This window comes from Paenarthrobacter sp. AMU7 (genome assembly GCF_041200195.1).
Classification (GTDB): domain Bacteria; phylum Actinomycetota; class Actinomycetes; order Actinomycetales; family Micrococcaceae; genus Arthrobacter.
In genome coordinates this window covers 3,323,205-3,436,901 of sequence record NZ_CP165735.1, presented here as the reverse complement: position 1 = coordinate 3,436,901, position 113,697 = coordinate 3,323,205, and the positions used below count along the sequence as shown (strand labels likewise).

General features: G+C 63.5%; 104 protein-coding genes and 3 tRNA genes (1 of these 107 cut by a window edge). 60 read left to right on the top strand and 47 right to left on the bottom strand.

Annotated elements, in window-relative coordinates:
* The 6 genes from ABQM86_RS15840 to ABQM86_RS15815 form a co-directional block, all read left to right on the top strand.
* Positions 1-58, top strand: the 3' end of a protein-coding gene (locus ABQM86_RS15840) for a helix-turn-helix domain-containing protein (RefSeq protein WP_280623322.1). The gene continues 1,559 nt to the left of window position 1, outside the view; only the last 58 of its 1,617 coding nucleotides appear in the window; the start codon falls outside the window, past its left edge; its stop codon occupies positions 56-58.
* Between the two features lie 5 nt (positions 59-63).
* Positions 64-975, top strand: a complete 912-nt coding sequence (locus ABQM86_RS15835) for a glutaminase (RefSeq protein ID WP_207594336.1) — start codon at positions 64-66, stop codon at positions 973-975.
* A gap of 15 nt (positions 976-990) precedes the next feature.
* Entirely contained in the window at positions 991-1,770 is a 780-nt protein-coding gene (locus ABQM86_RS15830) for a DNA alkylation repair protein (RefSeq protein ID WP_207594335.1), read from the top strand.
* Between the two features lie 90 nt (positions 1,771-1,860).
* On the top strand, positions 1,861-3,138 hold the full coding sequence (gene cobA, locus ABQM86_RS15825) for a uroporphyrinogen-III C-methyltransferase (protein WP_207594334.1): 1,278 nt from the start codon (positions 1,861-1,863) through the stop codon (positions 3,136-3,138).
* Between the two features lie 20 nt (positions 3,139-3,158).
* Positions 3,159-4,625: an FAD-dependent oxidoreductase gene (locus tag ABQM86_RS15820; protein ID WP_369744879.1), complete on the top strand. Its 1,467-nt coding sequence runs from the start codon at positions 3,159-3,161 to the stop codon at positions 4,623-4,625.
* 90 nt (positions 4,626-4,715) lie between these two features.
* On the top strand, positions 4,716-6,095 hold the full coding sequence (locus ABQM86_RS15815) for a rhodanese-like domain-containing protein (RefSeq protein ID WP_207594332.1): 1,380 nt from the start codon (positions 4,716-4,718) through the stop codon (positions 6,093-6,095).
* Between the two features lie 13 nt (positions 6,096-6,108).
* On the opposite strand, the gene ABQM86_RS15810 is transcribed toward ABQM86_RS15815, so the two are convergent.
* From ABQM86_RS15810 to ABQM86_RS15800, 3 genes are all read right to left on the bottom strand, one after another.
* Positions 6,109-6,789: a FadR/GntR family transcriptional regulator gene (locus ABQM86_RS15810; protein ID WP_207594331.1), complete on the bottom strand. Its 681-nt coding sequence runs from the start codon at positions 6,787-6,789 to the stop codon at positions 6,109-6,111.
* Positions 6,786-8,072, bottom strand: coding sequence for an MFS transporter (locus tag ABQM86_RS15805; protein WP_337339299.1), 1,287 nt, complete (start codon positions 8,070-8,072; stop codon positions 6,786-6,788). The genes ABQM86_RS15810 and ABQM86_RS15805 overlap by 4 nt, the downstream gene beginning before the upstream one ends.
* Positions 8,073-8,150: 78 nt before the next feature.
* Positions 8,151-9,593 (bottom strand): PucR family transcriptional regulator, encoded by a 1,443-nt coding sequence (locus ABQM86_RS15800; RefSeq protein ID WP_207594329.1) that lies wholly within the window; start codon positions 9,591-9,593, stop codon positions 8,151-8,153.
* Positions 9,594-9,737: 144 nt separating this feature from the next.
* Between ABQM86_RS15800 and ABQM86_RS15795 the strand changes: the two genes are divergently transcribed.
* Both ABQM86_RS15795 and gabT read left to right on the top strand, forming a co-directional pair.
* Entirely contained in the window at positions 9,738-11,168 is a 1,431-nt protein-coding gene (locus ABQM86_RS15795; RefSeq protein ID WP_207594328.1) for an aminobutyraldehyde dehydrogenase, read from the top strand.
* Between the two features lie 46 nt (positions 11,169-11,214).
* Entirely contained in the window at positions 11,215-12,570 is a 1,356-nt protein-coding gene (gene gabT, locus ABQM86_RS15790) for a 4-aminobutyrate--2-oxoglutarate transaminase (RefSeq protein ID WP_369744878.1), read from the top strand.
* Positions 12,571-12,739: 169 nt separating this feature from the next.
* Here the strand turns inward: gabT and ABQM86_RS15785 are convergent, their stop codons facing one another.
* Both ABQM86_RS15785 and rarD read right to left on the bottom strand, forming a co-directional pair.
* On the bottom strand, positions 12,740-15,268 hold the full coding sequence (locus tag ABQM86_RS15785; protein WP_369744877.1) for a polysaccharide lyase 8 family protein: 2,529 nt from the start codon (positions 15,266-15,268) through the stop codon (positions 12,740-12,742).
* 225 nt (positions 15,269-15,493) lie between these two features.
* Entirely contained in the window at positions 15,494-16,582 is a 1,089-nt protein-coding gene (gene rarD, locus ABQM86_RS15780) for an EamA family transporter RarD (protein WP_207594326.1), read from the bottom strand.
* 117 nt (positions 16,583-16,699) lie between these two features.
* Here rarD and ABQM86_RS15775 point away from each other — a divergent pair, with 117 nt between their 5' ends.
* From ABQM86_RS15775 to ABQM86_RS15750, 6 genes are all read left to right on the top strand, one after another.
* A complete protein-coding gene (locus ABQM86_RS15775) occupies positions 16,700-18,148 on the top strand; it encodes an FAD-dependent oxidoreductase (RefSeq protein ID WP_369744876.1) in 1,449 nt (482 codons plus the stop codon).
* An 89-nt stretch (positions 18,149-18,237) separates the two neighbouring features.
* On the top strand, positions 18,238-19,590 hold the full coding sequence (locus ABQM86_RS15770; protein WP_369744875.1) for a GAF domain-containing protein: 1,353 nt from the start codon (positions 18,238-18,240) through the stop codon (positions 19,588-19,590).
* Positions 19,591-19,686: 96 nt separating this feature from the next.
* Positions 19,687-21,210, top strand: coding sequence for an aldehyde dehydrogenase family protein (locus ABQM86_RS15765; protein ID WP_369744874.1), 1,524 nt, complete (start codon positions 19,687-19,689; stop codon positions 21,208-21,210).
* A gap of 42 nt (positions 21,211-21,252) precedes the next feature.
* Complete coding sequence (gene adhP / locus ABQM86_RS15760; RefSeq protein ID WP_207597620.1) at positions 21,253-22,263, top strand: alcohol dehydrogenase AdhP; 1,011 nt, start codon at positions 21,253-21,255, stop codon at positions 22,261-22,263.
* Entirely contained in the window at positions 22,263-22,679 is a 417-nt protein-coding gene (locus ABQM86_RS15755) for a DUF779 domain-containing protein (RefSeq protein WP_207594322.1), read from the top strand. The genes adhP and ABQM86_RS15755 overlap by 1 nt, the downstream gene beginning before the upstream one ends.
* Before the next feature lie 166 nt (positions 22,680-22,845).
* Positions 22,846-24,399: an amino acid permease gene (locus ABQM86_RS15750; protein ID WP_369744873.1), complete on the top strand. Its 1,554-nt coding sequence runs from the start codon at positions 22,846-22,848 to the stop codon at positions 24,397-24,399.
* Between the two features lie 119 nt (positions 24,400-24,518).
* Here ABQM86_RS15750 and ABQM86_RS15745 read toward each other — a convergent pair whose 3' ends face one another.
* The 4 genes from ABQM86_RS15745 to ABQM86_RS15730 all read right to left on the bottom strand — a co-directional run bounded on the left by ABQM86_RS15745 (position 24,519) and on the right by ABQM86_RS15730 (position 28,067).
* On the bottom strand, positions 24,519-25,154 hold the full coding sequence (locus ABQM86_RS15745; RefSeq protein WP_280623314.1) for a DUF2461 domain-containing protein: 636 nt from the start codon (positions 25,152-25,154) through the stop codon (positions 24,519-24,521).
* A 133-nt stretch (positions 25,155-25,287) separates the two neighbouring features.
* Positions 25,288-26,769 (bottom strand): catalase, encoded by a 1,482-nt coding sequence (locus tag ABQM86_RS15740; protein WP_207594319.1) that lies wholly within the window; start codon positions 26,767-26,769, stop codon positions 25,288-25,290.
* A 14-nt stretch (positions 26,770-26,783) separates the two neighbouring features.
* Positions 26,784-27,260: a Fur family transcriptional regulator gene (locus ABQM86_RS15735; protein ID WP_017199873.1), complete on the bottom strand. Its 477-nt coding sequence runs from the start codon at positions 27,258-27,260 to the stop codon at positions 26,784-26,786.
* A gap of 30 nt (positions 27,261-27,290) precedes the next feature.
* On the bottom strand, positions 27,291-28,067 hold the full coding sequence (locus ABQM86_RS15730; protein ID WP_369744872.1) for a hypothetical protein: 777 nt from the start codon (positions 28,065-28,067) through the stop codon (positions 27,291-27,293).
* A 91-nt stretch (positions 28,068-28,158) separates the two neighbouring features.
* On the opposite strand from ABQM86_RS15730, the gene ABQM86_RS15725 reads away from it, so the two are divergent.
* The gene (locus ABQM86_RS15725) at positions 28,159-29,430 is read left to right on the top strand and encodes an MFS transporter (RefSeq protein WP_280623312.1); all 1,272 of its coding nucleotides are present in this window, start codon (positions 28,159-28,161) and stop codon (positions 29,428-29,430) included.
* A 110-nt stretch (positions 29,431-29,540) separates the two neighbouring features.
* Positions 29,541-30,410 (top strand): zinc metalloprotease HtpX, encoded by an 870-nt coding sequence (gene htpX / locus ABQM86_RS15720; RefSeq protein ID WP_280623311.1) that lies wholly within the window; start codon positions 29,541-29,543, stop codon positions 30,408-30,410.
* Between the two features lie 191 nt (positions 30,411-30,601).
* Here htpX and ABQM86_RS15715 read toward each other — a convergent pair whose 3' ends face one another.
* A complete protein-coding gene (locus tag ABQM86_RS15715) occupies positions 30,602-31,093 on the bottom strand; it encodes a YajQ family cyclic di-GMP-binding protein (protein WP_017200185.1) in 492 nt (163 codons plus the stop codon).
* A 181-nt stretch (positions 31,094-31,274) separates the two neighbouring features.
* Here ABQM86_RS15715 and ABQM86_RS15710 point away from each other — a divergent pair, with 181 nt between their 5' ends.
* Both ABQM86_RS15710 and ABQM86_RS15705 read left to right on the top strand, forming a co-directional pair.
* The gene (locus tag ABQM86_RS15710; protein WP_337339308.1) at positions 31,275-31,541 is read left to right on the top strand and encodes a hypothetical protein; all 267 of its coding nucleotides are present in this window, start codon (positions 31,275-31,277) and stop codon (positions 31,539-31,541) included.
* A 128-nt stretch (positions 31,542-31,669) separates the two neighbouring features.
* Positions 31,670-31,754 (top strand) — tRNA-Tyr (locus ABQM86_RS15705).
* A 266-nt stretch (positions 31,755-32,020) separates the two neighbouring features.
* On the opposite strand, the gene ABQM86_RS15700 is transcribed toward ABQM86_RS15705, so the two are convergent.
* Both ABQM86_RS15700 and ABQM86_RS15695 read right to left on the bottom strand, forming a co-directional pair.
* Positions 32,021-32,812, bottom strand: coding sequence for a potassium channel family protein (locus ABQM86_RS15700; RefSeq protein ID WP_280623309.1), 792 nt, complete (start codon positions 32,810-32,812; stop codon positions 32,021-32,023).
* A gap of 84 nt (positions 32,813-32,896) precedes the next feature.
* Positions 32,897-33,118 (bottom strand): hypothetical protein, encoded by a 222-nt coding sequence (locus ABQM86_RS15695; RefSeq protein WP_089595880.1) that lies wholly within the window; start codon positions 33,116-33,118, stop codon positions 32,897-32,899.
* Between the two features lie 178 nt (positions 33,119-33,296).
* On the opposite strand from ABQM86_RS15695, the gene ABQM86_RS15690 reads away from it, so the two are divergent.
* On the top strand, positions 33,297-33,842 hold the full coding sequence (locus tag ABQM86_RS15690; protein WP_280623308.1) for an acyl-CoA thioesterase: 546 nt from the start codon (positions 33,297-33,299) through the stop codon (positions 33,840-33,842).
* On the opposite strand, the gene ABQM86_RS15685 is transcribed toward ABQM86_RS15690, so the two are convergent.
* The 3 genes from ABQM86_RS15685 to ABQM86_RS15675 are packed head-to-tail and all read right to left on the bottom strand — an operon-like array spanning position 33,839 to position 36,313.
* The gene (locus ABQM86_RS15685) at positions 33,839-34,639 is read right to left on the bottom strand and encodes an ABC transporter permease subunit (RefSeq protein ID WP_280623307.1); all 801 of its coding nucleotides are present in this window, start codon (positions 34,637-34,639) and stop codon (positions 33,839-33,841) included. The two genes, ABQM86_RS15690 and ABQM86_RS15685, sit on opposite strands and share 4 nt — an antisense overlap.
* Positions 34,632-35,639: an ABC transporter ATP-binding protein gene (locus ABQM86_RS15680; RefSeq protein ID WP_369744870.1), complete on the bottom strand. Its 1,008-nt coding sequence runs from the start codon at positions 35,637-35,639 to the stop codon at positions 34,632-34,634. The genes ABQM86_RS15685 and ABQM86_RS15680 overlap by 8 nt, the downstream gene beginning before the upstream one ends.
* 14 nt (positions 35,640-35,653) lie before the next feature.
* Positions 35,654-36,313, bottom strand: a complete 660-nt coding sequence (locus tag ABQM86_RS15675; protein ID WP_369744869.1) for a TetR family transcriptional regulator — start codon at positions 36,311-36,313, stop codon at positions 35,654-35,656.
* A gap of 124 nt (positions 36,314-36,437) precedes the next feature.
* Here ABQM86_RS15675 and ABQM86_RS15670 point away from each other — a divergent pair, with 124 nt between their 5' ends.
* Positions 36,438-38,348, top strand: a complete 1,911-nt coding sequence (locus ABQM86_RS15670) for a GDSL-type esterase/lipase family protein (protein WP_369744867.1) — start codon at positions 36,438-36,440, stop codon at positions 38,346-38,348.
* 90 nt (positions 38,349-38,438) lie between these two features.
* Entirely contained in the window at positions 38,439-38,816 is a 378-nt protein-coding gene (locus tag ABQM86_RS15665) for a co-chaperone YbbN (protein ID WP_089595875.1), read from the top strand.
* Positions 38,817-38,922: 106 nt separating this feature from the next.
* Here ABQM86_RS15665 and ABQM86_RS15660 read toward each other — a convergent pair whose 3' ends face one another.
* Positions 38,923-39,201: a putative quinol monooxygenase gene (locus ABQM86_RS15660; RefSeq protein ID WP_062073318.1), complete on the bottom strand. Its 279-nt coding sequence runs from the start codon at positions 39,199-39,201 to the stop codon at positions 38,923-38,925.
* A gap of 83 nt (positions 39,202-39,284) precedes the next feature.
* Here ABQM86_RS15660 and ABQM86_RS15655 point away from each other — a divergent pair, with 83 nt between their 5' ends.
* Positions 39,285-40,961: an AMP-binding protein gene (locus ABQM86_RS15655; RefSeq protein WP_369744866.1), complete on the top strand. Its 1,677-nt coding sequence runs from the start codon at positions 39,285-39,287 to the stop codon at positions 40,959-40,961.
* Between the two features lie 37 nt (positions 40,962-40,998).
* Here the strand turns inward: ABQM86_RS15655 and ABQM86_RS15650 are convergent, their stop codons facing one another.
* The 3 genes from ABQM86_RS15650 to ABQM86_RS15640 form a co-directional block, all read right to left on the bottom strand.
* A complete protein-coding gene (locus tag ABQM86_RS15650; RefSeq protein WP_369744865.1) occupies positions 40,999-41,811 on the bottom strand; it encodes an ABC transporter permease in 813 nt (270 codons plus the stop codon).
* Positions 41,811-42,779: an ATP-binding cassette domain-containing protein gene (locus ABQM86_RS15645; RefSeq protein WP_089595872.1), complete on the bottom strand. Its 969-nt coding sequence runs from the start codon at positions 42,777-42,779 to the stop codon at positions 41,811-41,813. The genes ABQM86_RS15650 and ABQM86_RS15645 overlap by 1 nt, the downstream gene beginning before the upstream one ends.
* Before the next feature lie 103 nt (positions 42,780-42,882).
* Positions 42,883-43,854 (bottom strand): DNA-3-methyladenine glycosylase, encoded by a 972-nt coding sequence (locus tag ABQM86_RS15640; protein WP_207594305.1) that lies wholly within the window; start codon positions 43,852-43,854, stop codon positions 42,883-42,885.
* A gap of 130 nt (positions 43,855-43,984) precedes the next feature.
* Between ABQM86_RS15640 and ABQM86_RS15635 the strand changes: the two genes are divergently transcribed.
* From ABQM86_RS15635 to ABQM86_RS15620, 4 genes are all read left to right on the top strand, one after another.
* Positions 43,985-44,377, top strand: coding sequence for a VOC family protein (locus ABQM86_RS15635; RefSeq protein ID WP_207594304.1), 393 nt, complete (start codon positions 43,985-43,987; stop codon positions 44,375-44,377).
* A gap of 50 nt (positions 44,378-44,427) precedes the next feature.
* Entirely contained in the window at positions 44,428-45,813 is a 1,386-nt protein-coding gene (locus tag ABQM86_RS15630; RefSeq protein WP_207594303.1) for a cystathionine beta-synthase, read from the top strand.
* A gap of 62 nt (positions 45,814-45,875) precedes the next feature.
* Positions 45,876-47,045 (top strand): cystathionine gamma-synthase, encoded by a 1,170-nt coding sequence (locus ABQM86_RS15625; protein ID WP_089595868.1) that lies wholly within the window; start codon positions 45,876-45,878, stop codon positions 47,043-47,045.
* A gap of 4 nt (positions 47,046-47,049) precedes the next feature.
* A complete protein-coding gene (locus ABQM86_RS15620) occupies positions 47,050-48,360 on the top strand; it encodes a glycosyltransferase 87 family protein (RefSeq protein WP_369744862.1) in 1,311 nt (436 codons plus the stop codon).
* Positions 48,361-48,391: 31 nt separating this feature from the next.
* Here ABQM86_RS15620 and ABQM86_RS15615 read toward each other — a convergent pair whose 3' ends face one another.
* Entirely contained in the window at positions 48,392-50,530 is a 2,139-nt protein-coding gene (locus ABQM86_RS15615; protein WP_369744861.1) for a phosphocholine-specific phospholipase C, read from the bottom strand.
* Positions 50,531-50,652: 122 nt separating this feature from the next.
* Positions 50,653-51,441 (bottom strand): peptidoglycan-binding protein, encoded by a 789-nt coding sequence (locus tag ABQM86_RS15610; protein WP_369744860.1) that lies wholly within the window; start codon positions 51,439-51,441, stop codon positions 50,653-50,655.
* Positions 51,442-51,641: 200 nt separating this feature from the next.
* Here ABQM86_RS15610 and ABQM86_RS15605 point away from each other — a divergent pair, with 200 nt between their 5' ends.
* Positions 51,642-52,172: a helix-turn-helix domain-containing protein gene (locus ABQM86_RS15605; RefSeq protein WP_207594299.1), complete on the top strand. Its 531-nt coding sequence runs from the start codon at positions 51,642-51,644 to the stop codon at positions 52,170-52,172.
* Complete coding sequence (locus tag ABQM86_RS15600; protein WP_207594298.1) at positions 52,169-53,542, top strand: MFS transporter; 1,374 nt, start codon at positions 52,169-52,171, stop codon at positions 53,540-53,542. The genes ABQM86_RS15605 and ABQM86_RS15600 overlap by 4 nt, the downstream gene beginning before the upstream one ends.
* Positions 53,543-53,626: 84 nt before the next feature.
* On the opposite strand, the gene ABQM86_RS15595 is transcribed toward ABQM86_RS15600, so the two are convergent.
* The 4 genes from ABQM86_RS15595 to ABQM86_RS15580 are packed head-to-tail and all read right to left on the bottom strand — an operon-like array spanning position 53,627 to position 59,929.
* Positions 53,627-56,728: a glycoside hydrolase family 2 TIM barrel-domain containing protein gene (locus ABQM86_RS15595; RefSeq protein WP_369744859.1), complete on the bottom strand. Its 3,102-nt coding sequence runs from the start codon at positions 56,726-56,728 to the stop codon at positions 53,627-53,629.
* Positions 56,728-57,642: a carbohydrate ABC transporter permease gene (locus ABQM86_RS15590; RefSeq protein ID WP_369744857.1), complete on the bottom strand. Its 915-nt coding sequence runs from the start codon at positions 57,640-57,642 to the stop codon at positions 56,728-56,730. Before ABQM86_RS15590 ends, ABQM86_RS15595 begins: the two co-directional genes overlap by 1 nt.
* Positions 57,639-58,598 (bottom strand): carbohydrate ABC transporter permease, encoded by a 960-nt coding sequence (locus ABQM86_RS15585; protein WP_207594295.1) that lies wholly within the window; start codon positions 58,596-58,598, stop codon positions 57,639-57,641. The genes ABQM86_RS15590 and ABQM86_RS15585 overlap by 4 nt, the downstream gene beginning before the upstream one ends.
* Complete coding sequence (locus ABQM86_RS15580; RefSeq protein WP_369744855.1) at positions 58,595-59,929, bottom strand: ABC transporter substrate-binding protein; 1,335 nt, start codon at positions 59,927-59,929, stop codon at positions 58,595-58,597. Before ABQM86_RS15580 ends, ABQM86_RS15585 begins: the two co-directional genes overlap by 4 nt.
* A 149-nt stretch (positions 59,930-60,078) precedes the next feature.
* Between ABQM86_RS15580 and ABQM86_RS15575 the strand changes: the two genes are divergently transcribed.
* Positions 60,079-60,690 carry a TetR/AcrR family transcriptional regulator gene (locus ABQM86_RS15575; RefSeq protein ID WP_369744854.1) on the top strand — a complete coding sequence of 204 codons (612 nt, stop codon included), beginning with the start codon at positions 60,079-60,081 and terminating at the stop codon, positions 60,688-60,690.
* Between the two features lie 25 nt (positions 60,691-60,715).
* Here the strand turns inward: ABQM86_RS15575 and ABQM86_RS15570 are convergent, their stop codons facing one another.
* On the bottom strand, positions 60,716-61,891 hold the full coding sequence (locus ABQM86_RS15570; protein WP_369744853.1) for an acyl-CoA dehydrogenase family protein: 1,176 nt from the start codon (positions 61,889-61,891) through the stop codon (positions 60,716-60,718).
* Between the two features lie 131 nt (positions 61,892-62,022).
* On the opposite strand from ABQM86_RS15570, the gene ABQM86_RS15565 reads away from it, so the two are divergent.
* Complete coding sequence (locus tag ABQM86_RS15565) at positions 62,023-62,655, top strand: glycosyltransferase family 87 protein (protein WP_369744852.1); 633 nt, start codon at positions 62,023-62,025, stop codon at positions 62,653-62,655.
* Positions 62,628-63,377 carry a glycosyltransferase 87 family protein gene (locus tag ABQM86_RS15560; protein WP_369744850.1) on the top strand — a complete coding sequence of 250 codons (750 nt, stop codon included), beginning with the start codon at positions 62,628-62,630 and terminating at the stop codon, positions 63,375-63,377. Before ABQM86_RS15565 ends, ABQM86_RS15560 begins: the two co-directional genes overlap by 28 nt.
* A gap of 45 nt (positions 63,378-63,422) precedes the next feature.
* Here the strand turns inward: ABQM86_RS15560 and ABQM86_RS15555 are convergent, their stop codons facing one another.
* The 3 genes from ABQM86_RS15555 to ABQM86_RS15545 are packed head-to-tail and all read right to left on the bottom strand — an operon-like array spanning position 63,423 to position 66,855.
* The gene (locus ABQM86_RS15555; protein ID WP_280623290.1) at positions 63,423-64,949 is read right to left on the bottom strand and encodes an APC family permease; all 1,527 of its coding nucleotides are present in this window, start codon (positions 64,947-64,949) and stop codon (positions 63,423-63,425) included.
* The gene (locus tag ABQM86_RS15550) at positions 64,946-66,151 is read right to left on the bottom strand and encodes a glutathionylspermidine synthase family protein (RefSeq protein WP_207594290.1); all 1,206 of its coding nucleotides are present in this window, start codon (positions 66,149-66,151) and stop codon (positions 64,946-64,948) included. The genes ABQM86_RS15555 and ABQM86_RS15550 overlap by 4 nt, the downstream gene beginning before the upstream one ends.
* 2 nt (positions 66,152-66,153) lie before the next feature.
* Entirely contained in the window at positions 66,154-66,855 is a 702-nt protein-coding gene (locus ABQM86_RS15545) for a Tat pathway signal protein (protein WP_369744848.1), read from the bottom strand.
* Between the two features lie 152 nt (positions 66,856-67,007).
* Here ABQM86_RS15545 and ABQM86_RS15540 point away from each other — a divergent pair, with 152 nt between their 5' ends.
* The 9 genes from ABQM86_RS15540 (at position 67,008) to ABQM86_RS15500 (ending at position 76,014) form a co-directional block, all read left to right on the top strand.
* Positions 67,008-68,522: an ATP-binding protein gene (locus ABQM86_RS15540; RefSeq protein WP_207594288.1), complete on the top strand. Its 1,515-nt coding sequence runs from the start codon at positions 67,008-67,010 to the stop codon at positions 68,520-68,522.
* Positions 68,519-69,193, top strand: coding sequence for a response regulator (locus ABQM86_RS15535; RefSeq protein ID WP_207594287.1), 675 nt, complete (start codon positions 68,519-68,521; stop codon positions 69,191-69,193). Before ABQM86_RS15540 ends, ABQM86_RS15535 begins: the two co-directional genes overlap by 4 nt.
* 31 nt (positions 69,194-69,224) lie before the next feature.
* Positions 69,225-69,881: an MOSC domain-containing protein gene (locus ABQM86_RS15530; RefSeq protein WP_207594286.1), complete on the top strand. Its 657-nt coding sequence runs from the start codon at positions 69,225-69,227 to the stop codon at positions 69,879-69,881.
* 389 nt (positions 69,882-70,270) lie between these two features.
* On the top strand, positions 70,271-72,475 hold the full coding sequence (locus ABQM86_RS15525; protein ID WP_207594285.1) for a DEAD/DEAH box helicase: 2,205 nt from the start codon (positions 70,271-70,273) through the stop codon (positions 72,473-72,475).
* A 240-nt stretch (positions 72,476-72,715) separates the two neighbouring features.
* Positions 72,716-73,261 (top strand): LysM domain-containing protein, encoded by a 546-nt coding sequence (locus ABQM86_RS15520; RefSeq protein WP_207594284.1) that lies wholly within the window; start codon positions 72,716-72,718, stop codon positions 73,259-73,261.
* A 130-nt stretch (positions 73,262-73,391) separates the two neighbouring features.
* A tRNA-Thr gene (locus tag ABQM86_RS15515) sits at positions 73,392-73,463 on the top strand.
* Positions 73,464-73,524: 61 nt separating this feature from the next.
* Positions 73,525-73,598, top strand: a tRNA-Met gene (locus tag ABQM86_RS15510).
* Positions 73,599-73,663: 65 nt separating this feature from the next.
* The gene (locus tag ABQM86_RS15505) at positions 73,664-74,320 is read left to right on the top strand and encodes an NAD(P)-binding oxidoreductase (RefSeq protein ID WP_369744846.1); all 657 of its coding nucleotides are present in this window, start codon (positions 73,664-73,666) and stop codon (positions 74,318-74,320) included.
* A gap of 122 nt (positions 74,321-74,442) precedes the next feature.
* A complete protein-coding gene (locus ABQM86_RS15500) occupies positions 74,443-76,014 on the top strand; it encodes a Na+/H+ antiporter (protein WP_337339327.1) in 1,572 nt (523 codons plus the stop codon).
* A gap of 46 nt (positions 76,015-76,060) precedes the next feature.
* Here ABQM86_RS15500 and ABQM86_RS15495 read toward each other — a convergent pair whose 3' ends face one another.
* Positions 76,061-77,284, bottom strand: a complete 1,224-nt coding sequence (locus tag ABQM86_RS15495; protein ID WP_280623286.1) for an ROK family protein — start codon at positions 77,282-77,284, stop codon at positions 76,061-76,063.
* 268 nt (positions 77,285-77,552) lie between these two features.
* On the opposite strand from ABQM86_RS15495, the gene ABQM86_RS15490 reads away from it, so the two are divergent.
* The 5 genes from ABQM86_RS15490 (at position 77,553) to ABQM86_RS15470 (ending at position 83,469) form a co-directional block, all read left to right on the top strand.
* Positions 77,553-78,785, top strand: coding sequence for an ABC transporter substrate-binding protein (locus ABQM86_RS15490; RefSeq protein WP_369746681.1), 1,233 nt, complete (start codon positions 77,553-77,555; stop codon positions 78,783-78,785).
* 23 nt (positions 78,786-78,808) lie between these two features.
* A complete protein-coding gene (locus ABQM86_RS15485; protein ID WP_207594280.1) occupies positions 78,809-79,753 on the top strand; it encodes a carbohydrate ABC transporter permease in 945 nt (314 codons plus the stop codon).
* The gene (locus ABQM86_RS15480; RefSeq protein WP_369744844.1) at positions 79,753-80,655 is read left to right on the top strand and encodes a carbohydrate ABC transporter permease; all 903 of its coding nucleotides are present in this window, start codon (positions 79,753-79,755) and stop codon (positions 80,653-80,655) included. The genes ABQM86_RS15485 and ABQM86_RS15480 overlap by 1 nt, the downstream gene beginning before the upstream one ends.
* Before the next feature lie 76 nt (positions 80,656-80,731).
* Entirely contained in the window at positions 80,732-82,486 is a 1,755-nt protein-coding gene (locus ABQM86_RS15475) for a glycoside hydrolase family 13 protein (protein WP_369744843.1), read from the top strand.
* Positions 82,487-82,509: 23 nt separating this feature from the next.
* A complete protein-coding gene (locus ABQM86_RS15470) occupies positions 82,510-83,469 on the top strand; it encodes an aldo/keto reductase family oxidoreductase (RefSeq protein WP_369744842.1) in 960 nt (319 codons plus the stop codon).
* Between the two features lie 103 nt (positions 83,470-83,572).
* Here ABQM86_RS15470 and ABQM86_RS15465 read toward each other — a convergent pair whose 3' ends face one another.
* The 4 genes from ABQM86_RS15465 to ABQM86_RS15450 form a co-directional block, all read right to left on the bottom strand.
* The gene (locus ABQM86_RS15465) at positions 83,573-84,505 is read right to left on the bottom strand and encodes a TauD/TfdA family dioxygenase (protein ID WP_207594277.1); all 933 of its coding nucleotides are present in this window, start codon (positions 84,503-84,505) and stop codon (positions 83,573-83,575) included.
* A gap of 68 nt (positions 84,506-84,573) precedes the next feature.
* On the bottom strand, positions 84,574-85,488 hold the full coding sequence (locus ABQM86_RS15460; RefSeq protein ID WP_280623283.1) for an ABC transporter permease: 915 nt from the start codon (positions 85,486-85,488) through the stop codon (positions 84,574-84,576).
* On the bottom strand, positions 85,488-86,378 hold the full coding sequence (locus tag ABQM86_RS15455; RefSeq protein WP_369744840.1) for an ABC transporter ATP-binding protein: 891 nt from the start codon (positions 86,376-86,378) through the stop codon (positions 85,488-85,490). Before ABQM86_RS15455 ends, ABQM86_RS15460 begins: the two co-directional genes overlap by 1 nt.
* 2 nt (positions 86,379-86,380) lie before the next feature.
* Complete coding sequence (locus ABQM86_RS15450) at positions 86,381-87,406, bottom strand: ABC transporter substrate-binding protein (protein ID WP_207594274.1); 1,026 nt, start codon at positions 87,404-87,406, stop codon at positions 86,381-86,383.
* A 377-nt stretch (positions 87,407-87,783) separates the two neighbouring features.
* Here ABQM86_RS15450 and ABQM86_RS15445 point away from each other — a divergent pair, with 377 nt between their 5' ends.
* The 7 genes from ABQM86_RS15445 to ABQM86_RS15415 are packed head-to-tail and all read left to right on the top strand — an operon-like array spanning position 87,784 to position 93,163.
* On the top strand, positions 87,784-88,647 hold the full coding sequence (locus ABQM86_RS15445; RefSeq protein ID WP_207594273.1) for a CoA ester lyase: 864 nt from the start codon (positions 87,784-87,786) through the stop codon (positions 88,645-88,647).
* 2 nt (positions 88,648-88,649) lie between these two features.
* Positions 88,650-89,567: a DUF2797 domain-containing protein gene (locus ABQM86_RS15440; RefSeq protein ID WP_369744839.1), complete on the top strand. Its 918-nt coding sequence runs from the start codon at positions 88,650-88,652 to the stop codon at positions 89,565-89,567.
* Between the two features lie 29 nt (positions 89,568-89,596).
* Entirely contained in the window at positions 89,597-89,821 is a 225-nt protein-coding gene (locus ABQM86_RS15435; RefSeq protein WP_369744837.1) for a DUF3188 domain-containing protein, read from the top strand.
* A 41-nt stretch (positions 89,822-89,862) separates the two neighbouring features.
* Positions 89,863-90,312 carry a MaoC family dehydratase N-terminal domain-containing protein gene (locus tag ABQM86_RS15430; protein WP_089595838.1) on the top strand — a complete coding sequence of 150 codons (450 nt, stop codon included), beginning with the start codon at positions 89,863-89,865 and terminating at the stop codon, positions 90,310-90,312.
* Between the two features lie 2 nt (positions 90,313-90,314).
* Positions 90,315-90,752 (top strand): MaoC family dehydratase, encoded by a 438-nt coding sequence (locus tag ABQM86_RS15425; RefSeq protein WP_369744835.1) that lies wholly within the window; start codon positions 90,315-90,317, stop codon positions 90,750-90,752.
* A gap of 41 nt (positions 90,753-90,793) precedes the next feature.
* Positions 90,794-92,086 (top strand): sugar MFS transporter, encoded by a 1,293-nt coding sequence (locus ABQM86_RS15420; protein ID WP_369746680.1) that lies wholly within the window; start codon positions 90,794-90,796, stop codon positions 92,084-92,086.
* A 9-nt stretch (positions 92,087-92,095) separates the two neighbouring features.
* On the top strand, positions 92,096-93,163 hold the full coding sequence (locus ABQM86_RS15415) for a UDP-N-acetylmuramate dehydrogenase (protein ID WP_369744834.1): 1,068 nt from the start codon (positions 92,096-92,098) through the stop codon (positions 93,161-93,163).
* Positions 93,164-93,239: 76 nt separating this feature from the next.
* On the opposite strand, the gene ABQM86_RS15410 is transcribed toward ABQM86_RS15415, so the two are convergent.
* Positions 93,240-93,719 (bottom strand): hypothetical protein, encoded by a 480-nt coding sequence (locus ABQM86_RS15410; RefSeq protein ID WP_207594267.1) that lies wholly within the window; start codon positions 93,717-93,719, stop codon positions 93,240-93,242.
* A gap of 85 nt (positions 93,720-93,804) precedes the next feature.
* Here ABQM86_RS15410 and ABQM86_RS15405 point away from each other — a divergent pair, with 85 nt between their 5' ends.
* Positions 93,805-94,938, top strand: coding sequence for a winged helix DNA-binding domain-containing protein (locus tag ABQM86_RS15405; protein ID WP_369744833.1), 1,134 nt, complete (start codon positions 93,805-93,807; stop codon positions 94,936-94,938).
* Positions 94,939-95,050: 112 nt separating this feature from the next.
* Here the strand turns inward: ABQM86_RS15405 and asd are convergent, their stop codons facing one another.
* The 10 genes from asd to ABQM86_RS15355 form a co-directional block, all read right to left on the bottom strand.
* Positions 95,051-96,193, bottom strand: coding sequence for an aspartate-semialdehyde dehydrogenase (gene asd, locus ABQM86_RS15400; RefSeq protein ID WP_207594265.1), 1,143 nt, complete (start codon positions 96,191-96,193; stop codon positions 95,051-95,053).
* Between the two features lie 106 nt (positions 96,194-96,299).
* On the bottom strand, positions 96,300-96,521 hold the full coding sequence (locus ABQM86_RS15395) for an NF038396 family protein (protein WP_369746679.1): 222 nt from the start codon (positions 96,519-96,521) through the stop codon (positions 96,300-96,302).
* A gap of 20 nt (positions 96,522-96,541) precedes the next feature.
* A complete protein-coding gene (locus tag ABQM86_RS15390; RefSeq protein WP_207594264.1) occupies positions 96,542-97,141 on the bottom strand; it encodes a dihydrofolate reductase in 600 nt (199 codons plus the stop codon).
* Positions 97,138-97,941: a thymidylate synthase gene (locus ABQM86_RS15385; RefSeq protein ID WP_369744832.1), complete on the bottom strand. Its 804-nt coding sequence runs from the start codon at positions 97,939-97,941 to the stop codon at positions 97,138-97,140. Before ABQM86_RS15385 ends, ABQM86_RS15390 begins: the two co-directional genes overlap by 4 nt.
* Entirely contained in the window at positions 97,938-98,330 is a 393-nt protein-coding gene (locus ABQM86_RS15380) for a GntR family transcriptional regulator (protein WP_207594262.1), read from the bottom strand. Before ABQM86_RS15380 ends, ABQM86_RS15385 begins: the two co-directional genes overlap by 4 nt.
* A complete protein-coding gene (locus ABQM86_RS15375; protein ID WP_369744831.1) occupies positions 98,327-100,003 on the bottom strand; it encodes a hypothetical protein in 1,677 nt (558 codons plus the stop codon). Before ABQM86_RS15375 ends, ABQM86_RS15380 begins: the two co-directional genes overlap by 4 nt.
* A 69-nt stretch (positions 100,004-100,072) precedes the next feature.
* Positions 100,073-101,041, bottom strand: coding sequence for an NUDIX hydrolase (locus ABQM86_RS15370; RefSeq protein WP_280623274.1), 969 nt, complete (start codon positions 101,039-101,041; stop codon positions 100,073-100,075).
* 9 nt (positions 101,042-101,050) lie between these two features.
* Positions 101,051-103,300: an RNA degradosome polyphosphate kinase gene (locus ABQM86_RS15365; RefSeq protein ID WP_207594260.1), complete on the bottom strand. Its 2,250-nt coding sequence runs from the start codon at positions 103,298-103,300 to the stop codon at positions 101,051-101,053.
* A gap of 103 nt (positions 103,301-103,403) precedes the next feature.
* Positions 103,404-104,375: a mycothiol synthase gene (gene mshD, locus ABQM86_RS15360; protein WP_369744829.1), complete on the bottom strand. Its 972-nt coding sequence runs from the start codon at positions 104,373-104,375 to the stop codon at positions 103,404-103,406.
* A 256-nt stretch (positions 104,376-104,631) separates the two neighbouring features.
* Complete coding sequence (locus ABQM86_RS15355) at positions 104,632-105,330, bottom strand: response regulator transcription factor (protein WP_018776718.1); 699 nt, start codon at positions 105,328-105,330, stop codon at positions 104,632-104,634.
* 260 nt (positions 105,331-105,590) lie between these two features.
* Between ABQM86_RS15355 and ABQM86_RS15350 the strand changes: the two genes are divergently transcribed.
* From ABQM86_RS15350 to ABQM86_RS15320, 7 genes are all read left to right on the top strand, one after another.
* Positions 105,591-106,325, top strand: a complete 735-nt coding sequence (locus tag ABQM86_RS15350) for a permease (protein WP_207594259.1) — start codon at positions 105,591-105,593, stop codon at positions 106,323-106,325.
* Between the two features lie 166 nt (positions 106,326-106,491).
* Positions 106,492-107,091, top strand: a complete 600-nt coding sequence (locus ABQM86_RS15345; RefSeq protein ID WP_207594258.1) for an FABP family protein — start codon at positions 106,492-106,494, stop codon at positions 107,089-107,091.
* A 51-nt stretch (positions 107,092-107,142) separates the two neighbouring features.
* Positions 107,143-107,865 (top strand): flavodoxin family protein, encoded by a 723-nt coding sequence (locus tag ABQM86_RS15340; protein ID WP_280623272.1) that lies wholly within the window; start codon positions 107,143-107,145, stop codon positions 107,863-107,865.
* A gap of 55 nt (positions 107,866-107,920) precedes the next feature.
* Positions 107,921-109,006 (top strand): folate-binding protein YgfZ, encoded by a 1,086-nt coding sequence (locus tag ABQM86_RS15335; RefSeq protein WP_369744827.1) that lies wholly within the window; start codon positions 107,921-107,923, stop codon positions 109,004-109,006.
* Positions 109,003-109,416, top strand: a complete 414-nt coding sequence (locus ABQM86_RS15330) for an ankyrin repeat domain-containing protein (protein ID WP_207594255.1) — start codon at positions 109,003-109,005, stop codon at positions 109,414-109,416. The genes ABQM86_RS15335 and ABQM86_RS15330 overlap by 4 nt, the downstream gene beginning before the upstream one ends.
* A gap of 109 nt (positions 109,417-109,525) precedes the next feature.
* Positions 109,526-110,155: a PadR family transcriptional regulator gene (locus ABQM86_RS15325; protein ID WP_337339338.1), complete on the top strand. Its 630-nt coding sequence runs from the start codon at positions 109,526-109,528 to the stop codon at positions 110,153-110,155.
* On the top strand, positions 110,139-111,659 hold the full coding sequence (locus tag ABQM86_RS15320; protein ID WP_369744826.1) for a DHA2 family efflux MFS transporter permease subunit: 1,521 nt from the start codon (positions 110,139-110,141) through the stop codon (positions 111,657-111,659). Before ABQM86_RS15325 ends, ABQM86_RS15320 begins: the two co-directional genes overlap by 17 nt.
* A gap of 66 nt (positions 111,660-111,725) precedes the next feature.
* Here the strand turns inward: ABQM86_RS15320 and ABQM86_RS15315 are convergent, their stop codons facing one another.
* On the bottom strand, positions 111,726-112,475 hold the full coding sequence (locus ABQM86_RS15315) for a GNAT family N-acetyltransferase (protein WP_280623268.1): 750 nt from the start codon (positions 112,473-112,475) through the stop codon (positions 111,726-111,728).
* Positions 112,476-112,492: 17 nt separating this feature from the next.
* Positions 112,493-113,518: an ATP-dependent 6-phosphofructokinase gene (locus tag ABQM86_RS15310; RefSeq protein ID WP_159706941.1), complete on the bottom strand. Its 1,026-nt coding sequence runs from the start codon at positions 113,516-113,518 to the stop codon at positions 112,493-112,495.
* Positions 113,519-113,697 lie beyond the last annotated feature (179 nt).

Genomic DNA, 113,697 nt, shown 5'->3' with positions numbered 1-113,697 from the left:
ACGCCTGCTGGCACACCTCCAGATCAGGCTCTGGACCTACGCAGGGACCAAGGTCTAGAAACCATGGATATCCAGAATCTCCTCGACGACATCGTCGGGGCCGTGCAGCCGCATGTCGGCCAGGGAAACGTGGCTGACTACATCCCCCAGCTTGGGGCCGTGGATGCCCAACAATTCGGCATTTCGGTGGCCACCCGTGACGGCGAAGTGTATTCAGCCGGAGACGCCCACGTGGAGTTTTCCATCCAAAGCATCTCCAAGGTCTTTGCGCTCGCCTTGGTGCTGGCCTTCGACGGGGACAGCATTTGGAAACGGGTGTTCCGGGAGCCGTCGGGCAACCCCTTCAATTCATTGGTCCAGTTGGAAAGCGAAGACGGCATTCCCCGAAATCCGTTCATCAACGCCGGTGCAATAGTTGTGACGGACCGGCTCCTGAGCCTGACAGGAAACGCCGCCCACGCCGTGCGGGATTTGATGCGCCAGGAGACCAGCAAGGACAGCATCGATACCGATCACCACGTGGCTGGCTCGGAACTGGCCAACAGCCACCGCAATGCTTCCTTGGCCCACTTCCTGGCAAGCTGCGGCAACCTGGAGAACCCTGTGGAGGATGTCCTGGACTCTTATGCGAAGCAATGCGCAGTGGCCATGACGTGCGAAGACCTTGCGCTCGCAACCCGGTTCCTCGCCTCCAACGGCCTGGGCGCAGACGGGACACTGCTGTTGTCACCGGCGCAGACCAAGAGGATCAACGCCGTCATGCTCACGTGTGGAACGTACGACGCCGCGGGCGAATTCGCGTACCGCGTGGGCCTTCCGGGCAAGAGCGGCGTGGGCGGCGGCATCGTGGCCGTGGTTCCGAACAAGTGCTCCATCAGCGTGTGGAGCCCCGGTCTGGGAAGGTCCGGGAATTCGGTGGCTGGTGTCGCAGCGCTGGACGAATTCACCACACGTACTGGCTGGTCGGTGTTTTAGGCGCATGATGGAGGGATGACCCCCAAGGCAGGGAAGGCACCCAAAGCGGCGTTGGCGCCGGGAACCGAGCCCACCGCCGTCGAGTTCCTCGCGCGGCTCCAAGCCCGGCAGTCCGACGTCGAGCAGGCCAAATACCAGCGCTATTTCAAGACCGGCAAGGGTAACTATGCCGAGGGCGACTTCTTCCTGGGCGTCCGCATGGGCGAGGTTTTCACACTGGCCAAGGAATTTGCAGCCATGCCACCGGAGGAGATCGAGAAGCTCCTGGAGCAGGACATCCACGAGGCCAGGGCTGGAGCCGTGAAGATCATGGCACTCCAAACGCAGAAAAAGAAGACCACGGAACAGCGGCGCCGCAACCTCTACGAGATGTACTTGCGCCGCCACGATCGCATCAACAATTGGGACCTCGTGGACCTGGGCGCGGGAAACGTGGTGGGTGGCTGGCTCATGGATAAGCCACGGGATCCGTTGTATGAACTGGCGCGCTCGGAGGATATGTGGGAGCGCCGGACGTCCATCGTCGCGACGTCGGCATTCATTCGTGAAGGCCAACTGGACGACACCTTCGCCATCGCAGAGATCCTGCTGCATGACAAAGAAGACCTCATCCACAAAGCAGTAGGCGGCTGGGTCCGCGACGCAGGGCGCAGCAGCCGCGAACGCCTGCTGGCGTTCCTGGACGAGCACGCCGCCACCATGCCTCGGACGGCGTTACGTTACGCGATCGAGCATCTGGGCAAGGAGCAGCGGGCCCACTACCTGACGCTTAAAGACAGGGTTTCCCCGAACTAGGCCGGGAATTATGTGACGTTGGATTACCCAGCGTTACCGGGTGTTTCCGAGCCTTTGAAGCATGTTACGGGGCCGCCCTACAGTTTTTTCATGGCAATACAGGACATTTACCCCACCGCGCTGCGGCTGCTTGGCCGCCCGGTGCTGGTGGTGGGCGGCGGCCCCGTCGCGGAGCGTCGCGCCAAAGGGCTGCTCGACGCCGGTGCGAAAGTTACCGTCGTCGCGCCCGTTGCCACCGAAAACCTCCACGGACTCGCCGCTTCCGGGCTGCTCAACCTGGAACAGCGCGAGTACCGCACGTCAGACCTCGACGGCGTCTGGTTCGTCCAGACAGCCACTGGCACCGCCGCTGTGGACACCCAGGTATCGGCCGACGCCGAGGCGCAGCGCCTCTGGTGCGTCAATGCCTCGGACCACGAAGCGTCAGCCGCATGGACACCCGCCGTCGCCGTGGTGGACGACGTCAAGATCGCCATCAACGCCGGGGGAGACCCACGCCGTGCCATGGCTCTCCGCAATGCTGTTGCCACTGCCCTGGAAACAGGTGACCTGCCGCTGCGACGCCACCGTAAGCCGGACGCCGCTGGCAAGACGCCCGCCGGATCCGTCGCTTTGGTAGGTGGCGGTCCGGGCGACTCGGGACTCATCACCGTCCGCGGTCGGCGCCTGCTTGGCCAGGCCGACGTCGTGGTTGCAGACCGACTTGGCCCGCGGGAGCTGCTGAAAGAACTTGCCCCGGACGTCCGCGTCATCGAGGTAGGCAAGACGCCCGGCCACCACCCGGTTCCGCAACTGGAGATCAACCGGATCCTTGTGGACGAAGCCCTCCAGGGTAACCGCGTGGTCCGCCTCAAAGGCGGCGACCCCTATGTCTTGGGGCGTGGTGGCGAGGAAGCAGAATTCTGCCGGCAGAACGGCGTCGAGGTTGAAGTGGTGTCCGGCGTGACGTCGGCAATCTCGGTTCCGGCCGCTGCGGGTATTCCCGTGACGCACCGCGGCTTGGCCAAGGGCTTTAGCGTGGTGACCGGCCATGAAGAGCTGTCCGAAGTCCCCGCACGCCCCGATCACACTGTGGTGTTGCTCATGGGAGTAGCGCAATTGCGTGATTCCGCGGCTGCGCTGGCAGGCTCGGGTCTGCCTTTGGACACACCAGTAGGTATCGTAGAGAACGGGTATTTGCCGGAACAGCGCGTCACCATTGGCACCTTGGGGACCATCGCGGACCAGGCAGAAGCCGTGGGCGTGGCCAATCCAGCGGTCATCGTGATCGGCGATGTTGTCCGTGTCAGCCCCTTTGCACCGCAGCACTTCAAGACCGCTGACTACAGCACTATTACTCCCAACCGTCCCCGCGTCCGCAGTAACTGAGAAGAAGAAGGAACACAGCCGTGTCAATTAGCACCCCCGTAGGTTCTGCGGACCGTCCGCTTCGCGTCGCCGTCATCGGCTCCGGCCCGGCCGGCGTGTACGCAGCTGACATCCTGACCAAAAGCGAAGCCGTCAAGAGCGGCGAACTCACCGTCAGCATCGACCTCTTCGACCGCTACCCGGCACCGTACGGCCTGATCCGCTACGGCGTTGCCCCGGACCACCCCCGCATCAAGGGCATTGTCAACGCCCTGCACAAGGTCCTGGACCGCGGCGACATCCGCTTCTTCGGCAACGTCGACTACGGCACGGACATCTCCATCGAGGACCTTCGTAAGCACTACGACGCCATCATCTTCGCCACTGGCGCCATCAAGGACGCGGACCTGAACATCCCGGGCATCGAACTCGAGGGCTCCTTCGGCGGCGCCGACTTCGTCTCCTGGTTCGATGGACACCCGGACGTTCCCCGTGAATGGCCGCTCGAGGCCAAGGAAATCGCCGTTCTGGGCAACGGCAACGTGGCCCTGGACGTGGCCCGCGTCCTGTCCAAGCACGCCGATGACCTGCTGGTCACGGAAATCCCGGACAACGTTTACGCCGGCCTGAAGAGCTCGCCCGTCACGGACGTGCACGTCTTCGGCCGCCGCGGTCCCGCCCAGGTGAAGTTCACCCCGCTGGAACTGCGCGAACTCTCGCACTCCAAGGACGTGGACATCATCCTCTACGCCGAGGACTTCGAATTCGACGAAGAGTCCGACCGCCAGGTCCAGACGAACAACCAGATCAAGACCATGGTTGGCACGCTGACCAACTGGATCGCCGAGCAGCCCGAGGACCTCTCCGAGCTCAAGGCTTCCCGTCGCCTGCACCTGCACTTCCTGCACAACCCGGTGGAGATCGTGGACTCCGCCGAAACCCCGGGCAAGGTTGCGGGAATCAAGTTCGAACGCACTGAACTGGATGGCACGGGCAACGCCCGCGGCACCGGCGAGTTCATCGACTACCCGGTCCAGGCCGTGTACCGGGCCATCGGCTACTTCGGTTCGGCCCTGCCGGACGTCGAATTCGACCACAAGAAGGGTGTTGTCACCAACGACGGCGGTCGCGTCCTGGACGCCGACGGCCAGCACGTTCCGGGCCTCTACGCGACGGGCTGGATCAAGCGCGGGCCGGTCGGCCTCATCGGCCACACCAAGGGCGATGCCCTCGAAACCGTCACCTACCTCCTGGAAGACCGCGAGAACCTGCCGGTTGCCGAGGTCCCCGCCGCTGACGCAGTGGTGGAACTCCTTGACTCCCGCGGCGTGAAGTTCACCAGCTGGGAAGGCTGGCTGGCTCTGGACGCCCACGAGCTCGCGCTCGGTGCAGCAGCAACCGAGGCTGGCACCTCCCACGGTGTGGAGGTCAAGCGTGAGCGCATCAAGGTTGTGCCGCGTGAGGACATGGTCAACATCTCCCGTGATGGCGTAGCCGCACAGGTCTAGCTTCTGTAATGGCAGGCGGGGTCACGCACTTCACGTGTGTGGCCCCGCCGCTGCTTTTAAAGGGGTCAACCTTCAGCGGTACCCTGAACCATGGACGTCGTCGTCATCGAAACTCCCCAACTGGGGGACCGCAGCTACCTCGTGCATGACGGCACTGTGGCGTTGGTCATTGACCCTCAACGGGACATTGACCGGGTTGAAGCCGCAGCCTTGGCGGCCGGCGTCCGGATCACGCACGTAGCGGAAACCCACCTCCACAACGACTACGTCACAGGCGGCCTGGTTCTTGCCGGGAAGCACAGCGCTGACTATCTGGTGAACGCTGCCGATGAGGTTTCATTCGCCCGTGTCCCCGTTACCGACGGCCAGGTTCTCCATGTTGGCCGGCTCTCGGTAACAGTGGTGGCCACGCCGGGTCACACCCACACGCACCTCTCGTACGTGGTCCGGGATGACACGCACGACGCCGGCCGGGAGGCCGTGTTTTCCGGCGGCAGCTTGCTCTACGGTTCGGTGGGGCGGACGGACCTGGTCTCGCGGGACGACACCGCGAAGCTGGCCCACGACCAGTACTCGTCGGTCCGCCGATTGGTGGACTCTGCGGATCCTGATGCGGCGCTCTACCCGACCCACGGCTTCGGATCGTTCTGTTCCATCGGCCCCGCGAGCCACCAGGAATCATCAACGATCGGCGAGCAGGCCAAGTCCAACCACGCCTTGACGGATCCCAATGAAGACCATTTCGTCTCGGAATTGTTGGAGAACATCACGGCCTACCCTGCGTACTACGCCCACATGAGCCCGCTCAATGCCGCCGGTGTTGGCCCGGCAACCCTTGACGTTCCGGACTCAGTTGATCCTGAGGAACTGAGCCGTCGCTTGCGGGCAGGGGAGTGGGTGGTGGATCTGCGTCATCGCGTGGCCTTCGCGGACAGTCATCTTCACGGCAGCGTGAGCTTCGAGTATGGGACGGGCGACAACTTCACCAGCTACCTTGGCTGGGTGATCCCGTGGAACCAGCCGCTCACGTTGCTGGGCCCGGTGGAAGAGGTTGAAAAGGCGATCCGGGACCTGGCGAGGATCGGCATCGACAGTCCGGATGCCGCCGTCGGGCTTCACGCCAAGCCCTTGGATCTGGGTGCGTTGGCGCCCGGGTCTCCACAGGTGGGCTACCCGCACGGGGACTGGACTGCGTTGCTGAAAAGCCGGGAGCCGGAAGACATGGTTTTGGACGTCCGCCGGCCGGAAGAATTCAAGGTCTCGCATGTCAGGGGAGCGCGCAATATTCCTGTCTACGATCTGCTCGGCAGGATCACGGAGTTACCGGATGCCCGGATCTGGGTACACTGCGCCACGGGTTACAGGGCGAGTGTTGCCGCCAGCCTGCTGGACCGGGCCGGTCGGAAGGTGGTGCTGATCAACGCCAGGTTCAAGGACGCCGCAGGGGCAGGGGTCGAAACGACTCCGTAAAACCGTTGCTGAGCTAACGCGGCGCCTGATCCGAGCAGTAGTCCAGGTTTCGGTACACGCTCTGCACGGCGGCATCGGGATCGTGGGCTTCCAAGGCGTCTACCAGCTCGTCATGGCCTTCGCGGGGGATGCCGTTGAAACCGCCTTTGCGCTGCTGCCGGAGGAGGTCATTGTGGAACACCCCGCCAAACGAAACATACAGCTGGTGCAGCAAAGGATTACCTGATGCCAAGGCAACCCGTTCGTGGAATTCCCAGTCGGCGCTGGCCCACGTGGGGTAGTCCTCGGCCTGCCAGGCGTCATGGCGGAGCGCGAGGAGTCGGCGCATTTCGGCCAAATCCTCTGCGGTGGCGTGCTTGGTGGCCAGGCGTGCTGCCTGCGTATCCAGGCCGAGCCGGACTTCCACTATGTGTTCCTGTGTGTGCTCCAGGTACATGCGCTGGGCTGCGCCTGACATCTCGCTGTTCGCCCGGACGTAGGTGCCGTCCCCGCGACGAACCTCCAGCATGCCCGAGTGGGCCAGTGCCTTGATGGCTTCGCGCAGGGTTCCCCGCGAAACACCCAAGGTGGACATCAGCTCAGGCTCAGCAGGGATGCGCTCCTGAAGTGGCCATTCACCGGACTTGATCATGTCCCGCAGCTTGGCGGTGATCTCCTCGGCCAGGGCCGGGCGATGCGAAGGGGTCAGGGTCATGCAGTCCTCGGTCCGGTCTTGGTGGCAGTGCGCTTGCTGGTGAGCATGTGGCAGGTAACCATGAGCGCCACGGCCACGATGGACAGCAGGCCCAGGGGCAGCACCCAGCCGCCGGTGGCGCTGTGGAGCAGGCCCATGCCAAACGGGCCGATTGCCGCAATCAAGTATCCCAGCGATTGGGCGATGGTGGACAGTGCGGTGGTTTCCGCAGTCGACCGTCCGCTGCGGCTGATGATGACCAGGACCAGCGGGAAGATGCCCAAACCAAAACCGAACAGCACCGCCGGAACAACCGCCAGTGACGTCGGCAGCCAAATCATGGCGGCAATCGCCAGCAAAGTGGAGCTGCTGGCCAGGTAGAGGGCGGGGCGGAGCATGCCGGGCCGGGAGCCGAAGGCGAGCAGGATCATGCCGGCGGCCACGGAGACCAACTGCATCACGCCGAACTGCAGGCCGCTCTCAGAGGCGCTGAGGCCTTGGGAGGTCAGGATGTAGGCGAACCAGCTCATCACTGCGTATGCCAGGAAAGCCTGGAAGGTGAAGATCGCGGTAATCAGGATGCCCAGCCGGGTGCGGAGCAGCGGCCACATGGAGACCCGCGGCCGATCAGTCTTGGTGGTGTTCCGGTGGGTGTGCAGGACTATCGGCAGGAAGCCGAGGAGGGCTGCGACACCCAGCAGGCCCCAGGCAGCCAGACCCATGGAGGGTGACCCGAGTTCCTGCGCCAAGGGAACGCTGACGACTGCGGCGAAGGTGGCGCCACCGGACATGGTGAAGGTATAAAGGCCGGTCATCATGGAGGTGCGCTCGGAGTAGTGCTCGCGGATGAATGACGGCATGGCCACGTTGCATACTGCCAGTCCGGACATGGCCAGGACGGTGCCACCGAGGAGGGCGCCCGTCACCGGAACGCCACGCACCAGCAATCCGCCGGCCAGCAGCGCTAAAGCAATGGCGATGGCTTTCTCGACGCCGACCCGCCGAGTCAGCCAGGACGTTCCCATGCCCGCGACGGCGAAGCACAAAAGCGGAATGGAAGGCAGGATGGAAGCCACCAAGGCCCCATACCCCAGGACCTGCTGCAGTTCGTGGAACAGGGCTGCGGCGCTGGTGATGCCGGCCCGCAGGTTCAGGCCGATGAGCACCACGGCAATAATGCCGACGACGGCGACGACGCGCGTCTTGGGGACTGCCGGGCTTGCCGAAAGCCCGGGCGTCACCTGGGCAGGGCTAACAGTAGGGATGTTTCCAGTGCTGGGGGTAAGAGGAGTCGTCGCGGCCATACCTAAAGGTTAGACGTTTGACGTCTAATGTCTAGAGTTATGTGGCGAAGCTCTCCGCATATGGTCGCGGGAGGCGTTTCAGCGCGGGTTGCGCGAGCCCAAACGCTGCACCGCCAAGGCCAGCCACAGCTGCACACGGTCCGGCGTTTGGGAGGGGTCGTAGCCCGTCAATTCGGTGATCTGTGCAAGGCGGTACCGCACTGTATTCCGGTGCAACGTCAGGGCTTCCGCCACTGCAGCCACTGACCCGTTGTGGTTCAGATAGCTTTCCAGTGTGGCCACCAGTTCGGCCCCGTGGGCGGCGTCGAACTTCCGCAGTGGTGTGAGGGACTCGCTGGCCATGTCCGCGAGAGGAACGTCCTCGCTGGCCAGCAACAGGGATGTCAGGCTGAGGCGTTCCGGCTCGTTGACCGGCAAGCCGTGCGCCACGGCGTCGCGCGCCTCAAAGTAGCTCCAGCGCAAACCGTTCGGCTTGGTGTAGGCGCCGCCGATGCCGATCACGGCATGGATTCCGGCCTCCTGAAGATGATCGCTGAGGCTCTTGGCCAAAGCCGTGGCGGAACTGCCGTCATCGCTGACCACCGTGACCAGGTCCTTGCCGACGACGGCGCTGACGCCCGCTTCAAGCGCTTGGGGCAGCGAAATGCTGACCAGTTGCTTGTGGTGTGCGGTGGATTCGGCAACAAGGACGACGTTCTTCCTGGTGCTGTTGATGCCAACGCCGGCCAAGCGGCGGGCGGCCTCGATGGTTTCCAGGGTGCCGTGGATAACATCGTCCAGAACCTGCCCGGCCATGGCCCGTTGGGACTGGCGCTGCTTGACCATGTTATTGAGCTCAACGCTGATGAGGTTCTGCGCGTAGCTGACGATTCCGGAGTCCACAAAGGGCTGCCTGAGCCAAAGTGTGCAGGCGTCCCTGCGGCCGGTGGGAATCGGATACGACGCCCAGCCATCCGCCGTCGGGGCCGGCTTCCCGGCCACGCTGTTGTAGAGCTGCGCGCTGAACTGGGTGAGCACAACCTCAGTGCGGAGCATACTTCCCAGCTGTTTGAGGAGTTCGTTCAGGCCGCCGCCGGTGAGGAGCGAGCGGGCCAGGATCTGGTGTCCGGCCAGGAGTCGTTCCAAATTGGAATAGTGGTCCGCCGAGTGCGACTCCGCTACGAGCTTTCCGATGGCGATGAAGGGGATTTCGTAGGGCACCTGCACGAGCGGGAGGCCCCAGCGGTTGGCTTCGGCAATGAGGGCTTCCGGAACGGCCTCGTGCGTGAGGCCGATGCCGAAACCGATGCCCACGGCGCCTGCGCGCTGGACCTGACGGACAAAGCGCCGCTGGTCGGCAGCGCTCTTGAGGCGCAACCCCGTGGTGAGGACCAGTTCCCCGCCGCTGAGGAAGCGCTGTGGGTCCTCCAATTCCGTCACGGCAACCCAGCTGATGTCCTGGTTCCACGTTGTCTCGGCGAGGCCGGCTTGGCGGAGTTTCAGGGAGGGGACAGCGACGAGGGAAGCGAGGGACATTGCCATGCTTAAAAGCGTAACCCGGGGCTGGTCAAGCGCACTAAGCCGGGGGTTGTTGTGTGTGCAGCTGACTATTCCTTGCACCCCCTCCCTGGCATAGGCTCTGATCAGCTAAAACCCATGCCCAGACACCGAAAGAGGTTGCACACCGTGGTTCAAACCTTGCAGAACTTCATCAACGGCGAATTCGTTACGCCGGCAGGTACGGGTCTTCTGGACATCGTGAACCCCACCAATGGGGAAATCGTTGCCAAGTCGCCGATTTCGGTGCAGGCCGACGTCGATGCCGCCATGACCGCAGCGGCCGACGCGTTCAAGACCTGGAAGCACGTTACCCCCGGCCAGCGCCAGCTTATGCTGCTCAAGCTTGCCGACGCCGTGGAGGCCAACAGCGACGAACTCGTTGAGGCCCAGCACCGCAACACCGGACAGGTGCGTTCCTTGATCGCCTCCGAAGAGGTCGCCGCAGGTGCAGACCAGCTCCGCTTCTTCGCTGGCGCTGCACGCATCATGGAAGGCAAGTCGGCAGGCGAGTACTTCGAGGGCCACACCTCCTACGTACGCCGCGAACCGATCGGCGTCGTAGCCCAGGTTGCTCCGTGGAACTACCCGTTCCTCATGGCCATCTGGAAGATCGGCCCCGCCCTGGCTGCCGGCAACACCGTTGTCCTCAAGCCCTCCGACACCACTCCGGAATCCACCCTGGTACTGGCACGCCTCGCCGGTGAGATCTTCCCGGCCGGCGTCCTCAACGTCGTCCTCGGCACCGGTGAAACCGGCGCCATGATGGTGGACCACAAGGTCCCCGGCCTGGTCTCCATCACCGGTTCCGTCCGTGCAGGCATCGCCGTGGCAAGCGGCGCAGCCAAGGGCCTCAAGCGGGCACACCTGGAACTTGGCGGCAAGGCTCCGGCCATCGTCTTCAAGGACGCCGACATCAAGAAGAGCGCCGCGGCCATTGCCGAGTTCGCGTTCTTCAACGCCGGCCAGGATTGCACCGCCATCACCCGCGTGCTGGTGGAGGACTCCGTTCACGACGACGTCGTGGCAGCCATGGTGGAACACACCAAGACGCTGCACACCGGTTCGCAGAACGACGAGGACAACTACTTCGGCCCGCTCAACAATGTGAACCACTTCAACGCCGTCACCTCCGTAGTGGAGCACCTCCCGGCCAACTGCAAGATCGAAACCGGTGGCCACCGGGCAGGCGAGAAGGGCTTCTTCTTCGAGCCCACCATCATCTCCGGGGCCAAGCAGACCGACGACATCGTGCAGAAGGAAACCTTCGGTCCGGTCATCACCGTGCAGAAGTTCAGCACTGAAGCCGAAGCACTCGAGCTGGCCAACGACGTCGAATACGCCCTGGCGTCCAGCGTCTGGACCACCGACCACGGTACGGCCATGCGCATGAGCCGCGACCTGGACTTCGGTGCGGTCTGGATCAACACCCACATCCTCCTGACGGCAGAGATGCCGCACGGTGGCTTCAAGCAGTCCGGCTACGGCAAGGACCTCTCCATGTACGGCGTTGAGGACTACACGCGCATCAAGCACGTGATGAGTGCACTCGACGCGTAGCGCGTTCGCCCCACCCGTACGAATTTCCCAGAAAGGCAACCACCACATGACCACCACCGCGAACGAACTCTCGTACCGCATCGAACAGAAGCGCAACATCAACGGCGCCTTCCCCGGCCCCAAGTCGCAGGCACTGGCAGAGCGTCGCTCCGCCGTCGTAGCTGCCGGCGTCGCCTCGGGCGTCCCCGTCTACGTTGAAGACGCCGACGGCGGCATCATCCGCGACGTCGACGGCAACTCCTTCATCGACCTCGGCTCCGGCATCGCCGTGACCAGCGTCGGCGCGTCCGACCCCGCCGTCGTTGCCGCTGTCCAGGAAGCTGCCGCGCACTTCACGCACACCTGCTTCATGGTGACCCCGTACGAGGGCTACGTTGCAGTTGCCGAGCAGCTCAACCGCCTCACCCCGGGCGACCACGCCAAGCGCACCGTGCTGTTCAACTCCGGCGCTGAAGCCGTGGAGAACGCCGTCAAGGTTGCACGCCTGGCCACCGGCCGCGACGCCGTCGTAGCTTTCGACCACGCGTACCACGGCCGCACCAACCTGACCATGGCACTCACCGCCAAGGCCATGCCGTACAAGACCAACTTCGGCCCGTTCGCGCCCGAGGTCTACCGCATGCCCATGAGCTACCCCTTCCGTGAAGAGAACCCGGAGATCACGGGTGCTGAGGCCGCCAAGCGCGCCATCACCATGATCGAGAAGCAGATCGGTGGCGACCAGGTTGCCGCGATCATCATCGAACCCATTCAGGGCGAGGGCGGCTTCATCGTTCCGGCCGAAGGCTTCCTGCCGGCACTGTCTGCATGGGCCAAGGAAAAGGGCATCGTCTTCATCGCCGACGAGGTTCAGTCCGGCTTCTGCCGCACGGGCGAATGGTTCGCCGTTGACCACGAAGGTGTTGTCCCGGACATCATCACCATGGCCAAGGGCATCGCCGGCGGCCTCCCGCTGTCCGCGATCACCGGCCGCGCCGACCTGCTCGACGCCGTCCACCCGGGCGGCCTCGGCGGCACCTACGGCGGCAACCCGGTTGCTTGCGCAGCAGCACTGGCAGCCATCGACACCATGGAACAGCACGACCTCAACGGCCGCGCCCGCCACATCGAAGAGCTCGCCCTGGGCAAGCTCCGCGAGCTGGCGGAAGAAGTTTCCGTGGTGGGCGACATCCGTGGCCGTGGCGCCATGCTGGCCATCGAGCTCGTTCAGCCCGGCTCCAAGGAACCGAACGCTGAGCTCACCAAGGCCGTTGCTGCCGCTTGCCTCAAGGAAGGTGTCATCATCCTGACCTGTGGTACCTACGGCAACGTGATCCGTCTGCTCCCGCCGCTGGTCATCAGCGACGAGCTGCTCATCGACGGCCTCGAGGTCCTCGCCGCAGCCATCAAGGCACACGCTTAAGTCTTCACACTGTAGACAGGAGGAGGGCCGGGATTTCCCGGCCCTCCTTTTGTGTCTCTGCGCCGAGATCGCGGGAGCGCGTCGTGTTCGCCGGAGCTTCCCGGGGGTTCTCGCACCGTTCCCGCGATCTCGGCGCTGGGAACACTGAACGCTCGACGGCGGATCGCGCCTACCTGCCCAGCGTCAGGTTTTTCTGGTGGCCGTGTCCGTCGAGTTGGACCTCGATGACCAGCGGATTGGCGCTCACCAGGGACACCCCGGCATCGGCATCCACCAGCGTGGACCTCGCCGAGTCATCGAGAGTGATCCGTACTGAAGATTGCGTCCGGGACGGGTCTGCCACGGACAAAGTGAGCTTGTCCCCGGACTGCATCGCGGCCACCGTGCACGGCCCGGAGGCTGTGTATCCGCCGGCGGAACCTGCGGCGAAGAAGTTGGCCATGACCAGCTTGTCCTTGGCCACTTCCACCATCTGGACCCCGGCAGAGTTGGCCAGGACCTTCACGTCGGGGCTTGCGGACTGGGAGAACGTGGTGGAGTGGCCTGCTGCCGGCAGGACCATATACGCGTAGCCGGACGCCACCGGGTCTTTGCCATGGCGGTGAGTGATGGTCACATAATCCCGGGAGACGGGATCGGTGGTGCCGCCGGTGTCTGCCCCTGAATTGACATCGAACCAGCTTCCCGTCCGGCTGACGACGGCAACCTCGGGTGTTCCCGAAACGCCGGGTGCGTCGAGGAACACGTAACCTCCGTGTCCTTCGAGGTGCACGGAACGCTCCACGACAACGGGTGTATCACCGGCGCCCATCCGACGATTTCGGGAATCGGTCCTCACAGCCGGCACTGAACCTGCGGGGAAGGACCTGTTCTCCACAGTGGTCATGACTGCCGTACCTCCCGTGCCGGTGATGCCCGCGCCGAGGCAGACCACCGCGTCATCCAGGAAGAACCACGACTTCCGGCCGGAAAGCGTCTTGTTGTGGTTGAGGTGGTCCATGCCGATCACACCCCAACGGCCCTCTACTGTGAGGCCGCCGGCGAAGGCTTGGAAGGCGCGGGGGATCCCGGTCCCTGCTCCCCCTGCACCGCTCGCCCGGACCTGGTCATTGACGGTGGTCCCGGGCAGGGCATAGGGGTCCACGGTGGGCCAGAAGTCAGCGCTGAACTGGGACGGATCGGTTCGCGTGTACAGGAAGGTCATGCCATCACCCTGGTACCAGCCGAGGTTGTTCTCGCTGTTGCCCCATTCGTAGCGGCCGATCCTCTTGGAAGAGAGGTTCACCGTGCAGCCCCACTGGGGGCGGTGATGGACCAGTCGGTCCTGGTCGGCGAACATGCGGCTGTAGACGGGCGCCGGGACAGCGACTACGGCGGAATCGGAGAGGACGCCCAGGGACAGCAAGGACTTTGCCAGGCTCTGCGTCGGATGCCCCACGAGTTTCTGGTCCGCGCAGCGTTCCAACCAGCCCTTGGCCAGAGCCAGGAATCGTGAACGGTAGGGCTCGTCGCAACCCGGTGCCAGCAACAGGACCGCAGAGATGAGTCCGAACCCGCTGACGTAGTCGGGTTCGCGCTGACGGGAGACCGCACGCCCCCGGATGGTGTCCATGATGCGGCCGTCCCACACGAACGGGGCGTAGGTGTCCTCCACGGCGTCCAAGAGTACGGAACGTTTGGGGTCGTTGATTGCCCAGGTGCTGCCTCCCAACATTGCGATGATCTCGGCGATCCCTGCCAAGGCCACCACTCCGTATGTTCCTGCGTAGGGGAGGTAGGAGTGCTGAACGTAGGAACCATCAGCGTAGAAGCCGTCACCACTGGTCACGTAGGTAAAGACGCTGTTGGTCCCGCCGCGCACGGTATCGCTCAGGGCGTCCCGGCCCAGCGTGATCTCGTCCGCCCTGTTGTCCAGTATGCCCCGCATGGAGCAGGCCAGTGACTTGTCCACCCGGTTGGCGCCGGTTTCTGCCAGGGATGTAGCACGGCCGCGCCAGTTGGGGTTGGGGGCGAACCAGCGGACGGCTGCCAGCAGGGATGTCCGCAAGGCTTCCGGGACTTCCGCATGAAGCAGCGTCAGGATGTCCACGGTCTTGCGGGGGACGCCAATCTCCCAGAACCACCAGTTCCCTGCTGCTTTGATGGACGGCTTGTACGCAGTGCTGCTGAGAAGTTGAAGCCCGGCAACAATGTCTGCGGCCAGCTCAGGGTTCCCTGCGTAGGGGTTGCCCTGGACCGCGTATCCAAGTGCCATGTCGTAGAGCCGGTTGAAGTGCAGGCCCATGTTGCCGGTAGCTGCGGCGGACTGTCCGATCCCGGTCAAAGGGATGTCGCTCCACAGCGACGTTCGTGCAGCGGTCTTGTCCATGGACGTCCACCACTTTTCGGCGGTCTTGCCCATTCCTTCAAGCTGGGCAGCGAGTTCGGGGATGTCTGCTGCGTTTCGGCCACCTGTCAGCACCAGGCGCCTGCGGTTGATGAGCTCCTGCAACCCTGGATCGGAGGCCGCAAAAGACGGTCCGGCGTGGGAAAGAAGTGCACCCGCGAGGGCGGCTGCCCCTGCGGTTTGGAAAAGGGTCCGGCGGCTCATAGTGGGTCCGTTGAAGTTCAAAACTGCTCCGTTCAAGGCTGCGGCCCGGAACGCCACCCCACCCAACAGATATGCGACGGCGGTCTCCCCAGCGATGGGAAGGGCCACGACAAGCAGCTAAGAGGGCGACCAGGCGTTGAAGGCGAGAGGTGGACGTGGTGGGGAAAGTTTCCGCAACCTTATGTCCGAGTCCCGGCTCTCTCAACAGAAATGAACAGAACTGCACAGCCCGTGATGTGGCCAAAAAGCGAGTTCGCGGGAACCGTGCCAGTTCGCCGGGAAACTTCCGGCGAGTTGGCAGGATTCCCGCGATTTGGCGGACTGTCCTCGCGCTTACGCGGCAGCCAGTCGGGCCTTTTTCTTCAGCACCGAGTTCTTTCGGGTGGTGCGGAGCATGTCGATGGTGAGCAGGATCAGGGCCAGCCACACCACACAGAAGCCGATCCAGCGGGCCGTGGTCATGGTTTCGTTGAACACCGTCAGGGCCACGACGAACTGGAGGACCGGGGCAAAGTATTGCAGCAGGCCGATGGTGGTCATGGGCAAACGGCGGGCTGAAGCACCGAAGAAGAGCAGCGGCACGGCCGTGATCACACCGGAAGCCACCAGCAACCAGAAGTGGCCGGCGCCCATGGTGGTGAGTGTTTCAGCGCCTGTCACACCCAGGACCACCATGGTGATGGCCGCGAATGGAGCCAGGACGACTGTCTCAACGCTCAGGCTGGTGAGGGCGTCCACCTTAGGTCCCACACGCTTTTTGACGAAACCGTACAGGCCGAAGCTGAAGGCCAGGATCAGGGCGATCCACGGGAGTTGGCCGTAGGAAAAGGTCAGGACTCCCACTGCAACGAAGCCGATACCCACCGCTGCCCACTGCAGGGGACGCAGCTTTTCCTTGAGAACAAAGACACCCAGGAGGACTGAGACCAAGGGATTGATGAAATAGCCCAGTGACGTCTCAACGGCGTGGCCGGTGGTGACCCCGAAAGTGTAGGTGAGCCAGTTGATGGCGATCAGGCCCGCTGCAAGGGCCAAGGGGCCGAACACGCTACGGTCCTTCACCGCGGCACCGAAAACCCGCCATGCCCGCGTGATGGTGATGAGCAGTGCACAGAAGAGCAGGGACCAGACGATCCGGTTGGCCACGATCTCGATGGCGCTGGCCGGCATCAGGACGAAGAAGTACAGAGGAAGAAGGCCCCACAGGCCGTAGGCGCCTATACCGAAGAGGATGCCCGCCGTCGACTCGCTGCGTACTGGCTTGCCGGAACCCTTGCCAAGTTTGCCGACGCCGCCGGTACTTTGCCCGCCGCCCCCGGCTGTCGTCGTCGTGGGCTGACTTGTAGTGGGAGAGCTGGCAGCTATCTGATCCGGAGTCGACACATTGTCGGCAACACCACCTAGGCACGCAATATTCCGCAATCTTGGTGAATTTCCGTGACTCCTGCCATATAAGCGGCCGGGCGTGGGGTGGACATCTAGAATTGGAATCTGCGCGCCCCAACAACGGCGTGGCTCACTGCTTCGGAAGGGCTAACGGTGTCCAACTCAGCCGCAACCACCCCCCAACGTCCACTTCGCGTTGCCATTGTCGGCGCAGGTCCCGCAGGTGTTTATGCCGCGGACATCCTGACCAAATCCAACGAGGTCAAGGACGGCGATGTGGAGGTCAGCATTGACCTTTTCGAGGCGTACCCGGCGCCCTACGGGCTGATCCGCTACGGCGTGGCTCCCGATCATCCGCGCATCAAGGGCATCGTGAACGCGTTGCACAAGGTCCTGGACCGCGGTGATATCCGGTTCCTGGGAAACGTGACCTACGGCAGGGACCTGACGCTCCACGATTTCCGGGCTTTCTACGATGCCGTGATTTTCTCCACGGGCGCCATCAAGGATGCGGACCTGAACATCCCGGGGGTCGAGCTGGAGGGCTCCTTCGGCGGCGCGGACTTCGTTTCCTGGTACGACGGACACCCGGACGTTCCCCGGGACTGGCCCCTTGACGCCAAAGAGATCGCGGTTATCGGCAACGGCAACGTCGCTTTGGACGTGGCCCGGATGCTGGTCAAGCACCCGGAGGAATTGCTGGTCACGGAGATCCCGGACAACGTCTTCGCCGGGCTGAAGAAGTCTCCGGTCACCGATGTCCACGTCTTCGGCCGACGTGGCCCTGCACAGGTGAAATTCACCCCTTTGGAACTGCGCGAACTGTCCCACTGCAAGGACGTGGACATTGTCCTGTACCCGGAGGACTTCGAGTTTGACGCGGCCTCGGATGAAGCCATCAAGTCCAACAACCAGATCAAGACCATGGTCAACACCATGACCAATTGGCTGGTGGAAGAGCACACCGAATCCGAGCAGCCCTCCTCCCGACGCCTGCACCTGCACTTCCTGCACAGCCCGGTGGAAATCCTGGACTCGCCGGAAACTCCCGGCAAGGTCTCGGGGATCAAATTCGAGCGCATGCAGCTGGATGGAACGGGCAACGTCAAGGGAACGGGTGAATTCATCGAGTACCCGGTGCAGTCCGTCTACCGTGCCATCGGATATCACGGTTCCCCTCTGGAGGAGCTGGAGTACGATGCCCGCCGCGGCGTCATACCGAACGACGGCGGTCGCGTCCTGGGTGCCGACGGCGAGCCCGTACCTGGAATCTATGCCACAGGCTGGATCAAGCGCGGACCGGTTGGACTGATCGGCCACACCAAGGGTGATGCCTTGGAGACCATTGGCTTCCTTCTGGAAGACAGGCTCAACCTGCCCCCGGCCGAAAACCCGGATCCGCAGGCGATTATCGATCTCCTTGAGGAGCGCGGGATCGAGTACACCACCTGGGAGGGCTGGAACCGGCTCGATGCCCACGAGGCTGCGCTGGGTGCCGCGTGGACTTCCGGGGGAGGGCCCGACAGCGAAGGCAACGGCCTGGTCCGTGAGCGCATCAAGGTTGTTCCGCGCGAGGAAATGATCCGTATCTCCCGCGGCTGACATTCTCCCTTCCCCGAACTAGACTTCACCGTACTGTCCCGCCCACCACACGTGCAGAGCACCGTTAGTGCGGACTACCAGGGAGTTCGATGAGGAATCCAATCCATCCGCCTGTTCCAGGCAGCGAGGCCGCGGCGCTGGTGCAGAAGCGTGCCTTGATGGGCCACGAGCGCTTGGACTCCCTCCGTCCCGGAACCACGGCAGCCACCCAGGACATCTCAGGCCTTCGCCGCTTGGTGCGCGAGTCCTGGCAGCGTTCGGCCAGCCTGCAAGCCAACCCCGACGTCGCAGAAGCTCCCCTCGCGATGGACCAGGACGAGCTGGAGGAATACCGCCGGCAGCATCCGCTGGCCACCATCATGCCCGTGATCAAGAAGCTGCTGGTCCAACCCAGCCATGACAGCGGCCTGTTGGTGGCGGTGGGCGACGACGTCGGCCGGCTCCTGTGGGTGGATGGCGACCCGGTGATGCAGCACCGCGCTGAAAGCATGATGTTCGTGGCCGGCGCCGACTGGTCCGAGGCTTCCGTGGGCACCAGCGCACCCGGCACGGCTCTGGCCCTGGACCGAAGCATCCAGATCTCCGGTGCTGAACACTTCAAACGCTCCGTCCACCCGTGGAGTTGCACCGCGGTTCCCTTCCACGACCCCGATTCCGGTGCCGTGCTGGGCGTCGTAGATATCACGGGCACCGAAACCGCCGTCGCCGCGCACACCCTCTCCTTGGTGGAGGCCACGGTCGCCGCTGCGCAGGCCCAGTTGCGGATCGAACGCCTGAAGTTGGCCGCGGCCGTCCGCGAGAAACCACGACGCCGGAGCGCAGCCGCCACCTCCGGCCATGCCCTGTACCGCAACAGCCTGCAACTGTTGGGCCGCGACCAGGCCCTTCTCAGCATCGACGGCCGGACCGTGTCCCTTTCCGCGCGGCACAGTGAAATCCTGGCCATCCTGGGCAGCCATCCTGACGGGCTCAGCGCTGAGGACCTCTGCGCCCAGTTGTACCCCGGAGACGGCTACTCGGCCACGTTGCGGGCCGAGATGGTGCGCCTCCGCAAAGTGATGCAGGAGCTTAGCCCGGACGCGGTTCCTGAATCGCGTCCATACCGGCTCCCCGTGGAGTTGCTTCCCGACTCCGGCCAGGTGCTCAACTGCTTGCAGCGTGGCGCCCACCGCATTGCCCTGGAAATCTACAAAGGTGCGGTCCTGCCACGCTCGGAGGCGCCCGGCGTCGTGCAGTTGCGTGAGCGGGTTTCGCATCTGCTGCGTGAGGCGCTGCTCAGCGACGGCAGCGTTGATTCGCTCCTGAAGTACGCTGAGCTGCCCGAGGCGAAGTACGACGTCGACCTCCGCCTTGCGGTGCTGAAGCTGCTGCCGCCGCGCTCGCCCAAGCGGGCCGCCGTCGTCGCGGATCTTGAGCGGATCGAAACGGAACTCAAAGCGTGAGCTGACTCACATGGTTGCAACGTAGCTGCAACCTCCCGACTCCTAGGCTCGGATCAATGGCGACAGCCACCGTGATTCGCAGCAAAGGAGCTAGCAATGACTGTTTACGCACAGCCGGGTGCCGAGGGTTCGAAGGTCACGTTCAAGGACCGCTACGAAAATTGGATCGGCGGCGAATGGGTTGCCCCGGTCAAGGGCGCCTACTTCGAGAACATCACACCGATTACGGGCAAGGCCTTCTGCGAAGTTGCCCGCGGTACCGCCGAGGACATCGAGCTGGCGCTGGACGCCGCCCACAAGGTTGCACCCTCATGGGGCAAGACCTCCGCCACCGAGCGAGCAGCCATCCTGAACAAGATCGCCGACCGCATTGACGAGAACGTGGAGCTCCTCGCAGTTGCTGAGACCTGGGACAACGGCAAACCAGTCCGCGAGACCCTTAACGCCGACATCCCGTTGGCAGCGGACCACTTCCGCTACTTCGCCTCCGCCGTCCGGGCGCAGGAAGGCCACCTGTCCCAGCTGGACGAGGACACCACGGCTTACCACTTCAAGGAGCCGCTGGGCGTTGTTGGCCAGATCATCCCTTGGAACTTCCCCATCCTCATGGCGGTCTGGAAGCTGGCACCCGCGCTCGCCGCCGGCAACGCCGTGGTGCTCAAGCCCGCCGAGCAGACGCCGACGTCCATCCTGGTCCTCATGGAACTCATCGGAGACCTCCTTCCGGCCGGCGTGGTGAACGTCGTGAACGGCTTCGGTGTTGAGGCCGGAAAGCCGCTGGCTTCCAGCTCCCGGATCCGCAAGATCGCTTTTACGGGTGAGACCACCACTGGCCGTTTGATCAGCCAGTACGCGTCGAACAACCTCATTCCGGTCACGCTGGAACTGGGCGGCAAGAGCCCGAACATCTTCTTCGATGACGTCGCCGACCAGAACGATGCCTTCTACGACAAGGCCCAGGAAGGGTTCACGCTCTTTGCCTTCAACCAAGGCGAAGTCTGCACCTGCCCATCCCGCGCCCTGGTCCAGGAAGGCATCTACGACTCCTTCATGGCCGACGTCACGGCCAGGACCAGCAAGATCATCCAGGGCAACCCGCTGGACACCGACACCCAGGTTGGAGCCCAGGCCTCCAACGACCAACTGGAGAAGATCCTGTCCTACATCGACATTGGAAAGCAGGAGGGCGCCAAGGTGCTCACCGGTGGTGCCCGGGCGGAGCTTTCGGGTGACCTGGCAGGCGGCTACTACGTGCAGCCCACCATTTTCGAAGGCCACAACCGGATGCGGATCTTCCAGGAGGAGATCTTCGGCCCGGTGGTGTCCGTCACCAAGTTCAGCGACTACAACGACGCCATCGGCATCGCCAACGACACCCTCTACGGATTGGGTGCCGGAGTCTGGTCGCGCAATGGAAACGTCGCCTACCGCGCAGGCCGGGAAATCCAGGCCGGCCGCGTGTGGGTCAACAACTACCACGCCTACCCGGCAGGGGCTGCGTTCGGCGGCTACAAGTCCTCAGGTATTGGCCGTGAGAACCACGCCATGATGCTGGACCACTACCAGCAGACCAAGAACCTCCTGGTCAGCTACAACGAGAACAAGCTCGGCTTCTTCTAAACCGTCTTGTCTACCGATCAAAGGAGATCGTCAATGACCACCATGCAAGCTGCAGTCGTCACCAAGTTCGGTACCGACCTCGAGATCAAGGAAGTGGAAAGGCCGACGCCGGGTCCCGGCCAGGCGCTGGTCCGCCTCATCACCTCGGGGGTATGTCACACCGACCTGCACGCCGCCGAAGGCGACTGGCCGGTCAAGCCGACGCCACCGTTTATCCCGGGCCATGAAGGTGTGGGAGAAGTAGTGGCCCTCGGCGAGGGTGTCACGGATGTTGCTGTCGGCGACCTGGTGGGTAATGCCTGGCTCTGGTCTGCCTGCGGTGACTGCCAGTACTGCCGGACCGGGTGGGAAACCCTGTGCGAGTCCCAGCAGAACGGTGGCTACAGCGTGGATGGCTCGTTCGGTGAGTACATGCTGGTAGACACACGCTTTGCCGCTCGGATTCCGGAGGGCTCGGACCCCGTGGAAGTGGCGCCCGTACTGTGCGCCGGCGTCACGGTCTACAAGGGCCTCAAGATGACGGAAGCCAGGCCGGGACAATGGGTCACTATTTCCGGGATCGGCGGACTGGGCCACATCGCGGTTCAGTACGCGGTGGCCATGGGGCTTCGCGTGGTTGCCGTGGACATTGCCGACGACAAGCTGGCTCTGGCCCGCGAGCACGGCGCCGAACTGACGGTCAACGCCCTCCACGAGGACCCGGCGGAAGTCATTCAGCGGGAAACCGGCGGTTGCCACGGAGTCCTGGTGACGGCTGTGCACCCGTCGGCCTTTGGACAAGCGATCGGTATGGCTCGTCGTGGCGGAACGATCGTCTTCAACGGGTTGCCACCAGGAGACTTCCCGGCGCCCATCTTCGAGATCGTCCTCAAGGGCCTGACCGTCCGCGGCTCGATCGTGGGCACGCGCCAGGATCTTGAAGAGGCGCTGGAATTCTACGCCCAGGGAAAGATCAAGCCAACGGTCTCTACCCGGGAGCTCTCCGAGGTCAACGCGGTCTTTGACGAGATGAAGCACGCCAAGATCGACGGCCGTGTGGTGCTGAAGTTCTGATGAATCCCAACGGCTTGGAAGCCGCGGTGACGCTGCCCGGGGAGGACTTCTCCCGGGTGGCGCTCACTGCGGTGTCCGTGGAACTGCTCCGTAAGCTTTGGGACCAGCATGGGCCTCTCATGTTCCATCAGTCGGGCGGCTGCTGCGACGGCTCCGCCCCCATGTGCTACCCGGCGGGGGAGTTCCTGACCGGCGACTCCGACATCCTCCTTGGCAGGTTCGACATTGGAATCGGCGGCGAGCCCCAGCCTCTCGAGTTTTGGATGTCCAAGGAACAGTTCAACTACTGGTCCCACACCCACCTCACCGTAGATGTGGTTCCGGGCCGGGGGAGTGGGTTCTCCGTTGAGTCTCCCGAAGGGAAGCGGTTCCTGATCCGTTCAACCCTCATGGACTGGGACGTGCCCAGCATTTAGGGTGGCTGGCTGGTGTGATCGACGCTACGTGCCTTCATCACACCAGCCACACCTGTCACGGGAATTGCGTAGGCGTCTCACTATCTGGGATAAATATGGCCGTCCATTGGCCGGACACTATTCTTGATGAGTCCTATACCACTCCCATCCAGAATGTGGCATTTTTATGAACATTTTCAGGACCAAGTCAATCGAGCAGTCGATCGCCGATGCCGACGAACCCGGTCGCAAGCTCAGGCGCAGCCTGAGCACCTGGGACCTCATGATCATGGGCGTCGCCGTTGCTGTCGGCGCCGGTATCTTCTCCGTCGGCGCCAAGGCCGCTGCCAACTTTGCCGGCCCCGCCGTCACCATTAGCTTTGCCATTGCAGCTGTCACCTGTGCTTTGGCCATCATGTGCTACGCCGAGTTCGCCACGGCGATCCCCGTGGCAGGCTCCGCCTACGTCTTCACGTACGCCACCATGGGCGAAGTCCTTGCGTGGATCATTGGCTGGAACCTCATCCTTGAACTCTTCACCGCCGCAGCCGTGATCGCCAAGTACTGGGGCATCTACCTCAGTACGGTCTTTGGCTTGATGGGCGTGGAGATGCCACCGTCAATCCAGGTAGCCGGCGTTGACCTCTACTGGGGTGCGTTCCTCATTGTTGCGATCTTCACCGTGCTGCTGGTGCTGGGGACAAAGCTGTCCGCCCGCGTCGGCAACGTCTTTACGTTGATCAAGATTGCAGTGGTGCTGTTCGTGATCGTGGTTGGTTTCAGCTACGTGAAGTTCTCCAACTACACCCCCTTCATTCCAGCCTCCGAGCCCACCGACTCCGGCGCTGCCGATGTTATGAAGCAGTCCTTCTTCGGCTTCCTCACGGGCGCCGCTCCGGCCCAGTATGGAACCCTGGGCGTCTTCGCCGGCGCAGCCTTGGTCTTCTTCGCCTTCATCGGCTTCGACGTAGTGGCAACCTCCGCAGAAGAGGTCAAGAACCCGCAGAAGACCCTTCCCCGGGGCATCTTCGGTGGCCTTGCCGTAGTGACGCTGCTGTACATCTTGGTCTCCCTTGCGCTGACTGGCATGGTTTCCTACACACAATTGGCCGAGGTGAAGAACCCCACCCTGACCACAGCTTTCGAAGCCGTGGGCAACACTGATGCTGCCAAGATCATCGCCTTCGGTTCCCTGGTGGGCTTGACCACCGTGATCATGGTGCTGCTGATGGGCCTGTCCCGCGTGGTCTTGGCAATGAGCCGCGACGGACTCCTGCCACGTTCGCTGTCCAAAACCAGCGAAAAGCGTTCCACGCCGGCCCGTTTGCAGATCATCTGCGGTGCGGCCGTAGCCCTGGTGGCAGGCGTAACGAAGGTGGACCTGCTCGAGGAAATGATCAACATCGGAACGCTGTCTGCGTTCGTGATGGTGAGCCTGGGCATCCTGGTGCTGCGCAAGAAGCGCCCGGACCTCAAGCCCGCCTTCCGCGTTCCGTTCGGCAAGGTCCTGCCGTGGGTCTCAGCAATCCTCTGCCTTTACCTGATGACAAACCTGGCTGTGGAAACCTGGATCTTCTTCGCGATCTGGCTGGTCATTGGCATGGTCATCTACTTCTCCTACGGCCAGCGCCACTCACGGCTCAATGAGAAGTTCGCTGCGGCCAAGGCCTCCGTGAACGGTGCTCCCGGAAGCCACCAGGTCGACGGCGACGAGGACGAAGACAGCTACACGAAGGTCTAAACCAATCGCGGCAGCATGTCAGACAGCTGCACTCATTAGCTCTAGAAGTCGCTCCATGAAGCGCCCGGGAACCATCGGTTTCCGGGCGCTTTTGCGCGTTCCCGCCAACACCAGCGCCATTACGGCGCCGCGTGAACGCCGACCCATTCCACCAGCGGCCTCAGGACTTCCCACCGGGCAGCAATCTCGTTACGGGCTGCGGGAGTGGAGAGCCACTCCGGTTGGCCAACCTCAACGCCGGCCGACAACGACTTGTGCTTGAGGAGCTCTCCGCGCGGATGATCCTTGTCGAATCCCCGCGGGACAGTCTTCAGCTTCTCGCCTTCGATGGCGAAGCCGGCGGCGGCCACAGCACCGACGATCTCCTGCAGTTCCAACCCACTGTCAGGAGCATCCACTGCCGCCCGGAAACGGGCCAGCTGCGCCGGAGTGTGCGAGTGGTAGCCCCCGCCGATCAGCAGGCCATCGGCGCTGATCTGGACGTAGAAGCCAACACCTTCCTGAGTAGCTGCAAAGGCCCCTTGCGCTGTCTTGTACGGAGACTTGTCCTGGGAGAACCGGATATCGCGGTTGGGACGAAAGATCTTGGCTGGCCCGAACTGCGGCTCCAACTCTGAAAGGAGAGCTGTCAGCGGCTCCTTGACCTCGGCGTCGTACGTGGTTTTGTGTTCAAGCCACCACTCACGGTTGTTGTTCTCTTCAAGCTCGGCGTAGAAACGGAATGCGGCAGTAGGGATGCCTTCGAATGTGGTCATAGAAGGATCCTAGGGACGGCGATACCCGCCCAGCCATAGCCAAAGAAGGCTATGTGGAAAAACAAAAAGAACACCCCGCCGCGGAGAAGATCCGCGACGGGGTGTTCCAGGAAATGCTGGAGAGCGAAGACGCTTAGAGCTTGTTGGCTGCTTCGGCGTCGGACTCGGTCTGACCTGCACCGAGGTTGGCGCGGAGCTTGGCGCCAAGATCGGAGTCAACGTTGGTCCAGTACTGGATGGCGCGTTCCTTGATGTCAGCGTTCTTCACGCCGCCAACAGCACCGGTGATGGTGTCCAGGAGGCGGGCCTTGGCAGCGTCGTCGTAGACCTCGCGGTACAGGGTACCGGCCTGGCCGAAGTCGTCGTCCTCGGCGTGCAGGGTGTGGGCGGAGAGGGTGAGCTCGCCGTCGTTCTCCCAGCCACCGGCGGGCGACGTAGGCTCAACAGCAGCCGGGCCACCAACGGAGTTCGGTGCGTACACCGGGGTGGACGGAGAGTTGAACAGGTAACGCCCCTGGCCGTCCTGGCTGTAGTTGTTGACCTGGTTCTTGGGCTGGTTCACCGGGATCTGTGCGTGGTTGGTGCCCACGCGGTAACGGTGTGCGTCTGCGTAGGAGAAGATGCGGGCCTGCAGCATCTTGTCCGGGGAAGCGGCAATGCCCGGTACGAAGTTCGACGGCGCGAAGGTGGCCTGCTCGATCTGCGCGAAGTAGTTTTCCGGGTTCTTGTTCAGCTCCATGGTGCCCACGTGGATCAGCGGGTAGTCCGAGTGCGGCCAGACCTTGGTGAGGTCGAACGGGTTGAAGCGGTACGTCTTGGCGTCCTCGTACGGCATGACCTGGACGTGCAGTTCCCAGGAGGGGAAGTTGCCGGCGTCGATGTTTTCCTGGAGGTCGCGGATGTAGAAGTCTGCATCCGAGCCGGCAAGCTGCTCAGCCTGGTCGCCGGTGATGGTCTTGACGCCCTGGTTGGACTTGAAGTGGTACTTGACCCAGAAACGCTCGCCGGCGGCGTTGATCCACTGGTAGGTGTGCGAGCCGTAGCCCTGCATTTCACGCCAGGAGGCCGGGAGGCCGCGGTCGCCCATGAGCCAGGTGACCTGGTGGGCGGACTCGGGGGAGAGGGTCCAGAAGTCCCACTGCATGTCAGCGTCACGCAGGTGGCTGCCCGGGAGGCGCTTCTGGGAGTGGATGAAGTCAGGGAACTTGATGCCGTCGCGGATGAAGAAGACGGGGGTGTTGTTGCCAACGAGGTCGTAGTTGCCCTCGGAGGTGTAGAACTTCACGGCGAAACCGCGGGGGTCACGCCAGGTATCGGGAGAACCGTTCTCGCCGGCGACGGAGGAGAAACGGATCAGCATGTCCGTCTCGACGCCCGGCTGGAGGAAGGCTGCCTTGGTGTAGGCCGAAACGTCCGAGGTGGTCTTGAACGTACCGAATGCGCCGCCACCCTTGGCGTGCACTACACGCTCCGGGACCCGCTCGCGGTTGAACTGTGCAAGCTTTTCCACCAGGTAGTGGTCGGTGAGGATGATGGCACCGTCAGCGCCGACGGACTTGGAGTGCGCGTCGGAGGTAACGGGGGCACCTGACTGGGTAGTTGAAATGGCAGTCATTGTTCTCCTTTTTCTTATTTCTGAGTTACGGAAGTTACGGGAAGCTGTTGTTTGGACTGGCAGTCCTGGCAGATGCCCTGGTACAGGACGTCTGCGATCTGGATGGTCATGGGCTTGGAGTTCTCATCCCAGTGCGGGGTGAGGCACGGTGCGTGTCCCACGGCGCAATCGACGTCCTCCACTTTGCCGCAACTGATGCAGACGGCGTGGTGGTGGTTGTCGCCCACCCGGGTCTCGTAAAGGGCCGGAGAGTGCGGAGGCTCAAAGCGTCGCAACATCTGCAGGTCCGTTAGGTCGCTGAGCACCACGTAAACGGACTGCGCCGTCAGTTCAGGAAGCTCTTTGCGGGCAGCGGCAAGGATGCCTTCAGCCGGAGAGTGCGGATGGTGCTGGACCGCGGCGAGCACTGCCAGCCGCTGTTTGGTCACACGCCGGCCGTGGGCATGCAGGGCAGCTGCCCATTCTGCTTGCTCGGCTGTGTGATCTGTCATGCATTCATTGAAACACTTATTTTGAGGAGTTCACAATAAGGCAAGGCTAACTTCCGGTGAATTGAACAGATCTTCCAGGGGATTGTGGTCTTCGGCTGCCGATCTGCGGACCGCATGGACCCGAACAGGGGCACTTGTGCCCGCTCCTTCCAGGGCCACGCAACTGACACCGCTGAAGCCGCCAGCCCGGGGGAGTGCGGTCAGGGCTGCACCCATCGCCAGTAACTCGACCGGCCTGACCTCGCTGATGGCCGCCACGTTCCTGACGGGTTCGAGGATCGTATGGCGGGGACCCGCGTCCACAGCCCGGACCAGCGGTTCCGGCCCTGAAAGAGGCTCGACGCCGGCACGCACCGTAGCGTCGGAGCCCACCATGGTTTCCGGTACGGCCAGCCTGAGCCCCTCGCGCAGGGCAGCATCTGTGGCTTCCAGATCGTGGTCCGTCTCGCCAACCCGTCGGTGCGCCGGAAGCAAAAGCTGGTGTCCCGGCGTCGTGGTTTCTCCTTCCCACCGGCTGAAGAGGTGGAATGTCGGCGTTGACGATTCCGCTACAGACTCTCCAATGGCTGAACCCAGGGGATGCCATTGGTAAGCAAACATGATGGCGCAGCGGGTGGCACCAAGGACGTCGGCCAAGGCGGCACGGACCAGGCCGTGGCAGAAAAGCCAGTCCGTGGCCGAGGGGTGTGCAAACTCTGTTGCGGGATCCGACAACCGGATGACGACATGCCCGGCAGTAAGGGGGTGACGTGGCCTGGCGATCTCCCAAAAAGCCGAACGGTACAGCAATCGTCGCGATGTGACCATGTCAACTCCTTCCCCCGGGTGAGCCTACCAAGCGGTGCCCGCAGGCGGGAGGGTGCGGGGCAGCCGCCGCAACGGTCGTTAAGGTAGGACGGTGGCGAAACTACTGGCAGACATCACCCCCTTGAAGGAGAGCCCGGCTTTCCGGCGGCTCTGGCTGGGCGCATCGGTGGCTGCCATCGGTACCCAACTGACGTTGGTGGCGGTCAGCCTGGAGGTCTACCGGCTCACCCAGCAGAGCTTCTACGTGGGACTGCTGGGCATCTTCGCGCTGGTCCCGTTGGTGATCGCCGGACTCTACGGCGGGTCCATCTCGGACGCCTATGACCGCCGCAAAGTGGCCATCATCGCCTCCCTTGTGCTCTGGGCGACCACTGCGGGGCTTGCCTTGCAGGCATGGCTGGAGATCGGCAACATCTGGATACTCTACGCACTGGTGGCCATCCAAAGTGGAGCGCAAGGCATCAACGGCCCCGCCCGCAGCGCCATCATTCCGTTGCTGGTCCGTAAGGACCTGCTCCCTGCAGCCAACGCCCTGAGCATGCTGACGTTCGGCCTGTCCATGACTGCCGGACCACTCCTGGCAGGCGTTCTGGTGGCCACCATCGGCTTCGGCTGGACCTACACGATCGATGTCATCAGCTTCACGTTCGCCCTCTGGGGCCTCTTCAAGCTCCCGCCCTTGCCGCCGTCCAAGGACGCTGTGCGACCGGGGCTGCGATCAGTGGTGGAAGGGTTCCGCTTCCTCGGTACCCGCCCCAACGTCCGCATGACCTTCATCATCGACCTCATCGCCATGATCTGCGCCCAACCCCGTGCCCTCATGCCGGCCATCGGTGCGGTCATGATCGGCGGAGGTGAAACCACGGTGGGTGTGCTGCTTGCGTCCACGGCTGTGGGTGCTTTCCTCGCCGGCCTGTTTTCCGGGCCACTGGGCCGTGTGCGGCGGCAGGGCAGCGCTGTCGTGTGGTCCGTGGTGGGTTGGGGAGCTTCCATTGCGGGCTTCGGGCTGGTGGTACTGCTGGCGGGGGACTCGGGACGCGATGGAGTTACGCCGTGGCTGATTCCGGCAGCCCTGTGCTGTGCCCTTGCCGGTATTTCAGACTCCGTCAGCGCCGTCTTCCGCACCACCATCCTCCAGTCGGCCACCCCGGATCATCTGCGCGGCCGGCTGCAGGGCGTGTTCATCGTGGTGGTGGCGGGGGGACCGAGGGTGGGGGACATGCTGGCCGGAGGTGTCACACAGTTCCTCAGCGAAGGCGGAGTGTTGCTGATAGGTGGACTCCTCTGCATCGTCCTGGCGTGGCTGGCTTCGCGGCTTCAGCCCGGGTTCGTTGCCTACGACGCCAAACATCCGGTGCCCTAGCACTGCCGTCCACGCCGCCGCCGTAGGCTGGGATCGGAACATGACGACCGGCGTCGGCGTTAATCCGTACAGAACCCCTGCTGGAGCCGAAGGAAGAGGCAAGAACCACCGTGCACAAACACAACAATGGACTCAAGACGGCGGCACTGTTCGGCGTGCTGTGGGCGGTGTTGTTGGGTTTGGGCGCCCTCATCGCAGCGGGAACGCGCAGCACCACGCCCATCTGGATCATGGCGTTGATCGGCGTCGGCACCACCGCCTACGGATACTGGAACAGCGACAAGATCGCCATCCGGTCCATGGCTGCCTACCCGGTCACTGAGTCCCAGGCTCCTCATCTGTACCAGATCGTTCGGGAGCTCTCCGTCAGGGCCAACAAGCCAATGCCGCGGATCTACCTGTCGCCCACCATGACCCCCAACGCCTTTGCCACCGGCCGCAACCCCAAGAACGCCGCCGTGTGCTGCACCGAAGGGATCCTGCACCTCCTGGATGCCCGGGAACTCCGGGGAGTGCTGGGGCATGAACTGATGCACGTGTACAACCGCGACATCCTGACCTCGTCGGTGGCTGCTGCAGTGGCCGGAGTCATTACGTCCGTGGGGCAGATGCTGCTGATCTTCGGCAGCGGGGACCGGCGCAACGCCAACCCGCTGGCCACCATCGCCATGGCGTTGCTGGCTCCGTTCGCGGCTTCGCTCATCCAGATGGCCATCTCCCGCACGCGGGAGTACGACGCCGATGAGGACGGTGCCGAGCTCACCGGCGATCCGCTGGCACTCGCCTCAGCCCTGCGCAAGATCGAGTCCGGCGTCACCCAGCTGCCGCTCCCGCAGGACCAGAAGCTCGTCAACGCGTCGCACTTGATGATTGCCAACCCGTTCCGGGGCGGCGGCATGCGCCGCATGTTCTCCACCCACCCGCCGATGAATGAACGGATCAGCCGCTTGGAACAGATGGCCGGCCGCCGGCTTTCCTAGGTCCACCATGAACCAGTCCGCCCGGACTACGCGAACAGCCCCTCGCCGATGAAGCCACCTTGCCGAACTGACCTGGATGGGACCATCCGTAGCGCCCGTGGTCTTGGTGTTGTCCGTATTCCCGGGCAGCAAAAAGCCGGGATGCGGACCCCTTGGTGGGCCTGCATCCCGGCTTTTCGAACGGTGTGCGACTAGCTGCGGAAGTTCACGAACTGCAGGTCGGCCTCTTCGAACTTCTTCAGGATGTTCATGGTTTCCTGAAGGTCGTCACGGGACTTGGAGGTCACGCGGAGTTCGTCGCCCTGGATCTGGGACTTGACGGACTTGGGGGCTTCATCGCGGATGATCTTGTTGATCTTCTTGGCGATGTCCTGGGCAATGCCCTCCTTGATGGTGCACTCCAGGCGGAATTCCTTGCCGGAGGGGAAGGGCTCGCCCTGGTCCAGGGACTTCAGCGAGATGCCGCGCTTGATCAGCTTGGACTGGAAAACATCCAGGACAGCAAGGACCCGGTCCTCGGAATTGGCCTTCATGAGGATCTTCTCGCCGCTGAAGTCGATCTCCGCGCCAACACCCTTGAAATCATATCGCTGCGCGATTTCCTTCTGGGACTGGTTCAGCGCGTTGGCGACCTCTTGCTTGTCTACCTTGCTGACGACGTCGAATGTGGATTCGCCTGCCATGACTCTCCTTAGGTTGGGGGCCCTGTGAGGGCGGGTTGGTCTGGCATCCAGCCTAGTACGGAAGGTGCTGCTTGGGGCGGTGGAGCGCATTCACAGTTCGCTCACAGCACATGCAAGGTTGGAACTGAGGCTGCGGGTTGAGAGTTGTACCAGTTGGAAGAACGCATAGTGGAGGATCAGCATGAGCAGCAAGGCCGTCCAGTCCATCAGTAAATCCGCTACTGCAGCGGCTGGCTCCCTTGGCACGGCAGCAGTTGCCGCAGCCAGTGCTGTTGCGGCCGCGGCTGTGGCAGCGTCGATCGTCCTGAGCCCGGTACCCGATGCCACAGCACGCATGGACGGAGTGCACGCTGACCTGCTGCGGGCTGTGCAGCTCAACCAGATCACCGCCGAGCAGGCCGAGAAGTTCGAAGCGAAACTCGCCGGCCGGATCCTCGGGGAAGCCTGACATACCGCCACATACCGGGCGTTTTCCCCCGATTAGATTCTTCGCAGAAAGTTCTGTAAGGTTGTCTCTGCCTTCGGTTACCGGATCTAAAACAAACGGTCTCCGGAAGTGATCTTCTTTTGAAGTTCGGCAGATTACCCGAGCGGCCAAAGGGGGCTGACTGTAAATCAGCTGGCAACGCCTACGGGGGTTCGAATCCCTCATCTGCCACCAAGGAAAATCCCCGGAACCACTGGTTCCGGGGATTTTTTTGTGTGTCCAGTGAGTTCCCGCCGCCGGATCCCTGCCGGGGGATCGGGCTGTTGGCCGCCTTGCTCGACCTTGCGCGGCATGGGATCCAACGAGCACAGGTTTGGCCGTGCCGCCACCACCTGCTTTGATCGCACGTACCCGGCGACTCGCGGTAACCCAGTGCGTGTCATGGCATCCGGGCTGTCAAAGTAGGTGGTGACGGTACGTGTTCGCGCGGGACGCCGCGCCTAGACCTCGCGCTCCCGCCCGAATTCCGTGGTTTGCCGGACCGCCGTGGCTTCCCGGAGTTCGGCGATCTCCATCCGCAGGGCTGCGATCTCGGTCACCAGGTCAGCCATCTCCGCGCGAACGGGTTCCTCGGCGGCGACCGCCTTCTCTTCGGCTGCCGCTGCCACGCCCTCCGCGTTCTCCTCAATCCGTTGAACCAGCCAGGAAGCGATGGATGCTGTGACAATACCCAGCACCGCGATGCCGCTCATCATGAGGGCCGCGGCCACGATCCTTCCAATGGGGGTCACGGGATACAGGTCTCCGTAGCCCACGGTGGTGATGGTGGTGACGGCCCACCAGGCAGCGTCACCGAAGTTGAGGATCTTGGCGGCGGGGTCGTTCTGCTCGACATCCAGTACGGCCAGTGCGCCGATGAGGATGAGCATCGCGGCCGCTCCTGCCACGTAGGTGGCAACCCGCCCGCGCAAAGTTTCGCCCACGGTGCGCTGGAGAACGGAGAGCAAAGTGACCAACCGCAGCAGCCGCAAGGGCCGGAAGAAGGGGAGCACCACAATCAGGAGTTCGTGCAGGTTCCAGAGGAACCACCGCATCCTGTCTTCGGCAAGCCACAGGTTGACGAAGTAGTCCAGCGCGAAGATGCCCCAGGTAATCCAGAGGACAATCTCGAACGGCACTGCCGCGGCACCGTCCACCCGGCCGATGACCTGCCAGGCATAGGCAGTGAGGAAAATCAGTGCCGTGGCCATGAGGGGCCATTCCACCAGGTCCCGGTATCGCGCTTGTGTCATAGGGGAATACTAGCCACCGCAGGCACCTCAGCCCGGACGGGACTATCGGACGAGCCCCTGCAGGATGAGCCTGCACCGGACGCCTCAGGCAGCGGGCGTCTCCAGCCAGTATCCGTCGAGGTGGTGGATCAACTGCCTGCCGAGGCCGCCTTTGAGCTGGATCCACAGCGTGCTGCGGTCCTCGGTCATGCCGTCGATGGTTCCCTCAATGCGGTTGCCGCGGGCGTCCTGGAGGACAACGTTCTGGTGGCGTGAAAGTTCGGGCCAGACCTGGCCCTGTGGCCTGGTGGTTTGCAGCGTGCTCAAAGGGTCCCCCTTGTATGGTCATTCATCAGATGAGTTTCAGATATTCTGCATGGCTTTGATGAACCAGCGGTAAACGTTAGTGCAAACGTTGGACATAAAGCAGGTCATGGACTACCGGCCTGTCCATCATGCGGTCCACGCCTTCCGCCGGAAGTTACCCGCGGGTAACATTGTGGGCATGCATCTGCTTCTTCGCACCCTCATGCTGCTTTTCACTTCCTCCAAGCGCTCGCCCCTGGGTGTCTGGGAGGAGTCCTCCCTTCCCCTGAAAGTGCTGCCGACGGACATCGACATTGCCTTGCACGTCAACAACGGCATGTACTTTTCGCTGATGGACCTTGGCCGCTTCGACCTCATGGTCCGCAGTGGCATTTGGGCCAAGATGCGCAAGAAGGGGTGGACTCCGGTGGCTGCCGGCGAAACCATCGCTTTCCGCAAGTCCCTGCAACTGTGGCAGCGCTACACCATTGAGACCCGCATCATCGGCCTGGATACCAAAGCCATCTACTTTGAACAGCGGATGGTGGTGGACGGTGAAATCTACGCCCGTGCGCACATTGCCACACGACTGGTGGCAAAGGGCAAGCCCGTCACCCAGGAAGAAATCATCGCGGAGTTCGGTGCGCCTCCGGCAGGCCTCGAGTTGCCCGAATGGATCCATGAGTGGCGCGAGAACAATGCGCTCCCCGGAGCACGTCGCCCCGCCCCGCACGTCTGGAGCTAGACACCCACATCACGGTGCCGCAGCGCCACTGCTCCCAGGACAATAAGTACCGCCGAGATACCGAATAGGCCTGCGGCCGCTCCCCAATCAGCGCCGTTGGCTACCGGGGAATTGCCATACGCCCAGTGGTATGGCGAAAGGTTCAGCAACCATTCGACGTCCGGACTTTGCCGTCCCACTGCGTTGAACACATATCCGAGGACAGCGACGGCGGCGCCCGCAGCGATCCCGTACACCTTCCTGCCGCTGAGCGCACCGGCGAAGAGCGCCGCTGTTCCGCTGAGAAGGGCAAGTGCGGCGAACAGCAGCACCGCTCCGGCGAGATGTCCGACGTCGATGCCCAGTTGCGCAGGCCCGTTCAGTCCCAGCACCATCAGGAAGACGAGGACGGAAAGGAACGCGATCCGAACCAGGATGGCGAGGGCGCGTTCCAGCACCACCTGCACGCGGGTCACGCTGTGGGCGAGGGTCAGCTCCAACAGCCCCGATTCTTCGTCTCCTCCCACCGCCGCCGCTCCCCAGCCAATGGAGGCCATGGAGGTCAGCAGGAAGCCAATCAGGCCGAATAAGGTGGCTTGTGTGTAGCCGGGGCCCGATGCGATCTGATCGTAGTTCAGGGCTTTGGTCATCTCGGCGGGAAGCGCGTTGATCAGGTCCTGCATCTGCGCGCTGCCGCCGATCGAGGGGTAGAGCGGCAGGTACAGCATGCAGGCCGCCGCCAGGCCCAACGCCCAAGCCAGCGTGGAACGCCAGGAGTCGGTCAGGGCCTTGGTGAAGAGGGGCAGGATCCTAGGCACGGTGGGCTCCTTCCGCACGACGATGAGAGTCAGCCGAACCGGCACCGCCCGTGTCAGCAGCTGGTTCGCTGCCAGCGCCGCCGGTGTACAAGGTCAGAACGGCCTCTTCGAGGTCCGGTTCTTCCAGGACAAGGTCCGTCAGGTCCAGTCGCGCCAATGCCTGGACCAGGGGCCGGACGTGCCCGGAAAGCGTCGCCGTTGCCACCACTGTCCCGGCAGCGTGGCCGTCGGCGGGGAGTTCCCGCACCGCGACGTTGGCGATGCCCGGCACCCGGGCCAGCAGCGCCCCGACGTCGTTCGCTGCGGTACCGGTGCTGTTGAACCGGAGTTGCCGGACGGCCGCCATCCGCAGGGCCTCCACCGTGGACACGGTGACGATTTCGCCGTCGCGGAGGATGGCGACGGCGTCGGCTGCTTGTTGGACTTCACTGAGGACATGGGAGCTGAGGAACACCGTGGCGCCTTCGGCCACTGCCTCGCGGACCATGGCATGAAAAACCTGCTGGACCAAGGGGTCCAGGCCGCTGGTTGGTTCGTCCAGCACCAGGAGTTCGGGTTGGTGCTGGAAGGCCTGCAGCAACCCCAGCTTCTGTTTGTTGCCTTTGGAGAGTTTCCGGGTTTGGCGGCTCAGGTCCAGGTTCAGGCGGTCAGCGAGGTCGTTGACGTGGTGGGGGTCCACAGGGCCGCTGATGGCGGCAAAGTGCTCCAACGTGCGGCGGCCTGTGGTGCGGTTCTCCAAGTGGAGCTCGCCGGGCAGGTAGCCGATCCTTCGGCGAAGGGAGGTACCCGCGCGGCGGGGATTCTGTCCGAGAACCGAGATGGAACCTGCGCTGGGCCGGATGATGTCCAACAGGCAGCGCATGGTGGTGGTCTTGCCGGCGCCGTTGGGCCCGATGACGCCGAACACCGTCCCGGCCTCCACCGCAAAATCCAGTCCGTGGAGGACCTCGCGGTGACCGAACTTCTTGCGCAACCCCTCGACGACGATTGCCTGGGTCACGGGGCATGCTCCCTTCAGTGGTTGATGGTGTCTTGCTGCAAAGCGTCGCGGGCCGCCTCAAGGAACCGCGAATCGGTATAAAAACCGTGGGTGTAGATCTCCAGGGCGGGCAGCGTGAGCTGCCGCAGCAACCCGGGTCCGATTCCGTGGGGCTCCGGAGTGAATTCGCCCAGCGTCCTTGAGAGATGCCTGCCCAGCATGAGGATGGACAGGCTGTTGGAGGCAATCACGACGGCGGTGGACCGGACGTCGTCGAACTTCCGGATGGTTCCTGCCGCGATTCCGGCGTTGATGATGTTTTCTGTTTGCCTCACGACAGCATCAAAGAAGGCATCGCCGGCATCGGACTCGTCACTCAGTGATTGGCGGATGTAGGCGATCTCCTGGGCGTATTGTTCCGGGTGGTTGAGGTAGTCCTGGATCAGTTGGCGTGTTGATCCCGGGTGGGTCTTCTCGCGGCCCTGGCTGGCTGTTTGGGCGAGGACATGCTGGTCGCAGGCAGCGCGGAGGTTTTCTTTGCTGCCGAAATGGTGGATGACCAGGCCTGGGCTGACCCCGGCCAGCGAGGCGACGGCCCGGACCGTGGCGCGGGCGAATCCATCCCGGCCGAACAGGTCGATGGCGGCGTCGCGGATGCGGGCCCGGGTGGTGAGATCCTCTGCGCTTGAACGCATGTTTCAAACACTAAACACCTGTTCAATGTCCATCAAGTGGCAGGGTCATAACGATGTGACACCATTGGTTGGGTCGCCGGTGTTGAGTGTGCCGGCGTCGCAGATACTTGCCTCAGTGTTATTGATGGGGCAGCAGGTGGGGGTTGGCGAAGTGGGCTTTAACAAGACGGCCGTGGGGCCGGCGCGGGGTTGGTTTCTTGGCGCGGTAGCCATGGGGCTGCTGCTTCCTGGTGTGCTGGGTGCGGCACTTCCCGCGCAAGCCGCTCCCGCCCTCAGCACTTCCGTCCAAGCCTCAGTCCCGCTGGCTGTTCCGGTGGAGACCTCGACGCCGCCCCTTACTGGTGCGATTGGCAACCTGTACAACACCAGCGCGTGGGCACGAAGCGTGCTGCTCCGCCCCACCAGTACCGAGGAATGTTCCGGCAGCGGGAGCACCAGCGGTTGCGTGCAACGGTTTGCCGGCGGTGACATCGCCTGGTCCGCGCGTACCGGGGCGCGCGTGGTGGTCAACGGACCGGTCCGTACATCGTGGTGGGCTGCGGGCGGCCCTTCCGGATTTCACGGCTATCCAAAGACAGACACCACCACTGGGCTGCGCAACGGAGGGTCCAAGCAGACCTATGAACGTGGCGCCATCACGTACTCGCCGGGAACGGGTGCGCAGCGGACCAGCGGATCCATCCATCTGGCCTGGGGACGTGCCGGCTTTGAAACCGGTTACCTGGGCTATCCGGTTACCGGGGAAAGTACGGGACTGCGCGACGGCGGCGCCTGGCAGGCTTTCGAACGAGGCTTTGTGGTGTGGTCGCCGGCCACCGGGGCACACCCGTCCATGGGGGCCATCCGTGAACGATGGCGGAAAGCCGGCATGGAAGAAGGCGAGCTGGGGTACCCCGCCACGGATGAAGCCCTGGGCCTGAAGAATGGCGGCTCCTCCCAGCAGTACCAGCGCGGAACAATCATCTGGTCACCAGCCACCGGTGCCCGCGCATTGACCGGTGCCATCCGGAGCTACTGGTCTTCCACAGGAGGCCAAAATGGCGCCCTCGGATATCCGGTCGGTGAGGAAGTCCGGCAAAACACCTTTGTCTACCAACTCTTCCAGGGCGGCACGGTCTACTGGTCCGCGGCGACGGGGGCGCATTCCACCACCCACGGCGATGTCCACAACCGATACAACTCGCTGGGCGGAGCGGCCGGACAGTTGGGGCTTCCTCTCACGGACAAGCTTCCGCGTGCCGGCGGACTCGTGCAACAGTTCGTCAACGGCTGGCTGGTGTGGGGGCCGTCCACCGGGGCGCGTATCGTTGGACACCCCACCTATAAAGTGTGGTCCGCCAACCCGGGTGAGTTCGGCTGGCCCGTCCGCGACACCTGGATGGACGGACGCGGAACCCATGTGGCCTTCCAGAAGCTGGAAACCATCTGGAGCGACGCCACGGAAGAGCTCTATTCGGCCGAGGCCGTTGACGCATCCACTGTGGTGTTCCTGGGTGACTCCCAACTGGACCTGGATTCCTGGGGCGAGCAGGGTGCCCGCGGCGCAGGGTACCCACGCCAGGTGGTCCGCAGCATTGGCGGGCTCGGCTACGTTTCCGGAAGTCCCGCCGTCGGGGGTGGCTCAGCGACTGATGCGCTGGCGCAGGACCGGATCCTCCTGCCGCAGGGCAGCCCCGGGCTGGTAGTGGTAACTTTGGGCGGCAACGACGCCAGGATCGGCGCCACGGATGCAGCCATCCTGTCCCAAGCCAACCGGCTATGGGACGAGCTCCGGCGCAAGTACCCCCGCAGCACCATACTGGTCAACGGCGTGCTGTCACGGTACGACTCCAACCACGTCCAGCGCCGGTGGGTGGATGGCCTCGTGACCCGCGAAGCTGCACTTCGCGGTTGGCCGCGGATTTCCATGGCCGGTACGGCGACCATTGCGGGAGCGGCCGGCGACTACCTCGACGACACCCACATGAACCAGACCGGCCACAACAAGGTGGCGCCGCTGTATGCGTCCGCGCTGAAGCACGTGTTGGGCAAGTAAGGGAAACCGTGCTTTATTCCCGGTAACGCGGGAAGCGAACAGGGCGCCCCTCCACGGGACTTAGCGGGCAGGGTCGCGTACCGTGGAACCATGGCTACAGTTGACATCACTGGAGAACAGTTCGCATCGACCATCGAGGACAACGACATTGTCCTGGTGGATTTCTGGGCTGCATGGTGCGGCCCGTGCCGCCAGTTCGCGCCCACGTACGGGGCAGCTTCGGACAAGCACGCCGACGTCGTTTTCGCGAAGGTGGACACCGAGGCCGAACAGCAACTGGCCGCCGAAGCGGGAATCACGTCCATCCCCACACTCATGGCTTTCCGCGAGAAGGTCCTGGTCTTCTCGCAGCCCGGTGCCCTCAACGGCCAGCAGCTTGAGCAGGTCATTGAAGCCGTGAAGGGCCTGGACATGGAAGAGGTCCACGCCCACGTTGCCAAGGCGCGTGCCGAGGCGCAGGAAAACTAAGAACGAGCGGCGGTTTGAAACACTGAAACCGCTGGAAACGCACCGAGGTCGCCGGAAATCTCCGGCGACCTCGAGGCTCTAAGGCGTTTTCGCTGTATTGCGGCGATCAGAGCCGTTCGAGCTTGACGGGCTCAGCCAGCAAGGCGCTGAGGGACTCGTTCAGGTCCTGGACAGCGATGCCCTTGGAGTGCTTCTCGAGGAGTTCCTCGGATTCCCAGCGCTCCGTGAGGACGAGCTTTTCCTCGGTGGCCTCGGTCAGTTCATAGCGGATGCAGCCGGGCTCGTTCACGACCTCGTCGATGGCGATTTCCAGGGCGAGCTTCACGCGGAAGAATTCGCCGTCGTTGGGGATGAACGTGGCCTGCAGGTCAATGGGTGCACTCATGGTTCCAACCCTACCGGCAGGACACGGCCCCCTTGGAGGTGGTTACGGTTCTGTTGCGCCCCGTCCCTTGGTAGCGTTCCGTCATGTTGTCCTACACTGCCGGAGACACTGACGTCCCGCTGCTCGAAGAGACCATCGGCGCCAATTTTGAGCGCATCGCCGCACAATACCCCTTGCGGGACGCCCTGATTGAAGCGGCCGCGATGCCGGGCGGGGAGGCCCGCCGCTGGAGCTATGAAAAACTGAACGACGACGTCAATCGCCTCGCCCGCGCACTGCTCGCTCTGGGTGTGGCCAAGGGCGAACGGATCGGTATCTGGAGCCCCAACTGCGCCGAGTGGACCATCCTGCAGTACGCAACGGCCAAGATCGGTGCGGTGCTGGTCAACGTCAACCCCGCTTACAGGAGCCACGAACTGGAGTTCGTGGTGCAGCAGAATGGCATGCGGATGCTGGTGGCTGCGCCTTCGGACAAGAACAGCGACTATGTGGGCATGGCCAGGAATGCGGCCGGAAGCTGTCCGGAACTCCGGGAGATCGTCTTCCTCCCGGGAAACCCTTTGCAGGAGTTGGCCGGGGGCGAACCGGAAGCCAACCACGAACTGACGTACGCCCAACTCCTGGCCCGGGCTGACGGCGTCGGGCCTTCCGCGGTTCAGGACCGGATGGCCGAACTTGACCCACACGACGCCATCAACCTGCAGTACACCTCGGGCACCACGGGCTTTCCCAAGGGCGCGACGCTGACGCACCACAACATCCTCAACAACGGACACTCCATCGGCCGGCTCCTGAACTACACCGAACGCGACCGCGTGGTGATTCCGGTGCCGTTCTACCATTGCTTCGGCATGGTGATCGGGAACCTGAATGCACTCAGCTTCGGTGCGGCCACCATCATCCCCAGCCGCGGATTCAATCCGTCGGCGGCGTTGGAAGCGGTGCAGGACTTCGGCGGGACGTCCCTGTACGGGGTGCCCACCATGTTCATTGCGGAACTGGCTTTGGAGGACTTTGGCTCCTACGATCTCTCGACGCTGCGGACCGGCGTGATGGCCGGCTCGCTGTGTCCCATGGAAGTGATGCGCAGGGTCATCGAAGAGATGCACATGGTGGATGTTGCCATTTGCTACGGCATGACTGAGACCTCGCCTGTGTCCACCATGACCCGCGCCGGGGACACCCTCGAACACCGGACCAGCACGGTGGGTCGGACCATGCCGCACCTGGAGAGCCGCATTGTGGACGCCGGCTCGGCAGAGGTGGTGGAGCGGGGCGTGATCGGTGAGCTGTGCACCCGGGGCTATGCGGTCATGAGCGGCTATTGGGGTCAGCCGGACAAAACTGCGGAAGCGATCGACGCCGAAGGATGGATGCACACAGGCGACCTCGCCCGCATGGATGAAGAGGGGTACGTGGTGATCGAAGGCCGCATCAAGGACATGGTGATCCGCGGTGGCGAGAACATCTACCCGCGTGAAATCGAGGAATTCCTGTACTTGCATCCCTCCATCCAGGACGTGCAGGTGATCGGCGTTCCGGATGACAAATACGGTGAGGAACTCATGGCGTGCATCATCCTCAAACCCGGGGCTGCGGCCCTGACTGCCGGGGACTTGGCCGAGTACTGCCGTGGGAAGCTGGCGCACTACAAGATTCCCCGCTATGTGGATGTACGCGACAGCTTCCCCATGACGGTTTCCGGCAAAGTTCGGAAGGTGGACATGCGGCAGGAAGCAGTGAACCGCCTGCAGCTGTAAAAGGCGCTGACGCTTCCGCCCATGGGCGGAAGTACACCTAGTTGGTGTTCCGACTGATGGTCCGGATTCCCACGGCAAGTCCGACGCCGGCAGTTGCCACAGCGGCTACGAGGCCCCAGAGCGTGTCCATCCCAATGGTCCCGGAGAAGAGTTCGCGTTCGGCATTGACGAGGTAGGTCAAGGGGTTGAACAGGCTGGCCACCTTCATCCACCCCGGGCCCGCCTCGATGGGCAACATGATCCCGGACAGGATCATGAGCGGGAAGAGCAGGGTTTGCTGGACGCCCCAGAAGATCCATTCCTTGTTCTGCGAAACCAAAGCCAAAGCGTAGGACAACGCGCCGAGTCCGATGCCGAAAATGCCCAGGATCACCAGCCCCAGCAGGACGTGCATGGGGTGGAACACGAAGCCGAACGGGATGCACACCACGGAGATCAGCAAGCCCTGCACCACCAAGGGGGCCCACTCCTTCAGGGCCCGGCCAATCATGAGCGAGGACCGGGACAATGGCGTGGCCAGGATCCGCTCATAAGAGCCGGTCATCAGCTCATACTGCAGGTTGGACCCGGTCATGGATGTACCGAACAAGGCGATCATCACCACCACGCCCGGCAGGAACCACTGGAGGGTGGACTGGCCGCCGAAAGCCGGAGCGCCCACCGCCGCACCCAGGAGCGGACCGAAGAGACCCAGGAACACCAGCGGTTGGATAAGGGAAAAAATCAACGAAAACGGATCCCGCAGGGGCAATAGCATCTCCCGCCAGAACACGAACCAGGTGTCCGTCACAATGCTTCCGGCACCTCGCTTTTGCACGGCAACTCCCGGCGCCACGGCTTGTTCAATCATCAGACTTCAGCTCCTTCCCGCAGGCTGCGGCCAGTGAGTTCCAGAAAAACGTCGTCCAGCGTCGGTGGTTTCAATTCCAGCGACTGGGCGGGAGCGCCGGCGTCGTGCATGTCCTTCAACAACCCGGGCGCCAGCCGGGAACCGTGGGCCAGCCGAAGACGGAAACGGACCACGCCGTCGTACGCATTTTCCTGGATGTCGCCCTCGGCGGCGGCCCGGCCCAACAGGCCGCGGACTTCTGACGCGGAACCGGCCGCAACTTCCACGGCCATCAGGTCTCCGGCCAGGTTCGCCTTGAGCCGGGATGCGGTATCGTCCGCGATGATGGTGCCGTGGTCGATCACGATCACGCGCTCGGACATCGAATCGGCCTCGTCCATGTAATGCGTGGTGAGCACGATGGTGGTCCCGTGTTCCTCGCGCATCCGCATGATGTGCTCCCACAGATTGGCTCGGTTTTGTGGGTCCATCCCGGTGGACGGCTCATCGAGGAACAGCAACCCGGGGGAGTGCATCAATCCCAACGCCACGTCCATGCGGCGGCGTTGTCCGCCCGAGAGCTTGATGACTGTTCGTTTGGCGAGGTCGGCCAAGTCCAGGGAGGCCATGAGGGTTTCGGCGCGGGCCTTGGCATCGGTGGTGTTCATACCGTAGAAGCGGCCCTGCATAATGAGTTCGTCGATCACGCGGTAGCTGTGGCCGCCGCCGTTGCCCTGGCCGATGTAGCCGATCCGGGCACGAACGCCTGCGGGGTCCTTGGCGACGTCTACGCCGGCCACGGTGGCTGACCCGGAGGTGGGCTTCAGCAGGGTGGTGAGCATGCGCAGCGTGGTGGATTTACCGGCTCCGTTGGGGCCAAGGAAAGCGACCAGTTCGCCGGGACCCACATCAATGTCCACGCCCTTGACGGCCTCTACGGTTTCCTTTTTCACGGTGAACGTTTTGGTGAGTTTTTTCGTGTGGATCACGGTGGCTCCAGGGAGGGCTGGTGATGGCTCGTAGACGCCACGCTATACCCGTACCTTCGGCCAGTCCACGGCTCTGCGGACAGCTCCCGTCCGCAATGAAAAGTCAGTGCCGGCGATGATCCTGAACGGTCATCCGTGGACCGAAAGTGGGTTTGCGGAAGCCACTCAAATAGAGCATTCTGACCAGCCGCTGCCTCTGCCCGCGCCACGGTTCGAGCAGTTCCAGCATGCCGGCGTCATCCGTCTTTTGGCCCGTCAGTGCGTAGCCCACGTACGAGGCCAGGTGGTAGTCCCCCACGGAAATCGAGTCGGGGCAGCCATGCGTCCGTTGGACCACCTCGGATGCGGTCCAGATGCCGATCCCAGGGATGGTTTGCATCCTGGCGCTCGCCTGCGCTGAGTCCAGGCCTGCCAGCCGTTCAAGCGCTGCGGCGGACTGCAGCGCCCGCATCACCGTCGCCGAGCGCTGTGGTCCAACCCCGGCTTTGTGCCACTCCCACGACGGGATGGCCAGCCATTCCCCGGCGGTGGGAGGAACCAGCAGACCTGCGGGGGCCCTGCCCGGGGCAGATGTTCCGTAGCGATACATCAAGTACCGGTACCCGCGACGTGCCTCCAAGGTGGTGACCTTTTGCTCCAAAATGGTGGGCACCAGGGAGTCAACCACCCGCCCGGTGGAGGGCAGCCGCAGAGCCAGGTTCCGGCGTCGTGCTTCTGTGACAAGCCGTGGGAGCGTGGCATGGAAAGCGGGCTCGTCGAAGGCGGACCAATCATCATGGGCGCCCAGCAAGCGCGGCACTCCAGCAATGGCGTCCCGGGCACCGGGTCCCCAAGCCTGGGCGTCCACAAACGTGTCAGGGCCCACCCCGCCTGCGGAAAGCCTCATAGTGACCGGGCCCGACGCTGCGGTGAAGGCCATCCAGAAACCGTTGGCGTGGGCGGCGAAAGACGGATCAGCGTTGCCGCGCATCAGCGGAAACATGGTCTGGTCCAGACGGAAGGCACCGCCCGGATGCCACCTCACGGCTGCGTCTGCCGCGGCCGCAACAACGGGCGGGGCGTCTGCGATGGTCATGTTTTCATGGTCCCACGTCCGGCTGACAATCATCTGGCTGGACCCCTTACGACGGCGGCCGCCCGGGTCTAGACTCCCTGATGTGGCGTGGGTGGGCCGCGCCACATCCCAGGTACAAGGAGCGCGAATCGTGGCCGCAATAGTGCACTTCGAGATTCCCACGGACGACAAAGACCGTGCCAACACCTTCTATGAAAGCGCCTTCGGCTGGAACCTCAGCCCTATGCAAGGGATGGACTACACCATAGCCATCACGGCACCCTCCGACGAACAGACCGGTACGCCGAAGGAGCCCGGAGCCATCAACGGGGCACTGTTCCCGCGGACGGACGCGCTGAAGACACCTGTGCTCACCATCGACGTGGACAACATTGATGCAGCGCTGGCTCAGGTGGAGTCTGCTGGTGGCAGCGTGGTCCAGGCCAAGGACGCCGTCCCCACCATGGGCTGGTATGCCTACTTCAAGGACACCGAGGGCAACGTCCTGGGTGTGTGGCAGACCGACACCTCCGCCGGCACGTAGCCAGGGGGCCGAAGCAAGCCCGGCACCTGGCAGGCGGTAACTTTGTACCTATGAAGTACGCCCAGTCCGTGTTGGACCTCATCGGCAATACCCCGCTCATCAAGCTCAACCACGTCACCGAGGGCATCAAAGCCACCGTCCTGGTGAAGCTCGAATACGTTAATCCCGGCGGATCCATCAAAGACCGGATCGCCGTGAAGATGATCGAGGATGCGGAAAAAGACGGCCGGCTCCAACCGGGCGGAACCATCGTAGAGCCGACGTCGGGCAACACCGGGGTGGGATTGGCACTTGTAGCCCAGCAAAAGGGCTACAAGTGCATCTTCGTTGTGCCGGACAAGGTGGGCGAGGACAAGCGTGCCGTCCTGCAGGCGTACGGCGCCGAAGTAGTTGTCACGCCCACGTCCGTGGCCCCTGACAGCCCGCAAAGTTATTACGGCGTTTCCGACCGCCTCGTCAGCGAGATCCCTGGCGCCTTCAAGCCGGACCAGTTCTCCAACCCCGCCGCCCCCGGCAGCCATTACGAGTCCACTGGCCCGGAAATCTGGCAGGACACCGACGGCCGGGTCACGCACGTGGTCATCGGCGCCGGAACAGGCGGCACCATCACCGGCACAGGCCGCTTCCTCAAGGAAGTCTCCGCGGACCGTGCAGAGTCCGACGGCGGCCAGGTCAAGATCATCGGCGCGGACCCGGAAGGTTCGGTGTACTCAGGCGGCACCGGCCGGCCCTACTTCGTGGAGGGCGTAGGCGAGGACATGTGGCCCGGAAACTACGATCCCTCCGTTCCGGATGCCGTCCTTGCAGTCTCCGATGCCGACTCTTTCTCCATGACCCGCCGCCTTGCCCGCGAAGAGGGCCTCCTGGTGGGCGGCTCGTCCGGTATGGCCGTGGTGGCTGCACTGCAGGCTGCCAAGGACCTGGATGAGTCAGCTGTCGTGGTGGTCATCCTCCCGGATTCCGGCCGCGGCTATCTGGCCAAGATCTTCAACGACCAGTGGATGCGCTCTTACGGCTTCCTCTCCGGCGGCGAAGAGTCCTCCGTGGGGGAGGTCCTCAAGTCCAAGACGGGCGAAATGCCGGACCTGGTCCACATCCACCCCAACGAGACCGTCCGCGATGTCATCAACATCATGAACGAATTCGGTGTCTCCCACATCCCGGTCCTCTCACAGGAACCACCCGTAGTCATGGGCGAGGTCGTGGGAGCTGTGGACGAGCGAAGCCTCACCAGCAAACTGTTCCGTGGCGAAGCGAAGCTGTCGGACAAGATCTCCGAACACATGGGGGAACGGCTGCCCGTTATCGGCTCACTGGAGACCATTTCAGCCGCGCGTGAGCTGCTGTCCGACGTCGATACCGTCATGGTGACCTTCGCAGGCGCCCCGGTAGGTATCCTGACGCGCCACGACCTTCTGGCGTACCTGAGCAACTAGGCGCCGGCGCCGGTCCAACCCCGGCGCCCATCCAATCGTCCAACGACCCAAGAGGAGCTTCCATGTCTGCCACCAACAACGCCGGGTTCAACACCCGCGCCGTCCACGCCGGACAGGCCTTCGAACCCCGGACCGGTGCTGTGGTGCCGCCGCTGCACTTCAGCTCCACCTATGCCCAGGACGGCATCGGCAACCTGCGGTCCGGGTACGAGTACGGACGCGGCGGCAACCCGACCCGCGACGCCCTTCAGGAGCAGTTGGCCGCCCTCGAAGGGGGTACCGCAGCGTTTTCCTTCGGCTCGGGCCTGGCTGCCGAGGACTCATTGATCCGTGCGATCGCCCGCCCCGGTGACCACATCGTCCTGGGTAACGACGCTTACGGCGGCACCTACCGCCTGATCAACCGCGTCTTGGGCGACTGGGGCATTGGCAACACCCCCGTGGACATGTCGGACCTCGACGCCGTGGCAGCAGCTGTCGCAGCGAACAACACCAGGATCGTCTGGGTGGAGACGCCATCCAACCCGATGATGAAGATCACCGACATTGAAGCCCTCGCCGCCGTAGCGCACGACGCCGGTGCCCTCCTGGTGGTGGACAACACCTTCGCGTCTCCCTACTTGCAGACCCCGCTTGCCCTGGGTGCTGACGTGGTGGTCCACTCCACCACCAAGTACATCGGCGGCCACTCCGACGTCGTGGGTGGCGCGATTGTGGTCAAGGACGATGAGTTGGCAGAGAAGATCGGCTTCATCCAGTTCGCGGTCGGTGCGGTTTCCGGTCCCATGGATGCTTTCCTCACAACCCGCGGACTGAAGACACTGGGCGTTCGCATGGACCGTCACAGTGACAACGGACAGGCAGTGGCTGAGTGGCTGCTGCAGCGTCCCGAGGTGGAAGCGGTGCTCTACCCCGGCCTCCCTGACCACCCCGGACACGAGCTTGCAGCGAAGCAGATGAAGAAGTTCGGCGGCATGGTCTCCGTTCAGTTCAAGGGTGGCGAGGCAGCGGCACGCACCGTCGCCGAATCCACCTCGGTGTTCACGCTGGCGGAATCCCTGGGTGGCATCGAGTCCCTGATGAACTATCCGTCGGAGATGACCCACGCCTCCGTGAAGGGCACCGAACTGGCGGTTCCGGTCAACCTCCTGCGCCTTTCCTGCGGGATCGAGGAAGCCGAGGACCTGATCGCCGACCTTGAGCAGGCCTTTGCCAAGATCAGTAACGGCTGACACTGTGGCTTCTCCTTCACACCCGGTTTCACAACCAGTGGTTTCCACCACCAAACGCGGCTGGATCCTCACGGTGGCCGGCGCGCTGACCCTCATGGTCGCCGTGTGGTTCCTGTATACGGACTACGAACCGTTCCTCAACGACTTCGAGGTCTACTACTACGGCGGGGGCAAGGTCCTCGAGGGTGGCGACCTCTACGCGGTGCGGGAAGGCTTGCCGTTCACGTATCCGCCCTTCGCTGCGCTGCTCTTTACCGGGTTGGCGGCCATGGGCTTCTTCGCGGGCAGCATGGTCTTCATCCTTGCTGCGCTGGTGGGTGCCGCCGTGGTGGCTGCCTGGCTTGCAAGGCACTACTTCGGCCTGTCGATGTGGCGGGCAGCGTTCGCAGACTACCGCTTCAGGACCACGGCCCTGGTGGGTACGGGAGCCATCCTCCTCCTGGGACCGTGGCGTGACACGTTCGTTTTCGGGCAGATCAACATCATCCTGATGGGGGTGATCCTGGTTGATTTCCTGCTCTACACCAAGGCCAGGGCCGGTGCCCTCCGCTGGCCCGCCGGCCTGCTGATCGGCATGGCCGCGGGAGTGAAGCTCACTCCGCTCGCCTTCGGCCTGTACTTCCTGGTGCGCCGTGACTTCAAGGCCCTGGCGTGGATGGCCGTGGGCTTCTTCGGCTCGATCGCACTGGCCTGGGCTGTTTTGCCACAGGCGTCGCTTGCCTTCTGGACCAGGATCCTGCCGGACACCGGCCGGATCGGTGGACCGGCGTATGTGGACAACCTCTCCCTGAAGGGGATGCTGCTGCACTTCGGCATGCCGGATTCATCCATCACCAACGTGGTGTGGCTGGTCCTCTCCTTGGCCACGGTGGTGTTGGCTGGACTCATCATCAAATGGGCCCTGGACGCTGACGAGAATTTCATCGCAGTATCGGCCACAGCCATCCTGATGCTGCTGATCAGCCCGGTGTCGTGGTCCCACCACTGGGTGTGGGTTGCAGTGGCCCTGCCCAGCATGGCTTTTGCGATGCACCGGGTTCCTTCCCGCAGCGGACGGATGCGCACGGCGGGCTGGGTCATCGTGGTGTGCTCCACCATCGCTTTCTACATGACGCCCAAGAACCTGGCCGTCTGGGCTGGGGCGGCCGAGTGGGGCAAGGACCCGCAGACCCAATGGCAGCTCATCATTTCCAGCCTGGGCGTGGTGTGTGCCATTGCCATGCTTGTGTATTGGGCCCTGGCGTACCGTCCATCCCGGACGGATGCCCTCGAATCCCGCGCGCGTTCGCTTTCCTCACCGCTCAACGGCGAGTGAGGCGCCCGGGCGCGGGATCCGCTGGCCGGACCTAGCCCGAAATGCCTTCCTGGCCGTCTTCCTCACGGCCGGTCAGGCGTCGCCGGAACGTCGCATCGTCAGCTGACGTCACCTGGATGTCGTACCAACCTCCCAGTGTTTCCCAGCCGATCTTCTTCGTGTGCCCCGGCTTGAGCTTCACGGTGTCGGCGTTTTCGGTGTACTGCAGTGATTCCAGCGCCAAGGTCACGGTCGCGGTGCCGTTGTTGCGCAGTTCCAGTTCCACCGCTTTCTTGCCGCGGCGGCCAGCCAACGCGACGTCGACGCCGGACGCCGCGCCCGCCGTCGTGCCTTTCAGTTCGTATTGGTAGCGGTTGGGGCCGGTGACGATGACATCAAAGGTGCCGGCGGCCACGGGGAGCTCGAGGTTCCGGGTGCCGAGGACGTCGATGTGCCTCGGCTCCGTGACCTCGCCTGCATAGCCGTAGACAGTGAAGTGCGTGGAACGGGAGCCGCTGTTGCCCAGTGCCAAGGTGACCTTTCCGGACTGGACCGCTGCCGAAACCTTCGGCCGGTAAGGAAGTGGCCGGGCAGGGCGGGTTCCGGTTTCCTGAAGGGGCGCTATCTGGACCGTCGGAGGATTCGGGCGCCAGCGGCTGATTTTGGCAGGTACCGCGCCCGGGTGCTCAAGGGCGGGCGGCGTGCCCGGGCTGGCGAAGTTGAAGACGCCGGTCAGGTCGCCGCAGACCTCGCGGCGCCACGGCGAGATGTTCGGCTCCTCCACACCCGTCCAGCGCTCCAGGAAGCGGAGCACCGAGGTGTGATCGAAGACCTCGGAGCTAACGTAACCGCCCACGGTCCAGGGTGAGACGACGGTCATGGGCACGCGGGGGCCAAGTCCGATGGGCCTCGCTGTGGTCCATTCAGTGGATTCGCCTGACGCCGGGCGTGGCTGGACAGGAGGCGGGACGTGGTCGAAGTAGCCGTCGTTCTCGTCGAAGTTCAGGAAGATCGCGGTGCTGTCCCACGTGTCAGGGTTGCTGGCCACGGTGTCCAGGAGTCGGTAGACGAAGTTGGCGCTGCCTACAGGAGTGGATGCTCCCGGGTGTTCGGAATCGGCGGCTGACGGAACCAGCCAGCTGACCTGCGGCAATGTTCCTCCGGTGATGTCTGCACTGAGGCGTTCCAGGAGAGTATCGGGACGCCCGCGCCACATGGCCTTGTCGAAGAGCGACCTTTCAGCCTCTGTGAGAGCTGCGCGGCCCTGCTCCAGCTGGGCGAGAAGGCGGTCCTGTTCGGCGGCAGACTTGCCTGCCAGCTTGTCGTAGAACTCCTCGGTGGTGCGCAGGTTGCCTTCCACGGAGCTGAGCATCTTCCGGCCGATCGCCTTGAAGGTCTGGAAGTACTCCACGGCGTTGTCCGTGAAGTTGTCCCAGTCCTGGTAGATCTTCCACGAGACGCCGGACTGTTCCAGACGCTCGGGGTACGTGGTCCAGTCGTAACCACCGTGGGCATAACCGTAGGCGGCGTTCGTCACCGCACGCGCGGTGCTGCCCGGCTCGGTGCCTGTTGTGCCGCTCCACAGGTAGTTGCGGTTGGGGTTCGTGGAGCCGTTGACGGAGCAGTGGTAGGCGTCGCAGATGGTGAAGGTGTCCGCGAGCTCGTACTGCAGCGGGATGTCCGCACGCTCGTAGAACGTCATGGTGGAGGCACTCTTGGCCGGAATCCACTTGTCGCACCAGCCGTTGTTCCACGCCGTGGTGGTGCCGGCGAAGGAGTGGTCGAGGTCGCCCAGGTACTGGATGTCGGAGCCGGGCCTGCCTGCCAGTTCAGCGGCCTTGCGCAAAGAGAAGGGGAGGACGGTTTCGCCGGTTGCGCGTGGCTGCTCGAACATCGACGTGCCGCTGCGCAGTCGGGCTATGGATTTATCCCCATAGCCACGGACGCCGCGCAGCGAGCCGAAGTAGTGGTCAAAGGAGCGGTTCTCCTGCATCAACACGATCACGTGCTTGATGGACTGCAGGTTTCCCGGCGGGACCGGCTTGGCCATGGCGGCCTGCACCGAGGGTGGCAGCAGGGATCCCGTGGCTGCCAGCGCCGTCGCTGCAGCTGCCGTGCCGAGGAAGCCGCGGCGGGAGAATCCTTGTGCTTCGGTTGAACGATTAACCATTTCAGGGGAGTTCGAGGACATTCAGGAGTGCCTTTCGTGGTCAGAGATGACCGGGTAAGCCTAAGCAGCCCGGATGAACCTCGGGTGAAACAGGGGCAAACCGGCGGGGTGTGTCGCGCAGATCACACGGCAGCCGCCCCACCCTAGTTGAGGGCGATCACCAGCATCTGGTTGGTTCCCGGGATGCAGGTCTGCAGCACAGCCTTGGGAAAGCCGCCGAAAACTGCTGAGACGTCACTGGTTGTCCCGCCCAGTGGGACCTGTCCACGCGCGTGCGCCGTGTAGGTTCCATAACCGGCCAATGTGACCGTTTGGCCCACGCCGATGCCGGAGAATCGGTCCCATCCGCCGCAGTAGTCGTGCTCGGTGATGAACACCGCGAAGGCATCGGTCGGGGTGTAGTGGACCGGGCCGATGCACGCGTCCACCAGCTCCTGGCCGCCCGATCCGGCAATGTAGATGGTCCGGGCGGCCAGCTTGGCGGGTGCTGGGACCGGTTCGCTGACGGGTGGGACATATTCCGTTGGTGGAATCAAGACGGCGGGTGGCTCGGGTGCGGCGGGTGGCTCGGGTACGGGAGCAGGGGGCGCGGGTGCGGGAGCAGGGGGCGCGGCGGGTGGTGGAGGTGCCGGGGCAGGAGGTGCTTCCTTGGGCGTGGCACGTTCCGCCGGTGGGCTCACGACGGCGGGTGCGACTTGCCGCTCAAACGATGCTGCCTCGAGAGCCATGGAGGATCCCGGGCGCGTTAACTCCGGGCGCGTTGCCGGAGCAGCGCTTTGACCGGAGAGCGGCGGCGTCATGGCGATGGCTGCAATCATGGCGCCGGCCAGCACCAAGGCCTTGACGGTACTGCGCGGCCCTGCCCGGTGGAACCGGAGCAGTGTGCCCGTCGGCGGCGTTGTGTGCGGTTCTGGTTCGCCCTGCAGAGTCATGGGAACTCCAAGCGGGAGTGGATCCGCTGTGAAAGCCGGAACGGATATTCAGGAATCCCCAGACACTTTCGATTGTAGGAACTCCCGGGCCGATATGAACCGGATGCGGATACTCGTCTTTCCGGCGTGCACTACTTGGTTGCGCGTCACGAAGGCGATACACCGTAGCTTTCTTGAGAAAAGTCAGCTACTTTGTCCCCATGCCTCTTCGCTCCGACTGGTCCGCCCGCACGTGCAGCCTGGCCCGCGGGCTCGATGTCCTTGGCGACCCTTGGGGAAGCCTGGTCCTCCGCGAAATCTTCTTCGGCAACGGCCGGTACGAAGCCATTAAGCAACGATTGGAGGTTGCGGACAACGTCCTGAGCAAACGGCTTGGCTGGCTGGTTGAGTCGGGTCTGCTGGACCGGCGCCCCTATCACGACGGCACGCGCACCCGGCAGGAATACGTCCTCACCGCCAGAGGCGAAGACGCGCTCCCCGTCCTGAACGCCATCATCATATGGGCCGAAAAGAACCTGGACGCACCCAACGAGGTGTCCCACATGAAGGTGGTCCACACCGACTGCGGTCAGTCAACATCCTCAGCCGATACCTGCACTCACTGCGGCACCGCGCTGACTGCCGCCAACACCAGCTGGCACAGCTTGACGCGCAGCGAGCATCCGCTGCCACTGGCCGTCGCGCCGGAAACCCGCCTGCCCCCATCCCCTGAAACGGAGATCCCCGCATGACCCCGCCCGAAAAGACAGACCAGGACAAACCAGCGGGTGCTCCCACCGGCAGGCGACGCCGGATCCACCCCGCCTGGATCGTGGCAGCGGTGGCCTTCCTGGCGTTGGTAGGGGCAGCAGGATTCCGTGCGGCACCCGGCGTGCTCATGGTTCCGTTACAGGAGGAGTTCGGCTGGTCAACCACAGTGTTGTCGCTGGCCGTCAGCATCAACCTGGTCCTGTTTGGCCTGACGGCGCCATTCGCGGCAGCGCTCATGGAACGCTTCGGCATCCGCAAAGTAACCTCGCTGGCGCTGTGCCTCATCGGTTTGGGGTCGGCCCTCACCGTGTTCGTGAACCAGTCCTGGCAGATCCTGCTGACCTGGGGTGTGCTGATCGGCCTCGGCACAGGCTCCATGGCCCTCGTGTTCGCGGCCACCATCGCCAACACGTGGTTCGCCAAGAGCCGTGGACTGGTGATCGGGATACTGACCGCCGGGAGTGCCGCCGGGCAGCTGGTGTTCCTCCCCTTCATCGCCGCCCTCGCCCAGAACCCGGGGTGGCGCGGGGCCTCGCTCCTCATCGCCGCCGGTGCGCTCGCCGTGGTGCCGCTGGTGCTGCGCTGGTTGCGGAACTCACCCGCCGACGTCGGGGTCCTGCCGTACGGCGCCGAGGAACCCGTGACGCGGGAGCCTCGTGCACACGAAGCTGACCCTCAAACAGCCGACGCCGGAGCAACTACGACGGCGACGAAGGATTCCGCGAACGCGGCTGTCCGTGCCTTGCAGGTCCTCAAACGGGCCAGCAAAGTCCGCACCTTTTGGGCCTTGGCGGCGGGCTTCGCGATCTGCGGAGCAACCACCAATGGATTGATCGGCACGCACTTCATTCCGTCGGCCCACGATCACGGCATGCCCGAGACCACAGCGGCTGGCTTGTTGGCCGTCGTCGGGATTTTTGACATTGTGGGGACCATTGCTTCCGGCTGGCTGACCGACCGATTCAACCCCAAGGTGCTGCTGGCGGTGTATTACCAATTCCGGGGAATCGGGTTGCTGGTGCTGCCTTTGCTGCTGGGCTCGACCGTGGAGCCGAGCATGATCATTTTCGTGGTGGTCTACGGGCTCGACTGGGTTGCCACCGTGCCTCCCACCGCAGCCATCTGCCGCTCAGTTTTCGGCGCCGACGGCTCCGTGGTCTTCGGCTGGGTGTTTGCTGCCCACCAGCTCGGAGCCGCAGTGGCAGCACTGCTGGCAGGATTCATCCGGGACGCCACAGGTCATTACAACTATGCATGGCTGGGTGCGGCTGCCATGTGCACCGTGGCTGCGGTCATCAGTGCCACCATCCGGAAGGACGCCGTGAAGAAAGAGCCCGTGCAGGTTGCTTGACGCTGCGGTTCCTGAAGGTTGTGGGGCCCGCTCTGCGTGCCATCCCCACCGGGAAGGACGCAGAGGGGCCCCACAACGCTCCGTCTAGCTCGGCTGGCCTGCGTCAGTGATCCGGAACGTCAGCGTCCGCGCTTCGGGGCGCAACGCGTACTCCGGCCAAACGTCCGGCCCGCACGCCCTGGATCCGAGGCCGTGCTGGGCAGCATCGAGGTAGAGGAAGCTGCCCTTGCTTGCCGGCAACTCGTGCGGGTGACCAGCTGCTGAGATCTCCTGCGCTGTGTGCCGGGAGAGAGTAAACCCGGGCAAGCGGCCACGGGAGTCCGGGGCGGCATCGAGCGTCAGCCAGGGTTGCCCGGCCTGCTGCAGGTCAAGCGAGCGTATAGCACTGCGATGTCCCGATTCCTGGGGCTTGGCGTACGGCACCGTGAGGTCATCGATGCCTGCTCCGTACCGTCCCACCAGCGTGGCGTGCATGCTGTCCGGGTAGGATTCCCGTGGTCCGGCGCCGAACCACGACGCTTGGTCCACGGACCCGGGCAGGTCGAATCGGACTCCTATCCTTGGCCAGATGATGTCCCAGCCAGTGCTTGGGACGATGTCCACACGCAGGAACAGTTCGCCACCGGAGAGCTGCCAGTTTTCCTCTACGGACACCCATTGGGCAGCATCTGCAGCGGCGTAGCGGGTTTGGACCACAACCCCGGATTCGGCGGCAGAAATTTTTTCCACGCGGGCTGTGAGCCGGTCCAGGCCTGCAGCCCGCCACACCTCTTCCATGGACGGGGCAGGGGTGCCGTTGCCGTTGTTGAGCCACGGATCGGCGTGGTCGTAGCTGCCACGGCCCGCACCGGCGTCGTTGTCCGTAGGTGCGCGCCATAACTCCAGCCGCGGTCCGGAGACCGGCAATCCGGCGAGGGAGACCAAGCGGCCGTCGGCAAAGGTGGCAGGACCCAACGAAAGTGTTCCCTTGGCAACGTCAGCCGCACGTTGGGAGGATGTTGCAGGGCGCGGGGCGCTGAGACGCGGACGGGCTTCGGTCAGTTCGAGCTGCGCCACAGAGATCACATGGCCGGCTTCAGCCCACGAGGTGTCCTTGCGGAGGACAACCTCCGCCGTCAGCCAGTGCTCGCCGGCTCCGGCCTCAAGGGTGGTGAACTCCGGCAGCCCGATCAGTGCGGTGTCGCCGGCGGCGAGTGGCCCGCCCGCTGAAGTGACGACGTCGAGCTCTCCGGAATCAACAAGTACACCGTCCACTTCGGTACGCCAGCGCAGGACGACGTCGGACGCGTCCGCCGTGTGCCGCAAATTGGCGACGGAGACGTAACGGCGCGTGCTGCCGTCGGACGCTTCCGTGGAGAAGCCCAAGCGCAGGGGAGAGACGATCTGCTTGTACTCGAAGAGGCCAGGGCTGGGCGTGGAGTCGGAGAGCACCATGCCGTCCATCACGAAGTTGGCGTCGTGCACAACCTCGCCGAAATCGCCACCATAGGCGAAAAACTCCGTGCCCTCGGCCGTCGTGGTGCGGATGCCGTGATCCCGCCATTCCCAGACGAAGCCGCCATGCAGGCGGGGGAAACGGTCCACCAGATCCTCATACTGGTCGATCGCGCCCGGACCGTTGCCCATCGCGTGCACGTATTCGCACAGGATGAACGGCTTGCTCCGCTGCCGGGCGGACTCCGCCGCGGAGCAACCCAGCAGGAGCGAGCCGGAATCGTCGCGGCCAATCGCTTCAGTTTCGGGAACGGAGGAGTACATCCGTGAGTAGACGTCGGTGTAAGCGCCGGTGTAATCGCCTTCGTAGTGGACAGGCCGGCCGCTGTCCCGGGCATGGGTCCACGCCGACATTGCCGCCAGGTTGGAGCCCGTGCCGGATTCGTTGCCGAGGGACCACATGACGATTGAGGGGTGGTTCTTGTCCCGCTCCACCGTGCGTTCCATCCGGTCTACGTAGGCTTCGCGCCACGCGGGGTCGTCGCTGGGGTTGCCCACCCAGCCGTGCCGTTCAAAGCCGTGGGTCTCCAGATCGCATTCGAGGATCACCCAGAAACCCATCTCATCCGCGATGTCCAGCAAGCGCGGGTGTGGCGGGTAGTGGCTGGTCCGGATCGCGTTGACGTTGAACTGCTTCATCAGGGCAAGGTCGGACCGGGCGAAGTCCTCATCGAAGACCCTGCCGCGGTCCGGGTGCGTCTCGTGCCGGTTGACTCCGTGGAACACCACGCGCCGGCCGTTCACCAGGAACTGGTCACCCTTGATCTCCACGGTACGGAAACCCAGGCGCAGCGATATGGTCTCGCCTTCACTTGCCACGGTGGCGTTGTAGAGGCGCGGAACCTCCGCGGACCAGGGTTCGACGTCGGTGATCGCCACCGGGCCGACGTCGGCAGGGGAGTCCCAGACGACGTCGACGTCCAGTTCCGGAACTGACAGCCGAACCGGGTAGGCGGCGTTGTCCGCGGTGATTTCCGGGTCAATAACGCCTGAGCCGGCGGTGTAGGACGTCCGCAACCAGACGTCGTCGATGCCCTTCTTCGGGCGGGCCTGGAGCGTCACGTCGCGGAAGATGCCGGGCATCCACCACTGGTCCTGGTCCTCCACATAACTCGAGGCCGACCATTGATGGACTCGGACAGCCATCACGTTGCGTGCCGGGCGGAGTGCCTCGGTCACATCGAATTCCTGCGCCAGCCGGCTGCCCGTGCCAACGCCGATTTCGACGCCGTTGAGCCAGACCTTGTAGCGGGACTCGACGCCGTCGAACCTCAGCACTGTCCTCCCGGCGTCGTTCCAGTGTGCCGGGAGTTCGAATGTACGGCGGTAGTCGCCCGTAGGGTTCTCATCCGGGACGTGCGGCGCATTGGCAGGGAAGGGGAACTGGACGTTGGTGTAGATGGGGCGCCCGTAGCGGCCCTCACCCTCCAAGACCCAGTGGGCCGGAACCGGGATGGTGTCCCAGCTGGAGTCGTCCAACGCTTCATCGGCAATGGCTTCGATGTCCTCATCGGGAGGAAGGACTCCACGTCCACCCGGCGTACCGGGTGCGCCGGGAAGAAGCCGGAACCGCCACTGGCCGTTGAGGGACAGCGTGGGGGCGTCAGTGTGGAGCCAGGACCGGGCCGGGACTCTCTTGCCGGTACCGGGTCCGGTATCGGTGATGTAGTTGACGTCGGGTGACGGGGTCATTACTTAACGGCTCCTTCTGTCAGCCCGCCACGCCAGAAGCGCTGCAGGACAACCATGGCGATGCTGAGCGGAATGATGGAGAGCAGTACTCCACCGGTGGTCAGTTCGTAGAATTCGGGCAAACGGTCAACCTGGCTCAGCCAGTTGTTGAGGCCGAGCGTGATGGGGTAGAGCTCCGAGTCGGACAGCATGACCAGGGGCAGGAAGTAGTTGTTCCAAATGCCTACCAACTGGAACAGGAACACGGTGACCAGTGCCGGCGTCAGCACCTTCAGCCCAATGGTGTGGAAGATGCGGAGCTCACCGGCGCCGTCGATCCTGGCGGCCTCAATCAGCGAGGTGTCCACGGTGGCCTGTGCATAGATCCTGCAAAGGAACAGGCCGAAGGGGGATACCAGCGATGGCAGCAGGACGCTCCAGTAGGTGTTCGCAAGGCCCATCTGGCTGAACAGCAGGAAGAGCGGCAGGGCGGTGGCCGTGCCGGGAACCAGTACACCGCCCAGGATCGTGCCGAACACCAGGTTCCGGCCACGGAACTGGTACTTGGCCAAGGCATAGCCTCCGGCTGCGGCAAAGTACGTGGCCAGGAGGGCGCCGACGCCCGCGTAGATCGCGGAGTTCAGGAACCACCGGCCAAAAATGCCGTTGTCGTAGCTGAGCACACGGCCGATGTTTTCCCACAGGGAGAATGTCGGGGCGAACCAGAATCCGTTGGTGGAGAAGAGATCGGCCGTGGACTTGGTGGAGGCCACGACAACCCAGTACACGGGAATCAGGAAGTACAGGGCAACCACCACCAAGAGGGCGGTGACAATGATGGTGGACGAGCGTCGTCGTCCGGCGGATCGGTCCGGGCCCGCGGGTGGTGTGCTGCGGACCGGGGCTGTGGGTTGTTTGGTTGCTGTGCCGGTCATGAGGACTTCCTGTTCGTCAGTGCGAGGAAGGCGAAGGAAAGGGCGAATGCGGCCACGGCGATGATGACCGACTGGGCTGCGGCGACGTTGTAGTCGTTGTACGCGAAGGCCGTGGTGTAGGCGCTGAGGTTGGGCGTGTATTGGCTGTCGATGGCGGGAGCGACCGTCTTAAGGACCTGTGCTTCGGCGAAGAGCTGAAGGGTTCCGATGATGGAAAACACCGTGGTGAGCATCAGGGCCGGACGAATAAGGGGCAGTTGGATGCTCCTGGCCACGCGCCAGGTGGAAGCACCGTCTACCTTGGCTGCTTCATAGAGTTCCACCGGGATGGCTTTGAGCTGCGCCACGATGATCAACATGTTGTAGCCCGTGTAGCTCCACGTGACGATGTTCGCGATGGACCAGAGCACGCTGTTGGCGCCAAGGAAATCGGGGGTGAGGCCCACCATCTTCGCGGCGTCGAACAGGGGGCTCAGGCCGGGAACGTAGAGGAAAGACCACAGGATGGTGGCGATGACGCCGGGAACGCCATAGGGCAGGAAGTAGGCGGCGCGGAAGAAGCCCGGCCACTTTGCCGAGGCTGATTCGAGCATGAGCGCCAGCACCGTGCACAGGACGATCATGACGGGCACCTGGACGACGCCGAACAGCAGCATCCTGCCGATGGACGCCACGAAGCTACCGTCGGCCAAGGCCTGGGCGTAGTTGCTGAAACCGGCGAACTCACTCCTCACGCCGGCCTCGCCGAACAGTCCGCTGCGGGTCACTTTGGTGAAGCTGGACATGATGGCCACCACTATGGGCAGCAGGAACGTGAGGACAAAGAGGGCAAGGAAGGGTGCAAGCAGCAGCCAGGGGGCGCGTGCGGCAGCGCCGTTCCGCTTGCCGGCCTGTTTGACGGAGCGGCCAGGGGCGGCGGGGCGGCGCACTGGGGGTGCGGTGCGGGTGGTCGTCATGCCGTTTCCTTCCGGATGGTGAGGCCCTTGTTCTTGAAAACGGTGATGATTTGCTGCTCCGAAGCGGCGATGGAATCCACCAGCGACGTCCCGAAGGCCTTCTTGCGGAAACCGTCGCTGAGGATGTTGAAGGACTGTTGGGTCACCGGCCACCAGGACCAGTCCGGGTTCTGCTGTTCGGTGGCCGGGACGAAGACTTCCTGGTTGTATCGCTGGCCGCCGAAGAACGCCGACGGCTGTTGGCGGGCCGTGCCAATGAAATCGGGGTTGGGTGACCAGCCGATGCCACTGTGTTTGATTTGGGCGTCGATACCCTCTGTGGACGTGGTCAGCCACACCGCGAACTCGAGTGCTTCCTGAGGGTGCTTGCTGTTGGCAAGGACTGCGGCCGTGGAACCGCCAAGGTAGCTCGAACCGAAGCCCGTGTCACCCCACGTGGGCATCGCTGCGGCGCGCCACTTTCCTTCGGAACCGCTGACACCCTGAACCAGGGCATCGCCCCAGCTGCCGGTGATGGTCGAGGCAATCCCACCCCGGCCGGCAGCCGCAAACCAGCCGGGGGAGAAGGAGCCGTACGCTGTGGTCACGAGGTCGTCGTCGATCGCTTTGTCGAAGAAACGCGCGGTGTTCAGCGTGGCGTCGTCGGTCATGTTGATGACCCAGCCATCCTCCTCCGGGCGCAGCCACTGCGCACCGGCCTGGCCGGCGAAAGAGGCAAACGGAGAGGCGTCGCTGATGGGGAAGCAGTCCAGGTAGCTGTCCACGGAGCGAAGTTCGGCGGCCAGGGCGGCCCATTCGTCCCAGGTTTTCGGGATGCTGCCCCCCACTTTGTCCAGGATGGCCGGCTGGTAGAACATGCCCATGGGGCCCGCGTCCTGGGGGATACCGTAGACGCCTCCGGTGTAACTGACCTGCTTCCACAGGGTGGGATCGTACAGGTGGGCGTGGTCGTTGGCGCCGTAGCGCGAGAGGTCCACCAGTCCATTCACCAGCATGAACTCCGGGATGGACCGGAATTCGACCTGTGCCAGGTCCGGCCCGCCTCCTGCTGCCAAGGCCGAGTAGAGCTTTTGATACCCGCCGGAGTTGCCGCCCGGAATCCACACCACGTCCACTTGGATGGTGGGGTGGGCAGCATTCCAGACGTCTGCAACGTTTTGGAAGTCCTTGAGCCAAGCCCAGTAGGTCAGCCGCACGGGCTCTCCTGCGGCGGGAATGGTGGGGGCAGCGTTAACGGACTGCATTCCTGGAGTTGCGCACCCGGTCAGCAAGCCCATGGCTGCTGTTCCCAGGCCAGCGCCCAGGAGTTGTCTTCGCGTGAATCGGGTCATAAGCCTTCACCTCTTCGTGTCAGGTTGACGATGCCGCGCTCTGGGATTTGTGGGTCCCGCCGAGGCAAGTGTGACCACGGTAACAGAAAATTCGAGTAGCCACTCGAATTTCATATGAAGGCTGTAACGCGCATGTACACTGGCTAGCCATGACCACAAAGGACGTGGGCCGCGCAGCGAGGCGGGGCCCCTACGCGAAATCCGAGGAACGCCGCCGGACCATCCTGGATGCTGCCCACGAGGTGTTTGCTGCCCACGGGTACCGTGGCGGATCGCTGCAGGATGTTGCTGACCGGGTGGGGATGAGCCAAACCAGCCTGCTGCACTATTTCCCATCCAAGCGGGATCTCCTGATGGCAGTCCTGGAGCGGCGCGACGAGATCACCGGCGACGCCTTTCCGGACGACATGGAAGAAGGCCTGGTTGACTCGGTCATCCGGACGGCGCTCTTCAACGAGAACATTCCGGGCGTGGTAGAGCTGTACATCGTTCTGTGTGCGGAATCCGTCACCGACTCGCACCCCGGGCGGGTGTACTTCACCGAACGCTTCGAACGGCTGCGTAAGAGCTACGCGCTGCGCTTCGCCGAGCTGGCAGCCGAAGGCAGGCTCAGGCCCGGCGTGGACCCTGAATTGGCTGCCACGTCCCTGGTTGCCCTGTGGGACGGGCTGCAGACGCAATGGCTGCTGGCCCCCGACGAGGTGGACGTGGTGAAGGGCCTGCGCGGCTATTTCACGCTGGTGGTCCTCCCCGAGCCCTGACCCAACTGCGACTTACTTGGGTGAGTTAGCCGCGGAAGGCCCCGATGCCCGTGATGTGCTGGCCCAGGATCAGCGTGTGGACCTCATCCGTGCCCTCGTAGGTCCGCACGGATTCAAGGTTGTTGGCATGCCGCAGGGGTGAATAGTCCAGGGTGACGCCGTTCCCGCCCAGGATGGTGCGGGCTTCCCGGGCGATCTTGATGGCCTCGCGGACGTTGTTCAGCTTGCCCAAGGAAATCTGCTGGGGCCTAAGATGGCCGGTGTCCTTCAAACGGCCCAGGTGAAGGGCAAGCATGGTGCCCTTCTGGATCTCCACCAGCATGTTCACCAGTTTCTCCTGGGTCAATTGGTAACCGGCCAAGGGGTGGCCGAATTGGAGCCTGGTGCCTGCGTACTCCAGGGCAGCTTCGTACGAGTCGCGGGCAGCCCCCATGGCCCCCCATACGATGCCGTAACGCGCCTCGTTCAGGCACGTGAACGGTCCGCGAAGTCCAGCGGCGCCCGGGAGGATGGCCTCAGGACCCAGCCGCACGTCGTCGAACGTTACATCGCACTGAACTGAGGCACGCATGGAGAGCTTCGGCTCGATCGGCGTCGCCGTTACCCCGGCTGTTCCGGCGGGTACAAGGAAGCCCCGGATTCCATCCTCCGTGTTGGCCCACACCACCATGACATCCGCAATGGACGCGAGCCCGATCCAGCGTTTGGCGCCATCCAGGACCCAGCCATCAGCAGTTTCACGGGCGAACGTGGTCATGGATGATGGATCCGAACCCGCGCTGGGTTCCGTTAGCGCGAAGCATCCGATCAACTCGCCGGCCGCCATCCGCGGAAGCCACTGCTCCTTCTGCGCCTCGGAGCCCCAGCGGTGGATCGCCGTCATGGCGAGGGAACCCTGCACCGAGACGAACGTGCGGATCCCGGAGTCTCCGGCCTCCAATTCCATGGCTGCCAAACCATACTCGACGGCGGACCTGCCGGGACAGCCGTACCCCTCAAGATGCATCCCCAGAACCCCGAGCTCGCCCAGCTCGGGGGCGATCTCCCTCGGGAAATGAGCGTCCTCATACCAGCGTGCGATGGCGGGACGGATCCGTTGGGCCGTGAAATCACGGACTTTGTCGCGGAGAGCCAGCTCCTCCACCGTCAGCAGGGAGTCGAGGGCCAGGACGTCGGAGGTGTTCGTCGTTGAATCGCTCATTCCAGCATCCTAGGTGGCTGGCCCGCCGGCCGGGACCATGCAGCCCGCCGGCCGGGGAATCCCCTTCAGTAGTATGGAGGCGGGGGTCGCACACGTCCCCTCTGCGATTTGGTTAACTTGGGGGATTTTGCATGGCACTGCCTGACGTCGATTTAAGGGCCGAGGCGGCGGCCGCACCACCGCGTACACCGGTACAACCATCCTCGGTGCTCCTTCGCCTGCTGCCGCTGGCCGTGGTGGCGGTTCCGGTATGGATGATGCTCGCCGACTGGGCCAAGCAAGGCCTGGACTTCAGCGTCTACTGGTTCGGCGGAAGCATCCTGAACCAGTCCGGGACGTCGCCGTCGGACCTGTACGGCCCCACTGTCGCTTCCGCCGGCGGCCCGCAGCTCCCCTTTACGTACCCGCCGTTCGCGGCCCTCGTGTTTGGTGTGTTGGCCCGATTGCCACAATCATCGGCGCTCATGTTGTTCAACGTTGCAGGCGTCGCCGTGGCGGCCTGGGTGTCTGTCACCATCGTCCGGTACTGGTCATCGAAGCCAGATCTTCGGAGTGCGCTGTCGTCCAAGAAGAACTGCTGGATAGCCGCCGCGTTGTTCCTCGGAGTCCTGTTCCTGGGGCCGTGGCGCGAAACGCTGGCGTTCGGGCAGATCAACATCATCCTCATGGGCCTGATGGTCATCGACCTCCTGGCGGTCTGTCCAAGCGGCGGGGCTTCCGGGGCGCAGGCTTCCTGGTGGGTGTTGCGGCCGGCATCAAGCTGACGCCTTTGGTGTTTGGCCTGTACTTCCTGATGCGCAAGGACTGGCGTGGGCTGGCGAACATGTCCATCGGCTTTGCCGGCACGGTGCTGCTTGGCTGGTTGTTGAGGCCTGCGGAGTCCTTGCAATTCTGGTTGGAAATCCTCCCCGATACGTCCAGAATCGGCGGCGCCGGCTACGTGGACAACCTCTCCATCAAGGGCGCCCTCCTGCACTTCGGCGTCCCGCACGACGCCGTAACCCTGCCCTGGATCGTCTTGAGCGTGGCCACCGTGGTCCTGGCGGCTTTGCTCATCAAGGCGGCCAGTGACCAAGGTGCACGCGTTATTGCCCTTTCGACGACGGCACTTGCCATGCTGCTCATCAGCCCGGTTTCGTGGTCCCACCACTGGGTCTGGATGGCCGTCATCCTGCCGGCGTTCGCCTGGACCATCAAGGAAACACCGGCCCGTTACCAGGCCCAACGGGTAGTGATGAGTGCCGTGCTGGCTGTTTCAACACTGGTGTTCTTTTTCTCGCCCAAGACCATCGGCACCGCCCTGGGTTCGCCTGACTTGAATGTCCAGACGCCTGGTTTATGGATTATGGCGTCCAGTGCAGGTGTTTTCTGTGCCGTGGCCATCCTCGTCTGCTGGTTCGTTGCCCTCCGGCGTCACTCAGTCCGCATTGAGGACGTTCCGGATGTGCCGACCCGCCTGCGTCAATGGGCCGCAAGGCAACGCTGAGCCTGCGTTCCTTTCTGGAGGACTAACCGGGAAGGTGCGCCAAGACTATTCGCCGCGAACCACTCCGGCCTCGGGCCGCTCACCGGTGAAGTAGCCGCGGGTGGACGGTGCGAAGCGGCACACGATGGCCAGCACAACACCAAGGGCCAGCAGCAGTACGCCGCTGACAAATGCCCCGCCGATGCCGAAGATCTGCGTGTCCCCGTACGACGGGTCCCACATCTGCACTGCCGAGATGAAGAAAGCCGCCGTCAGGGACAACGCTCCGAGGAGTGGCAGGATGCCCCGGAACCACAGGTTGCGGGCAGAATCCTTCAGCGTGGAGCGGAAGAACCACACACAGGAGAAGCCGGTCAGGGCGTAGTAGAACGCGATGAACAAGCTGATGGCGCTGATGGAATCGGACAGCAGGTTTTCGCTGAGGAAACTCATGGCTACGTAGTACACCACGGCCACCGCACCCATGACCTGGGTGGAGAAGCCCGGGGTCATGAAGCGCTCATGGACCTTGCCGAACCGGGCGGGGAGCGCACCGTGCACGCCCATGGACAGTGTTCCGCGCGCGGTGGGCAGGATGGTGGTTTGTGTGGAAGACAGGACGGACGCCAGCACAGCCACGATGATCAGCCAGCCCCAGGGACCCAGCACTACGTCTTTCATGGCCAGGAAGACGTCATCCTGGTTGGCCTCATTGCCCAGGCCGATGCCGTCAGTACCGATCGTGGCGTACATCATCACCAGCAGTGCAACGGAAACGTAGATCGCCACCAGCACGGAGGCTGAGATGACGGCCCCTCGGCCGGGGGTCTTGGCAGGGTTTTCGGTTTCCTCGTTGAGGGCCAGGCACGTGTCCCAGCCCCAGTAGATGAACAACGCCAGCAGCACACCATGGACCACTGCGCCGGGGTCGGCAAATGCGCCGGCCGGGTTGAACCATTCAAAGTCGAACGCCTGTCCTTCAGGCGCTCCGCCGGCAATGCGGAAGACAATGGCCACCGCGAAGATACCCAATGAGATGTACTGGATATAGGTCAGGGTGCGTTGGACGTGCTCGCCCAGCCGGATGCCGCGATGGTTCACATATGTCATGAATACGATGAACAACACGCCGGTGGCCGTCACCAGCCACTTGTTGTCGGCCAGGGAACCATCGCCGATCAGGAGCCAAAGGTACTTGCCGGCAATCTGCGCCAGGTTGGCCAAAACCACGATTCCGGCGAGGGCCACGCCCCAACCGCCCAGCCAGCCGGCCCACGGGCCGAAGGCTTTGCGGGCCCAGAAGAACGTGGTGCCGCAGTCCGGCATGGCGCTGTTCAGCTCACGGAAGGCGTAGGCAATGAACAGGACCGGGAGGAAGCCGAGGATCAGGATCAGCGGCGTGTAGTTTCCGTTGACGGCAACAATGAGCCCCAGCGTGGCCGCCAGCGAATAGACGGGCGCGGTGGATGCCAGGCCCAGCATGACGGAGTCGCCAAGGTCAAGGATCCCGGCGTGAAGGCCTTTTGAGGGCACGACGGCGGTGGGGTCGCCGCCCGCTGAGCCGCCACCCGGCGTCGAGGTTTCAGTGCTCATAGTGCAGCTCCGTAGGAAGTAGCAGGGGGCGCGATGGGCGCCGGGGCGTCAATGGTATTGGGGACAAAACGGCAGAAGTAGTCCGTGATGGGGCCGTCCGATTCCCGGATGCCGCAACCGACGGATTCGCCATCCACTACCCACAGACCCAGGACAGGATGGTTGCCATCGAAGTCGGGCAGGGAGTGGTATTGCTGGAAGCACCAGCCTTCACGGCCATAGCCGCCTGGCTGCTGGATCTCAATGCCGGGGGCGTGGATGCGGATGTTGTCGCCTTCGCGTCCATGCAGCGGTTTGGCCACCCATTCCTTGAGTGGGCCGGGATCGCCGAGGTAGGCCGGCAGCAGGTTTTCGTGGTGGGGGTACAGATGCCACAGGGCCGCCAGCAGTGCTTTGTTGGACAGCAGCATTTTCCACGCCGGCTCAACCCAGCGCGGATTGTGGGCGCGCTGCAGAAGGCGCTGCCCGAACGGCTCCTTCATCATCAGCTCCCATGGATACAACTTGAACATGGTGCTGATCATGAAGTTGTCCAGGTCCACGAACCGGTTCAGGTTGGGGTCCCAGCCGATGTCGGACATATTGATGCCGATGGTGGTCCAGCCACCCTGGCTTGCGACATCCCGCATGTAGGCCGCCGTCATCCAGTCCTCGCCGGATTCCTCCGCTTCGGAATGGGCTACGTGGAGCGTGCTCATGCCGGTGCGGAACTGCAGCTTCTTCCACTGCCGGATCAGGGCCTCATGGATTCCGTTCCACTGGTCTTTTTCCGGGAAGACGTCCTGGAGCCAGAACCATTGGGCCACGGAGGCTTCGATCAGCCCGGTAGGGGTATCGGCGTTGTACTCCAACATCTTGGCGGGGCCGCCCTTGCCGTCATAGATGAAGTCGAAACGGCCATAGACGTCCACATCCGCGGCCAGCAGTGACTCGCCTGCCAACTCCAGGGCTTGCTGCCCAATGCCGAGGTCGCCCATGGCGCCGGTGGCCAGGTACTTGGCGGCCTCCAGGCACATGATGTGCATTTCTTCCGCGGTTTTCTCGAGGGTCTCCACCTCGTCCACGGTGAATTCGTAATACGCCGATTCGTTCCAGTATTCGATTTTGCGGCCGTCGGGCATGGTGGTGGTCGAAAAAACCAGGCCCTGTTCTTCGATCTTTTGCTTCCAGTCCGGCCTGGGCTCGGAGGGCAGTCGACGCACGCCTAGCCTCCCGAGCTTCCGCCGCTTTTGGAGCTGCTGCCAAAGCCGCCGCGGCTGACCGTTCCGCCCTTGGTGCTGTAGCCCGTGGAGGACTTGGCTCCTGTTGGGACGTTCTTGGTGTAGCTCGGGTAGGCGTTGCGGTTTTGCCCCACAGCAGGCACGCTGGCGCCGCGGGAGTAGAAGTACCAGGCGTAGACACCGGAGCTACGGCCGGCCGAGCTGCTGTTGTTGCACTCGTTGTCGTCAACACGCTCGCCGGTTTCCTCATTGAAACAGACCTGGGCGTAGTCAGCTTCCTGCTCGTTGCTGGCAACGATCGCGGTAATGGTTCCAGCCAACAGTGCTGTCACGCCAAGGCCGACGACGACGGTGCGGCGCTGCGACCGCTTCTTCTTCTTCGCTGCCTCGGCCTCGCCGCGTTCGCGTTCCTTGGCGAACGGATCCACCACGGGGAGGGGCTGCCCCGGTTGAGGAGCTCCGGTCGCGCTGGGAGCAGCGCCTGCAGGTGCTCTCCTGCTCTTCCGCGTCGGTTTGTCCTGTTGCGGGTTCTCCTGAACAGGAGTGAACAGCTCAGGGTGGAGTTCTGGCTTGGGCACCTGCCAAGGTGGGGGCTTGGGCGGATTGTTGCCCGCTCCGAAGTCGCTGTTGTTGTCCCTGCTGCTGCCGTTGTTGCCGGCTGCGTCAGGGCTGTCTTTCGGGCCCATGTATATCCCCCTGGATAGACCGTTGAAGTGTCCGGCGGTACACCGGACCGGAATGCTCAGAGCAAGCCTAGTCCTTGCGCGCCGTGCAGGCACGGATGACGCCGGTAAATGGGGAGAACTCCCCACCGCAGGAAGCGTGTAAGGATGTAGCCATGGCGGCACCTGAGACCTACAGCAACGGCGACGACGGCGTGCTGCTCCGGCTCCCGCCGGTTCGAGGCATCGGCCGGGGGCGTGTGGTGACAGGTTTGGTGCTGGCACTCATGCTGCCGCCCGCCGTAGAACTCTTGGTGACGTTACTGAACTTCCGTAACTTCGCCATGATCATGCTGCTGCAGTTGGCCGTGGCGGTTGCGGTCGCCGCGATCGGCGGGTTGTGGCCTGCAGTGGTGGCCGCAGTTTTGGGCAGCTTCCTGCTGAACTACTTCTCGGCCGATCCGGTTGGCTCGCTTTCCATTGCCGACCCCACCACGCTGTTCACCTTGGTGGTGTTCCTGGCAGTGGCCTGCGGGGTGGCGCTCGCGGTGGGCCTGGCCAGCAGGCGGGCCCAGGAAGCAGCACGATCCGAAGCCGAAGCCACTGCCCTGAGCGAGTTGGCTCTTCGGATCCTGAGTTCGGATGGAAGCCTGGAGACCTTCCTTGAGAAGGTCCGGAGCAACCTTGGCATGGAAGCAGTGACGTTGTTGGGCTCCGCACCCCCGGGCGCGGCAGCCACGCCCGGAGCGGCTCCCGCATCGCAGGTCCTGGCGAGCGCCGGCCCCAATCCGCCGGTGACCCATGCCGCCGCCGACCATGCCGCCGTCGTCGATCCCCAGTACACGCTGCTGCTGCGCGGCGGACCCCTGACACCGCAGCGCCAGCGGCTGCTGGCCGCCTTCGGAGCCTTTGTGGTGGCCGTGCGCGAGCGGCAACAGTTGGTGAAGAGCCGGCGGGACAACGTCCGGCTGTCCGAGGGCAACAAGATGCGGACATCCATTCTGCGCGCCGTGTCGCATGACCTGAGGACGCCGTTGGCCGGTATCAAGCTGGCTGTCAGCAGCCTGCGCCAGGAGGACGTGAGTTTTCCTCCAGAGGTGGAGCGGGAACTGCTGGAGACCATCGAGGACTATGCGGACCGCCTGGATCACTTGGTGGATAATCTCCTGGACATGTCCCGAATCACCGCAGACGCGGTCAATCCGCTGCTGACCGGGATCGGCTGGGCTGAGGTACTGCCGCAGGCCCTGCGAGGTCTTCCGCCTGAGCGCCTCCGCAACGAACTGCCACCCAACCTTCCCCCGGTGCAGGCCGATGCCGGCATGCTGGAGCGCGTGGTGGCCAATATCGTTGAGAACGCCGTGAAGTACGCACCGGAATCGGATGTGGTCCTGACAGCACGGGCTGGTGCCGGCATCACCTTGGGTGACCGGCCTGCCGGCGAACTGCGGATTGTCGATCATGGCAGGGGAGTGGGCAGTGAGGAAGTCCTCACCATGTTCCAGCCGTTCCAGCGCTTCGGTGATTCGCCGGCGCCCGGACACACTGCCGGCGGCGGGATCGGGCTGGGCCTCGCAGTGGCCAAGGGGTTCTGCGAGGCCATGGGCGGGAGACTCGCTGCGGAGCCGACGCCGGGTGGTGGCTTGACCATGGTGGTCACTTTGCCGCTGTGGACTGGTGGCGCGCAATGACGCTGGTACTTATCGTCGAGGACGAGGCCCGGATCGCCCGCGCCATGCAGGTCACGCTTCAGGCCCATGGCTACCAGGCGTTGTCGGTAGGCAACGGTGCCGATGCCCTTCAGGCCGTTGCCAAGCAGCCTGTGGAGATCGTGGTGCTGGACCTCGGGCTGCCGGATATGGATGGCGTGGAGATCATCCGCCGGATCCGCGGCTGGAGCAGCATGCCCATTATTGTGCTCTCTGCCCGGCACGCGTCGGAGGACAAGGTGGAGGCGCTCGACGCCGGTGCGGACGACTACGTGACCAAGCCCTTCGGTTTGGATGAGCTGCTTGCCCGGCTTCGGGTCGCCTCGCGCCGTGTGGTCACCGGGCATGAGGAACCAACCCTGGCCACCACCGACTTCATGGTGGACCTGGCCGGCAAGAGAATCGTGAAGGACGGGGCTGAGGTCAGGCTGACGCCTACGGAGTGGAACATCCTGGAGCTGCTGGTCCGTAATAAGGGGAAGCTGGTGAGCCAGCAGCAGATCCTCACCCAGGTCTGGGGGCAGGCCTACGCCAAGGAAACCCAATACCTGCGCGTGTACATCGCCCAGCTGCGCCGGAAGTTGGAGCGGGATCCGGCAGAGCCCCGCCATCTGCACACGGAAGCGGGCATGGGCTACCGTTTTGATCCTTAACCCCGCCCCGGACCGTCCGTAGACTGATCCCATGAACACTGCTTCCCTCCTGGCCGTCTGCCGTGTCCACCAGCTGTTGCCTGACTCCGGCAGTGTGGGAGTCACAGCCTTGGACAAGCGCCCCGTCGAAGGACCCGTCAAGGTTCATAAACTGGGCGTCCACGGGGATGTGCAGGCGAACCGCATCGACCATGGTGGAGAAGACCAAGCGCTGTACGCCTATTCGCAGGCGGATGCCGATTACTGGGCGGGCGAGCTTCAACGGGAGGTGCCGGCCGGTCTCTTCGGCGAGAACCTGCGGGTGGCCGGCATCGAAACCACCGGTGCCGTCATCGGGGAACGGTGGCGGATCGGCCTGGAAGTGGAGGTCGAAGTGACGTCCCCGCGGGTTCCTTGCGCTACGTTCCAGCGGGTTCTGGACGAGCCGCAGTGGGTGAAGCGGTTCACGCAGGCCGGACGTGTGGGCACGTACCTCCGGGTGATCAAGACAGGGACCTTGTCCGCAGGCGACCATATTCACCGGACGTTCGTCCCGAAGCATGGCATCACGGTGGGCCAGTGGTTCAGCGAGCCGACGCCGGACCTTGTCCAGGCGTTGCTCGATGCGCAGGCCGACGGGGAGATCCGGCTCCAGGACGACTACCACTCCACGTTCGACAAAGTCCTGCGCCGTCACGGCCTTCAGTAGTTGCGAAGCGGCGCTGACAGCAAGGGTGTGAACAAGCTCACCGCCCTTCCTCGCGGCTTAAGTCGCGGTGAGGCCACCCCGTGCCCTACACTTGAAATATCCCCCACTCCGGAAATCCCTTTATCCTGCCCAATTCTTGAGGCAGGACTGGTAAGTGTTGGGGCCCGCAATTGTGTGCGGGCATTTTCATAGGGAGAGCCGGCTAAAGAAAACGCTGTACAGACTGCTGGGATAGCAGCCAAGAGATGCAGCGGGAAGTCCTGCCATGGGATTGCGATAGCGCCGGACTTCTTGCGAGAGCAGGGCACTTTGCCTGCCTTCGCGACGAGTACTGCGGCCAAGCCCAACCGGGCCGCGCCGACTACCCTATGGATGAGGAATTTCCCCCTATGACCGAAAATCTCAACGAAAACTTCGACGCCCAGACCACTGAGTCCGCTGAGTCCGCTGTTGCAGCAGAGACCACCGCGCCCGCCGAAGCTGAAGCACCGGCTGCTGCCGCTGCCCCCGTCGAGAACGCTGCAGCCGAGTCTGCAGCCCCCACCTTCACCGAAGCTCCTGCTCCCAAGGCAGAAGAAACCGAAGCTCCTGCCCCCAAGGCAGAAGAAGCGGAAGAAGAAGGCGTACGCTTCGTCGATCTTGGCATCGACGGCCGCGTTCTGGCCGCGCTGCAGGATGTCGGCTACGAGAAGCCGTCACCCATCCAGGCAGCCACCATCCCGCTGCTCCTCGAAGGCCGCGACGTCGTTGGCCTCGCCCAGACCGGTACCGGCAAGACCGCAGCTTTCGCTGTTCCCGCCCTGTCCCGCCTGGCAGAACTCCACGACCTCAACGGTCCCTCACGCAAGACCCAGGCACTGGTCCTGGCCCCGACGCGTGAATTGGCCCTCCAGGTTGCCGAGGCTTTCACCTCCTACGCCAAGCACATTGACGACTTCACGGTCCTCCCGGTCTACGGTGGCTCGGCTTACGGCCCGCAGCTCGCCGGACTGCGCCGTGGCGCCCAGGTTGTTGTCGGTACCCCCGGCCGCGTGATCGACCACATCGCCAAGGGTTCCCTGGACCTGTCCGAGCTCCAGTACCTGGTGCTGGACGAAGCTGACGAAATGCTGCGCATGGGCTTTGCCGATGACGTTGAGCAGATCTTCCAGCAGACTCCGGAAACCCGCCAGGTTGCGCTGTTCTCTGCCACCATGCCGGGCCAGATCCGCCGCATGTCCAAGCAGTACCTGAACAACCCGGCTGAAATCTCGGTGAAGTCCAAGACCACCACCGGCGCCAACACCAAGCAGCGTTACCTCCAGGTCATGGGCCCGCACAAGCTGGACGCACTGACCCGCATCCTCGAGGTTGAAGAGTTCGACGGCGTTATTGCCTTCGTGCGCACCAAGATGGCTACCGAGGACCTCGCCGACAAGCTGAAGTCCCGCGGCTTCCAGGCTGCCGCCATCAACGGCGACATCCCGCAGCAGCAGCGCGAACGCACTGTGGACGCGCTGAAGGAAGGCCGCATCGACATCCTCGTTGCTACCGACGTCGCTGCCCGTGGCCTTGACGTGGAGCGCATCAGCCACGTCATCAACTACGACATCCCGCATGACACCGAGTCCTACGTGCACCGCATTGGCCGTACGGGCCGTGCAGGCCGTTCCGGCGACGCGATCCTGTTCATGACGCCGCGCGAGAAGTACCTGCTGCGTTCCATCGAAAAGGCAACGCGCCAGCCGGTGGAGCAGATGCACCTGCCCACCGCCGAGACCGTGAACACGCTGCGCCTGGGCAAGTTCGCCGAGCGCATCACCGAGACCCTTGCGTCCGAGGATGTTGCAGCGTTCCGCGACCTCATCTCCTCCTACGAGGAAGAGCACAACGTTCCGGCTTCCGAGATCGCTGCAGCCTTGGCCGTCATGGCCCAGGGTGGACAGCCGTTGCTGGTCAAGGAACTGCCTGCCGCTCCTGAGTACCAGAAGCGCGAGCGCTCCAAGGACGGCTTCGGCTCGCGTGGCCCGACCCGCGCACTCACCGAGGGCAACGCTACCTACCGGATCGCCGTCGGACGCCGTCAGCGTGTCATGCCGGGCTCCATCGTTGGCGCCATTGCCAACGAAGGTGGCATTTCCTCCGCACAGATCGGTGGCATCGACATCCGCTCGGACCACTCCCTCGTGGAGCTTCCGGCAGACCTGAGCGCGGATCAGTTGCGCGCTCTGTCCCGCACCCGCATCGGTGGCGAACTGATCCACCTCGAACTGGACAACGGCCGCAAGCCCAGTGGCGACCGCGGCAGCTACTCCGGTGGTGGCGCCGGTGGACGTGGTGGCTATGGCGACCGCGAGAACCGTGGTGGCGGCAACTTCAAGGGCAATGGTGGCTTCAAGAAGGACTTCCGCAAGTCCGACGGCGAGCGTACCTCCGCTGACCGTGGCGGCCGCTCCTACAGCGACCGTTCCGAGCGCACTGCAGGCAGCTACGGCGACCGCGATCGCGGCCAGGCCAGCGGCTCACGCTTCGGCGGTCATGGTGACGGCGCCCGCAAGCCCCGCACCGGTGGCGAAGGCGCAAACCGCGACTTCAACCGCAAGGGCAAGTGGTAAACACTTCCTGGTGGTAAACACCACCACATGCTGGACACTCAGTTATTCCCGTCAGGGGGTCGGCTTTCGAGCCGGCCCCCTGCGGCATTTAACGTCGATGCTCCATCGCCCCCGATCCCGCTCCCTGGCGTCCCATAGGGGCACGGGTTCCCTGAGGCCCCGGCCGGCCGTACGATCGAGGCACGGGAGAACGCAAGCAGAACGCAACCAGAACGCAAGCAGAACGCAGGAGGGTGCTCCATGGGATTGCTGGACAACGTGAAGAAGAACCTGGGCCTGGGTGACAAGGGGCGCGGCGATCAATTACTGCACGGCGACAAGGATCACAGGGATGATGCAGGGTCCGCTGCCCGCGACGCAGCTCCCGCCGAGGCCACCGCTCCAGCAGCCCCATCAGCCGGAAGCCAGGCCGCGGAGGATGCTGCCGCCGTCGGGGTTTCAGCAGCTGACCGGGACGCCGCAGAGGCCGCCGCAGCCCAGGCGGCCCAACAACAGGCAGCCGCGGACGCCGCAGCAGCCCAGGAGGCCCGTCAGGAAGGGCTGGAACCCGATGCCCCCGAGGTCCGGCTGCAGGCGCAGGAGGCGGCCTCTGAGGCCGCTGTCGGGGCAGGACAGCAGGGACCTGTGGCCCCGCGCGTCACGGAGGTGGTGGTGGAGCAGGGAGACACCATGAGCGGCATCGCCGCACAGTTCGGAGTGGATCTCGGTGCTTTGATCGCGACCAACGCCGATACTGTGCCCAATCCAGACCGGATCTACCCCGGACAGGTCCTTCGTCTGCCCTGATTCGGGCAGACGAAGAGGGCGAAAATAGATCAAGGAAGCCGCGTCTTCGCAAATTGTGTCGACGCCTGTTTTCCGCGTGCTTTCGCCGATTTGTAGCTTCTGAAAACGTCCGGTAGAGTATTTACTCGTTGCCCCCCTAGCTCAGTGGTAGAGCGCGTTCTTGGTAAGAACGAGGTCACCGGATCGATTCCGGTGGGGGGCTCTGAATGAGGGCCTGTGTCAAGGCGGTTTTGACCGGCTTGACACAGGTTTTTCTCATTCGTGGCGGTGTAGCTCAGTTGGTTAGAGCGCACGACTCATAATCGTGAGGTCGGGAGATCGAGCCTCCCCACCGCTACAGAGCAAGACCCCGCAGCATTCGCCTGCGGGGTCTTTTTTCGTTCCGTGGGACAGAATGGGTCCATGAGTCGAATCGCAATCATTGGCGGCCACGGGAAAGTGGCCCTGCATCTGTCCCGCATCCTCAGTGGCGAAGGTCACGACGTCACGTCTTTCATCCGAAATCCCGATCATGTGGCAGATGTCACGGAAACCGGCGCAAAAGCGCAGGTGCTTGATGTGGAAAACTCGACGACGGCGGAACTCGCCCAGGCGCTCGACGGCCACGACGCCGTGGTCTGGTCCGCAGGGGCCGGCGGGGGCAACCCGGACCGGACCTATGCCGTGGACCGCGACGCCGCCATCCGATCGATGGACGCCGCCGCACAGGCCGGCGTCAAGCGGTATGTCATGGTGTCCTACATCGGCGCGGCGAAGGACCATGGGGTGCCAGCTGACAATCCATTCTTCGCCTACGCGGAGGCCAAGGCTGCTGCGGACGACTACCTGCGTGCCACCGACCTCGATTGGACCATCCTGGGCCCGGGAACCTTGACCGACGAGCCTGCAACGGGCTTGATCCAGACCCAGCCCGAGAACCCCGGCAGCGGAACACAGACGTCGCGGGCCAACGTTGCGTTGGTGACGGCCGCCGTCCTGGAACTGCCCGGCACCATCCACCGGACCATTGCGTTCAAGGATGGCACCGCGGACGTGGTGGACGCGCTCACGGAGGACTGACCCGGAATCGGAGGCGTGGACCGTCACTCCGCGTGGACCGTCTGCACTCCCGGGATATGTTGGTAGGGAACTTTTTCGGCTTTGTCCGGGGAGGGCCTTACAACGTCTGGGGAAGCAGGAACATGGATCAGTTGGCGCTCATTGTCGGGTTGCTGCTGGCTACGGTGGTGGCAGTGGGCCTGGGGGACCGGCTCCGGCTTCCGTACCCGGTCCTGATGCTGCTGCTGGCTGTGGCGTTGACCTTCATCCCGGGCTTCCCTGAGTTTGAAATTTCGCCTGAGCTGATCCTGCCGATCTTCCTTCCGCCGCTCCTGTTCGCCACCGCCCAGAAGAGCTCGTGGGCCGTCTTCAGGGTGCGGTGGCGGACGCTCCTGCTCCTGGCCGTAGCTCTGGTGGTGGTGTCAACGGCTGTAGTGGCCGGTGCTGCCTGGCTGATGATCCCGGGCATCGGAATCCCGGCGGCCATCGCTTTGGGTGCCATGGTGGCCCCGCCGGATCCCGTTGCCGTTGAGTCGGTAGCCGGCCGCGTCCACATGCCGCGCCGCCTCATCACGGTCCTGCAAAGCGAAGGGCTTTTCAACGACGCTGCTGCCATCGTCATCTTCCAGGCTGCCGTGGCGGCCACCGTGTCCGGGAAGGAAGTGGGCCCGGAGGTCATTCCGCAGTTCATCATCGGAGCCGCGCTGGCTGTGGTGATCGGCATCGCCATGGGTTGGCTGACCAAGTTCATCACCACGTTGGTCACGTCCATGGTGGCCCGCAGTGCCGTCACCTTGGTGGTTCCGTTCGCCGCCTACATTCTCGCGGAAGAGTTGCACGCATCAGGTGTGGTGGCCGTCGTCGTCACCGCCTTGGAGTTGCAGCGCCATACGCGGCCGCAGGATGCCGCTGAACGCATTACGCGGACGGCGTTCTGGGATGTGGTGGAGTTGCTTGCCACAGGCCTGGCGTTCGGCCTGGTGGGGCTGGAAATCCGACACGTTATCCGGGACGAGGGGACTGCGATCTTCGGGATGATCGGCATGGCTGTGGTTATCTGCATCCTGGTGTTCGTCGTCCGGTTCTTGTGGCTGGGCCTGCTTGCCCTGACGGCCCGGAGGCGCAGGAACCTCCTGCAGCCCACCTCACCCAAGGAAGTGCTGATCCTGACGTGGTGTGGCATGCGCGGCCTGGCTACGTTGGCGTTGGCGCTGGCGCTTCCCTTGACCCTGCCGGATGGCAGTGACTTCCCGGCCCGGCACGAGATCCTGGTGATTGCCTGCGCCGTCCTCCTGGCAACCCTGGTGCTTCCCGGCCTCACCTTGCCATGGCTCATGCGGGTGCTGAAGGCCACCGAAGATGGTTCTCACGAGCAGGATGCCGCCAAGGTCCTCGCCAAGCGCGCCCAGTCGGCTGCGGTCGCCGCCTTGAAGGACCACGACCTGATGAAGGAACTCCCGGCGGAGAAGGTGGCGCTGGTCAAGGAAAAGATGCGCAGACTGCATGCGGAGTTGCTCGATGGCACCCTGCAGAACGAGTCGGTCGCTGAAAAGCGCAAGCGCGGACGGGAGTTGTCGATCGCGGTGCAGACCATCGCGTTGGATGCTGCACGGCAGGAAGTGGTGGCGGCCCGGAACGAGCTGGGTACTGATCCGGAAGTCGCAGATCGCGTGCTGAGGCAACTGGACCTGCGCACCATGTCGATGCCGGACTAGCCGAATTCCGGACTGGCCGCCTGCCGGGCCGAGCGGCAAGAAGCGGTCAGCCGGCAGCCTCGTGTTTCGGCAGCGACGCGGGGTAAAGGTCCAGGGCATGTTCCTCGACATAATCCAGTGCATGCCGGATCGCGCCGAGGGACACGATCCCATCGCCCAAGGGTGAGGTTGCCAGGCGCGGGGGAGTGAAGGTGAACTCCGTCATCTTCTCTTCAATGCCCGGAATCAGTGCGTGGGCCGAGGCCGCCACGGCCCCGGCTATGACCACCAGGTCCGGGTTGACCAACGTACTGACTGAACCGATGACCCGGGCCATGCGTTCAGACAGGCGGTCCAGCACGGTTCGTGCGGCGTCATCGCCCTCTGCTGCGGCTTCGAAGACCATTTCGGCGCTCAAGGATTCAGGATCGCTGCCACAGAGAGTGTGCAGCGAGGTAGTGGTGCTGGCTTCCATGGCTTCGCGGCCCCATCGGGCAGCGTAGTGGGCAATTCCGTAGGTGTCTCCCACGCCTTCCACGGTGTCCAGATAGCCCAGTTCACCGAAGCCTCCGAGCTGGCCGCGGAGCAGGCGTCCGGATTCAAGGATGCCCGAGCCCAGGCGGTCACCGGCCAACATCACCACAAAGTTGTCCACTCCTTGCGCGGTGCCCTGCCACCGTTCTGCCAAGGCGGCCAGGTTGGCGTCATTTTCCAGGAGGACATGCCAGCCGTGCCGCTCAGCGACGATCCTGCGGACGTCGAAGGACCTCCAGAATTCCTGGACGGTGAGGACTTCGCCGTCGCGGCTGACCGGTGCGGCAACCCCCACGGCGACCGCCAGCACTGAATCCGCAGTGACTCCTGCCTGTTTCAGGGCGTCTGCGGCAATGCGGTCCAGCACGTCGGCGCGTTCATCGGCAGGGAGGTTGAAGGTGCGGAAAGGCATGGTGACCCTGGACAGCGATGCCCCTGCCATGTTGGCCACGATTGCCGTGATCTTGGTGGCGCCGATGTCGATGCCGATGACGCTGGCCGCGTCATCGTCGAAAACGAAGCGGCGGGCCGGGCGTCCCTTGACGTAGTCCCCGGTACCCCGTTGGTTCTCCAACTCCTGGAGCCAACCGAGCCGGACCAGTTCATCGCAGATCGATATGACGGTGGCGCGCGAGAGCCCGGTGGAGTCCATCAACTCGGTTCCGGTGAGGACACCGGCGCCGCGCATGGCTTTGAGCATTGCGCTGGCGTTGACCCGGCGTACCAGTTGGGTTGACGGTGCAGTCCCGCTCAGCATGGGGTACTCCAAACTCTTGGGCGTCTATCGGGAGCGATAGAACGATCTCTCTAAATTTAGTACATAAATTTAGATTGTGACGCGCTTCCGTTAAAAGCTTGACGCTGTGGCGCACGTCACTCAAACTAGCGATAGGTCATAAATTTATCTCCTATCTAAACTCGGGATGGTCAGCAGCGACCACCCCGGGCACGGCGGCCACAGCGGTCCGCACGACGAAAGGACCACGGAGTCTGTGAAACCTACGCGTAAGAAGCGCCTTGCGGCGATGAGCCTCGGACTGGCCCTGCTGGCCGGTCTCCTCTCCGGTTGCACAGGGGAATCGGGCAAGGAAACCATCCGCTTCACGTTCAGCAAGCGCGAAGCCATTGGCTTCATGACCAAGCTCGTTGCCGACTACAACGCCTCCCAGAACGACACCGAGGTTGTCCTGGACACCTCGGGGGTGGATGTGGTGTCCGCGAGCTTCGTCCGGGGAAATCCGCCGGACATCGCCTTGGCGAACTACAACATGGAAACCTCACGCTTTGTCCAGCGGGGGGCCTTGAGTGATCTCTCCGGTACGGCAGCGGCGTCAAGGATCCGCGAAGATCTCCAGCCGTTGATGGACCAGTACGGGACCTACCCGGACCGCACCAGCGCGCTGCCCTACTCGATCATGGCCTCCTCGGTCATCTACAACAAGGAAATCTTCGCGGCCAACAACATCAAGGTGCCCACCACCTGGAGTGAGCTGACCGCAGCATGCGATCAACTCAAAGCCGCTGGAGTGACGCCGTTCTACGCCACGTGGAAGGACGACTGGACCATCGCCCAGGGCTGGTTCGACTACTCCGTGGGCGGCCAGGTGGACACGCTGGACTTTTTTGACAAGCTTTCCGCCGAAGGCACCAACGTGGGGCCGAGATCTGCAGTGTCCTTCCAGAAGGACTTTGAAAAGCCTGTTGGCAAGATGCTGGAACTGGCCTCGAAGTACGTGAACAAGGATGCAGCCAGCCGGGCCTACGGCGACGGCAACCTGGCGTTTTCCCAGGGCAAGGCCGCCATGTACCTGCAGGGTCCGTGGGCCTTCAGCGAGATCGCGAAGACGGCCCCTGACCTGAAACTTGGAACCTTCCCGCTGCCCATGACCGACGACCCCCAGGACCTGCGTGTCCGGGTGAACGTGGACCTGGCCGCCTGGATCCCTGAGGCCTCCAAACACAAGGAGGCCGCAAAGGACTTCCTCGAGTACCTTTACCGGCCCGAAGTGATCGATGCCTACAACAAATCCCAGTTGGGCTTCACTCCCACCAAGGATTCAGCTGCGGCTCCCGATCCCCGGATTGAAGGAATGGTGCGGTACTACGAGCAATCCCAGGTCTACCAGGGTCCTTCAGTGCTGGTACCAAAAACCATCCCGATCATGAACTACACGCAGGCCCTCGTTTTCGGCGCCAGCCCCACCTCCACCCTTAGCACCCTCGACGCAGACTGGGCGCGGCTGGCTTTCCGCCAGTAGCGCCGAAGCAGGGAGTCAACATCATGTCCATCATCACCACCCCCACTACGTCCGGGCAGGACGGCCGGAAGCAGGTTTCGGCCAAGCAGGGCCGTCAGCGGCAGGGCAGCACGCGCCGGGTCGAGCCGATCTTCTACTTTTTCCTCGTCCCCAGCCTCATCCTCTTCACGTTGGCCATCACCATTCCGGGAATCATCGGCATCTTCTTCAGTTTCACCAACTCGATCGGAATCGGTGACTGGGAATTTGTCGGCCTGACCAACTACGTTGCCATCTTCACCGACCCCGCCATCCTGCAGAGCTACCTGTTCACGTTCGGGTTCTCCATCGTCACCGTGATCGCCGTCAACGTGGTGGCGTTCCTCCTGGCCGTCGGGCTGACCTCGCGCATCAGGATGAAATCGGCGCTGCGGACCATTTTTGTCATCCCCATGGTGGTCTCGGGCATCATCATCGCCTACGTCTTCAACTTCCTGTTCTCCAACTCGCTGCCCTCCCTTGGCGCCGCTGCCGGGATTCCCTGGCTGGAGAACAGCCTGCTGGCAAACCCGGACCTCGCCTGGGTAGCCATTGTGCTGGTCACTGCCTGGCAGGCTGTGCCGGGTGCACTGCTGATCTACATCGCAGGACTGGTGGCCGTGCCGGGGGACGTCTATGAAGCTGCGGAAATCGATGGAGCCAGCAAGTTCCAGCAGTTGGTCAAGATCACGCTTCCGCTGGTATCGGGCTACGTGGTCATCAACATCATCCTGGGGTTCAAAGGCTTCCTGAACGCCTACGACATCATTGTTGGCCTGACCAACGGTGGCCCGGGCACCTCAACCCGAAGCATCGCGATGACCGTCATCTCGGGCTTCAACGGCGGCGACTACGCCTACCAGATGGCCAACGCCACGATCTTCTTCGTAGTGGCCATTGTTATCTCTCTCGTACAGCTTTCGCTGACTCGCGGACGGAATGCACTCTGATGACCAATCAAGCCACCCTCGCCATCACCGAGCCCACCACCCAGCCCACCGGAAAGAGCCGACGCCGGTCCGAGTCCGCCGTCGAACGCGTCAACTGGCCGGCAACCACCATCCTCATCCTGTGCGCTGTCACCGTGCTCCTGCCGCTGTACGTCACAATCTCCATGGCGCTGAAGACCCAGGGGCGGGCGGTGGATGGCAACGCCTTCTCCTTCCCGGCTCCCTTCAGTTTTGACGGCTTCGTCCAGGCCTGGACGCTGACAAACTTCCCTGTGGGCGCCGCGATGTCCTTGCTGGTGACTGCCGGGACGGTGGTGGCCACCATCATCCTGGCGGCCTTTGCTTCTTATGCGATCGTTCGAAACTGGGAGCGCCGGCTCTTCCGGTATTCGTTCTTCTACTTGCTGGGGGCAATGTTCATTCCGTTCCCCGTGGTGGCGCTGCCGCAGATCCAGCTCACGGGCCGGTTGGGCCTGGACAATCCGTTCGGTGTGATCCTGCTGGCCACCATGTTCCAGCTGAGTTTCAGCGTCCTTCTGTTCACCGCATTTCTCCGGTCCATCCCGATGGAGTTGGAGGAGAGTGCAAGGATCGACGGCGCTACCACCTGGCAGACCTTTTGGAAGCTGATCTTCCCGCTTCTCGCTCCAATGAGCGCCACCGTGGGAATCTTCGCCTTCCTTTATGCGTGGAATGACTTCATGATGCCGTCGCTGATCATCTCCGATCCGTCCCTGCAGACACTCCCAGTGCGGCAAAACCTGTTCCAGACCCAGTTCAGCAACAACTACCACGTGTCCTTCGCGTCCTACCTGATGGCAATGGCCCCGGCGATAATTGCCTACCTGTTCACGCAGCGGTGGGTCATGGCAGGGGTTACCCAGGGGGCCGTAAAGGGCTAGGCCTGTTGACCTGCGGTGTCCGGCCGTTTCATACTGGTCCGGGATATAAATTTAGATACTAAATCAAAGGAGTTTCGTGAGCACCTCCGCCACTCAGGCACACCATACCTATGTAGACCGCATGGCCGACCCCAACTGGTGGCGCCAGGCGGCTGTCTACCAGATCTATCCCCGCAGCTTCCACGACGCCAACGGCGACGGACTGGGCGACATCAAGGGCATCACCGCCAAAGTTCCCTACCTTAAGGAACTGGGAATCGACGCCGTCTGGCTGAGCCCCTTCTACCCTTCAGCGCTCGCTGACGGCGGCTACGACGTAGATGACTACCGCAATGTGGATCCGAAGCTGGGTACGCTTGAGGACTTTGACGAGATGGTTGAGGCCCTGCACGCCGCCGGCATCAAGATCGTGGCGGACATCGTCCCCAACCATTCCTCCGACCGCCATGAGTGGTTCAAGGAGGCCTTGGCTTCACCCAAGGGCTCCGCTGCCCGCGAGCGCTACATCTTCCGTGACGGCCGGGGCGAGAACGGCGAGCTGCCGCCGTCGGACTGGGACTCCGTCTTTGGCGGCCCCATCTGGGATCGCATCACCGAGCCGGATGGCACTCCCGGCCAGTGGTACCTGCACATTTTTGCCAAGGAGCAGCCGGACTTCAACTGGGAGAACCCGGAGATCCGTGAGGACTTCCTGAAAACCCTGCGTTTCTGGTCGGACCGCGGCGTTGATGGTTTCAGGATCGATGTAGCCCACGGTATGGCCAAGGATCTGTCCGAGCCGTTGCCCATGAAGGCCGACCTCGAAGCCAAGGCCCACGGAACTGATGGCTTCACCGATGGTTCCCACCCGTTCTGGGACCGCGATGAAGTCCACGAGGTGTACGCGGAATGGCGCAAGCTCTTCAATGAGTACAACCCGCCCCGTACGGCTGTCGCCGAGGCCTGGGTCCACGAGTCCCGCCGTGCCCGCTATGCAAGCCCCGAAGGACTGGGCCAGGCGTTCAATTTCGATCTCCTGCAGTCCGACTTCGACGCTGCATCCTTCCGGAAAATCATCACGGACAACCTCGTGGCAGCCAAGGAATCAGGTGCTTCGTCCACGTGGGTCTTCTCCAACCACGACGTCGTCCGCCACGCCACGCGGTACGGCCTGCCCAAGGGCGGCTCCGTTGCGCAGGGAACCAATGCGGCCCAGGACATCACCGGCGGCAAGCCCAAGGGCCAGGATGGCAAGGGCTGGCTGCTGGCCGGCGCACCGGCTGAAGAGCTCGACGTCGAACTTGGCTTGCGTCGTGCCCGCGCCGCCACGCTGTTGCTGCTCGCGCTTCCGGGCTCGGCCTACCTTTACCAGGGTGAAGAGCTCGGTTTGCGTGAAGTCTCGGAAATCCCTGACTCGGAACGCCAGGACCCGTCCTTCTTCCGCAACCCGGGCGTGGAGATCGGGCGCGACGGATGCCGGGTGCCGTTGCCGTGGACGGCGGAAGGTCCGTCGTTTGGCTTCGGCGCGGGCAAGGCGCACCTTCCCCAGCCGGAGTGGTTCAAGGATTACGCAGTATCCACCCAGGACGGCGTGGACGGTTCCACGCTGGAGCTCTACCGCAAGGCGTTGGGCCTGCGCAGAGAACTCCAGACGGCTGAGGAACTTGAGTGGGTGGAAACCCGAAACCAGGACGTGCTGCACTTCAACCGCCCGGGTGGCTGGCATACCGTCACGAACTTTGGCGGCGAGCCTGTTGAGCTGCCTGAAGGTGACGTGGTGGTCGCCAGCGGTCCGCTGGAGAACGGCAAACTGCCCTCCGACACCACTGCCTGGGTAGTCAGCAACGCGTAGCGCTGCGGCAGAAGACGGAAGTTATGACGAATGCGAACGGGCGGGGACGCCTCATCTATGGCTGCATGGGACTCGGTGGCCCGTGGGACGGAACGTCCTATGGCGCAGCTGAGATCGATCAGGCCGCCGCGGTGGTCGACGCCGCCGTGGGCATCGGGATTGAGCTTTTCGATCATGCTGACATTTACCGCAACGGAAAGTCCGAGGCCGTCTTCGGTGAAGTCCTTGCCCGTTCGCGGGGCCTGCGTGAAAAGATCCAGCTGCAAACCAAGTGCGGTATCAGGCTGGGGGAGCGTGGGTTGGCGACGCATTACGACCTCAGCCGGGAAGCGATCCTCGAACGGGTCAACGGGAGCCTGAAGCGGCTTCAGACCGACTATGTGGACGTGCTGCTGCTGCACCGCCCCGATCCGCTGATGGACCCGCGTGAGGTGGCGGCCGCCGTCGGAGAGTTGACGGCGGAAGGCAAGGTGCGGCAACTGGGTGTGTCCAACATGTCCGGAGCCCAGATCGCGTTCCTTCAGGACCAGTTGGAGACGCCCCTTGTGGCGGACCAATTGGAAATGAGCCTGCTTCGCCGGGACTGGCTGGAGAGCGGTGTGCTGGTCAACCATGCGGAGGGGGTGGGGTACAGCTTTCCGCACGGGACCCTGGAACACTGCATGAGACACGGGATTGAACTGCAGGCCTATGGGTCCCTGGCGCAAGGGCGTTACACCGGAGCGAAGCCTGAGGAGCTCTCACCGGCCGAGTTGGCAGTAGCGGAGATGCTGGAACAGTTGGCAGGGGAGAAGAACACTACGCCGGAATCAGTGTTGCTGGGTTGGCTGATGAAGCACCCGGCCAGGATTTCTCCGGTAGTGGGAACCACCCGTCCCGCCCGGATTGTGGCATGCGCCGACGCGGCAGCTGTCGCGGAGGAGATGACCCGTGCCCAGTGGTATGGACTGTGGGTGGCGGCCCGGGGAAACAACATCCCCTAAACCCGTTTTAACCCAACTGAGTCGCAGTTGTGCGCGTTATGAGGCCTCAAAACGCGCTGTACTGCGACTCAGCTGGGTGGGAACAGCAACACATGGAGTGCGCCTACGGTGTGTGGCTGATCGGGGCCACTACCGAGTAGGTGCTTGAGTCACCCTGGATGGCCTGGCTGGGCTTTCCGTCGATGCTGACGGGAATGTCGCCGGCAATGGTGACGCGGTTGAGCTTGCGCGGCTGGCCATCGTAGTTGTCCGGGGCGTAGTGCTGGGTGATGCGGTTGTCGAACAGGACTACCTGGTTTGGCTCCCAGTTCACCCGGACCACGTTCTCCGGACGCGTCACGTACGCCTGCAGCAGACGGATGATGTCCTTGGATTCGGTGTTGGACAAGCCCACGATCCTCAGCCGCTGCGCGAAGCCCCCAATGAACAATCCGCGCTCGCCGGTCAAAGGGTGCACCCGAACAACGGGGTGGGCGGTCTCGAACTTCAAGCGGGTGAACTCCTTGCGACGCTCTTCCGCATTGGAGTGCTCAAGGTTCTTGGGTACCGAGTAGTCGTAGTCATTGGTGTGGATGGCCCACAGGTTGTCCGCGAACGTGCGCAGCTCCTCCGGGAGATCCTGGTAGGCGCCGGCCGAGGACGCGATCAACGTCTCGCCACCGTAAGCCGGAAGGTCGATGCTGCGCAGCGTGGACGCCTGAGGCGGGTTGACCACAAACGTGACGTCCGTGTGCCAGTTGTTGGCAGAGCCGTTCTCGCTGTCGACGGGAAGGACGTTCTCTTCACCATCTACGGAAGCAACCGTGGGGTGCGCCTTGGTCAGTGGTCCAAAGTGCGAAGCGAACCTCACCTGGGCTTCGTCGGTGAGGATGTTGGCCTCGCGGAAAACCAACGCCTTGTGCTCGTTGAGGGCTGCCCTGATCTGGGCCACGGTGTCCTCGCTGAGATCTCCGCTGATGTCCAGCCCGCGGATTTCGGCGCCGATGCGGGAGCCCAGCTTGGCGAATTCGAGTTTGGTTTCGGTAATGACGGTCATGATCTGTTTCCTTACTGGTTGTGGTGGATCCTGTGGTGATGGGTTGCGGCGGGTACCGCGTGGGTGGGTCAGGAAGCGTCGGCACCAACAGCGGTGCGCCAGCGGGAGAAGTGCCGTTCAAGGGCTACCAGGAGGAAGTTCACGCCGAGCCCCAACAAGGACACCGTAAGAATGCCGGCGTACATGTCCGGGATCAGGAAGCTGCTCTGCGCGTTCACGATCAGATAACCCAGGCCGGCTTTGGCTCCCACCATTTCCGCGGCGATCAGCACCAGGATTGATGCGGTGCCGGCCATGCGGATACCCGTGAAAATGGTGGGCACGGCGGACGGGAGAATGACTTTCTGGAAGAGCCGGAAGCTGTTGAGCCCCAACGAGCGCGCCGCCCTGATCAGCAGCGGGTCCACGGTCTTCACTCCGGCAATGGTGTTGAGGAGGACCGGGAAGAACGCAGCGTAAGCAACGATGCTGATCTTCGATTCCTCGCCAATACCCAGCAGCAGCGTAAACACGGGCAGCAAGGCCAGCGCGGCAGTGTTGCGGAACAACTCCAGCAGGGGGTTCAGGACCGAGTTCAACCGCCCGTACCAGGCGATGAGCAATCCCAGCGAGACACCTGCCACCAGTGCGGCGCCGAAGCCTGCCACGGACCGGGTGAGGCTGGCAGCAATGTGGCCTTGGATGGTGCCGGCCTCGAACAGCTTGCCCCACGCCAGGAGTACTTCGTGCAGCGGTGGCAGGAACACCCTTGTGGAGGGGCTGGCCAAGTACGTCGGCCCGAGCTCCCACAGTGCCAGGAACGCCAGGACGGCCGTGGACTTCCAGAGAACTGAACCGGCCGCGGCGGCGACCCGTCGCACTTTGCCGGCTGCCGGCGTCGTGCCTTTTGCAGCATCCTGCGGTGAACGCTCGACGGCGGCAGCTGGGTTTGTCGCGGTGCCCGCCGTGGGCGCGGCTTCTGTATGAATGAGCGTGGTGGTCATCAGGCCGCGCTCCTTTCCTTGGTGATGGTTGCGGGTTCGTCCGGTGCGCTGCCGTCCGGCAGGATCTTGCGGTGGCCGGCGTCCTGGGCGCGGCGGACTTCATCGTGCAGGAGCGTCCAGACCTGGTGTCGGTGCTCCACAAAGGCGGGATGGGAGCGGATGTCCCCGTCGCCGTCGCGGTCGGGAATATTGATGTCCACGATTTCCTTGAGCCGGCCCGGGCGCGCGCTCAGGACGGCGACGCGCTCGCCGAGGTATACGGCCTCGTCAATGCCGTGGGTGATGAAGACGATGGTCTTGCCCGTGGCTTTCCAGATCCTGAGGAGTTCATCCTGCAACTGCTCACGGGTCTGGGCGTCCAAAGCGGCGAACGGCTCGTCCATCAGCAAGACGTCCGGCTCGTAAGCCAGGCTCCGGGCGATGGCCACGCGCTGCTTCATGCCGCCGGAGAGCTCATGCGGATAGCGGTCCTCGAAACCCGCCAAGCCTACGAGTGCCAGGTATTCGCTGGCCTTCGCTGCCCGCTCGCGGCGGTTCAGCTTCCTGCCGTCCGGGCCCACTCCTTCAAGTCCAATGGAGACGTTGGCCGACGCTGTCCGCCAAGGGAACAACGCGTACTGCTGGAACACCACGGCGCGGTCCTTGCCGGGACCGGTGACGGCCTTGCCATCCACCAGGACTTCACCGGACGTCGGCGTCGAGAGTCCGGCCAGCAAGTCCAGCAGCGTGGTCTTGCCCGAACCACTGGGGCCTACCAAGGTGAGGAACTCGCCGTCCCGGACATCCAGGCTGAGGGAATCGATGGCGGTGAGCCGGGTAGCGCTGGTTGTCTTGGTGGCCCGGACCGTGAATTCCTTGGTGACGTTCCGCAGGCTGATTTTCGCGGTCATGGCTATCCCTTCTTCGCGGCGAGCTCGTTGAACTCGTTCGTGTAGTACTTGGACGGCGTGAGCTTGTCCTTGACGATTCCCGATGCGTTGAGCCAGTCCTCCCAGCGGGTGAAGTCCTCGTCCTTGATCACCCCTGCGTCCGGGACCCCGGGGCTCTTCCAGAACTTCAGGTTTGCGGTGCTCTCATTGCGTCCGCGGCCATCGATGATCTTGGTGAAGCGGGCAATGACCTCGTCGCGAGGGGTTTCGGCAGCCCACTTGATCGCTTTGGCAACACCTGTGGTGAAGGTGCGGGTCGTGTTCGGGTTCTTCGCGATGAAGTCGTTCCGGAGCACGATCTGTCCGCCTGCGAAGGTACCGAACAGTTCCACGTCGCTGAACAGGGAGCGCAGTCCTCCGGCTTCGATGGCCCTGTCCTGCAGGACGCCGCCAAGCGTTCCGGCGTCCACCTGCCCACGACGAATCGCTTCTTCGGTGTCGTTCGGTGCCAGCGGGACCAACTGGACCTGCTTGATCTCGTCCTGGCTGAGGCCGTTCTTGGTCAGCCAGGTGTTGATGACGGCTTCGTGATGGGCGCCCAGCGTGTTGACAGCGATCTTCTTGCCGATCAGGTCCCGCGGTTCCTTGATGGTGCTGTCGGCCTTCACGTAATAGCCGCTGAAGGTCTTCTCGTCGGAGCCGTAGTAGTTGGTCACGCCTTTGACTGGCGCGCCGGCCTCAATGAGTTTGACCACCGCTCCGGAGAACGCGCCGCCGAAGTCGGTCTGGTTGGTCGCCGCAGACTGGATGTCCTGCGGACCACTGGTTGTGTTGCCAACCCAGTTCAGCTTCAGGTCGCCCAGATATCCGAGGTCTGCAGCCAGTTCAGGAAAAGTCACGTTGTTCGCCGAGCCTTGGTACCGGAGTTCCTTGACCTCGGTGCCTGCCTGGTTGGCTTGACCGGCTTCGGCAGCGCCGCCGCAGCCGCTCACCGTCAGCGCTAGTACGACGGCGGCCGCGACGCTCAGCAGGGGCAGATGCAGTTTCATGGGAGCTACTTTCGATGAGTGGTGATGTGTTGGGTGGGCCGGCTTAAGAGGGAGCTTGGAAGCTGTGCAACGGCTTGGGAACGATGAAAGCCCATTTCGACGGCGGCTGGGAAGTGCCGGGGTAACGCCTGGAAACGCTGCGAAACAGCCCGACACGCGACGAAATCCTGGGCAATTCCCGGCAACGGGGGGACACAAGTCGCCGCGTTGAGCCTCATGAACAACAGCGACTGGCGGGCCTGGCATGACTGGCGCGTACCGCCGTCGGACCTTCATACTGTTGGACCCCACAGTCATATGGGGTTTAGTTCGTATTGATCCTCACAACCGGCCGTATTTCTTCGCCCTGTGAGCCGCCGGGCGGATACGGTAGATACATGACGTCTAGCATCGCCGCCGAGTCCATTCGGCCTACCCGCAACATTCCCGCTGATATCGCCCGTTCCTGGCTCCTTGTGAACGCCATGAAAACGGAGCTCTTTGACGAATCTGCGGGTTCACGGGCAGACGCCATCATCCTGGATATCGAAGACGCCGTGGATCCTTCCCAGAAGGACCAAGCACGCGAGAACGTCGTTAACTGGCTGACCGCCGGTGGCCAGGCGTGGGTCCGCATCAATGACGCCACCAGCCCGTTCTGGGCCGACGACCTCGCCGGTCTCCGCGGCACCCCTGGTCTGCTGGGCGTGATGCTGGCCAAGACCGAATCCGCTGACCAGGTCACCGAGTCCTACCACCGCATGGACGGCAAGACTCCCGTGGTCGCGCTGGTTGAGTCCGCCCTCGGCATCGAGGAAGCCAACCATATTGCCCGTGCCCAGGGTGCCTTCCGCCTTGCTTTTGGCTCCGGCGATTTCCGCCGCGACACCGGCATGGCGGCTACCCCGGAAGCCATGGCCTACCCGCGCGCCAAACTGGTTGTCGCCAGCCGCGTGGGTAACCTGCCGGGCCCCATCGACGGCCCTACCGTCGGCACCAACCACCCCATCCTGCGCGAGCAGACCGGCATCACCGTGACCATGGGCATGACCGGCAAGCTGTGCCTGGCCATCGATCAGACCACCGTGATCAATGAGGTCATCAGCCCCACGCCGTCCGACGTCGCCTGGGCCACCGACTTCATGAACGACTTCGAAGCCAACGGCCGCGTCATCCGCGACGGTTCGGACCTCCCGCGTTTGGGCCGCGCCGAGAAGATCATGAAGCTTGCCGTGGCCTTCGGAGTCCAGCCTTCCCTGTAAGCATGCTGGTTCACGGAGTCGTTTGGGACTCCACTTCGCCGGCATTGAGGTTGTTCGCGCCGGACGGGGAGTTCAGTGATGTTGCGTTGGGCCGGGGCTCAGCCCTGGGCCTGCGCGTTATCCCCGGTCTGTGGTGCCTGGGCCATACCAAGGTCCACGGTCCGGGGGACCGCACGCATGTTCCCTGCCGCAGCAGTGCCCCGGCGGAGCGCGGCAAACAATGTGGGGCCTGCTTTGCCCGCGATGATTCCCGGCTCATGCACGACTTTCATCGCGGCACCTCCGTTCCCACCGGCCTGCGGGCCTATCTGATGCAGCCACACTGGCTCTACGTGGCAACTTTTGCGAACGGTGCCACCAAAGTGGGCACGGCCTCTGCGCAGCGCAAATGGAACAGGCTGGCCGAGCAGGGGGCCGTGCACGCTTCCTACGTGGCCCATGCCGAGGATGGCCGTGTTGTTCGCATTCTCGAGGACATGGTCACCCGCGAGCTCGGCCTCGTCCAACAAGTCCGTTCGGCCTCCAAGGTGGCAGGCCTCGTGGAGCCGCGTGCCGGCGTCGAACTCTTGGCGTTGAACCGTCAGCACGCCGGGCGGGTGCGCGGGATGCTGGGCGGGCTCGGGATGACAGGCTGTTCCGTTGTGGAGGAAGAGTGGGACCGGCCCGCGCTGGCGGACCGGCTTTGTGATGGCGCCGGCGAAGGACGCCGCCACCCTTACCCGGTAACGTTCGACTCCGGCGGGCACGGTCTGCGGGTCCACGCACTGTCCGGGGCCATCGCCTTGGCAGGTCTTCCCGACGCGTCGGGGGCAGAGGTGGAGGGCAGCTTTGTGGCAGACCTGGGCGCGCTGAAGGGCCGCAAGATCGAGTTCGGCCCGCACCTCACAGAAATCCCGGCGCTGCAGGACTCCCTTTTCTAGTCCCACGCACGCCCCGGTAGACTTGGACGGTGCTAGACGAATTCTGGGCCAACGCCTCCACTGCCTACAAAGCCCTGGTTTTCAGTGCCATGGGGCTCATTGCTGTGGGACTCATCCTGTCCATTGTGGGAAACACTTCGGGCAACCAGGGCCTCGCCATGGCATCGTTGCCGGTCATTGGTGTGGGGCTGCTCCTCCATGTGGGCGGGCTCGTGGTCCGGGGCCAGAAAATCCGTAAGGGCTACAAGAAATAAACGGCACCGTTCCCTACGCCGCGGCCCGATAGGGTTGGACCATGAGTATCAATCCGGACCTGCAGGGCCGAAGCTACCCTGCCGCAGAGGTATATGACGTCGGCCGCGAAAAGATCCGCGAGTTTGCCAAGGCTGTGAAAGCCAACAACCCCGCACATTTCGATGTGGAGGCCGCCAAGGCCTTGGGGCACAGCGACCTCGTAGCGCCGCCAACATTTGCCATCATCGTTGCCCAGCGTGCTGATGCCCAGCTGGTGGAGGACCCGGAATCGGGGATCGACTTCTCCCGGGTGGTCCACGCTGACCAGCGGTTCACGCACCACCGGGCCATCGTTGCAGGTGACCAATTGGTAGCCGAACTTCATGTGGACGGCGTCCGTGCCATGGGCGGGGGAGCCATGATCACCACCCGCTCCGAGATTTCCACCGTGGCAGGCGAAAAAGTCGCCACCACCACCTCATCCATCCTGGTCCGCGGAGAGGGACAGTAACCATGAGCCCCACATTCGAACAACTGACGGTCGGCCAGGAAATCGGCACCCGCAGCATCGAGGTCACCCGCCAGGACCTGGTCAAGTACGCAGGTGCCTCCGGGGACTTCAACCCCATCCACTGGAACGAAGCATTCGCAACCTCTGTTGAGTTGCCGGGCGTTATCGCGCATGGGATGTTCACCATGGGTGCCGCCGTGCAGTTGGTGAGCGACTGGGCGGGCGACCCGGCCGCCGTCGTCGATTACCAGACCCGCTTCACCAAGCCGGTGCTGGTCACCGATACAACAGGAACCGATGAGGCCGGCGCCGTCATCGACGTCACCGGTGTTGTGGGAGCGCTCGACGCCGATGCCCGCACCGCCCGCGTTGACCTCACCGTTGTGGCAGCAGGACTGAAGGTCCTCATGAAATCGCAGGCGGTCGTGAAGGTCTCTTGAACCCACTGAAGGCTTCTCCGCGACGCGCCACCCCGACTGAAATGTCGCGGTGGCGCGCCGCTGTTCTTGCTTCCTACGCGGCCAGCGGCATCGCTTTTGCCACCTGGGTGTCCCGCCTGCCCGCCATCCGCGACGGACTGGACCTCACGCCGGGCGGCATTGGCCTTCTGCTGATGTGCATGACCGTGGCCTCCTTCATTTCCATCTCGGCCTCGGGACTGATCGTGCTCAGGCTGGGGCCCAAACTCACTACGAGGATCGGCAGTTGCATGGTGGGCGCCGGCTTGGTCACCGTGGGATTCGGCGCTTCCGTCGCGGCGAGTCCGCTGGTGGTGGCAACGGGCCTGGTGGTGCTCGGTCTGGGCACGGCGAGTTGGAACACCGCCTCAAATGTTGAGGGAGCTGCGCTGGAACGCGCCTTGGACCGGCACATCATGCCGCACCTTCATGGGGCATTCAGTCTCGGCACGGTAGCAGCCGCCGGTTTTGGTGCCTGGGCTGCTGCGGTGCACATGCCGGTCTTCTGGCACTTCCTGATCTCAGGCGTCGTAGTTACTACGTCCGTAGTGACTGCCGGCTTCTGGTTCCGTGCGGAAAAGACAGCTGCTGCTACACACACGTACCGGCCCGATGAAACGGACACTTTCCAGGACCCCTCCACCGGTCCACTGCCCATCATCACAGGGTCCCAGGAGACGCAGCCCAAACCAGGCAAGGCCGTTGCCCCACTCGACAACAAGCGGCTCGTGGCCCTTGCCTGGCGCGACCGTCGAACCCTCCTGATCGGTGTCCTGGTCCTCGGGCTGGCATTGGCCGAGGGAGCTGCGGGGGACTGGGTGGCGCTGGCGCTTGCCGACGGCCACGGGCAGTCCGATGCCGCGGGTGCAGTGGGTTATGGCCTGTTCGTCACCTTCATGACCATCGGCCGATTCGCCGGCACGTCCATCCTCGACCGGTTTGGACGTGTGGTGGTGATGCGCTGGTGCTCAGCGACCGCCGTCGTGGGTCTTGCGCTCTTTGTCTTTTCGCCGGTTCCGTGGCTGGCCTTCGTTGCATTGGCTATCTGGGGCCTCGGCGCATCGCTCGGTTTCCCGGTGGGGATGTCAGCCGCCGCCGATGACCCCGTCCACGCCGCTGCACGGGTTTCGGTAGTCTCCACCATCGGCTACGGGGCTTTCCTTTGCGGGCCGCCACTGTTGGGCCTGTTGGCCGAACACTTCGGCATCCTGCACTCTTTGTTGGCGCCCTTGGTGCTCCTGGTGGTCAGTTTCTTCCTGGCCCCGCTCTCCGGGCAGCAGAAGGCCAAGTCCGTCCAGCCCAACGAAGCCCGTTAGGCTTAATGGGTGACCCAAACACTGCTTTCCGAACTGACCACTGCCGCCGTCGGCGGCCCCGCGGGCAACTACGTTGAGGCCCGTACTGAGGCAGAGATTATCGACGCCGTCCGTTCGGCTGACGCTGCGGGCCAGAAACTCCTGATTATCGGAGGCGGGTCCAACCTTCTGGTCTCGGACGAAGGCTACCCGGGGACTGTGCTGAAGATCGCTTCCCAGGGCTTCACCGTGAACTCCGAGGACAGCTGTGGCGGTGTGTCGGTGGTGGTACAGGCCGGACACAATTGGGATGCGCTGGTGGAACACTCCGTCCTGCACGCCTGGTCCGGGCTGGAAGCGCTCTCCGGAATTCCCGGTGCCACAGGAGCTACGCCCGTGCAAAATGTGGGCGCCTACGGCTCAGACGTTTCACAAACAATCGCCGCCGTGCGGACCTGGGATCGTGAACGCAACGCAGTTCAGACCTTTACCAATTCCGAGCTCAAATTCGGTTACCGCGACTCCATCCTGAAACAGACCACGGTTGAGGGCTCGCCCCGGTACGTGGTGCTGACAGTGGAGTTTCAGTTGCCGCTGGGACGGATGAGCGCCCCCATCCGTTACGCCGAGTTGGCCCGGGTGCTGGGCGTGGAGGCAGGCAAGCGCGCCTACTCCAACGATGTCCGGAGGGAAGTCCTCCGGCTCCGCGCTTCCAAGGGCATGGTCCTGGATGCGGAAGACCGGGACACGTACTCCACAGGTTCCTTTTTCACCAACCCGATCGTGGAGGCGAAACGCGCTGCAGAGTTGCCGGAGAACGCGCCCAAGTATCCCGCGGGCGACGACGGACTCATCAAGCTTTCCGCTGCCTGGTTGATCGACCACGCCGGGTTCGGCAAGGGCTTTGGGCTGGAGGAATCGAGTGTCTCAGGCGGCAGGGCCTCCCTGTCGACCAAACACACCCTCGCCATCACCAACCGGGGGACAGCATCGGCCGCGGATATGGTGGCCATCGCCCGCGAGGTGAGGGCCGGCGTCGTCGAACGTTTTGGCATTGAACTGCACCCGGAACCGCTGCTGATCGGCCTTTCGTTCTAAGGCACGCACAGCTCGCGAGGGGTGAGCTCTCGGGGGTATCCGGAGGGTCTCCTCGGTGTAGCGCCGGGACGGAAACCTAGCGTGTTCGCCGCTCGGCAATCGGCAGGATCTTGTTGAGCAACAGGAATGTCAGCCCACAACTGACCGAGCCCAGCAGGAAGATCTGGCTGAACGCGATACTCTGCGGCGATGGCCCGCTGGGCATGTACAGGCTTGCAGCGGCGAAGCCCACCAAGCCCAGGAGCATGACGATGGCTCCAACGAGGAAGCTGCGGACCTGTGCTGCGGCCGCCGGGTAGAACCAGGGTTCAGGAGCGTCGTCGTTGCGGTCGGAAACGGGCTGGCTTGCCGCGGCGGTTCCGATGAGGAGCGCGGCGGCGGCGGTTGCTACGAGGCTGGCTGTCTGGATGGCCCGCATTGACGGGGAGAGGCTGACGCCCGTTCCCACGGCAACGATCAGCCCGGCGCCAAGTCCCACCAGAGTGCAGAACCAGCCGGCGGTAGCCAACCACCGGCTCATCGGCCGCACAAACGGGGCAAGATCTCCAAAAAGCATGAATCCATCCTAGGATCCGCTGCTGGGTGAGGGCTGGGAGGCGCGGCAAGGTTCCCTGTGCATGCCGGCCCTTTTAGGATGAAGCATGCCTGCAGCCCACAAGAATCCCAGTCCGCGCGTCATGGGCCGTTTGCGGCTCGCAAGCCAAGGCCTGTTGGCTGGGGGCTTTCCCTCGGTTGCTGATGCGGTTCGTTGGATGACGGCCATGCAGGCCCAGGACCTTGGCCACGCGCTGTGGGCTGTGGGGCAGCGCGTGCCCGGCACCCGGGCCTCGGACGTCAGGGCTGCCCTCGACGCCGGGACCGTGGTCCGTTCCTGGCCTATGCGCGGGACGTTGCACCTCCTGGCCCCCGAGGATCTCCGGTGGATTTTAGGCATCACCAGTGACCGCCTCATGTCCACTGTGGCCGGCCGGCACCGTGAACTCGGCATCACCCAGGACGACATCAGCCATTGCCGGGACATCGCGGTTAAAACCACGGAGGTGCTGAAGACAACGGAGGGCGCACACGGCGCAACCCGGGAGCAGCTGTTCCAGGCGTTTGAGGAAGCCGGCCAGACCACCACAGCACAGCGCGGGATCCACTTGCTGGGGAGCTTGTGCCAGCGCGCTTGGCTGGTGCAGGGGCCGATGGCGGCATTCAGCGGAAAGGCTGGGGTGCAGCAACTGTTTGTGCCATTTGAGGAGTGGATACCTGAGTCCCGGGACCTTGGCCGTGAGGAGGGCATCGCGGAGCTGCTGTTCCGCTATCTCAGGAGCCACGGCCCGGCCACCATCAAGGATTTTTCGTGGTGGAGCCAAGTGCCGCTCACTGAGGCGCGTGCGGCTCTTACTACCTTGCATGACCGGCTGGTTGAGGTGCCGCTGGACGGCACCAGTTATTGGTTGTCGCCTGAGACGGCGGCAATGCTCGACGACGGCGTCCCCGGCTCACGCTCGTTGCTGGCTCTTCCCGGCTTCGATGAGTACCTGCTCGGTTACCAGGATCGGAGCCTGGTCCTCGCGCCCGAGTACGCCGAACGGGTAGTACCGGGCAAGAACGGGGTTTTCAAGCGCATCATCGTCTCCGGCGGGGAAGTGGTGGGAACGTGGGCCAGAACCGTGAGCGGGAAGTCTGTGGGCGTGGTGCCGGAGCCGTTCGCGGGGGAGTTGGGGACAGCCGCTGGCCGTTCCTTCGAGGCTCAGGGGAGGGCGTATCTGAAGTTCATGGCCGGCTGAAGGATGTTGGCCGATCCCGCCGGCTGAACACACCCTACGACGCGGAAAACCCGCTGTTCCGTTGCTGGGCAGCAGCGGAACAGCGGGTTGTCAACAAACCGGTGCGTGAAGCCTAGAGCTTGCCCGTCACGATGTTGAGCATGCGGCGCAGCGGCTCGGCTGCACCCCATAGGAGCTGGTCGCCCACGGTGAAGGCGCTGATGTATTCCGGACCCATTTCAAGCTTCCGGATACGGCCCACGGGAATGTCCAGCGTGCCGGATGCTGCCACGGGGGTCAGGTCCGCCATGGAGGCTTCCTTGGTGTTGGGAACAACCTTGGCCCACTCGTTGTCCTTGGCCAGGAGGTTCTCGATTTCGGTTACGGACAGGTCTTCGCGCAGCTTGAGCGTGAGGGCCTGGGAGTGTGAACGCATGGCGCCGATGCGGATGCACAGGCCGTCCATGGCGATGTGGTCCTTGCCGGCGGTGCCGTTTCCGGTGCCGAGGATCTTGTTGGTCTCTACTCCGGCTTTCCATTCTTCCTTGGACTGGCCGTTGCCGAGGTCGGCATCGATCCAAGGGATCAGGGACCCTGCCAGCGGTACGCCGAACTGGGTGGCGTCAACGCCGGTGCGCTGTGCGGCGAGGACCTTGTGGTCGATTTCGAGAATGGCCGACGCAGGATCATCCAGTTCGCTGCGGACCTCATTATTGAGGGTGCCGAACTGGTTGAGGAGTTCACGCATGTGGCGTGCACCGCCTCCGGAGGCGGCCTGGTAGGTCATGGAGGTGCCCCATTCGACCAGGTTGTTCTTGAACAGGCCTCCGAGGCCCATAAGCATGCAGGAAACCGTGCAGTTGCCGCCGATGAAGTCCTTCACGCCGCCGGACAGGCCGGCGTCGATGACGTCACGGTTGATGGGGTCCAGCACGATGATGGAATCGTCATTCATGCGCAAGGTGGAAGCGGCGTCGATCCAGAGGCCGTCCCAGCCGCGGCTGCGGAGTTCGCCGTGGACCTGCTTGGTGTAGTCTCCGCCCTGGGCGGTGACAATAATCGGCAGCTTGGCAAGCGTCTCAATATCGAACGCATCCTCGAGCTTGCCGGCCCCATCAGCGAAGGACGGGGCGGCACCTCCTGCGTTCGAGGTGGAGAAAAATACCGGGTTGATGTTGGCGAAGTCGTTCTCGTCCTGCATGCGCTGCATCAGGACGGAACCGACCATGCCACGCCAACCGACCAGTCCAACGGACGGATTAGCTGCTGTAGTCATTCACCCAGTCTAAACTTTCGGGGCGCAGAGCCGCTGTTGGTTACGTCACCACCGGAACGTACGACGACGCCACTCGCCACAGCGGCCCGCACGCCGACCGCGCGGGCTAGCTGCCGGCGTCGGGCTCGTGCAGCAGGACGGCCTTGCGCTTGCGCAGGGCGAAGAAGGCACCAAAAGTGAATACCTGCGTGACAACGATCAGCACAATGATTCCGGCAATCCGGTTGCCGCCCAGGATCATGGTCAATCCCACGATGGCGGAAATCAGGGCGAAGAGTGGCAGGAGCATGTAGCCCAGCACGAAGAGGGTTTCAGGTTTCTTCAGTATTGCCTGCATATCCTGGGCTCCTAGCTTTCGGTCCGGCGCCACGTGGTGAACCGGTAGTTTGTGCCGTTGTTGGCGGTGAGCCAGCCCTCGGGCGGCGCCACTGTGTCGAAGGTCCAGTCGGGGCCAAGCTCTGGAGCGTAGGTGTCGCCCTCCAGATCCGCATCGATGATGGTGATGACCGCCAGGTTGGCGATGCCCATGGACTGCTCAAAGATCTCGCCGCCGCCAATGATCCACACTTTTTGGCCGCCTGGAGCGAATTGCGATTCCAGCAGGGCGGCGTCAAGGGATGAAACCACGACGGCGCCCTCGGCTTCGGGCGTTGAAGCCCACTCGGCGTTACGGGTCACCACGATGTTGGTGCGGCCCGGGAGCGGGCGGTACTTTTCCGGGAACGACAACCAGGTCTTGCGGCCCATGATGACGGGGTGGCCCGAGGTGAGTTTGCTGAAGTGCTTCAGGTCTTCAGGCAAGTGCCATGGCATGGAGCCGTCCTTGCCGATCACGCCGGACTTGGTCTGGGCCCATACCAGGCCGATACCCGTCATGCGGGCCGCGGTTTCCTGGGTGAAGACGACGCCGGGCAGCGGGGAAGGAGTCTCGGAAGAAGGGGTGCTCATACCGCGATCGGCGCCTTGATAGTGGGGTGGTGGCGGTAGTCCACAATCTCGAAGTCGTCCAGGGTGTAGTCGAAGATCGAGTCCGGCTTCCGGAGGATCTTGAGCTGCGGGTATTCGAAGGACTCACGGCTGAGCTGCTCGGCAACCTGGTCCACGTGGTTGTCGTAGACGTGGACGTCACCGCCGGTCCAGACGAATTCGCCCGGTTCCAGGTCCAGTTGCTGCGCCACCATCCGGGTCAGCAGCGCGTAGGAGGCAATGTTGAACGGCACTCCGAGGAATGTGTCCGCTGAGCGTTGGTACAGCTGGCAAGACAGTTTGCCGTCCGCCACGTAGAACTGGAAGAACGCGTGGCAGGGCGGCAGGGCCATGTCCTTGAGCTCGGAAACGTTCCACGCGGACACGATGTGGCGGCGGGAGTCCGGGTTGGCGGCAAGGTTGGTCATGAGCTCGGACATCTGGTCAATGTGCCCGCCGTCGGGGGTTGGCCAGCTGCGCCACTGCACCCCGTACACCGGGCCGAGTTCGCCATCAGCGTCAGCCCACTCATCCCAGATGGAGACGCCTTGGTCCTGCATCCACTTCACGTTCGAGTCACCGCGCAGGAACCAGAGAAGTTCCACGGCAACGGACTTGAAGTGGACCCGCTTGGTGGTGATGAGCGGGAAGCTCCCGGCGAGATCGAACCTCAGTTGACGGCCAAAAACGCTGCGCGTTCCGGTTCCGGTGCGGTCCGACTTGTGCGTGCCGTTCGCCATGACGTCACGCAGAAGGTCTTCATAAGGGGTGGGGATGCTCACGAGTCCAGCTTACTTGCCAGCCGGCCTCTCACCAGATCTATGAGAGTGTCGTCACGAATGCCTGCGTCGCGAGCCGTCCGGATCAAACCGTCGACGGCGGCCATCACCGCAGCGTCAGCCCGGACCGTGCCGTGGGGCGCCGGTGGCGGGCCGACAACGACAGTCCCGTTGCGCCGTCGTGATTCAATCAGTCCGGCCTGCTCAAGCTCCTTATAGGCGCGCGCCACGGTGCCCACCGCGATGCCGAGGTCGGAGGCCAGGCTGCGGACTGTGGGCAAGCGACTCCCGGGCTCCAGGACTCCCACTGCGATCAGGGAGCTGAGTTGCCGGCGGATCTGCTCGTACGGAGGAACAGGATCCGAAAGGTCCACCGTGATCCCTGCGGTCATTGTGCGTGTTCTCCCTGTTTTGCGACCCGTCCCCGTGGAATGGTGCGGAACAGGCTCCGCACTGGTGTCACGGAGACAAGGACCGCGATGACGGCGAGCGCTATGCCAATGATGGGGAGTGGGCTGGGACCGATCGGATCCGGGCTTGCAGCGGAGGGGAATACGTCATACCAAAGGTTGCCGGTACCGATCAGCAGCGCGGACGCTTGCCCCAGGCAGTACGCGGCCAGCGTCCTTACTATTCGATACATGCTGATGGCCCTCAACGCAGCGTCCAGTCCAGCGCCGCTTTCGCCTTCCGGGATGCCACGACGGCGGCGCACGGCAAGGATGGCTGCGGCGCCGGCCAGCGCCACCAGTATGGTGACGAGAACGGCGGCAGGCCAGGTCTTGGGACCGAACGGGCGCACTTCACCGGCCACGGCGAATGCGATCGCCACACCCAGTACCAGGGCGCTGCCAATGGCAAACGAGAGCAGACCCCGGGAGACGGGTTGCCGCGGCCAGTGGTTTGGAGCGTCGGATGTTCCGTAGTTCCGAGCGGTCAGGAGATCGCCTGCTGCGATGGCTGCCAGGAGGAGTACGGCCACTGTTCCCGTCAGCAAAGGAAATGCCCACGGTGCAGGTGTTTGCGCAGGCAACATGATCACCGCGTAGCCGGCCACCAGAGCAAGCCCGCCCACGACCCCCAGTACCGCACCGATGGAGATGCTGAGCCGGGCTGCCCGGTGGGTACGGGGATCAGCGCGAAGCGTAGCGGCACTGGTGCTCTTGGCCGCCTTGAGCAGCGACGGCAGTTCAGGAACCCGCCACCACCACATCATCAGGAGCACCACCATGTTGAACAGGCCAAGGGCGTTGAACCAGGACGACTGCCATATGGCGCCGGGGGCTGGTTGGGCCGCAAAGTTTCCAGCGATGGCTGCCAGCCCTGCGGCGATGGTCGCGACCGTCCTGAGCAAGCGGTTGGTGGCGATGATGCGGAGGACCCGGTTATCGTCGCTGTCGAGTGTTTCCAGCTGACGGCGGCGGGCGATGAGGAGGAGTATCAGCCACGTTCCGACGGCAAGAAGCAACAGCGCCCCGCCCAGCCAGATGGCCAGTTCCACACCGGGGATCCTGCCTTCTTGTCCCTGCCCTATGTAGCCGTTGGGCGGTGTCTGGTCCGGGGGACTGGAAAGGTCCGGGGGAGTCGGGAGCACCGGGATGTGCTCAGGCAGCGCAGCCACCCAGGCGATGACCACGGCTGCGTAGGCGAAGATCGAGGCGGTGGTCCACGCGAGTTTGCGGGGGAGGAAGTCCCTGATCCTGCGGACGGTCAGTTCTGCGTACCTACTGGGTGCCTTGGGCGCGGGGTAGCTCAGTTGACCCAACGCATGGACGGCGAGGCAGGCGAGAATGGGCCAGCCGAGTGCGCCGGCGATCTGCTCGGGAGTGGAAGGTGCGCTTGCCCCGACGGGATTGACGCGCAGGATCCCCGCGTTCATGGCTCCTTGCAGGGAACTGGCCATCCACCCGATGATTCCCACCCATAGTCCATGCGAGGCAACGGATTGGGCATCGGGCTTGGACCACACCTGCAGGCGAAGGAAAAGATAAACGATCACGGCGCCGACTGCAGGCCCAAGGAAAAGTAAAGGCGGCAGGTTTACATACACGGACAAGACCCCCATGTCTTTTGTATCAATGTACTAAGTATTTGATACAAAAGACATGGGGTCAAGCTCCGGAATCGTGTGGTCCTAGTCGTCGAAAGGCTTGACCTGTTCCACGGAAACAATCTTCCGCTCAGATCCACGCGCCACCTGGCAGACAATCACTTCGCCTGGTGTCAGGTATGGGTCTGATTCCGGCAGGAGGGCTTTCAAGCCGTGCGACATGTGTTGTCCCAGCTGTTTCAAGGCAGTAGGAAGCGCAGGGCGGTGAGTGCAGACGGCGATCGGAACCTGTTTGTCGAACAAGGCCTCCACCGCTGCAGCAGTCTTCTTGGGGGAGCGGTGGTGGCTGTGCTCCGTGAGTGCCTCCACCAGTTTCACCTTGGCCCCGCTGGCTTTGGCATAAGGGGCGATCGTGGCAACACACCGTGCCCAAGGGCTGGTGACCACCCGCTGCGGCTTCCAAACCTCCAGGAGGCGTTGAACGGCAACTGCCTGCCGCTGGCCCGTCGCTGCCAACGGACGGTCGCCCTCAGCCTTGGTCCAGGAGGACCGGGGCTTGGCCTTGGCATGGCGGATCAGCACCAGTGGCCAGGTGTCCAGCTCACCGCGGATGTGCGCTTTCTCGAGGTATTCGAGCGGCTCCGTATCGGTGGGGTTGCTCAGGAATGCGGCCGCCCTGTCAGGGCTGCACCACATGACGCTGTCCACTTCCTTGCCGTCGGGCCTGAGTTGGGCTCCGTTGACCCGGACAGCCCAGTACCGGACCACCTTCAAACCCGCAGACACATGGTAGTGAATGGCGGGAAGCGGTATGCCCAGGGGAGCCTGGAGGCCAATCTCTTCCCACACTTCACGTGCTGCGCACTCAGGAACTGTTTCGCCGGCGTCGAGCTTTCCTTTAGGCCAGGACCAATCGTCGTACCGAGGCCGGTGGATGAGGAGAACCTCAAGGGCACCCTTGTTGATCCGCCACGGAATGGCGCCGGCTGCTACAACAGCCACCGACTCGCCGGGGTGGTCAGTCTGATCCGCCACGGGGGTATCGCTGTTCAAGTGGTTCCTCTACCGCCGTGCCGATGCCCGCTGGCGCGAACGGGAGGCCAGGAGCCAGGATTGCATGTCCAGCAATGGCTTGCCGTCCTGGTCCAAGTGGTGCCTGGTCCAGTGTCCGTGATCGTCCAGGTGCCAGCTGGCAGTCCCGTCATCAACATAGCGACGCAGCAGGTCCATGACAGTAGCTGTATCTTCCTTGCTGGCCAGCTGCACCAGCGCCTCTACGCGGCGGTCCAGGTTGCGGTGCATCATGTCGGCGGAGCCGATGTACACCACGGGATCGCCACCGTTGCCAAAAGCAAAGACGCGTGAGTGTTCAAGGAAGCGACCCAGGACGGAACGGACCCTGATGTTCTCGCTGAGTCCCGGCACGCCAGGGCGCAGGGAGCAGATGCCGCGCACCACGACGTCAACCTTCACACCGGCCTGTGAGGCCCGGTAGAGGGCATCGATGATGGCTTCGTCCACCATCGAGTTGACCTTGATCTGTACCAATCCGGGCACGCCGGCCTGGGCGTTGCGGATTTCGGTTTCAATCCTGTCCATCAAGCCGGCCCGCACGGACCGCGGCGCAACGAGCAACCTTTTGAACGTGGACTTCGGCGCGTAGCCGGAGAGCTGGTTGAACAGTTTGGACAAGTCCTCGCCCACTTGTTCATTGGCCGTCAGAAGGCCAAGGTCTTCGTAGTAGCGGGCCGTGCGGGGGTGGTAGTTGCCGGTGCCGATGTGGCAGTAGCGGCGGAGGCCGTCCACTTCCTGTCGAACCACCAGGGACAACTTGCAATGGGTTTTCAGGCCCACGATGCCATACACCACGTGAACGCCCGCCTGTTCCAGCTTGCGCGCCCACGATATGTTGGCCTGCTCATCAAAGCGGGCTTTGATTTCAACAAGGGCCAGGACTTGTTTGCCTGCCTCGGCGGCATCGATGAGGGCGTCAACGATGGGGGAGTCACCAGACGTCCGGTAAAGGGTCTGTTTGATGGCCTGCACCTTGGGATCCGCGGCCGCTTGTTCCAGGAAAGCCTGGACCGAGGTGGAGAACGAGTCATAGGGGTGGTGGAGCAGGATGTCCCTGCGGCGCATCGCGGCGAAGACATTGGCGGCCTTCGAGGTCTCGGACTCGTTAAGGTAGCGGGACGTGTGCGGGACATGCTTGGGGTAGTGCAGATCCGCGCGGTCAATGGCGCTGATGGCTGACAGTCCGCGGAGATCCAACGGTGCGGGAACGGAGTAGACCTCGGACTCTTCAACCCCGAGTTCACGGATCAGCAGGGCCTTGATGTTCGGGTTGATGTCCGTGGTGACTTCCAGCCGTACCGGCGGGCCGAAGCGGCGACGCAGCAGTTCCTTCTCCAAGGCCTGCAGGAGGTTCTCGGCGTCGTCCTCTTCAACTTCCAGGTCCTCATTGCGGGTGACACGGAAGGTGTGGTGCTCCAGGACTTCCATGCCGGGGAAAAGCTTATCCAGGTGGACGGCAATGACCTCTTCGAGCGCGATGAACCGGGCTACGCGGCCCGGAATGGCGCCTGCACGCGGTCCGTCCACGGAAATGAGGCGGGGAAGCTGGTCCGGTACCTTGACGCGTGCGAAAAGCTCTTTGTCGCTGATCGGGTTGCTGACGATCACGGCAAGGTTGAGGGAGAGGCCGGAGATGTAGGGGAAGGGGTGCGCTGGGTCCACAGCAAGCGGTGTCAGGATGGGGAAGACCTTCTCCTGGAACATGATGCTGATCCGGTGGCGGGCATCCTCATCCAGTTCATGCCAGTGCATGATGTGGATGTGCTCGTAAGCCAGTGCAGGTCGGATCTGCTCAGCGAAGACCCTTGCGTGACGCTCCTGAAGCCTGTGGGCCTCTTCGCTGATCTGTTCCAGCACCTCAATGGGGCTCAGCCCGGCCGGGGAGGGCACAGCCAGGCCCGTGGCGATACGCCTCTTGAGGCCGGCAACGCGGACCATGAAGAACTCGTCCAGGTTCGAGGCAAAAATCGACAGGAAACTGACACGTTCCAGCAGGAAAAGTTCAGGATCTTCGGCGAGTTCCAGCACACGGGAGTTGAAGGCCAGCCAGCTCAGCTCGCGGTCCAGGAAACGGTCCGGAGAGATGTCGCCTTCCGGCTCCAGGCTCGGTGCGAATTCCGGAATATCGATGCGGTCCTGGGTGGCACGCGAGGCCGGCACTTCCGAGGATCCGAAGCGTGGGGGCAAGGTTGCACCCTTCGAGGTGGATCCGGCGGTGCCGACGGGGTCCGGCTGCATGGGGTTCTCCTAAGCTCAGGACGGGGTTTCCTCCCACATTACAAGCAATTGGGCTGCCCGAATCATAGATGTCACCGGCATTCCGTCCGGCAATCACGCCGGGTTAACTTTTGGTTAAAGGTCCATACATCACATCGGTGTCCCAGCGAACGAAACCGAGTTTCTGATATAGGGCTACCGCTGCCTGGTTGTCGGCGTCCACGTACAGCATGACTGCATGCAGTCCTTTTTCCTGGAGGTGCTTGATTCCAGCGACCGTCAGGGCCTTGCCCAGCCCCAGCCCTTGCGCCGCTGGAGTAACGCCCACCACATACACCTCGCCGATGGCCGGGTGCGGACCCTGCCGGGGATGGACCTTGGTCCAGTGGAAACCCAGGAGCTCCCCGTCGGTGTTGACGGCCAGGAGGAACCCTGCGGGATCGAACCAGTCCTCAGCCTTCCGGGCTTCGAGGTCCGCCAGGGTCATCGATCCCTGCTCAGGGTGGTGGGAGAACGCAGCGCGGTTGGCTGCCAGCCACGCTTGCTCATCCTGGCCTGGAACGAAGGCGCGGAGGGAGACCCCGTCCGGGAGGCCGGCGTCGGGCAGTGCTGACGCAGAGGACATGAGCCGCATCTTCCACAGCTCACGGACCGGTCCGTATCCGAAACGGGTGGCGAGCTCGGCGGCGGCCTCGTGGTTCCCATGCGACCATGCGCTGAGTCCGTCGAGGCTCCGCTTGTCCTGCAGGGCGCCCAGCAGCCTTCCGGCCACACCCTGGTTGCGATAGCTCGGGTGGACGGCCAGCTCCAGCACGCCGCTTGAGTCGGGCGCCTCAACGACGACGGCGATTCCCGCCAGGTCTTCAGCCGTGGCCGGATCGGAATCTTCGTCCGGTGCGTAAAGAGCCAAGGACAAGACCGAGTGGTCTCCGGAATCGACGCCCCGCAGCATCACCAGCGTCTGCTCCGAAAAAGGCGGGTTCCCGTCGGACTCCCCGGCTGCGGTGGCGAGGGTCTTGACGTCCCTGAGGAGATCGGGGTCCAAGGCGCCGGCGATGATCAGGACGGGCCAGTTTTCCGGGTGCGCGTGACTCATGATGCAAGGCTATACGTCCGGGGCAAGCCCCGTGATTTGAAGTCCCGCTGGAACGGGGGTAGTCTCGTTATCTCGTTCGGCTTTGAGGCACAGTAAGTCAGCTTCTTAAGCCAGCGCAGGGGGGATCCACCAGTGGGGTGGCCTCGATACGTTCGACCCGTATGTCCTCCACCAAGAAGATGAAAGAGGCCGGAATCCGCAGGGATTCCGGCCTCTTTTATGTGTCGTCAGGTTTTGGGGATCGTGCCGGGGCCGCTCAGGCCTCCGAGAGTTCGTCATCCGGGAGTCGCACCAGCGTGAGCCGGTAGCCCACGTTGCGGACCGTGCTGATCAGGTTCTCGTGATCCACTCCGAGCTTGGCGCGGAGCCGCCGGATGTGGACGTCCACGGTGCGGGTGCCTCCGTAGTAGTCATAGCCCCAGACCTCGGTCAGCAGTTGTTGGCGCGTGAATACCCGTCCCGGGTGCTGCGCCAGGTACTTCAGGAGTTCAAATTCCTTGAACGTCAGGTTCAGGGGCTGGCCGCTGACCCGGGCGGTATAACTCGCTTCGTCAATCACGACGCCGGCAGCACGGATCTCCGTTTGGGTTTCCTCTTCGCCGGGAACCGCCCTTGCCATGGCGAGGCGGATACGGGCTTCCACCTCGGCCGGTCCGGCGGAGTCCAGCACAATGTCATCCACTGCCCAGGCCGAGGAGACGGCAGCCATGCCGCCCTCCGTGAGGATGAGCATGAGCGGAGCGCTGAGCCCGGTGGCTTTCAGCAGTTGGGTCAAGGAGCGGGCCCCCACCAGATCCTTGCGGGCATCAAGGAAAACGATGTCCGTGGGATCGGTTTCAAGCAGGGCCGTGGGTTCTGCCGGGAGAATGTGTACGCGGTGGTTCAGCAACTCCAAGGCAGGCAAAATGTCCACCGATGAGCCGGTGCTGTTCGTCAGGAGCAGGATGTGCGACATAGTTCCTCCAATGGGCTGTACGCGCATCATCGGGCGTCGAAACCGGAGATTCCCGGCCGGTCACAGCGCATTGGCAGCCTCTGCCCGTTGTAACGGGATCAAGGCCAATACAGTGCACCGTTGAAGTCTGAGTATACCCATCAGTGCCCTGCGACACATGGATTCGTGACGGGCGGACACCGGAATTACGACATATTGGGCCGGCATAAGGCAGGATTGTCGAGAGGTCGTAAGGCGCATCGGATTGAGGTCGGCACACAGTGAAGTCTTGGAGCATCGGGGTATTTGGACTCGTGGCGCTCACAGCCATCGTGGCCAGCACCTTCGTTTCCCGGGAAGCCATGGTGGGCGTCGGCATTGCTGCCTCCGCGGCCGTGGGGATTGGCTGGCCGCATTTTCTTGGTGTCCCTGCCAAGAAAACCCTGGCGGCGGTGATCGGGTTGGCCGGTGCGGGATCGGCAGTGACCGCAGCCTACCTTCCGGCTCCTGGATTCCTGGAAGGAACGCCGGCCTTCATTGCCGTAGGCGTGATGGCGGTCTTCGTTGTCCAGCTTGTCCGCGGAACGGGGCAGGCGCAGCGCCTGGAATCAACACTCGGATGCTGTGCCGGCGTGCTCTTGAATTGCCTGGGCGCAGGGTGGATTGCCGGCGCACGGTTCAACGGAGTGAAGGAAATGGTCCTGGTGGCCGGCCTGAGCGCGGCAGTGGCCCTGATGGTGGGAATCATCCGGTGGCCTGACCGTATCGTGGCTCCGCTTGGTGTCGTCATGGCCGGACTCATGGGTCCCCTCGCCGGTCTTGTATTCTCTGATATTGCAGTACTTCCCGCGGCGTTGGTTGGCGTGGTGGTTGGCTCCGTCCTCGTGTCCTTCCGGCGGATGACCACCCTTCGGCGCGGCCGCCTGAACATTCCGGCAGCCGTGGGAATGGGAGTTGCCCCCGTCTGGGCGGTGGGGGCCTTGGTGTACTTCATAGACAAACTACTCATCTACTAACGGTTAGGATGGCATCATGTCTGTACTCGCATTTGAAATCTTCTTCCTCGTCCTCCTTGGCCTGGCCAGCGTTGCCATGGCATGGTTCGCAGGTTTTGTCGTTTACCGCCTTTTCAAGGGCCAGAAGTAAACTTTCCGGTCCTGCTCTCCAACAGAGGTAGTCGTTGTGCCTATTGAGATCCCTACTGATCTGACGCCTGAACTCGTCCCCCTTTCCTGGCTCATTGGTGAGTGGGAAGGACGCGGCCGGCTCGGCAGCGGTGACGAGGATTCCGAGCATTTCGTCCAGCACGTTTCCTTCACCCATAATGGCTTGCCCTACCTGCAGTACAGGGCCGAGACCTGGCTCAGTGACGACGACGGCGCAAAGTTGCGTCCGTTGACTGTCGAAACCGGGTTCTGGGCCTTGGAGCGGAAGCTCCAGGAAGGCGACGGCGGACCCGGCCTGATTCCTGCGGACATCGTCCCGGTTCTCAAGACCGCCGACGATGTGGAAGAGCGCCGCAACAAAGACGGTGGCTTCGACATCTCGGTGTCGATTGCGCACCCCGGTGGCATCACCGAGCTTTACTACGGTCAGATCAAGGGACCCCAGATCCAGCTGAGCACCGACATGGTGATGCGTGGGAGCCACTCCAAGGAATACACCGCAGCCACCCGGATCTTCGGCCTGGTGGACGGGAACCTCCTGTGGCGGTGGGATGTTGCTGCCAGCGGCAAAGCACTCGAAGCCCACGCCTCGGCATTCCTGCACAAGGTGTCCTGACCCGGGGCTTCACCGGACGTTCCAGCAAGCAGCCAGCAGAAGGAGCAGAAAGTGAACACCCACCTCAAGCCCGAAGGCTACGAGGGCCTCAAGGCCGTCTTCTTCAATGGCACGCTGAAGCCTTCACCGCAACCCAGCAACACTGACGGGCTGATCAAGATCAGCCGGGACATCATGGAGAAGCAGGGTGTCACGACCAAGCTTGTCCGGACCGTTGACCATGACATTGCCAGCGGCGTCTATCCCGATATGCGCCAGCATGGCTGGACAACGGACGAGTGGCCCGGGATCTACCCTGATGTCCGCGAGGCCGACATCGTGGTAGTGGCCGGCCCCATCTGGTTGGGTGACAATTCCTCCCAAACCAAGAAACTCATCGAGCGGCTGTATGCCCACTCCGGCGAGTTGAACAGCAACGGCCAATGGGCGTTTTATCCCAAGGTGGGCGGTTGCCTCATCACGGGCAACGAGGACGGCATCAAGCACTGTTCCATGAATGTGCTGTACAGCCTCCAGCACATCGGCTTCACCATCCCACCCCAGGCGGACGCCGGATGGATCGGTCCCGTGGGTCCCGGTCCCAGCTATCTGGACGAAGGATCGGGTGGTCCTGAGAGTGATTTTACTAACAGGAACACCACGTTCATGACCTGGAACCTGCTCCACATGGCCAAAATCCTCAGGGATGCCGGGGGTATCCCGGCTTACGGCAACCTGCCGGAGGAATGGAAAGCGGGTACCCGGTTCGACTTCGAAAATCCTGAATACCGCTGACCTGAAATATCGCCACCCCCGGAATACTGCTGAGCTGCAAGGACTTCTACTACATATGACTTACACGAGCCCTCTGTTGTCGCGCCCTGGCGCCGTCGAGGACACCGGCCTGGACGCCGGCGTCGCTGCCCACTATGGCGAGCCGCTGCGTGAGCAGCGTGCCTTGGCAGCCGGCACCGCCGTCGTCGATCTGTCGCACCGGGGTGTGGTGACCGTGTCCGGACCGGACCGGCTCAGCTGGCTCAATACGCTGTCCTCGCAGCAGCTCACCAACCTCCAGCCTGGCGTCGCCAGAGAACTGCTGCTGCTCAGCGTCCAAGGCCGCATCGAGTTTGATGCCAGGGTTATCGACGACGGCGAGACCACTTGGCTGATCGTGGAGGCCGCAGAGGCTGCGCCTCTGGCCGAGTGGCTGAACAAGATGAAGTTCATGCTTCGGGTGGAGATTGAGGACGCTTCGGAGCAGTGGGCAGTTCTTGGCGCCACCAAGCCCGTGGAGCAGTTCTCGTCCCGCCTGGTGTGGGAAGATCCCTGGCCGCATGTCAGCCCGGGCGGCTATGCGTACAGCATTGTCCCGGAGGAGTCGCACCCTGGGCTCGAGCGGCCGTGGTTCGAATACCTCGTCCCCGCGGCGGAGCTTGAGCAGACGGTTGAGGGCCTTCCCCTGGCTGGAGCGATGGCTGCGGACGCCCTGCGGGTCGCGGCATGGAGGCCGCGCCTGGGTGCCGAGACCGACGAAAAGACGATTCCCCACGAACTGGATCTCCTGAGGACCTCGGTCCATCTGAACAAGGGCTGCTACAAGGGGCAGGAGACCATCGCCCGCGTCCACAACCTGGGCCATCCGCCGCGCCGCCTCGTGTTCCTGCAGTTGGACGGTTCGCAGCACACGTTGCCGGCTGTGGGAAGTGTTGTATTTGCCGGGGAGCGCAAGGTGGGTACTCTGACATCGGTGGCGCAGCACTTCGAAATGGGACCCGTGGCTTTGGCCGTGATCAAGCGTTCCGTTTCGGCAGAGGAGTCCCTGACGGTGATGGATGGCGAGGAGCCGTACATTGCCGCCCAGGAAGTGATCGTCGCCCCCGACGCCGGCCAGGTTGTCGGGCGCCAGACCGGATTCCTGAAGGGACCCCACCGATGAGCCAGCCCACAGGCCCTGCCGGCCACGACGCAGGTGTCGACGACGAAACGTTGGCCCTTGCCCATGCATTGTTTGATGCTGCCCGTGAAGGCGACACCGACGTGCTTCGGAGCTACTTGAATGCGGGCGCTCCCGCAACCCTGACCAACGCTGCCGGTGACTCGCTGCTGATGCTTGCGGCCTACCACGGGCACGAGGAAGCCGTGCAGGTGATCCTCCATCACGGCGCGGACGTCAACGCCGCCAACGACCGCGGCCAGACGCCCCTTGCCGGGGCGGTGTTCAAGGGCTACACGGCCGTCGCCCGGGCGCTGTTGGATGCAGGAGCAGACCCCGACGCCGGAACCCCCTCCGCGCGTGATGCTGCAACCATGTTTGCGCGGACGGAGATCCAGGCCCTCCTGGGCTGAGTCCTCCAGCATCCAAGCCCGACCGCCCACAGCGGTCGGGCTTATTTGCGCCCCTATATTCCACGTGGAATAGTTGTGGTGGAATATTACTTTCGGAAAGAGGTTTGGCATGCCCAAAGCTGCTGAGCTGACCCCCTTGGGTGTCGCGTCTCTGGCGCTCCTGGCGGAACAACCTATGCATCCCTACGAGATGTATCAAGTGCTGATGGCGCGGCACGAGGACCGCCTGGTCAAGGTCAGGCCAGGGACGCTTTATCACGCCGTTGGCCGTCTGGAGGAAAGCGGGCTGGTCGAGGCAACAGGCACGGAACGGGAGGGCAACCGTCCTGAGCGGACCACGTACCGGATCACTGACGCCGGACACGACGCCCTGGAAGCCCGGCTCCAAGCCATGCTGTCAACCCCGGTCAACGAGTACCCACTCTTTCCGCATGCCATCGCCGAAGCGCATCACCTCCCGTCCAGCACGGTGGCGGAGCTGCTGGAAGAACGGGTGGTAGCACTCACTGCCGATCTCGACTTCCTGGTCCGGGCGGAGGCCACGGTGACGGCCAAGGGACTTGCCCGCAAGTACTGGATTGACATCACGTATCAACAAGCAATGCGCCGAACGGAGATCGCGTGGATCCGCGGCCTCCTCGAGGAGTTGGGCAACGGGCACCTGCCCTGGGACGAACCCCTGCCGGCTCCATCAGACACTTCACACAAGCCAAAGGAATCCCTTGGAAAACGTAGCTAAGCCGTGGCCCGCGCTGTGGTCACTCGTGGTGGGCTTCTTCATGATCCTCATCGACACCACCATCGTGTCGGTCGCGAATCCGCGGATCATGGAGGGCCTCAACACGGACATCAATGCCGTCATCTGGGTCACCAGCGCCTATCTGCTGGCGTACGCAGTGCCCCTGCTCATCACCGGGAGGCTGGGGGACCGGTTCGGACCGAAGAACCTTTACCTGATAGGCCTGGTGGTCTTCACCCTTGCGTCGTTGTGGTGCGGTCTCTCCGGTGACGTCACCATGTTGATCGCCGCCCGTGTCCTCCAAGGCCTGGGTGCAGCCATGATGACACCCCAGACCATGGCCGTCATCACCCGCATCTTCCCGCCGGACCGCCGCGGTGCGGCCATGGGGCTGTGGGGAGCTACCGCCGGCATGGCCGTGCTGGTTGGCCCTATTCTTGGCGGCGTGCTGGTGGACAGCCTGGGTTGGGAATGGATCTTCTTCGTCAACGTCCCCATTGGGATCGTGGCCTTCATCCTGGTGATGCGTTTCGTACCGAAACTGACCACCCACACGCACTCGTTCGACATCCTCGGCGTGGTGCTGTCCGCCGTCGGCATGTTCCTGCTGGTCTTTGGCATCCAGGAAGGCCAGACCTACAAGTGGGGAACGGTCACCGGATTCGTCACCGTTTGGGGGCTGATCATCACCGGACTGGTGGTCCTGGTTCTCTTTGTGCTCTGGCAATGGCTCCTTGAACGCCGGGGCGGGGAACCGCTGCTGCCACTTGGCCTGTTCAAGGACCGCAACTTCTCCCTGGGCAACACCACCATCATGGCCGTCGGTTTCACGGTGACGGCGTTCCCGCTGCCCACCATCTTCTACTACCAGACGGTCCGCGGATTGACGCCCACCCAGTCGGCGCTGCTCATGATCCCCATGGCCGTTATTTCCGGTGCCCTGGCGCCGTTCGTAGGCAAGCTCATTGACCGGGCGAATCCTCGATACTTTGCCTCGTTTGGCCTGCTCTGCATGGCAGGAGCCCTCTTCTGGACCGCTGCCCTGCTGGGACCGGACACTCCCATCTGGATGTTCCTGTTGCCCAGCGCGCTGCAAGGTGTTGCCAACGCCTTCATCTGGGGACCGGTGTCCAACGCCACCACCCGCAACCTGGAACCGCGGCAGGCCGGTGCAGGCTCCGGTGTCTTCAACACCACCCGCCAAATCGGTGCTGTCCTGGGTTCAGCGGCCATTGCTGCCCTGATCCAGTCGCGGCTCTCCGCGGAATTGCCCGCAGCCCCGGCCGGTGCTCCCGTGGGCGAAGCGTCAATGGGCGGCGTACTGCCGGACGCCCTTCATGCAGGATTCTCGACGGCGATGAGCCAGTCCATCCTGCTGCCAGCCTGCGCGATCCTGCTGGGCGCGGTGGTGGCGCTGTTCTTTGGGAAGCCGAAGTCAGTAAAGGGTTGGGGCGGCAGGTCCGCATCCGCGCCGGAAACTGCCAAGGCTGATCTCAACACCTAGGGTCTTGTCCACCTGATGCCCTGAAGAAGACTCCTCAAGGGCATCAGGTGGACAAAATCTTGGGAATCAGCCGAGCAGCACGCTCGCGTGGAGCCCGCCCGTGGCAAAGCCAAGGCTGCGGGCCATCGCGAGCGCTCCGGTGTTGCTGACATCGGCTTTCCACTGGAGGGTCAGCCCGGACGCCAAGGCTTCGTGGGCTGCGATGGACGCCGCCAGGGTTCCCAAGCCGCGGCGACGCCACGGAGGCGCCACCAGAACGCCCATGTTGGCCAGGATGCCTTCCCATTCGGAGTAGGCACCGCAGGCCACCGGGGTGGGCGGTGCCTCGTCAGGGTGCATGATGGTGAACCGGTGTTCCAGGCCCTGCAGCCCCACCTCATTGACATCGTCCGGAGGGCACTGCCCTTCAAGGCTGATGGCCTCCGGGTTGCCCCGGGAGACTGTGAGGTCGTCGGAAGGTTGCTGCAGCGGCAAATCGTCAGCGAAGAACAGGGCCGTTGATCCCAGCCCGTGCCCTCCATGGGACCGGGTCAGGGTCAGCAGGGTCACGTGTTGGGCGAGCTCTGTATCAGGAAGTCCGACGGCGGCGTCCAAGGCCCATTGCGGCCCCACCATTGCGGAAACTCCGAAGAGCCTGAGGAAGACAACTGCCCGGGCTGATTCATCCACGCGGGTGATGCGGTGTGCGGGGTCGCCGGGGTCCGTTGTCGAGTTGGTGAGCCGGGCTGCGGCGGTGGCGAAAGCGTCGTCGTCGAGCCCCAAATGGCGAGCCCACGCCAGCTGGATAATGGCAGCGGACGTGGGCTCAAGAGTCATGGATTCAGCCTAGCCGACTAGCCGAAAAGCACAGACGCTTCGTCGTAGCGGTGCTGCGGTACGGTCTTGAGCTTGCCCAGGGCTTCCTCGAAGCCTACGTGGGAGATGTCCGTTCCCTTGAGGGCCACCATGGTGCCCCATCGTCCGTCCACTACGGAGTCGATGGCGGCCATGCCCAGGCGGGTTGCCAGAACGCGGTCGTAGGCGGTGGGGACGCCACCGCGCTGAATGTGGCCGAGGATCGTGGCGCGGGTTTCAATGCCCGTGCGGGCCTCGATCTCGGGGGCCAGCTGGTCCGCGATGCCGCCGAGGCGGGGACGGCCAAAGGTGTCCAGCCCGCGCTCGGAGTGGGGGGACTCCATATGTTCCGGAACGAAGCCTTCGGCAACCACTACCAGGGGCGCGCGGCCACGATCGTGGGCTTCCTGGACCCACTCAGTGATCTCCTCGATGCTGACCTTCTGCTCGGGGATCAGGATGGCATGGGCGCCGGCGGCCATGCCGGCGTGCAGGGCGATCCAGCCGACATGGCGGCCCATGACTTCGGCGATCATGCACCGGTGGTGGGACTCCCCGGTGGTCCGGAGGCGATCAATGGCCTCCGTGGCGATCTGGACTGCGGTATCGAAGCCGAAGGTGTAGTCGGTGGCATCGAGGTCGTTGTCCACGGTCTTGGGGACGCCGACGATTTTCAGGCCTGCATCGGTGAGGCGCTTGGCCGCTGCCAGGGTTCCCTCGCCGCCGATGGCGATGATCGCGTCAATGCCCAGGCGTTCCATGTGGGCTTTGATGACGTCCGGGCCACCGCCGTTTTCAAACGGGTTGGTGCGGGATGTGCCCAGGATGGTGCCACCCTGCTTGGCGATACCGCGGACCATGGTGCGGGGGATGTCAATGACATCACCTTCCACAACACCACGCCAGCCGTCACGGAAGCCTACAAATTCCTGGCCGTGGATGGCGATGCCCTTGAGGACGGCTCCCCGGATCACTGCGTTGAGGCCGGGGCAGTCGCCACCGCTGGTCAGAATGCCAATTTTCATGTTTGCTCACTCATGGCTTGGAGGAATACGTGCAGAGCGCCACGCTGAGCTCCCCATGATTGTAGACGCGCATGTGGGGTGGGACACAAACGGTTACTTTTGAACCCGGCCGTGCGGTATTGGAAACGTGTCTGAAAACAAAGGAAGCGCCCCGCCTGGTGGCGGGACGCTTCGTGTGC

Bases quoted from the DNA above. Each gene is read 5' to 3' on its own strand.
- ABQM86_RS15755 (WP_207594322.1), top strand. From the start codon at position 22,263: ATGAATCCCAACGGCTTGGAAGCCGCGGTGACGCTGCCCGGGGAGGAC.
- ABQM86_RS15440 (WP_369744839.1), top strand. From the start codon at position 88,650: ATGCTGGTTCACGGAGTCGTTTGGGACTCCACTTCGCCGGCATTGAGG.
- ABQM86_RS15540 (WP_207594288.1), top strand. From the start codon at position 67,008: ATGGCGGCACCTGAGACCTACAGCAACGGCGACGACGGCGTGCTGCTC.
- ABQM86_RS15525 (WP_207594285.1), top strand. From the start codon at position 70,271: ATGACCGAAAATCTCAACGAAAACTTCGACGCCCAGACCACTGAGTCC.
- ABQM86_RS15470 (WP_369744842.1), top strand. From the start codon at position 82,510: ATGACGAATGCGAACGGGCGGGGACGCCTCATCTATGGCTGCATGGGA.
- ABQM86_RS15630 (WP_207594303.1), top strand. From the start codon at position 44,428: ATGAAGTACGCCCAGTCCGTGTTGGACCTCATCGGCAATACCCCGCTC.
- ABQM86_RS15590 (WP_369744857.1), bottom strand. From the start codon at position 57,642: ATGACCGGCACAGCAACCAAACAACCCACAGCCCCGGTCCGCAGCACA.
- ABQM86_RS15570 (WP_369744853.1), bottom strand. From the start codon at position 61,891: ATGAGCGATTCAACGACGAACACCTCCGACGTCCTGGCCCTCGACTCC.
- ABQM86_RS15390 (WP_207594264.1), bottom strand. From the start codon at position 97,141: ATGAGCACCCCTTCTTCCGAGACTCCTTCCCCGCTGCCCGGCGTCGTC.
- ABQM86_RS15595 (WP_369744859.1), bottom strand. From the start codon at position 56,728: ATGACCCCGTCACCCGACGTCAACTACATCACCGATACCGGACCCGGT.
- ABQM86_RS15625 (WP_089595868.1), top strand. From the start codon at position 45,876: ATGTCTGCCACCAACAACGCCGGGTTCAACACCCGCGCCGTCCACGCC.
- ABQM86_RS15425 (WP_369744835.1), top strand. From the start codon at position 90,315: ATGAGCCCCACATTCGAACAACTGACGGTCGGCCAGGAAATCGGCACC.
- ABQM86_RS15585 (WP_207594295.1), bottom strand. From the start codon at position 58,598: ATGACGACCACCCGCACCGCACCCCCAGTGCGCCGCCCCGCCGCCCCT.
- ABQM86_RS15580 (WP_369744855.1), bottom strand. From the start codon at position 59,929: ATGACCCGATTCACGCGAAGACAACTCCTGGGCGCTGGCCTGGGAACA.
- ABQM86_RS15315 (WP_280623268.1), bottom strand. From the start codon at position 112,475: ATGACTCTTGAGCCCACGTCCGCTGCCATTATCCAGCTGGCGTGGGCT.
- ABQM86_RS15655 (WP_369744866.1), top strand. From the start codon at position 39,285: ATGTTGTCCTACACTGCCGGAGACACTGACGTCCCGCTGCTCGAAGAG.
- ABQM86_RS15555 (WP_280623290.1), bottom strand. From the start codon at position 64,949: ATGAGCACTGAAACCTCGACGCCGGGTGGCGGCTCAGCGGGCGGCGAC.
- asd (WP_207594265.1), bottom strand. From the start codon at position 96,193: ATGACTACAGCAGCTAATCCGTCCGTTGGACTGGTCGGTTGGCGTGGC.
- ABQM86_RS15450 (WP_207594274.1), bottom strand. From the start codon at position 87,406: ATGAAACTGCATCTGCCCCTGCTGAGCGTCGCGGCCGCCGTCGTACTA.
- cobA (WP_207594334.1), top strand. From the start codon at position 1,861: ATGGCAATACAGGACATTTACCCCACCGCGCTGCGGCTGCTTGGCCGC.
- ABQM86_RS15530 (WP_207594286.1), top strand. From the start codon at position 69,225: ATGAACACTGCTTCCCTCCTGGCCGTCTGCCGTGTCCACCAGCTGTTG.
- ABQM86_RS15615 (WP_369744861.1), bottom strand. From the start codon at position 50,530: ATGTCCTCGAACTCCCCTGAAATGGTTAATCGTTCAACCGAAGCACAA.
- ABQM86_RS15710 (WP_337339308.1), top strand. From the start codon at position 31,275: ATGAGCAGCAAGGCCGTCCAGTCCATCAGTAAATCCGCTACTGCAGCG.
- ABQM86_RS15700 (WP_280623309.1), bottom strand. From the start codon at position 32,812: ATGACACAAGCGCGATACCGGGACCTGGTGGAATGGCCCCTCATGGCC.
- ABQM86_RS15815 (WP_207594332.1), top strand. From the start codon at position 4,716: ATGGACGTCGTCGTCATCGAAACTCCCCAACTGGGGGACCGCAGCTAC.
- ABQM86_RS15835 (WP_207594336.1), top strand. From the start codon at position 64: ATGGATATCCAGAATCTCCTCGACGACATCGTCGGGGCCGTGCAGCCG.
- ABQM86_RS15375 (WP_369744831.1), bottom strand. From the start codon at position 100,003: ATGGGGGTCTTGTCCGTGTATGTAAACCTGCCGCCTTTACTTTTCCTT.
- ABQM86_RS15665 (WP_089595875.1), top strand. From the start codon at position 38,439: ATGGCTACAGTTGACATCACTGGAGAACAGTTCGCATCGACCATCGAG.
- ABQM86_RS15330 (WP_207594255.1), top strand. From the start codon at position 109,003: ATGAGCCAGCCCACAGGCCCTGCCGGCCACGACGCAGGTGTCGACGAC.
- ABQM86_RS15455 (WP_369744840.1), bottom strand. From the start codon at position 86,378: ATGACCGCGAAAATCAGCCTGCGGAACGTCACCAAGGAATTCACGGTC.
- ABQM86_RS15740 (WP_207594319.1), bottom strand. From the start codon at position 26,769: ATGACTGCCATTTCAACTACCCAGTCAGGTGCCCCCGTTACCTCCGAC.
- ABQM86_RS15335 (WP_369744827.1), top strand. From the start codon at position 107,921: ATGACTTACACGAGCCCTCTGTTGTCGCGCCCTGGCGCCGTCGAGGAC.
- mshD (WP_369744829.1), bottom strand. From the start codon at position 104,375: ATGAGTCACGCGCACCCGGAAAACTGGCCCGTCCTGATCATCGCCGGC.
- ABQM86_RS15600 (WP_207594298.1), top strand. From the start codon at position 52,169: ATGACCCCGCCCGAAAAGACAGACCAGGACAAACCAGCGGGTGCTCCC.
- adhP (WP_207597620.1), top strand. From the start codon at position 21,253: ATGCAAGCTGCAGTCGTCACCAAGTTCGGTACCGACCTCGAGATCAAG.
- ABQM86_RS15545 (WP_369744848.1), bottom strand. From the start codon at position 66,855: ATGGGCCCGAAAGACAGCCCTGACGCAGCCGGCAACAACGGCAGCAGC.
- ABQM86_RS15765 (WP_369744874.1), top strand. From the start codon at position 19,687: ATGACTGTTTACGCACAGCCGGGTGCCGAGGGTTCGAAGGTCACGTTC.
- gabT (WP_369744878.1), top strand. From the start codon at position 11,215: ATGACCACCACCGCGAACGAACTCTCGTACCGCATCGAACAGAAGCGC.
- ABQM86_RS15675 (WP_369744869.1), bottom strand. From the start codon at position 36,313: ATGCGTTCAAGCGCAGAGGATCTCACCACCCGGGCCCGCATCCGCGAC.
- ABQM86_RS15690 (WP_280623308.1), top strand. From the start codon at position 33,297: ATGCATCTGCTTCTTCGCACCCTCATGCTGCTTTTCACTTCCTCCAAG.
- ABQM86_RS15380 (WP_207594262.1), bottom strand. From the start codon at position 98,330: ATGACCGCAGGGATCACGGTGGACCTTTCGGATCCTGTTCCTCCGTAC.
- ABQM86_RS15445 (WP_207594273.1), top strand. From the start codon at position 87,784: ATGACGTCTAGCATCGCCGCCGAGTCCATTCGGCCTACCCGCAACATT.
- ABQM86_RS15410 (WP_207594267.1), bottom strand. From the start codon at position 93,719: ATGCTTTTTGGAGATCTTGCCCCGTTTGTGCGGCCGATGAGCCGGTGG.
- ABQM86_RS15495 (WP_280623286.1), bottom strand. From the start codon at position 77,284: ATGCTGAGCGGGACTGCACCGTCAACCCAACTGGTACGCCGGGTCAAC.
- ABQM86_RS15420 (WP_369746680.1), top strand. From the start codon at position 90,794: ATGTCGCGGTGGCGCGCCGCTGTTCTTGCTTCCTACGCGGCCAGCGGC.
- ABQM86_RS15745 (WP_280623314.1), bottom strand. From the start codon at position 25,154: ATGACCACATTCGAAGGCATCCCTACTGCCGCATTCCGTTTCTACGCC.
- ABQM86_RS15490 (WP_369746681.1), top strand. From the start codon at position 77,553: ATGAGCCTCGGACTGGCCCTGCTGGCCGGTCTCCTCTCCGGTTGCACA.
- ABQM86_RS15310 (WP_159706941.1), bottom strand. From the start codon at position 113,518: ATGAAAATTGGCATTCTGACCAGCGGTGGCGACTGCCCCGGCCTCAAC.
- ABQM86_RS15565 (WP_369744852.1), top strand. From the start codon at position 62,023: ATGGCACTGCCTGACGTCGATTTAAGGGCCGAGGCGGCGGCCGCACCA.
- ABQM86_RS15575 (WP_369744854.1), top strand. From the start codon at position 60,079: ATGACCACAAAGGACGTGGGCCGCGCAGCGAGGCGGGGCCCCTACGCG.
- ABQM86_RS15365 (WP_207594260.1), bottom strand. From the start codon at position 103,300: ATGCAGCCGGACCCCGTCGGCACCGCCGGATCCACCTCGAAGGGTGCA.
- ABQM86_RS15500 (WP_337339327.1), top strand. From the start codon at position 74,443: ATGGATCAGTTGGCGCTCATTGTCGGGTTGCTGCTGGCTACGGTGGTG.
- ABQM86_RS15810 (WP_207594331.1), bottom strand. From the start codon at position 6,789: ATGACCCTGACCCCTTCGCATCGCCCGGCCCTGGCCGAGGAGATCACC.
- ABQM86_RS15735 (WP_017199873.1), bottom strand. From the start codon at position 27,260: ATGACAGATCACACAGCCGAGCAAGCAGAATGGGCAGCTGCCCTGCAT.
- ABQM86_RS15660 (WP_062073318.1), bottom strand. From the start codon at position 39,201: ATGAGTGCACCCATTGACCTGCAGGCCACGTTCATCCCCAACGACGGC.
- ABQM86_RS15480 (WP_369744844.1), top strand. From the start codon at position 79,753: ATGACCAATCAAGCCACCCTCGCCATCACCGAGCCCACCACCCAGCCC.
- ABQM86_RS15605 (WP_207594299.1), top strand. From the start codon at position 51,642: ATGCCTCTTCGCTCCGACTGGTCCGCCCGCACGTGCAGCCTGGCCCGC.
- ABQM86_RS15830 (WP_207594335.1), top strand. From the start codon at position 991: ATGACCCCCAAGGCAGGGAAGGCACCCAAAGCGGCGTTGGCGCCGGGA.
- ABQM86_RS15730 (WP_369744872.1), bottom strand. From the start codon at position 28,067: ATGGTCACATCGCGACGATTGCTGTACCGTTCGGCTTTTTGGGAGATC.
- ABQM86_RS15800 (WP_207594329.1), bottom strand. From the start codon at position 9,593: ATGGCAATGTCCCTCGCTTCCCTCGTCGCTGTCCCCTCCCTGAAACTC.
- ABQM86_RS15535 (WP_207594287.1), top strand. From the start codon at position 68,519: ATGACGCTGGTACTTATCGTCGAGGACGAGGCCCGGATCGCCCGCGCC.
- ABQM86_RS15485 (WP_207594280.1), top strand. From the start codon at position 78,809: ATGTCCATCATCACCACCCCCACTACGTCCGGGCAGGACGGCCGGAAG.
- ABQM86_RS15465 (WP_207594277.1), bottom strand. From the start codon at position 84,505: ATGACCGTCATTACCGAAACCAAACTCGAATTCGCCAAGCTGGGCTCC.
- ABQM86_RS15715 (WP_017200185.1), bottom strand. From the start codon at position 31,093: ATGGCAGGCGAATCCACATTCGACGTCGTCAGCAAGGTAGACAAGCAA.
- ABQM86_RS15640 (WP_207594305.1), bottom strand. From the start codon at position 43,854: ATGACCATCGCAGACGCCCCGCCCGTTGTTGCGGCCGCGGCAGACGCA.
- ABQM86_RS15405 (WP_369744833.1), top strand. From the start codon at position 93,805: ATGCCTGCAGCCCACAAGAATCCCAGTCCGCGCGTCATGGGCCGTTTG.
- ABQM86_RS15460 (WP_280623283.1), bottom strand. From the start codon at position 85,488: ATGACCACCACGCTCATTCATACAGAAGCCGCGCCCACGGCGGGCACC.
- ABQM86_RS15325 (WP_337339338.1), top strand. From the start codon at position 109,526: ATGCCCAAAGCTGCTGAGCTGACCCCCTTGGGTGTCGCGTCTCTGGCG.
- ABQM86_RS15750 (WP_369744873.1), top strand. From the start codon at position 22,846: ATGAACATTTTCAGGACCAAGTCAATCGAGCAGTCGATCGCCGATGCC.
- ABQM86_RS15670 (WP_369744867.1), top strand. From the start codon at position 36,438: ATGGGGCAGCAGGTGGGGGTTGGCGAAGTGGGCTTTAACAAGACGGCC.
- ABQM86_RS15610 (WP_369744860.1), bottom strand. From the start codon at position 51,441: ATGACTCTGCAGGGCGAACCAGAACCGCACACAACGCCGCCGACGGGC.
- ABQM86_RS15505 (WP_369744846.1), top strand. From the start codon at position 73,664: ATGAGTCGAATCGCAATCATTGGCGGCCACGGGAAAGTGGCCCTGCAT.
- ABQM86_RS15355 (WP_018776718.1), bottom strand. From the start codon at position 105,330: ATGTCGCACATCCTGCTCCTGACGAACAGCACCGGCTCATCGGTGGAC.
- ABQM86_RS15805 (WP_337339299.1), bottom strand. From the start codon at position 8,072: ATGGCCGCGACGACTCCTCTTACCCCCAGCACTGGAAACATCCCTACT.
- ABQM86_RS15770 (WP_369744875.1), top strand. From the start codon at position 18,238: ATGAGGAATCCAATCCATCCGCCTGTTCCAGGCAGCGAGGCCGCGGCG.
- ABQM86_RS15520 (WP_207594284.1), top strand. From the start codon at position 72,716: ATGGGATTGCTGGACAACGTGAAGAAGAACCTGGGCCTGGGTGACAAG.
- ABQM86_RS15650 (WP_369744865.1), bottom strand. From the start codon at position 41,811: ATGATTGAACAAGCCGTGGCGCCGGGAGTTGCCGTGCAAAAGCGAGGT.
- ABQM86_RS15430 (WP_089595838.1), top strand. From the start codon at position 89,863: ATGAGTATCAATCCGGACCTGCAGGGCCGAAGCTACCCTGCCGCAGAG.